This window comes from Gillisia sp. CAL575 (genome assembly GCF_000403785.1).
Lineage (GTDB): Bacteria > Bacteroidota > Bacteroidia > Flavobacteriales > Flavobacteriaceae > Gillisia.
Map to the genome: position 1 here is coordinate 57,672 of NZ_APHJ01000039.1, position 115,343 is coordinate 173,014.

The following is a 115,343-nucleotide window of genomic DNA, read 5'->3' on the forward strand; positions in this document are numbered from 1 at the left end:
AGAACTTCTTTATAGATTCGGTACAGATGAAAAGTTATATGTTGGTGGTCGTTATAATCTTGTAGATGGAGAATTGGCTAGTGGAGAAGATGTAAGTATAGACCGTTTTAATCTTGGTGCAGGTTGGTTTATGACCAAAAATATCTTAGCTAAATTAGAGTATGTAAATCAGAATTATAATGACTACCCTGTAACGGATATTCATAATGATGGTAAATTTAACGGAATTGTTTTTGAAGCGGTAATTAGCTTCTAATCTTAGAATGACATTTTCGGGTAGAGTTACTTAATCCATAAATTTTAAGTAATTCTACCCGAAATTTTTTCTGAAAATCTCAAATCTTTTTATCATGAAACGATTGATATTATACATGCTTTTTTTGCTTTCTGTAATCACCGTGAAAGCTCAAGAAAATTTTAAGAAGGTGCATATTGAAATTCACCCAGAGAGTGAATTGATAATAGCAGGTAGTACAAATGTAAATAAATTTGATTGCCGTTTTAACAACGATTTTATTAGTAAAACTATGACTTTAAGCTATGCTCAGCGGGATGAGCAACTTATTTTCAACAATTTTAAACTCAAATTTCTTACAGTAGGTTTCGACTGTGGAAATAAAAGAATGAATTCAGATTTTCAAGATTTGTTGGTTGCAGATCACTTTTCAGAAATTGTGATAAGGGTAGATAAAATGGAGCTTGTTTCAGCAGAATATCTTAAAGCCTTTATTACAGTTCAGATCGCGGGTGAGGAGAATACCTACGAATTACCAGTTCAAACTAGAGATGATCGATTTATTGGAAAGTTTAAAATTAATATTCGTGATTTTAATCTTGAACCACCTAAAAAAGCGCTCGGTTTAATAGAGGTAGATGAAATGATCGAAGTTGAATTTAATTTGAAAATTTCTCGTTAGTGTAAACCTGCAATTTTATAAAATTCTTTCGCTTAAAATTTAAGTTATAAAACAATAAAAATCATGAAAAGTCTGAATGTAGTATCAGTACAAGAAGCAGTGAAAACAGTAAAATCTAATCAAAGGGTTTTTGTTCAAGGTGCAGCTATGACCCCAAATTTTTTGATAGATACCCTTTGTGATAGATATAATGAGTTAAAAAATATTGAGATCTTACACATGCATACAGAAGGTGAAGCCCTGTATACTAAAGAGCCTTACACTAAGACTTTTAAGACAAACTCCTGTTTTGTAGGAAGCAATGTGCGGGGAGCAGTGAACTCTCATTTTGGATCATATATTCCTATTTTTTTAAGTGAGATCCATTTACTTTTTAAAAGGAATATCCTAGAATTAGATGTTGCATTTATTCAGGTATCACCACCAGATGCCCATGGATACTGTTCTTTAGGAGTTTCAGTAGATATTACTTTAGCGGCAATCCAATCGGCGAAAAAAGTAGTTGCCCAGGTGAATCGACAAGTGCCAAGAACTCATGGGGATGGAATAATCCATATAAGTGAAATTGATATAGCAGTAGAAGTTGATCAACCTATTCATACCTCCCATATTTTGGTTACTTCTGAAACCGAATTGAAAATTGGAAAATATGTAGCAGAATTAGTGGATGATGGTGCTACTTTACAAATGGGAATAGGAGGAATTCCTAATGTAGTACTAAACAATCTCACCAACCACAAAAGATTGGGTATTCATACAGAAATGTTTTCAGACGGAATACTTCCTTTACTTGAAAAAGGAGTGATAACAGGAGAAGAAAAAGTTATAAAACCAGGTAAATTGGTTACTTGTTTTGCTATAGGATCTCAAAAACTTTATGACTTTATAGACGATAATCCTATAGTGCATTTTAAAGAAGCTTCCTATACAAATGATACTGCTATTATAAGAAAGAACCCGAAAGTTACCGCAATAAACTCGGCGATAGAAATAGACCTTACTGGACAGGTTTGTGCAGATACAATCGGTAAATATCAATTTTCTGGTGTTGGAGGACAAATGGATTTTATGCGTGGTGCATCCTTATCTGAAGGTGGGAAAGCGATCATCGCATTGCCATCTATTACTAATAAAGGATTCAGTAAAATTGTTCCCTACCTTAAAGAAGGAGCAGGAGTTACCACTACAAGGGCTCATGTACATTATATTGTCACAGAATATGGCGTAGTAGATCTCTTCGGAAAAAATTTAAAGCAAAGGGCTAAAGCTTTAATAAGCATTGCTCATCCAAGTTATAGAGAAGAACTTGAAAAGATCTCTTTTGAAGTGCTGAAATAGTTAGAATCAATATTATATTATTTTTAATAAGCTGAACTTTCTTTAACCGGAATGATTCAGCTTTATTTTTAGTCCAAACTGATCTCTGTCATATTTCTTCAGTCATGTAATTTTTAAATTTGGGTATAATTTAAAAACTTAAGAACATGACAATTTATAACAAACAATTATCAGAATTTAAAAGAGATTTTTTTGCAGGTGCAACAACGGGAATTCTTGTTTCCAGTTGTTTAGGTTCCATCGCAGCTATGCTTATTTTAATAAATGGGCATACTGCAATAGACATGATCCAGTTAGGACTTGTTGTAGTTGCTTGTATGTGGTATAATGCTTCAGTTTTGGCACAATTAAAAGCTAGATTCGTTTTTAACTCATTAATTGTAAGTATTGTGCTAAGTATTTCTTTTATTCTTATCAAATTACTTTAATACATGAAAGAGGATCTAAAGAATCGTGAAGATGTAAATAAATTGGTATTACGCTTTTATACTAAAGTCCGAAAGAATGATGAAATAGGTTATTTTTTTGATAATATTAAAAATTGGGATGAGCATTTTGAAAGGCTAACAGATTTTTGGGAAACCAATCTTTTTTATACTGGTAGTTTTAATGGTAACCCGGCAATAGCACATGCTAAGGTAGATCAGGATCATAATAATAGTATTAAAGAGTATCATTTTGGGATTTGGATGAACTTATGGTTCCAAACTATAGATGAACTTTTTGAAGGAAAAATGGCGCAGCGACTTAAAGATAATGCCAGGAAAATGTCTACACACTTGTTTCTTAGAATCTACCAAAACAGGCCTTCTTAAATTCTATAATCTTATATTTAATTTACTTTCTTGATGAGTTTATAATTAAATTTATAAACTTTCCTTAGTATTAGTGCAGAATTAAAATGGGTATCTTATTGCTAATCTTAGAAAACAATCCATAACGGCTATTTAAAAGCTTATCTGAAATACTCAGATTCTTTTCTAGAATAACTATTTGATCATATTTATCCTGAATCTCCATTAGAAAATCAGAGTTGAAAAACGCATTTTTATTTAAAAATCGTAAATCGATATTTTCTTTAGAATCATTTTCCCATAGTTCCTGAATCATTTTTTTCTTCAAACAATAATTCTCATTTTCATTAACATTTACTATAGTTAAATTTTCACTTTTCACATAATTGCGATCTCTTAATACATGAAAGGATTTTCTTTCTGAAAGCACAGAATAATCTATGGGCAAGATTATTCGTTTAGGAAGAACATATGTAACTTTATCTGGAACGGCTAAAATATTACATTTTATTTTTTGAATTATTTCATAAGCATGGTTTCCAAGTAGAGGGTGTCTGTGCTCTTGTTCACTTGCTGCACCAATGAATATAAGATCTATTTTTTTTTCTTCAACACATCGTCTAACAGCTGTAATTAAATTATCTAGCGACAGGTTGAGATGAAATTTATGTTTAGGGTTTGTACTGTAGTTTTTTAAATTATCTATTGCCTCATGCATTTTTTTAGAGATAGAAAGCATTTTCTTGCCCAGCTCTTCACTAGACTCCTCATTGAAATTAATATCCTGAATATTAAGTAGTGAAATTGTTGAGGGCGTTTCTCTAAGAAAATCTAATGCATACCTACTGGTATTCTCCGATACATCTGAAAAATCTGTCAGAATTAAGATATTCATTCGTGTTGGTTCTAATTAATTTATTCAAAATTAGAACAAGTGCTCACGCTTAAAAATGATTAAAATCAGTTACAGGCTTATTTAATTAAAAGGCCATTAATCTATATTTCTCAAAGCTTGGGAGTTGAGGATTTTAATGTTTCTTCCCTCAATTTCTATGAAGCCCTCTTTTTTAAATTCAGATAATGTTCTTATCAAACTTTCTGCGGCCATTCCGGCAACGCTAGCAAGATCTGAACGGGAAATCCGAATAGATTGTAGGGGGTGTTTTTCTATTTTTTCAGCAAAAAGCAAGATGGTATTTGCTGTTTTTTTTCTAACAGAACCATATGCCATATTCATTAATTGTTTTTTTAGTCCTACTAGATTATTATTCAAGATCTCCAGCAATTTTATACTTATATGTGGATTATGAATCAATATCGAGTACAAATCCTCACGTGATATGGCATAAAGCTCGGTATTTTCCATTGCCGTAGCATAATCTGAGTTTGAAGCTTGAGGATCTTCACTTGCATCTCCCAAGAAATCTCCAGATTTATAGAGATAAGTAATAAGTTCTTTCCCTTTATCATCATTATGGTGCGTTTTTACAACTCCACTTTTTACAAGATAAAAGAAATTAGACTGTTTGTCTTTTTCGTAGATATATTCTCCCTTTTTAAAACTTAATATTGGATTAGACTCGAAGTGTTCTCTGAGTTCGGAAATATTTTTCAATTTCCCCGTATCCTCGTTAGAACTTTGTTCTTTTTGAAAAGAATTTAAAATTGCAACTTTCGCTATTCTGCTTTCTATCGCACTTAGTAAATCTAACTCTTCAAATGGTTTAGTAAGATAATCATCGGCTCCAAGATCCATTCCTCGCCTAATATCTTTATGTTCTGTTTTAGCTGAAAGAAATATAAATGGGATATTGGCTGTTTTAGGATTCTCACTAAGTACCTGAAGCACGCCATAACCGTCCATTTCCGGCATCATTATATCACAAATAATAATATCTGGTAGCTCTGCTTGTGCTTTAATACAACCCTGTTTTCCATCGTTGGAGGTGATAACTTTATACTCTGAAAGCTCAAGTAGTTCTGCCGTATTTTCACGTACAGTAACATCGTCTTCTATCAGTAATATTTTTTTCATTTAGTTTTAATTTCCTGGGTTTAATATGGGAACTTCTATTTTAAATTCGGTTCCTTTATTTTCTTCACTTAAAAAACTTATTTGTCCACCCATATTTACCAAATGGGTTCTAGATATATTTAAGCCAATACCAGTTCCCTGATCCAGCAAAGCATTTTCTGCTCTAAAATATCTCTCAAAAATATGTTTTTGATCTTTTTCAGGGATTCCCCGTCCTTCGTCTTTAATGTTGAAAAATATTTTACTATCTGTAAGTAAGACATCAAGTTTAATGCTAGTGTTTTCTGGGGAATACTTAATAGCATTTCCTAAAATATTTGAAAGCACTAATTCCAGGATCTTTTCATCCTGATAAAGTTGTTCGTCCTTTATGTCTTTTGGATATGAGATTTCCTGCCCATCCTTTAATGTAACGTTAGCATTATAAATAACTTCATTAATGAGCCTTTTAAGACTAAAAGTAGCATATTTATATTGGCCTTTCCCACTATCAAGTCTTTCTATAGATAAGAAATCGTTTAAAATGTTATTTAGATAATGCACCTTATTACGTATGGTACCCAAATGCTTTTCGCGCTTATCTTGTTGCTCATTTAGAGTGTGTTTTTCGGCTAAAGTTGCTGAAGTTAGTATACCACTTAATGGAGTTTTAAATTCATGAGACACCAATGAAAGGAATTTTGTCTTTAATTCACTAAGCTCTATCTCTTTTTGCAGGGCATCTTTAATTTTTTCTTCTGCAGCTTTTCTTCTCTTTGCCTCAGCTTGAAGATTCTTATTAAGTTCTTCTAATTTGCTAATGCTCTCACTAAGCTCTCCCGTTCTGGTTTTTATTTTCTCTTCTAAATGGGAATTAAGATCGTATATCTGGCGCTCGGTTTCCATTCTAACGCTAATATCTATGATAAGAGACATTACATATTCCTGTCCATCTTTCTTAAATGGATTTAGTCCTGCTTCTACTGGGAATAAGGAACCATCTTTTTTAATTCCATAAAGGACTCTACCATGACCCATTTGCCGCTTCTCACTATGCTCTATAAAATCCTCGAAATGGTGATGATGATTTTTATGGTATTTTTTAGGTATTAATAAGTTTAAGTGTTGATGGAGCAGCTCATCCTTTTCATATCCAAACATGTTTTCTGCAGCCAAATTTACTGCAACTATGTGTTGGGTACTATCAACTACAATAATCCCTTCTGAGGCTGCCTCAAAAAGAACATTGAAAATTTCACCTTTATCCTGAAATGTTTTCTGCAACTTTAATAGGTTTGTTTATAGTATATAAAGATAAAATCTTTTTAAGAAACATCCCGATAATAGTAAGATATTACTCATTTTCGTTAGGAGTATAATCTTCATAGAAATCTTCAAAAGTTTTATTCGTGGTGTAATCGTCGGTAAGGACTTTATATACTGTAAAAATCAAAAGTAGCTGACCAATACACATGAGAATAAATACTAAGGAAAAAGAGAATTCCAGAGCAGATACTACGGCTAGAAGAACCAAAACGAAACTTGTAATTATCAACAAGTTAATTCCTGTTATTTTCATTTTTAATATAAGATACTCATATTCAATATGATAGTATATTAAAATTTAGCTAAAAATAAGGTTCTTATATAAGTATTGGTAACAAGTTATTAAATAGGTTTTAATATTAGTAGCCAAGGTGCTTCTAATAAATTACTCATTTCGCAATTTGTAAGTTTAAGTAGATTTGTCGCATATTTAATAATGAAGTAGGTATAACTTCTTTTAGTTAAGATGACACGCTGTAGGATGCCAGAAGAGAATATTAATTAATAGGAATTAAGAGCTATTTCAACCATTTCACTCAGTTTATTTTCTCGCATCTCTGGAGAAATTTCATCTCCATTTACAAGCGAGTCTGAAATTGTGAGAATAGACAGGGCATTTACTCCATATTTTGCAGCGATGGTGTAAAGACCTGCTGTTTCCATTTCCACGCAAAGTACCCCGTAATTGGCCCATTTCTTATAAAATTCTGGATCGTCATCATAAAAAATATCTGAAGACAAAACATTCCCTGCTTTAAAGGCAATTCCTTTCGCGTTAATATGATTAACGGCTTTCATAAAAAGATTAAAACTTGCGGTTGGTGCGTAATCTGCACCGTCGAACCTAGACTGGTTTATAGAGGAAGTTGTAGATGCCGACATTGCTATAACCAGATCAAGTAATTTCATATCTGGCTGAAAGGCTCCTGCGCTTCCAACCCGAATAAGGTTTTTTACATCAAATTCAGTAATGAGTTCGTGAGCATATATCATTGCAGAAGGTATTCCCATTCCTGTTCCCTGTACAGAAACTCGTTTTCCTTGATAAAACCCTGTATAACCAAGCATTCCTCTAATATTATTGTAACAAATTATATCTATCAGAAAGCTTTCAGCAATCCATTTCGCTCTCAATGGATCTCCTGGTAACAATACCGTTTCAGCTATTTCTCCTTTTTTAGCTTCAATATGTAAACTCATTACTTTTAAAAATTTTAATTTTTTAGGTACTTGAACTTTTCATTTTAGCACATTAATAAACGTTCAACATGCTACATATTTATCTAGACTGTCATGGAAAATAGTTGGGTTTCTGGCTTATTTCTTTGTAATCGCATATCAAAAGCCATGCATACATTTCTAATAAACGGTTTTCCTTTTTCGTTAATTTTTAAAATATCACCATCGAATTCAATTAGTCCGTCATTTTGCATTTCCTTTAGAGAATTCTTCACTTGTGGCAATTCATCAATAAAGTCTGATAGCGTAGTCCAATTTGTTTTAAAACCGCACATCAGATTAAGAATATTTTTCCTTATTAATAAATCTTCTTCAGTAAGTTTATGGCCTCTATATACAGGAAAAACATTGTTTTCAATAAGATTTTGATATTCTTCTAGCCCCTTTACATTTTGAGCAAAGCCATACCAACTATCACTTATAGCTGAAACTCCTAAACCAATCATAACTTGAGTTTTTGAAGCAGAGTATCCCATAAAATTACGATGAAGAGTTCTGTTCTCGACCGCCTTATAAAGACCATCTGTTTTAAGAGCAAAATGATCCATTCCAATTTCTACATATCCCGACTCCAATAATAGTTTTTTTCCAACTTCGTATTGCTCACGTTTTTCTTCGGCTGTGGGAAGATCTTCTTTCTTATAGCCACGTTGGCCATTACCTTTGATCCATGGAACATGAGCATAACTATAAAAGGCAATACGATTAGGCATCAATTCTTTTGTGCGCTCAATTGTATTAATTATATGTTCTTTTGTTTGAAATGGAAGACCAAAAATGATATCATGACCTACTGAAGAAAACCCAGCTTCTCTGGCATTTTCTGTAGCATTTTTAACATTTGCAAATGGTTGAATCCTATGTATTGCCCGCTGAACTTTTTCATTATAATCCTGGACGCCATAACTAACTCTGGTAAATCCTAAGGATGATAAAAGTTTCAAATGTTCCTTAGTTGTATTATTTGGATGTCCTTCGAAACTTAAATCGATATTTTCAGCTTTTCGGGCGATTCTAAAAATACCATTCAGCAATAATTTTAAATTTTCCGCAGAAAAAAAAGTAGGTGTACCACCACCAAGATGAAGCTCTTTTATTACTGGTCGACCGTCAAGTAAGTCGCAATACAATTCCCACTCTTTAATCACAGATTTGATATAGGGAATTTCTACAGAATGCTTTTTGGTGATTCGTTTATTACACCCGCAAAAAGTACAGAGACTTTCACAAAATGGAAGATGAATGTAGATGCTTATTCCTTCTGAAGTATTACTTTCTTTAAAACTTCTTCTTAAAGTTTCCTTCCATGACTTTAGCGAGAAACTCTTATTATCCCAATATGGGACAGTTGGGTAACTGGTATATCTAGGACCTGCAACATTGTATTTGGAAATTAAATTTGAACTCATAATTATTCCTATTTAAGAGTTTCAAAAATAAAGAGGTATTAGGCTAGAAAATATGAGGATTGTCAGGTATTGTAAAGTTGAATTCTATTTTAGATTAGGTAAATTTTATCTTAGTTGGGATTAAAATTAGTTTGCAATTTATTATTGAATAGGTAAAAAAAATATTGTGAATATCTATTAGTAGGATACTCGTCTAAGCTTATTTTAAAATTTATATTTGGCATCCAAAAAATAAAGATATGAGCGCAACTTGGTATGAGTGTAAAGTAAAATACAGAAAAACACATGAGTCTGGAGAACAAAAACTTACAACAGAGACTTATTTATTAGATGCAATTTCGTTTACAGAGGCAGAGGCTAGAATTAATGAAGAGATGGCTGCTTATACTAGTGAAGAATTTTTAATCACAAATATAAAAGTAGCCAACTTATCTGAGGTGCATCCTTTTGAAAATTCCGATAGATGGTTTAAATCTAAAGTTTCCTTAATTGCCATAGATGAAAAGAGTGGTAAGGAGAAAAAAACAAATGTGTATATGTTGGTGCAGGCTAATGATGTAAAAGAGGCTTTTGAGAATACATCCCAAGCTATGGACAATACCATGGGAGAGTATTCCATTCCTGCTATTACAGAATCGCCAATCTTAGATGTTTTTCCATACTTCTCTGGAGAAGAAGAAAAATTAGAAAAATTTAATAATCCAGAAAAATCTGAAACTCCAGAAGAAAGCCTTGTTGAAGAAAAGGAACTTATGTAGTTTTAATTATAGGATTTTATTAATATAAAAAACACCTCTTATTTTTAAGAGGTGTTTTTTTTGTAGTATTAAGCGCTTGTTGCTCCTTGATTTTGATGAGTTTTTCTAAGTCTAGAAATATAAATGAGTAAAGGAAAGTTTTAGAGGGAAGTCCATTTAAAAATTAAAAAGAATTATGTTACTCTAAATTTTGCAGTTCATTTAATTTTAGGATCTTAATATTTCTACCTTCTATCTCAATAATTCCTTTCTTCTTAAAATCGGACAAGGTTCGGATAAGACTTTCTGGAGCTATCCCTGCTACACTGGCAAGATCACTCCGGGATATTTTTATTTCTCCCAAGGGTCCTTTATCTAGTACTTCTGCAAATTGAAGAATGGTTTGGGCAGTCTTTTTGCTAACAGAACTGTAGGCCATTTGTAGTAAATGATCTTTAATATCCGAAAGATTATCGGTTAGAATATTCATTAGTTCCAGAGATAAATCACAGTTTTCGGACAGTAATTCTTTTAAAATTTGTTTGTTAACTCCTGCCAGATCTCTATCCTCTACTACCGTAGCAGATTCTTGATATGGATTATTATCTATAAAGGAAGTGAGCCCCATGAAATCCTCGGGTTTTTGAATAGAAGTAATAAGCTTCTTACCATTTTGATCCATTTTATGGGTTTTAACCAGGCCTTTAAGTATCAGAAATATTTTATTAGCCCGATCCCCTTCTTTGTATATGGTTTCCCCTTTTAAATGATGCGAGAAATCTCCATGATCGTCGAAATATTTCTTGAGATCCTCAATGTTTTTATATGGCTCATGTTGCGGTAAGCTTATAATATTGTTTAGGATATGAACTTTAGCCATTCTGCTCTTTATGGCACTTAGTAATTCTTCTTCGTCAAAAGGTTTAATAATATAATCATCTGCTCCAAAGTCCATTCCTAGACGAATTTCTTTATGATTAGTTTTAGCCGACAAAAATATAAATGGAATATGACGTGTATGGTCATTTGAGGAAAATTCCTTTAAAACGTTGAAACCATCTTTTTCTGGCATTAAGATGTCACAAATAATAATATCTGGATTGCTTTCTCTGGCTAGTCTAATTCCTTCTGAACAGTTAGCAGCTGTTATTACTTCAAAATTTTCCAATGCTAATAACTTGGCTGTGTTTTCACGCAAAGCGGCATCATCTTCTACAATGAGTATTCTTTTCATAGTTTCACTAAATTAGATGCAAAAGGAATTTTTAATGTAAAACTGCTGCCAACATTTTCCTTATTTTTAAAGTATATTGTTTCTACATTTTTACTTAAAACACCTCCATGCTTATACCAAAATCGCGAAAAAACAAATTGTGCATTGATAAATTTTATGCAGGAAGAAAATGAGTTTATATGTTTAAAAATAAGCTATTTAAGGTACAAAAAATGGATTTAATATTAAAGCTTCCATCACTATTTTACAAAAACCTGAAATTGTTGTACTATGCCAATGCCGCTATTGATAATATGGTAAGAAAAGAAGAATTAATTTCCTGAACAAATAGCCTTTCGGCGAATTGGGAATGGCTTAGACATGAAGGAAATTCTGCGAGTTTATATGCAATTCAAATTGCAGATCAATATAAAGTGTTGTTACACTTAGATTGGAAAAAAGGAGTTGTGGTTCTTGTGGGATCAAGAATAATCGTTGTGGACAGAGCACAAAATAAAGAAGCAGGAATCTACGATTCCCGCTTTTTTAGAGGACTAATAACACTTACGTAACCATTGCAGATATTCGGTTTATTTTCCCTATAAATCTTGAAAACCCACGATTAAACTGTGCTTGTTTAGCCCCCTATTTTTAGCCTTCCTGGTTGATATATTAATAAAAATTTAGAAGAAACTTAAATTCAATATAAAAAAACTTATGGACGGCCCCACCCGTCCATAAGTTCCTAATTCTAAAACCTACCCCTAAACTTTAGAATTCTGACTCAAAATTTATTTTCCAATCTCAATTGAAATTGTACATTAACAGTATAAATCAAAAAATAAAAACTCATTTAATATCCCTAAATATCTTTTATTGTTTTACCAATGAAAATCAAGCTATTAATATAAATTCAACGAACAGTATGCTAGTTCACCTCTTTTCTTCATGATCAATAAGACATAAATCGTAACTAAATTATTTTTTACAATGAAGTAAATTCTTTTTTTAAGGTTGTTTTTATATTTTAATAAAGCCTCCAAAACTCACTAATTACATAATATTAAAGAAGGTAGCCTAAATTAGGAGCATTACTACCCTACAAGCATGCTTTTTCATCTTAGTTAATAGGACTGTCACTAGAGAGTTTATGTTGAGACCTGTATCAATGAACTTTTAATTCTTTTAAGTGGTAGCAAAGTAATCTTACAGGTACTATGTAAGTATGACATTTATCATGCTTTGCTACTTACTTTTAATTTTTAAAGCTAGGATTTAATTGGAATTCTGCTTTATTCATCAATTGTGAACCATTTTTGAAATGGGGAATCAGGTTGCTAAAAGGAAATTCAGAAAAAAGCAAATCATCTAGAAAATTGTAAAACTGTTAATGTAAAAATGAATTGCGTTAATAATTAGGATATTTTGGATTAAAATTTGCTTTTGAGATTAAGTAATCAATTAACAAAGGAGGACCTATGGATGTAATAATGTGATTGAAGTGAAAAACAAAATTATTAACTTTTAATCATTGAATTAGCCAAGGAAGCTGAATCTTTAAAGATTCAGCTTTTTTATTGGACTAAATCCTAATTTTAGGAAATAATCCTATTTATAATAAAATATGTTTACTTTTATAGCTTCAGAATTTATGAAATGAAAGATAAATTATTTGCGGTTATAGATGTAGAAACTACGGGTGGCGGAATCAGTGGAAATAGACTTACCGAAGTTTGCATTGTTCTCTTAAAAGGTGGAGAAATTCAAGATAAATACACAAGTCTTATAAATCCTGAAAAACACATTCCTGTTCAGATCACAGCACTTACCGGAATCAATAATGAAATGGTGGAGAATGCCCCAAAGTTTCATGAGGTAGCTAAAGAGATCGAAGATTTTATGAGAGATGCGATCTTTGTAGCGCATAATGTGAATTTCGATTATAATGTACTTCGCAATGAATTTAAGCAACTTGGCTTCGAATTTAATCGTAAAAAATTGTGCACGGTGCGCCTTTCCAGAAAACTCATTCCCGGACTACAATCTTATAGTTTAGGCAGATTGTGTGATTCTATAAATATCCCGCTTACAAATAGGCATAGGGCAGAAGGAGATACAGATGCAACTGTGATATTATTTCAGCGCTTATTATCTTTAGATACAGATGGGCAAATCTTTAATTCTTTTTTACATGCACATTCTAAGCAAGCTACTTTGCCACCACATCTTTCTGCAGAAGAAATTCATGAATTGCCAGAAGAACCGGGTATCTATTTATTCAAGGATAAGCAACAGAAAGTGATTTATGCTGGTAAAGCAATCAATATCAAAAAACGTGTGTTATCACATTTCTACGATAAGATGTCTAAAGAATATCACTTAGGGCAGGAAACATACCATGTAGATCATGAAACTACTGGGAATGAATTGATGGCCTTACTTTTGGAAGCCGAATATATTAGGAAACACTATCCAAAATTTAATAGGGCTCAGAAAAATCCAGGAACTACTTATCAGATAATTAGTTATATAAATCAGCGCGGAATAATTCAGCTTGGAATAGGGAAAACTAAAAGAATACAAGATTCTATTGGGACCTATTATAACAGGGCTTTAGCGACTGAAAAGCTGGAGTTATTATGTGAAAAATTTAAGCTGTGCCCAAGGTATTGTACTCTACAAAGCAGTACAGAAAAATGCTCACATTACAAGCTAAAGAATTGTGAAGGGGTTTGTGATGGGACGGAAGCTGTAGTAGAATATAATTTAAAAGTTACGGAAGCTATAAACAGCCTAGGCGATGAAAAACCTACATATGTGATCCGGGAAAAAGGAAGACACTTTGAAGAGGATGCTTTTATTTTAGTAAAAGAAGGAAGATACCAAGGTTATGGTTTCTTAGACTCTGCAGTTCAAATAGCCTCTATTGAAGATTATGAGCCTTTTCTGAAACTCCAAGAATCCACTTTTCATACCCATAAAATATTAAATAGTTATTTGAGAAAGCATGGCGAAAAGAACCTGTTTTATTTTGAAGAGGAGGTATTTGCTTAAAAGAATATAACGAATGGCCAGTTTTTCGTCATGCTGAACCTGCCCGACAAATCCATTCAGGCGGGCTTGTTTCAGCATCCCAGTAAAGCTGGTAGAGACCCTGAAATAAATCCCGGGTGTGTAGAGGGTCAAGTGCCTTGCTAAAAAAAACGGATATACATTAAAACAGCACTTCCTAAATTACTTTTGTCGTGCCGAGAATATTTTAAGGTGAAGATGTGTTGCCATTTTTCTTGCATTGTATTTCGCTCTTTCAGCTATTTCTCCTTCAAAATTTTCATCAATAGTTTCAAACCAAAGATTCAACCAAACACCAAAACTCATCTCATCGATCTCATTATTATTTTCTGTATCTACTTTAATATGGGCTTTTGCAGGTCTTCCGGAATATGTGGAAACAAAGAATAAACCACTTTCCCAGAAATTGGTGATCTTATTTATATGAGAATCCCAATCCTTAATATTAGTATGAAAAAAATGACCTATATCTTTATTTATTTTAATTTTCTCATAGAATAGAGATACCAATAAAAAAATGTCTTCTCTATTAGTAATGTCTTTTCTCATTTAAAAGGAATTGATAATTGCAAAAATGGTAAATATAATACTACTAAGATGTCTTTGATTCTATTCATTTCGTTTCCACCACTCTGAAGTTGGAATTGCTTCACCCACCGTAACAGCCTCCCCGATAATTGGTGTTGTAATAGATACATTTTTCGCAATCGCTTCAGCAGTAACCCGCTCTATTGGATCTGTCCAACTATGTAGACCTAATTTAAAAGAACCCCAGTGAATTGGCAATAAGATTTTGCCATTTACATCTTGAGTTGCTAATACAGTTTCTTCCGGCATCATGTGGATAAGAGGCCATTGAGCATCGTATTGTCCACATTCCATAATCGCTAGATCAAAGGGACCATATTTGTCTCCTATTTCTTTAAAATGAGTATCGTATCCTGAGTCTCCACTAAAATAGATATTATCTTTTTGCCCTTTGATTACCCAAGAACTCCATTGTGTATTAAATCTATCTGTAATTCCGCGACCAGAAAAATGACGTGAGGGAGTCGCAGTTAATTGAAGTCCGTCAAACGAAATTGTTTCCCACCAGTCCATTTCAGTGATCTTTTCTTCTGCAACACCCCATGAAATGAGATGGGCACCTACGCCTAAAGGAACATAGAAATGCGCTACCTTATCTTTTATTGTTTTGATTGAACCATAATCTAAATGATCGTAGTGATCGTGAGATATTATAACTACATCTAAATTTGGGATATTTTCTATCGCTAAAGGTAGCGTGTCATTAAAACGTTTACTTCCTAGCAAAGGATGAGGTGCAGGAACTTCACCAAGCATTGGGTCAAGAAAGATTTTTTTGCCATCCAATTCTAATAACAGAGCTGAATGACCAAACCAGGTAATTTTTGTTGTGGAGTCTGAAGTTTTAGAGATAGTTTCTGAAGAAATTTTATTTACTGGTATACTCCAATCTGGAACCTTATTTCCATCTGTAAAATATTCACTTAGAGTTTTTACATAATTCATATCACCAGATACATCTGTTTCAGATAAATTTTGAAACTTTCCATCTTTGTAATTCTCTGAAGCTTTTATTTTGACTAATCGTTCCCCTTGACTTTTAGAGCCAAATTCAGGAGATGTATTTATGAAAATTACCGCGATTAATACGATCATTCCAATAATGGAGACCAATATTCCTATTACCATTTTAATTATTTTAAAGAATGTTCGCATGAATAAATATTAATATGTCATTAGAGTTCGATGGAGGGATAGATTATTAATAATTCAAAAAATTAATACCTGTGAGTTTTTCAGACTCTTCCCATAATCTCTTTGCAACAAGGACATCATAAGCTTTAGGTTCAGCTTTAGCGGTTCCAGGATCACCATTCATTTCCATAAATCCTTGCGGTCCATAGTAGTCGCCTCCGGCAACATTATTACCCAAGCTTGCCATTAGAGTTGGTTTCGCTGCATTTTTGGGAGAATGGGTAACTAAGAGTAAAAAAGGTGTTAGTAAAAAGTTGGCTAGTTTTGGTAAATGTCTGGCTAATTCTGTATTAGAAGCACCAGGATGAGCAGCTACAGAAATCGTTTTAGATTTATTGTTGGCCTCTAATCTTCTTTGCAATTCCTTGGAAAAAATAAGACAAGCTAATTTACTCTGTCCATAAGCACCAAATTTCAAATATTTCCTTTCACTTTGCATATCCTTAAAGTTGATGGAAGCATTTTTATGTGCAATGGAGCTAAGAGAGATGATTCTTGAGTTTTCAGTATTTGTAATAACATCGATTAGTAACCCAGTTAATAGAAAGTGACCAAAATAATTTGCAGCCATTTGTAACTCAAGCCCATCTTTTGTTTGTTGGTATGGTGGCATCATCACCCCGGCATTGTTAATTAAGAGATCCAAACTATCATATTTAGCGAGAAAGGTTTTCGCGAAATTGCGAACAGAACTCAGTTCGCTTAGGTCAATTTTTATTATATCTAATTGAGCATCTGGCACTTGCTTTAGAATTTCCTCCTTGGCTATTTCTGCCTTTTCAATATTACGGCAAGCCATTACTATTTTTATCTTTTTTCTTGCTAGTTCGATTGCGGTTTGAAGACCTAATCCTGCGTTGGCACCTGTAACAATTGCTATTTTTCCTTTTTGATAAGGAATTTCCTCAAGGTTTAGGTTGGACATATCTTTTTTATTTAAATGTAAGTACTTATTTATCTGCTATTGAATATAAGATTTCCTAATTTTAAAAGAAAAAACCTCGAAGAATTTGAATTTCTTCGAGGTTTTTTCTTTTACAGTGTATCTACTTAATCTGTGATATTGATCTTAGCCGTCATAGAACTATGAAATTGACAATTATAAAATAAGGTGTCAGGGGCATCTGCTGGAACGGTAAAAGTTACGGTTCCTTGCTCTGCACCATTATTGCTTACTCCATTGTTGTAGGTATTCCCATTAGTATTTCCTTGTACAGTTTTAATGAAGAAGGGATGCCCTGAAGCATTTACAACAAATTCATAAGTTACTCCACGTTTTAAAGTAAGTTCAGGATTTTCTGTATTAGAAAAACTTCCTCCATTAAAAACATATGCTGAAGCTCCTCTATTAGTTACATTAAAAGAAGTCGCAGAAGCATTTTCACCTTCATTAGAACCAATATTACCTTGAGCCACCAAAGTTCCTAATTCTTCTGCACTAAGATGAATATTTACATAGCCATCGTAAACTAAAATATCATCATAGGTAAATGCAGCTCCATCATCAAATGCTGCGATATTGGTTTTTCCAACACCAGTATCACCTTTTACAGGATTTAAAGTAACTACAATATCTCCACCTTCTTCAGCGGTATTCATATGGATATGTCCAGGATACATAGCTCCTGCAGTCGTGTTATTTAATATTACAACGGACAAAGCTTCGCCATTCTTTCTCTTGGAAAAAGTAATATCTCCACTAATAGCTTCAAAAGCAACGCTTCCTAATTCGTAAGATTTAGTATCTCCTGTTAATTCATTTTGTCCTACATCGCCTTGTGCAACCAGAGTGCCTAATTGATCTGCGCTAAGATGAATATTTACATACCCATCGTAATTTAAAATAGCATCATAATTAAATGCAGATCCATTATCGAAAGCAGCAATATTGGTTTTTCCAATACCAGTATCACCATTTACAGGATTTAAAGAAACTGCAATATCTCCACCTTCCGCAGCAGTATTCATGTGGATATGTCCAGGATACATAGCTCCTGCAGTCGTGTTATTTAAAGTTACTATGGCCAAAGCCTCGCCACTTTTTCTTTTGGAAAAAGTAACATTACCACTAATATCTTCAAAAGCAACGCTTTCTAATTCGTAAGCTTTAGTCTCTCCTGTTAATTCATTTTGCCCTATATCGCCTTGTGCAACCAGAGTGCCAAGATCGTCTGGACTCAAATGAACATTTACATATCCATCAAAATTTAAAAATTCAGAATAAGAAATAGTTGTACCATTATCCAAAGCGGTGAAATTAGTAGAACTTTTTCCGGTGCTTCCATCTACTGCATCTAAACTAACAGCAATATCTCCGCCCTCAGCAGCTGTATTGAAATGCACATGAGCAGGATAAGTACCGCTACTTGCAGTATTTTGTAGATTCAAATCTAATTGAATAGAATTATCAGTGAATTCTGTAACTGTTACAGTTCCTGAAATGTTTGGGTTTGAAACAGAAGCTAGGTTGTAGGATTTTGTATTTGCCGTAGCAGTAGGTCCATCTACAATTAGTTCCTGCATAGCATCATCGTCGTTACTACAATTCACAAATAATAATGTTGAAATAAATAGTAAGCTAAAGAGTTTGATTTTTTTCATTTTGATAGGTTTAGTTGTATATCTTCATATACGAGAAAAAAGAGGAAGTGGTTTAAAATTCAAATAAATAGAATTTCATTTTAAAATGTAAATTTGCCTATTTTGCTCCAAAAGAATTCCATCTAGACGAAGTCAGATAAATTATGAATAAGTTTTCTCTAAGGATTTTTTTATTAAATGTAATATAAAATGCGAATTGCAATTCCCTCCCTTTTTCTTCTATTGAGCTTTTTATTGATTGGTTGTAATGTACAAAAGATCAAGGATGTTCCATATTTACAAACTACTTTAAAGAGTACTTCTCAGCCAAGTCTAAATATAATCACTCCCAAAAAATCCAATTCAGAAAATAACCCTGTCCTTATATTTGTTCATGGCGGAAACTGGAATAGTGGTAATAAGGAATTGTATAATTTCTATGGGAAAAATTTCGCTAAGAAAGGAATCACCACTGTTGTTGTAGGCTATACCTTAAGTCCTAAAGCAGACTATAAAGAAATGACCACTCAAATAGCCGAAGCAATTAAATGGACCCAACAAAATATTTCGAAATACAAAGGAGATCCAAAGAAATTGTTTTTAACTGGACATTCGGCTGGAGGACATTTGGTTGCTTTAGCTTCGATGGATCCTCAATTTGGAATAGATGCCGCGACGATTTCTGGTATAATTTTAAATGATGCTGCTGGTCTGGATATGCACCACTATCTAAAACAATATCCTCCAACAGCTACAGACAATTATCTTAGCACTTGGAGCAATGATCCAGAAGTATGGAAAAAGGCTTCTCCAATCTTTTATGTGTCTGAAAATACTCCAGAAATCATGATGTATGTTGGTGAGAAAACCTATCCCTCAATTACGGTTGCAAACAAGAGGTTTTTGGAAGCTATAAAACCATTTCAACCAGATCTGAAACCAATACTTTTAAACAAAAAGCATATTCCAATGATGACCCAATTTATCTGGCCTTGGAATAACAGGTATCAGGAAATGATAAGGTTTATGAATGACAATTAACAATTAACAATAAGCAATTATCCCAAACTTATTTAGGGTAATTATATATTGATGTCATTATTTTTCTGCTCCTTTGCTTTATTTACAATAGCTTTTAAACGCTCTTTATGAGTCTCTTTTTCTTTACGAAGTTTGTTTTTCTTCCTATTTAAAAGCTTTGTATGCTTTGCTTTATTTTGAGTATTCTTCTGAGCTCCTTTTTTGGCCATTTGTAAATAAATTGAAAAGGATAAATATACCTATAACTTTTTTTGTTTTCTAAACCTGAAACCTCAAACCTCAAACCTCACACCTCAAACCTGAAGCCTGAAACCTGAAACCTCAAACCTCACATCTCAAACCTGAAGCCTGAAACCTGAAACCTGAAACTTCAAACCTTAATCAATTTTACCCAACAACTTCCAAGCTGCTATATCCTTGTCCGTTTCTGGTAAGTTTTATCTGAGTTGCTATTCTTTCTTTTAAAGAATCTACGTGGCTAATTATTCCTATGGTCTTAGAAGATTCTGCTTGTAATCGTTCCAAGGTATCTAAAGTCTGATCTAAAGTTTCTGGATCTAGCGTACCAAAACCTTCGTCTATAAAAAGGCTATTTATCTCTACATTCTTAGATGCCAGATCACTCAATGCCAATGCAAGGGAAAGACTTAAAATAAAGGTCTCTCCGCCAGAAAGAGTTTTTACAGAACGGCGTTGTCCACCCATATGCTGATCTATGGACACTAATCCGTCATCCTCATTGGCTGCTGGTTTATCAATTAGATACCTATCAGTCAGGTCCTTTAATCTAATATTTGCTAAATGTAGTAATTGAGATAAAGTAAGATCTTGCGCGAAATCGTTGAATTTCTTACCTGTTGCATCACCTATCAATTCATTTAACAAAGTCCAACGCTTTGTTTTTTTCTCTTTTTCGGCAATGTTAAGTTTTATAGATTGTAGTTTTAATAATGAATCTTCATGATTCTTTAGGACACGATCCAATTCTTTACATTCCTCTTGAATTAAGCTTAATTGTTGCTGTTTTTCGTTTAATTCTTGCTGAAGCAGCTCTGAAGTTGCTGCTACATCTCTATTTTTTAATTGCTCTAATTGGGTAGAGATAACTTTTAAGGTAGTAGTTGCCGATGCTATTTCGGTACGTAAGGAATCCCGCTCTGTTCTTAGGTCATTAAAAATTCTATCACTTAATAAAGCTGCAATTGCTTCGGGAATAGAGGAGAAACCTTTTTCTAAAAGCTCTTTTAAAAGATGAGGTTTTAATTCTTCGAGTTTGGCTTTAAAATCCAATCTTTTAGCCTCTGTCACCTTGAATACTTCAGTTAAATGCTCTTTTTGTTGATTTAATTGGATCCATTTATTCTCTAATTCCCGACAATCTGCATGGATATTTGTTCCTGTATATAGTTTACTTAACTGTTGTTTTAACTTATTACCCTCATTGAGAATTTCCTGCATCGCTTTAAGAATCGGAAATCCGCTTTCTATCTTTTGAAAATTGATAAGTTCCTTTTCGTAAGCTTCCAGATATTCTAGTTGCTCTTCAAAAAATGTGATCTTAGTATTCCAATCTACTTTTTCATCTATTTTGTAGTTTGAAAAAGTTGCAGTGAATAGCTCTTTTTTAGACTCTATTTTCTCTTCCAGTTCATGGATTTCAGCATCTAAAACTTTTAATCTTGAAGTTGCCAAATTCAACTCAGAATTTGAGGTTGCCAATTCTTTTGTAAAGGCCATTAAACTACTTTTAGCTTCATCTATCTGTTTTTGAAGCTGATCGTTATCTTTGGGAAGATGTTTTGCATAAGGATGATGCTGCGCTCCACAAAGCGGACAAGGATCGTTGTCAATAAGTTTATTGCGATAATCTTCCAATTGAGCCCGCATCAATAAATTATCTTTCTGAAGTTCTAGAATCTGAAGATTTTTTGTTTCAGCTAAAAATTGATTATTTAATAGCGCTATTTTGTTCGGCAAGTCTTTGGCAATAGAGTGTAGTTTTGCCTTTTCTTTTAATTTATCTGCGTGGGAAGAAAGATACTGCTGCAATTCTAATTTGAAATTTTTAGCTTCCCGGGTTTCTTCTAGGCTCTTTCTAAGAGTTGCTCTTTCCTTAATTAAATCTATAAGCTGAAAATCTTTCAGTTTAGATTTGAGATCTTCAATTATCTGTGTTGAACTTTGTTTTAATCTATTAAGTTTTTGAAGGTCTTCTTCTGGCTTATCTGAAATCACAAATTCAACTTCCTTCAATTCTACTCGAAGTAGTTGTTGTAAGTTTTTCCATTCCGATCCTTTTTTGGTTCGTTCCTCTAGTATAGCGCCAATTTGCGTGCTAAACTGCTCTAAGCCCGATGCAACCTCAGTAGAGGAAAGTGTTTTTTTAGTAAAATTCTGAATATTCGTAAGCTGTGTAGAAAGATCCTCTATATTTTTTTCTTTTTTCTTCTGAAGCAATTCTAGTTCCTTATCTAAAGAAGATGTTTCGGTAGACCATGTTTTCCAATTTCTTAGATCTTCTGAAACAGAAATAAGTTTTTCATGTTGCGATAATTGCAAACCTTTTAAAGTATCAAAAGATTTTAATGTTTGTGAAGCTTGATTTAGCTGAAGCTGAGTTTTATCTACAGCTGAGGTTTGAGATAGTATTTCATTCTTTAGTTTTAGTTGCTCTTCTTTAAGTTTGACTTCTTTAACTAAGGGTTCACAAAAACTATTTTTCTCCTGAAAATCCTTTATAAAGTTCTCTTGATTTTCCGGACTTAATAATTCCTCTTCAATTCGTTTAATATTTAAAAGCTGCTCTTTAATATCTGCATTACTAGCTCTAAACTTTTCAAAAGCTTTAATTCCTAGTTTTCTGTAGATACCGGTGCCGGTTATCTTCTCTAATAATTCCCCTCTTTCATCTTTTTTCGCTCTAAGAAATTGGGCGAAATCTCCCTGCGCTAGGACCACAGATTTTATAAACTGATTGTAATTAAGGCCAATTAGATCTTCATTTTTACCCGGTACATCAGACTTCTTTAAGTCTAAAATAGATGCATCTTCTAAGGAAGAAATTTCCATTTCATATTCCCTTAATTTTTCATTTCTATTGGTAGAAATACTCCATTGTGAGCTAAAGATTCCATGTTTACATTCGTAGGTAACTTTTGCATAAGCTTCTTTCTGATTTCGAGTAAGAATAGCGCCTTTATTTAAAATCTCCGATCTTGAAATTTTACCTAATCTAGGGACCTGATTAAAGAGAGCCAAAGAAATAACATCCAGTAAAGTAGATTTGCCACTACCCGTAGGACCAGTTATTGCAAAAAGCGAACTTTCTGTAAAAGGAGAACAAGTAAAGTCTATTTGATGTTCCCCTCGAAGGGAATTAATGTTTTGAAATTCTATTTTTAAGATCTTCATGTTCTAAAGTTCGTTAGGAGTTTCTTGCTGTTGTAAGTCTTCCATTAATTCATCGAAAGCACCTAAAATCTCCCTACTTATATCTGATTCGTATTCGTGATTTGCTAATAATTCTAAAAACACCTCTCTTGGTTTTAAATCCTCTAATTGAGGTGTACCTGCATATAATTTGCTGGCACCAGATAGTTTGTTTTTAAAGTTCACCCTGCTTTTTACAATTTCAAATCCTGGGCTATTAAAATTTTGGATCAGCTTATCAAGTTCATATAATTTTGTAGCATCATATTGCTCTTCAATCATTTCTAATTCTATCAAGTTATTCAGAGAAGAATTGTTTATTAACTGTGAGAGTTTAGTTTGAAGATCATTAAGATCTCCTGTTAGCTTCAGCAATTTTCTAAAAACAGGAACAGGCAAACTTTCTGGGATCCAAGATTTTTCTGTGTCCAGAATCAAAACTCGTTTGTCATCCTTTCTTTCGCTAAAAGATAGTGGAATAGGGGAGCCGCTATAGTAAGTTGGAACTTGTCCGTTAACTTTTTGTGGTTTATGGATATGGCCTAAAGCAATATAGTTGAAGAAATCACCAAATTGGGAAGCCTGGAATGCAGCTTGATTTCCGATCTGAATGTCACGTTCACTTTCAGATGTTTCTACTCCCGCAGCATATAAATGTCCCATGGCCAAAGCCGGAATATTTGGGAATTGCGTTTTACATATTTCAGCAGCGCTTAGGAAGGTGTTTTGAATTCCCATTCTTATTGCCTCCAATCTATCTTCGTAAGTATTTCCATCTGCAGCAGATCGCAAGTCTGCATCCCGTAAGTACGGAATCGCGGCCACTACTAGTTCTATTTCACCTAACTTTCCTGTGATAGGAATTATGCACTCTTCAATATTCTCCCTTAAACTACCCACCACGTGCATTTCTAGCTCCCGAAGAATTTCACCCGGGGCATCCAACATTGCCGGGGAATCATGATTGCCACCAGTTAAAATGATCTTACAATCTAGATTCCTTAATTTTAATAAGGCTTTATAATATTGCTTTCTGGCATCAGAAGAGGGATTGGCAAGATCAAAAACATCTCCAGAGATCAATAGCAGTTCAATTTTATTCTTTTGAATGCAAGTACACAACCAATCTATAAAAAGATAGAAATCTGGATATAAGTCATGTTTATGGAGCTTTTTACCGATATGCCAATCGGCAGTATGGAGTATTTTCATTTTAAAAGTGCATTATTTTATATGTGGAAAATCATCCTTTATTTGAATTTTGAAAATACAATTTCTCCTGAACCGAACCAATTAAAGACATATTCTTTTTAAAAAAATGTTTACAACCTACACTCCTATTTTTTATAACTACATACAGCAGCGAGGTGTGATTACAACAGTCTTTTATAATAGTCATATCTTTAATTTAATAAAATAAGGCCTATACTCTAAACCTAATTTAGAAGCTTATTTAAAGAAATTCTTAGTTTCTATTGAACTAAACATTAATTATGCTAAGGGATTGATCATATTGAAATATATTAGTAGATAATTTGAATGTTAGATTAATTTTAAATTCATATTATTCAAAAAAAACCTCAAAAATTATCAAATCCACAAGCATATTGCATATCTGTTTTTAATAGTTAATCTCTACATAAATAATTTGCTTTAGCGCTTAAATTACTCTGAAAAATGGTAGTTTTAGACTGTAATAAAAAACATTTCGAATTTTATATTTATGGAAATTAAGAGAAATTATGTAATAGATTTTGATAGTACTTTTACTCAAGTAGAAGCCTTGGATATTCTTGGAGAGATCTCCCTGAGTGGCGATAAAAACAAAGATAAAAAACTGGAAGAATTAAAATCTCTTACAGACCGCGGAATGGAAGGTGGCTTATCTTTTAGAGAATCCCTAGTTCAGCGATTAGAATTATTGAATGCTAAAAAAGAACATCTAGAACCATTAATAGAAACTTTAAAAACCAAAATTTCCACCTCTTTTGTTAGGAACGAAGCTTTTTTTGAAGAAAACAAAGATGATATTTATATTATTTCTAATGGTTTCAAAGAGTTTATAATTCCTATAGTAAAAGAACTTGGACTTAAAGCTGATCATGTTTTTGCAAACGATTTTGTTTTTGATGATGCAGGTAATATTATAAGTTTTAATAAGGATAATGTCCTTTCTTCTAATAATGGTAAGGTAGAGCAGTTAAAATCTATGGACCTTCAAGGAGATGTGTATGTAATTGGTGATGGATATACAGATTATGAAATTAAGGCTGCCGGCTTAGCAAATAAATTCTATGCATTTACAGAAAATGTAGAACGAGATAGTGTTTTGCAAAAAGCCGATCATATTACACCTAGTCTAGATGAATTCTTATATATGCATAAAATGAATAAAGCTATTTCTTATCCAAAAAACAGAATTAAAGTAATGCTTTTGGAAAATATTCATCCAGATGCTTTAAATATGTTAAAGAGCGAAGGTTATAATGTTTCCCTTTATACCGGGGCGATGGACGAGGAGGAATTATCTGAAAAGATAAAGGATGTATCTGTTATAGGAATACGTTCTAAAACCCAACTCACCAAAAAAGTGCTAGCCAACGCAAATCGATTGATTGCAGTGGGAGCTTTTTGTATTGGAACCAATCAGATAGATCTTGAAGCATGCCTGGAAAAAGGTGTCGCAGTTTTTAATGCACCTTATAGTAATACAAGATCTGTAGTAGAATTGGCAATAGGTGAAATTATTCTCTTAATGCGGAACCTTCCAGATAAGATCTCTAAAATGCATGAAGGAAACTGGGATAAATCTGCAAGTAATAGTTTTGAAATTCGCGGAAAGAAATTAGGAATTGTTGGATATGGAAATATAGGTTCTCAACTTTCTATTCTTGCTGAAGCCATTGGTTTTGACGTTTATTATTACGATCTGGTGGAGAAATTAGCTTTAGGTAACGCGACTAAATGCGGTAGTTTGGAAGAATTACTGAAGAAGTCTGATATAATTAGCCTTCATGTAGATGGAAGGAAAGAAAATAAAGACCTAATTTCTGAAAAACAATTTCAACAAATGAAGGATGGCGTGATCTTGCTGAATTTAAGCAGAGGTCATGTTGTGGAGATAGACGCACTTCAGCAATACATAAAATCTGGGAAAGTAAGGGGAGCAGGAATAGATGTTTTTCCTGAAGAGCCAAAAACCAATAATGATACTTTTGAATCACCCTTAAGGAATTTACCAAATGTGATTCTAACTCCGCACATTGGAGGGAGCACAGAGGAAGCTCAGGTGAATATCGGTAATTTTGTTCCGGGGAAAATAATAGATTATATTAACACAGGAGGAACAACCAACTCTGTGAATTTCCCCAATCTACAATTACCAATTTTAGAGAATGCCCATAGATTGATTCATATTCACTTAAATAGACCTGGAATCATTGCTAAAATCAACAAGATTTTGGCAACACATGATATCAATATTGTTGGGCAATATCTTAAAACCAACGAGACAATTGGATATGTAATTACAGATATTGATAAGGCTTATAATACTGAAGTCATTAAGGAATTAAAACAAATAGAGCACACTATAAAATTCAGAATTTTATATTAATTAAAGAATAAATCGGGATAAAGAATTGGATTAAGAGTTTCAAAAATAGTTCCGTAAATTAAATGATAAGCTTGTTATACTACTATATTAATTAAATCAATTAGAAATGGATCACCCAGCTGAATTTCAAATAAAAAAATTATTGCACCAGCAAACTTATCTCTCTAATGGGGAATTGATATTGTGGAAAGGCAAGGTGGATGAAGTGTACTCCACAATTTCATCTACAGACGAATATAAGCCCACTTTACTAGGGAGCGTCCCGCACATGGACGAGGCTACTGCACTGGAGGTGTTAAATTCGGCTTGTAATGCCTATGGTAAGGGACAGGGGACCTGGCCCACAATGAAGGTAGCTGATAGGATTGAATGTATGGAAAAGTTTGTGTCCCTCATGAAGCCTAAACGTTCTGAAGTTGTAAAACTGTTGATGTGGGAAATAGGAAAATCATTACCTGATTCTGAAAAAGAATTTGATAGAACCATAGAATATATAAACGATACAATTGAGGACTATAAGCAATTGGATAGAAATAGTGCTAAGTTTTCTAAACGCGATGGGGTAAATGCACATATCCGACGAGGACCTCTGGGAGTCGTACTTTGCCTGGGACCTTATAATTATCCGTTAAACGAAACCTTTGCTTTATTAATTCCCGCTTTAATTATGGGGAACACTGTTATTTTTAAACCCGCAAAGCTCGGGGTTTTACTAATTTCTCCATTGTTAGAGGCATTTAAGGAAAGCTTTCCAAAAGGGGCTGTAAATGTAATTTATGGAAGAGGTAGGGAAGTGGCTGCACCTATCATGAAATCTGGAAGAATAGATGTATTGGCTTTAATAGGAAACAGCAAATCGGCCATCGCATTGCAGGATCAGCATCCATATAAAAACAGGTTGAGACTGGTGTTGGGATTGGAAGCGAAAAACCCTGCTATAATATTGCCGGATGCAGATTTGAACCTTACCATAGATGAATGTATTTCCGGTACCTTATCCTTTAATGGCCAGCGTTGTACTGCCTTAAAGATTATTTATATCCATGAAGATATCCGGGAAGAATTCAATAAGCGTTTTGCTGCTCGTGTAGATGCTTTAAAATTAGGAAATCCATGGGAAGAGGGCGTGAAACTTACACCCTTGCCAGAGCCGGATAAACCACAATATATACAAGAACTTATTAAAGATGCTCAGGAAAAGGGTGCTTCCATCTTGAATAAAAAAGGAGGTGAGGTTACCGATAATTTTATTTTTCCTGCGGTTTTATTCCCGGTAACCGAAGAGATGAGAGTGTATAAGGAAGAGCAATTTGGACCTGTTATTCCTATAAAACCATTTAACGATATTCAGGAATTATTAAATGAAATTTCAAATTCCAATTACGGACAACAGATAAGTTTATTTGGCAGTGATATTAACGAATTAGCTCCGCTTATTGACACCCTTGTCAATCTAGTATGCCGTGTAAATTTAAACAGTTCCTGCCAGCGTGGTCCGGATGTTTTTCCATTTACCGGGAGGAAGGATTCAGCTGTGGGGACTTTAAGCGTGCATGATGCATTACGCTCTTTTTCCATTCGAACTTTTGTGGCATCCAAGGATAATGCCTATAATAATGAGATATTGAAAAAATTGCTGGAATCCAAAACCTCAAATTTTGTGAGCACAGATTATATTTTATAAATAAGAATTCTTATTCTTAAAATTAGTTAGATTTTATTTCAATTTATAATCTTAATCCTTGTACATATTAAATTTAATATAGTGTATATCTGCAATTATACTAGTAACTATTTTTAGCTAAAACACTGGGATTATTCGGTATGTTGAACTGTTTCAGCTTCCAGATAAAACTATGGGAGACTCTTCACGCTCCCGAGGTCTAAATTCCGGGTGTTGTGAGTCTGAGTTATCTTACTGGAGGTGAGATGTATATACTTCGTAATATTAATATAAACCTGAACAGGTATAGTTATTTTGATGTTGGAGTTTATCGGTGTTATTCAACTAAAAAGCCTTAATTTTGCAGCCTAATTTAAGATTTAAGTCGATATGGGCAATATAGTAGCCATTGTGGGAAGACCAAACGTAGGTAAATCCACTTTTTTTAACCGATTAATTCAACGCCGTGAGGCTATTGTAGATTCGGTAAGTGGGGTAACCCGAGATCGTCATTATGGAAAATCCGACTGGAATGGTCAAGTATTCTCCCTTATTGATACTGGTGGATACGTGAAAGGTAGTGATGATGTTTTTGAATCTGAGATAGATAAGCAAGTAATACTTGCTATAGAAGAGGCAGATGCTATCATTTTTATGGTAGACGTTGAATCTGGAATTACTGGAATGGATGAGGATGTGGCAAATTTGCTTAGAAGGCAAGATAAGCCAGTATTATTAGCTGTTAATAAAGTTGATAATTCTAAAAGGCTGGAAAATGCAGTAGAATTCTATAATCTAGGATTAGGTGAATTATATCCAATTGCTAGTACAAGTGGGAGTGGAACCGGAGAATTATTAGATGCATTAATTGAAATGCTTCCAGAAGTGGAAGATGAGGAAGAGTCTGAATTGCCGCGTTTTGCTGTGGTAGGAAGACCAAATGCAGGAAAATCTTCTTTTATAAATGCATTGATCGGGGAGGAGAGATATATAGTAACAGACGTTGCGGGAACTACTAGAGATTCTATTGATACAAAGTATAACAGATACGGATTCGAATTTAATTTGGTAGATACTGCCGGAATTAGAAGAAAATCTAAAGTAAAAGAAGATCTGGAATTTTATTCTGTTATGAGATCTGTTAGAGCCATAGAAAACTGTGATGTATGTCTTATTGTTTTAGATGCAACTAGAGGTTTTGATGGTCAGGTTCAAAATATTTTTTGGCTTGCACAGCGTAACAGAAAAGGGATTGTGATCTTGGTTAACAAATGGGATTTGGTTGAAGATAAAGAAACCAATACCATGAAGGACTACGAGCGAAAAATTAGAAGCGAAATGGAGCCTTTTACAGATGTGCCAATTGTTTTTATTTCGGTATTAACTAAGCAAAGAATCTTTAAAGCCATAGAAACTGCTGTTGAGGTATTTAAAAATAGAAGTAAGAAAATTAAAACTAGCGAGCTTAACGAGCGCATGTTGCCAATCATTGAAAGTTATCCTCCACCGGCATGGAAAGGAAAATATGTAAAGATCAAGTTCTGTATGCAATTGCCTACTCCACAACCTCAGTTTGCATTTTTCTGTAATCTTCCACAATATGTGAGAGATCCTTATAAACGTTATTTAGAAAATAAACTAAGAGAAGAGTACGACTTTAAAGGAGTACCGGTATCTGTATATTTTAGAAAGAAGTAACTTTTTCTAAAAACTAAATTCAATTAAAAAAATCCCAAGAGAATTTATTCTCTTGGGATTTTTTATGTTTTATTGTTATGAAAATTGATGCTGAAACAAGTTCAGCATGATGTAAAGTAAAAATATAATTTGATTATACTGTCCCGAGAAACAATAGGATTCTCTAAAGGTTTATTTTCACTAACTACTAACTGAAATATTACCAGCTTCCACCGGCACCACCACCACCAAATCCACCGCCACCAAAGCCACCACCAAAGCCGCCTCCGCCGCCACCAAATCCGCCGCCTCCAGAACTACCACCACCAAAACCACCTCTTCCAAGGCTACTAAGGATTATGGCATTTAATAAAGTGCTTCCCATTCCGCTACTATTTCCTGGTCCACCTTTATTATTTCGATTCTTTTTAGCTAATGAAATAAGAAAAATCACAAAGAAAATTCCCATAACAATTAGATTGATCGGGATTCCTGTAGATTTATTATCTCTAACAGGTGAACCTTTAAAACTACCGTTTAGCACTTCAAATATTGCAGTAGTTCCCTGATCTAATCCTCCATAAAAGGAACCGTTCTTGAATTCAGGCAGGATGATATTTTCTATAATGTCTTTTGTATTAAAATCTGTTAGATATTCTTCTAAGCCATAACCAGTGGTTATCCATATTTTTCTATCTACTTTAGAAATTAAAATCAGTAATCCATTATCTTCTTTAGCTTGACCAATTCCCCATTCTTGGGCCCATTTTGGAGCATACAATCCAATATATTCTCCATTTAAGGATTCTATGGTTGCTATTACAATTTGCGTGGACGTGGTATCTGCATAACTAATTAATTTTTGTTCTAGCATTTGCTCTTCAGAAGGCGTTAGCATATCTGCAGAATCATAAACACTTGTTTCCTCCTTGGGCTTTGGTGGAACGTCCAATTGTGCCACCGCATCAATTGAAAATGACAGTAAAAATAAAAAAGTTATTAGAAATGAAAATTTGGAATTCTGCATTTATCCTTTAGATATTGTATTGGGAAGTTCATTAATATCATTTTCGTTCCAAGGAAAATGCTTTTGTAATTCGATTCCAGCTTTTAAGATCCCATCTATCAGGCCTTGTTTAAAATTACCCGATTTAAATTGAGCAACGATTGCATCTTTAGTACTTTCCCAAAAATCGGTTGGTACCACTTGATTAATTCCACTATCACCATAGATCACAAAGTCGCGATCTTCAACAGCAACATAGATAAGCACGCCATTCTCTTCTTTGGTATTATCCATTTTTAAGAGATGAAAAACTTCCATGGAGCGTTCAAAGATATCTTTGGCTCCATGGGTTTTTTCTATATGTACTCTTATTTCACCGGAAGTAGCTTTTTCTGCCTTACGTATTGCATCAACAATTTCTTCTTCTTCTTGCTTGGTCAAAAAATCTTCAATTTTACTCATCTCAAAATCTATTTAAAATCGAAATCTACATCTGGAGCATCTTCAGAACCTGCATCTGCTTCATATCTCACCATTTGGTCAAAACCAAACCAACCTGCAAAAATAGTATTCGGGAATTGTCTTATGTATTTATTAAATTCTGTAACGGCAGCGTTGTACCTATCTCTGGCTACATTAATTCTATTCTCGGTTCCTTCTAATTGAGATTGTAATTGTAAGAAGTTTTGATTTGCTTTTAAGTCAGGATAACGTTCTACCGTTACTAGAAGTCTTGATAATGCTGATGAAACTCCGCTTTGTGCTTGTTGAAACTGAGCCATCTGCTCTGGAGTGATATTAGTTGGATCTATAGTTACTCCTGTAGCTTTTGATCTTGCCTCAATAACATCTGTTAGGGTACCTCTTTCAAAATCTGCTGCGCCTTGAACTGTTTTAACAAGATTACCAATAAGGTCGTTTCTTCTTTGGTAAGAACTTTCCACATTGGACCAAGTTTCTCTAGCATCTTCCTGCTTTACAATTGCTGTGTTGTTAAATCCTACAGTAGTACTGTAAATAATTATACCTAAGACAATAATTGCAATTGTCGGGATAAGCCATTTTTTCATGTTATAGTTGATTTTTAATTTGTGTAAGTTCAGATTTTACGGTCTGAAGTTTTCTTATAATTTCAAAGTTACTAAGAGTTTTCTTCTTTTCTTCCTTTAAATGAATTTTTGCACCTTCTAGTGTAAAACCGCGCTCTTTTACAAGATGATATATTAATTCAAGATTTTTAATATCCTGTGGAGTAAAAAGTCTATTGCCTTTCGCATTTTTTTTCGGTTTTAGAGCATCGAACTCTTTTTCCCAAAATCTAATTAGAGAGGTGTTAACTCCAAAAGCTTCAGCAACTTCGCCAATAGCATAATATCTTTTTTCCGGTAGGTCTATATGCATTAATCCAGAGATTGATTTTCTTGTTGCGCTTTAATAAGTACCTGATCGAACTCTTCAGGAGAAAGATTTCCGTAGTAGAAATTAATAGGATTAATTTTATCTTCATTCATAAAGATCTCGTAATGTAAGTGTGGTCCTTCAGATCGACCTGTGCTACCTACAAATCCAATAACATCTCCACGCTTTACGTTTTGACCTTTTCTAACATTATATTTATATAAATGTGCATAAAGGCTTGTGTACCCATAACCATGATCTATTCTTATATGATTTCCATAACCTGTAGATCTGTTGTCTGCTCTTTCAATTCGTCCATCCCCTGTTGCATAAACAGGCGTGCCTCTTGGAGCAGAAAAATCCATTCCGAAATGGAATTTCTTTACCTTGGTAAAAGGATCATTTCTCCAGCCGTAACCAGACGCAATTCGCTTTAAATTTTCATTTTTTACAGGCTGAATAGCAGGAATTGCTGCCAATAATTTTTCTTTCTCCTCAGCAAGAATTGCAATTTCGTCTAAAGATTTAGATTGTACTACAATTTGTTTGGAGAGAATGTCCATTCTTTGATTGGTTTCAGTAATCAATTTAGAATTTTCGTAGCCTTCCAGATTCCTATATCTATTTATCCCACCAAATCCAGCTTTACGTTGTTCCTCTGGAATGGGATTAGACTCAAAATAAAGTCTATAAATGTTGTTATCTCTATCTTCTACATTGGCTAAGACATTTTCTATCTGGTCCATTTTTTTATTGACGATATTATATTGTAATTGCATGTTTTGCAATTCACGTTTAAGAGCCATTTCCTTTGGCGTCTCAATCTGAGGAATGTTGATATAGATGACCAATAAAACAAATCCAGCTAGAAAAGCCCCGGCAACTCCAATAAGAGCAAAACCGAATTTTCTTCCACTTTTATGTTCTATTTTTTTATATGAAAGTGTGTCACTATCGTAATAATATTTAACCTTCGCCATATATTAAAATTATCTTATTTTTGCGGGTATATTATCATGCAAAAATCATGCAATGGGTAATGAGTAACGAACAAATATAAAAATTGTTTTCTCACTCTCCAATTAATTAATTATTTGACTTTTTTCAGAATATGAAATCTCAAGAGATACGTTCAAAATACCTCGAATTTTTTCAATCTAAATCCCATGAAATTGTAGCGTCTGCTCCAATGGTCATTAAGGACGATCCAACCTTGATGTTTACCAATGCAGGAATGAACCAATTTAAGGAATATTTTCTAGGAAATACCGTGCCAAAGCATAATAGACTTACAGATACTCAAAAATGTCTTCGCGTTAGCGGGAAGCATAATGATCTGGAAGAAGTGGGTATGGACACTTACCATCACACCATGTTTGAGATGCTAGGAAACTGGAGTTTTGGAGATTATTTTAAGACTGAAGCAATTCATTGGGCTTGGGAGCTCTTAACAGAGGTCTTTAAAGTAAAAAAAGATATATTATATGTATCTGTTTTTGAAGGCTCATCAGATAATGATAAGCTGGGACTAGATCAGGAAGCATATGATCTATGGAAAGACATAGTTCCTGAAGACAAAATTATATTTGGGAACAAAAAGGATAACTTTTGGGAAATGGGAGACCAAGGTCCTTGCGGTCCAAGTTCAGAAATTCATGTGGATCTTAGAAGCGAAGAAGAAAAAGCAGCCGTTCCGGGAAGAGATCTTGTAAATGCAGATCATCCACAGGTGGTTGAGATCTGGAATCTTGTTTTCATGGAATTTAATCGAAAAGCAGATGGTTCTTTAGAAAAACTACCTGCACAGCATGTAGATACCGGAATGGGATTCGAACGTTTGTGCATGGTACTTCAGGGCAAAAAGTCTAATTATGATACCGATGTTTTTACTCCGCTAATTTCTAGCATTGAAAAGGTGACAAACTCAACTTATGGGGAATCTGAGAAAATAGATATTGCTATCAGGGTAATTGCAGATCATGTTCGCGCAGTTGCATTTTCTATTGCAGATGGACAATTGCCAAGTAATACTGGTGCAGGATATGTGATAAGGCGTATTTTGAGAAGAGCCATTAGATACGGATTTACTTTCTTAGATACTAAAGAGCCTTTTATCTATAAATTGGTTTCAACTTTAAGCACTCAAATGGGAGAAGCTTTCCCAGAGCTTAAATCTCAAAAATCTTTAATTGAAATCGTAATTAAAGAAGAAGAGCAGTCTTTTTTAAGAACTTTAGATCAAGGACTTGTTTTACTTGAAAAAATCATTAATGAATCTGAAGCTAAAGTTGTTTCAGGAAAAAAAGCATTCGAACTTTTTGATACGTTTGGTTTTCCTATAGATCTTACAGCGCTTATATTAAGAGAGCGTGGTTATAGTTTAGATGAAAAAGAATTTAATGCCGAATTAAAACAACAAAAAGATAGATCTAGAGCTGCTTCTGTAGTTATAGCTGGAGATTGGACTGTTCGCGGTGAAGAAGAGGATGTTCCATTTATAGGCTACGATGTTGTAGAGTCACCGGTAGAAATTACTAGATATAGAAAGGTTGATAGTAAGAAAGATGGTCAACTATATCAAATAGTCTTAAATAAAACTCCGTTCTATCCGGAAGGAGGAGGTCAAGTAGGAGATAGGGGTGTTCTTTTAAGTTTAGATGCTTTGAAGATCGAAGTTTTAGACACTAAAAAAGAGAATAACCTAATCATTCATTTTACTAAGACTTTGCCTAAAGACTTATCTAGTTTATTAATGGCGAAAGTAGATGTTACTAAAAGAAGAAGAACGGAAGCGAACCATACTGCCACCCATTTACTTCATCAGGCTTTAAGACACGTGCTTGGTACTCATGTAGAACAGAAAGGCTCTATGGTGAATGATGGTCATTTAAGGTTTGATTTTTCTCACTTTAGTAAACTTACTTCAGAAGAATTAACCAAAGTAGAACATTTTGTTAATCTCAGAATTCATGAACAAATTAAACTGAATGAACAACGTGATTTAACTTACAATGAAGCTATAGATCAAGGAGCGATTGCTTTATTTGGAGAAAAATATGGAGATTCTGTGAGAGCCATAAAATTTGGAAGTTCTATGGAACTTTGTGGTGGTACTCACGTTAATAATACTGCAGATATCTGGTATTTCAAGATCACTTCTGAAGGTGCTGTTGCAGCAGGAATAAGAAGGATTGAAGCTATAACAGGAGACGCTGTTAAATCTTATTTCACAGAGCAAACTGCTGTTTTAAGCGATATTTCAGCTGAGCTTAAGAATACTAAAAATCCATTAAAAGCAATTCAGAATATTCAGGAAGAAAATGGGAATTTGAAGAAGCAATTGGATGCTTTATTAAGAGAAAAAGCAAAAGATCTTAAAGGGGAATTACAGAAAGAATTAACTGAAATTAATGGGGTTTCCTTTTTAGCTAAAAAAGTAGATCTGGATGCTGGTGGAATAAAAGATCTTGCATTTCAGCTAGGTGAAAATAATGATAACCTATTTTTATTATTGGCTGCAGAAAATGATGGTAAGGCCTTGTTGTCTTGCTATATTTCTAAAGAATTGGTAAAACAAAATGGTTTAGACGCTGGGAAAGTTGTAAGAGAATTAGGGAAATATATCCAAGGTGGAGGTGGTGGCCAAGCTTTCTTTGCAACTGCAGGAGGAAAAAATCCACAAGGAATTACAGAGGCTTTAAATAATGCTAAGAGCTTTTTAGAATAATAAACAGTCTTTAACAAATAGGAACAGAGATACAAGAAAAATGAAATTCAAGACGTCTGTACCCAAAATAGAACAAGAACCTAAAATAGATCACACTTCTAAGATCTTATTATTGGGTTCATGTTTTGTAGAAAATATAGGGGAGAAGTTGGATTACTATCAATTTCAAAATCTTAGAAACCCATTTGGAATTTTTTATCATCCAGAAGCGATCGGTAATTTTATTAAAAAAGTAGCTGATGCTTATATTTATGAAGAAAAGGATATTTTTTTTCATAACGAGCAATGGCATTGTTTTGATACGCATTCTTGTATGAATGCTTCAAATAAGAAAGAGTTATTATTCAACTTAAATGAAGGCTTACAAACTACTCGCTCATTTTTAGAAACTTCTACTCATATCGTATTTACTTTTGGAACTTCTTGGCATTATAAAGAACTGAAAACGGGTCAATCTGTAGCCAATTGTCACAAATTAAGTCAGAAAAACTTTAATAAAGAGCTTCTAAATGTTAAAGAAATTCAGGATGTTATTAACAGTACTTTTCAATGTTTATTAACAATAAATCCTGATATTCAAATAATCTTTACCGTCTCTCCTGTGCGACATATTAAAGATGGATTCGTTGAAAATCAACAAAGTAAAGCTCATTTAATTACAAGTATTCATCAATTTTTAGCAGCTCAAAAATTTAAGAATTCAAGTGATTGTTTTTATTTTCCTGCTTTTGAAATTATGTTGGATGAACTAAGAGATTATAGGTTTTATGCCGATGATATGCTACATCCCAGTTCTCTCGCCATAAGCCATATATGGGCTCATTTCACTGAAGTTTGGATGGATAAAAGCGCCTTGGAATTATTTAAATCTATTGAAATAATTCATAAAGGTTTAGCTCATAAAGCATTCAATGAAAATTCAGAAAAGCATCAATTATTTTTAAAGGATCTGGAAGAAAAGATCCTCCATCTAAAATATAAAATCCCTAGAGTTAAATTTTAAAATACTTCTTTATGATATAATTCTTAGCAAAGGGATTTTAGTTGGCAAATTCTTTCTTGATTTCCGTTTCTAATTGTTAATAACTTGATGATAAGTTCAAACCTAAAACCTTGATTTATAAAATTTTAACAAGATAATTTTATGTTAAATTATTAAAACCCTAATTTTTTTTTGTACTTTTAATTAAGTTTTAAAACCAATATTAGAGTTCACTTTGTGTCTTTTGATATGTTTTTTGAACTAAGTTTCTAAAATTTGTTGGGGTAGATTTTAGAATTAATAGCTAATGGACGGGTGGGGCCGTCCATTAGTTTTTTTTATGTCTTTTCGGTTTCTTTTAATTTCAATTAGCATCTAAACATATTTGTATCTTGCGTCAAAGTTTTAGACATGAGAAAGGTTTTACTTTTAGTTGTTTTAGTAATCATTGGCTTTATAGCTTATCAATATTTCGACGATAAGCAGAAGGATAGAGATCAGTTAATTGAGAGTACAGGTTTAATTGAAAAGCAGATCAAGAATGTAGGAAAATTGGTGGTTACAGAAGGTAACTTTGCGCAAGTATTCTCTTATAAAGATTCTAAAAAGTTCTATTTAGATGTGCTATCTGCAAGAAAAAAGGCATTGATTATTGTAAATGCAGATGTAACTATTGCATATGATCTAAGTAAGCTTAAAACTGAAGTTAATCCAGATACAAAAACAGTGACCATCACTTTTATTCCAGAGGAAGAGATCTCAATAAATCCCAATATTCAATATTACGATGTAACTCAAGATTATTTAAATCAATTCGAAGCAGAAGATTATAACAATATTAAGAAGAGAATAGAGAAGTCTTTAAAGACGAAAATAGAAAAGTCTACTCTTAAGTCCAACGCTAAAAATAGATTGATTAGTGAGCTTCAAAAAATATATATTCTCACAAATACAATGGGGTGGAAATTGGAATATAATGGAAACGAAATTGAAAGTTCCAATGCGATGGAATCGTTGAAGTTCTAATGTTATTTGTCTAAATATTGGCCTAAGAAGCAGTTTTGAACCAAATAATCCCACATTGGTTCTTCAGATATTTTTTTTTTAATCAAGAGCTAATTGATTGTTTCTATTTGGATTTATCTTTAGAGAGCCAAATAAAATAGAATGAGAAACCCCTATCAAATATTTGTTAAGATAATTGATAGGGGGGTCTCAAATTCAATAAATTATTTTTTATACTTTAATCTAAAACTAGGTCGTTTTCTATTAACTCCAATCCGCTATTTATAAGATGAGCGACATCTGGCCTTCTTACTTCTAATTTATTAAGATGCTCTTTAATTTCTCTAGCGAATTCTGGATCTTGATGGAATATTAATTCATAAATTTCTATAGAAAGCAACCAATCATTATGATGATGCTTTTTTACTAGATCAAAAGTGGCCTGAAGAGAAAATTTTGTATCCTTACCTTCTCTGCTATTCCTAACAGCTTCATATAGAGACTCAAGTTCTAATTTATCTTGATTCTTTTTGCTCTTAATAGTTGTACTGGATGGAGTGTGAGTTATTAAATCGAAAGATAAAGGATCTGCAGGGCCTGCAAATGCTGAAATTACGACTTTCCCTATCGCCATATCGTAATGTCCCCATTCTGGTTTAAACAAGCTTTCTTCACCATGGGTTACTGTACAATCTTTAAGTCTAATGAGGATAATTTTTCCTTGTAGGTTTCGAGTTCCTGTAACAATAGTTCCTATTACCTTTATATTACCTTCAAATTCAAAAGAGATTTTCTTTTCTTCATAAATGTCATAGGCTTTTAAATCGCGCGGACTCATATCTTCTATTGCTAAATTAATTCCTTTCAAGAGACCAATAGGAGACCCAAAGCCTTCAGGATGATTGTTTACACTATGGCCTACAAGTTCTTTACCTCTATAAGATAAGGCTGTTTTTCCTGTAGTTTGAAAATATACTGGTTTATTATCTGATTCTATTACTTTAATGAAATCTCCAGAGATCTCTAAGCCAGTGCTTAATTCTATGGTTCCTAAAATTTTGGAATTAATCAGCTTATTGATACCTTCCAAGCCTCCTCGTCTTAATGCCATAGAATTTGCGAATTCTTCTAAAACGCTGCTTAAATGAGCAAAATCTGGAGTTACATATAATTGCGGCTGTGGCTTAGTAATATCAAACTCCTGTTTTGCTGCCTCAATAGAGTATGTTTTTTTCTTAACCTTCTCGGTCATACACCAAGCACTTTCGCCAATAGAAGATAGCAAGCCTGCTCCATAAATCTTAGGCTCTTCTACAGTTCCAATAAGACCGTATTCTACTGTCCACCAGTGAAGATTTCTTATTTGAGCCATTTCACTTGGCTCCCCCATATTATTTTGTAAATAATCTACTTTAGCTTCCGCAGCTTTTATTTCATTTTCTGGAGTATTTTCGGCCTCTTTTATTATAGAGAGATGTCTTATTGCTTCATACATCTCATAATCCTTTGCATTGGAAATCGCCTTGCAACCAATTTCACCAAATCTTCTTAGGTATTCCGCGTACTCTGGATTTGCAATAATTGGAGCGTGTCCTGCACCTTCATGAATAATATCTGGAGCGGGAGTATATTCTATATGATCTATCTGTCTAATATCGCTGGCAATCACTAATACATTATAGGCCTGGAATTCCATAAATGCAGCTGGTGGAATAAATCCATCTACGGCAACTGCAGCCCATCCTATTTCTTGCAAGATCCTATTCATCCCATACATATTGGGAATGTGGTCTATTGAAATACCAGTTTGCTTTAAACCTTCTAAATAAGATTTATGTGCGACATTACTAAGGTATTGAACATTTTTACGCATTACAAACCTCCAAACGGCCTGATTTATAGCGCTATAATCAGTATAATCTTGAGGTTTAATAAATTGCTTTAGATGTGCGGGAAGCCTATCTAAAATTGCATTAGATTCAATTTTTTCTAACATATTGGGTAACTCATTAAATGTGATTATAAAGATACAAAATAGGAACCCAAATATACAGCCTTTGCTTTTTTCTGAATAATACTAAGCAATAAAAAAGCCTCCAATTTGGAGGCTTCAGTTATTTTATTTTGTTTGTCCCGGAGGATATTTTTCGAATATTTTTTCTACGATCTCGCTAATTCGCTCTTGCTTTTTATTTACTTCCTTAGCAAGTGCGGCGGTACCCATACCTTGCCAGACTAATTCTTTTCCCTCAGAATCTATAAGGTCTATGTAAAGAGTTCCTTCACTTGTAGTGTTCACTGTATTTGATCCACCACCCCAGTACCAAGGATTCCATCCCCAGCCATAGCCGTAACCATATCTATTATTCTGATAGATATTGATGTTTTCTTTGGTTTTAGTAAAGATGCTAACCAATAGATCTGGTTCTTCAGATTTGGTAAAGCCTTTGGAGATCATCTCTTCTTCAATAGCTCTTAAAATACGTTTTTTGTCTAGATCGGAAATATCAGCTTTATCTATTCCAGGCTTAAAAAACGCGAAACTTTTGTACTGATTAAAATCTACTTTCTGATCGTAATCTGATGCTACTTTAACTGTATTGCATGACGTGATGCCCACAGCTAATAATAATAGCACTGCTGTAATTTTAAAGAATTTCATAAATCAAGTTTTAAATGGTTTGTGGTCTTTATTCTGAAAACAACGCATCGTCTACAAGATTTGGGATCGTGATCTTAAGTTTTGGCTCTTGATCCATTGCACGTTTTACAGAAAAAATAGCTTCCTTATTTCGTGCCCAAGACCGTCTTGCTAAACCATTATTTACATCCCAAAACAGCATAGATTTTAAGCGGTTTTCCGCTTCTATAGTACCATCAAGAACCATACCGAAACCACCATTAATAACCTCTCCCCAGCCTACGCCACCACCATTATGGATGCTCACCCAGGTAGCTCCTCTAAAGCTATCACCTATCACATTCTGTATTGCCATATCGGCAGTAAACCTTGAACCATCATAAATATTAGAGGTTTCTCTAAAAGGAGAATCTGTACCTGAAACATCATGATGATCCCTTCCTAGAACAACAGTGCCTATTTTATTTTCGGCAATTGCATCATTGAAAGCTTTTGCGATTTCGGTTCTTCCAACTGCATCGGCATATAGGATTCTGGCTTTTGAGCCTACAACCAAATTATTAGCTTTAGCATTCTTGATCCATTTTATATTATCAGATAATTGAGATTGGATCTCTTCTGGAGCATCCTTTTTTAATCGTTCTAAAATTTCCGTAGCAATTTGGTCTGTTTTGTTTAGATCTTCCTGAAGTCCAGAAGCACAAACCCATCTAAATGGTCCAAATCCATAATCAAAACACATTGGTCCCATGATGTCTTGTACATAAGAAGGATATGCAAAAGGGGCGCTTTCTAGATCTGATGTTTTAAAGGAATTGGAATTTACAAACTCCCCGTTCTTATTTTTATAAATAGTAGCACCTGCCCGGGACGCCTCTAATAGGAATGCATTTCCATAATCAAAGAAATAAGTTCCTTTATTGGTGTGTTTATTTATAGCAGTAGTTTGTCTGCACAAGCTTTCCTGAACTTTAATTTTAAATTCCTCAGGATCATTAGCCATCATCTCATTAGATTCCTCCAAACTCATCCCCACCGGATAATATCCTCCAGCCCATGGATTGTGTAAGGAAGTTTGATCACTTCCAAGGTCTACAAAAAGGTTCACTTTATCAAAATGTTCCCAAACATCTACAATATTACCTTGATAAGCGATGGAAAGCACTTCTTTGTTTTGCTTAGCTAGGTTTACTCTTTTAGTTAATTCATTAAGATCTGTACAAACTTCATCTACCCAGCCTTGAGAATGACGTGTATGAACTGCTTTTTGATTTATTTCAGCACATACGGTAATACATCCAGCGATATTTCCCGCTTTTGGTTGCGCGCCACTCATTCCTCCTAAACCAGAGGTAATAAAAAGTTTACCAGCTAGATCTTCTTTATTTTTAGCTATTTTTCTACCCGCATTTAATACGGTGATAGTGGTTCCATGGACAATACCTTGAGGCCCAATATACATATAGCTTCCTGCAGTCATTTGCCCATATTGAGTCACACCAAGCGCATTAAATTTTTCCCAGTGATCTGGTTGGGAATAATTAGGGATCATCATCCCGTTGGTTACTACCACACGTGGAGCATTTTTGTTGGAAGGGAATAACCCCATAGGGTGCCCGGAATAAATAACCAAGGTCTGGTCATCTTCCATTTGAGCCAAATACTTCATCACCAATAAATATTGCGCCCAGTTTTGGAATACGGCACCATTTCCACCATAAGTGATTAATTCTTCAGGGTGTTGAGCAACTTTTGGATCCAAATTATTCTGGATCATTAGCATAATAGCTCTAGCCTGTAAACAAGGTCCTGGGTATTCTTCTACCGGTCTGGCGTAAATATCGTAAGTCGGTTTAAATCTAAACATATAGATCCTTCCGTAGGTTTCAAGTTCTTCTTTAAATTCTGTTATTAAAGTAGGATGATGTTTTGGTTCAAAATATCGCAAAGCATTTCTTAGCGCAAGGGTTTTTTCTTCAGAATTTAAAATTTCTTTTCTCTTAGGAGCATGATTTACAGAGGGATCATAGGTTCTTTTCTCTGGCAAAGTGGGAGGAATTCCCTGTAGGATAAGATCTTTAAAATTCATTAATGCGCTATTTTAAATTGACAGTTTATGATGACTTTTTGTTTATGAAAATATTTTCAAGTTATATAGAATTTGTCTTTTTGCTATAACCATACGGGCAATGCCTACAACCACTCTCACAGCAATATCCTCTTTTTAAATGGTATTGCTCTGTAAAACACCTGTAGCCTTCTGGTGTTATATAGAAATCACCCTCTTCTAAAGGGATTTTTTTTGAAAAATTATTCATATCACAAAAATACAAATTCTTAACTTTCGCCAATGATTGTTCTGGTAAACAAATTTCTACTCGCTAAAGGTTTTAATGGGATTAGCCTATGGCCATTTATTATTTTAAAAGATAAAAGCTTTAAAGATGATCCTGTTTTACTAAATCATGAAAAGATCCATTTAAAGCAGCAAGCAGAAATGCTTCTTGTGTTTTTCTATGTGTGGTACGGGTTAGAATTTGGTGTCAGATTTTTTAAGTATAAAAACAAATTTATAGCTTACAGAAATATTTCTTTTGAAAAGGAAGCTTATTCTAATGAATGTAACCTGAATTATATAAAAGACAGGAGATTTTGGGAATTCCTGAAATACTTATAGGATTTTCAATTTATGTAATAATAGCTATCTCGTCACTCTGAATATATTTCATAGTCTCAATATTTTGATTTGCAAGGAGTATTATGAGATTCTGAAATAAGTATAGAATGACGTCGTTTATCAATTTATTATATTTTAGGTAAATTCCAAATATCTATGATCACTTTGAAAATTGATAGTCGTTTGATTTTATTTCTGAATGCATTTTTTGAATCTTTGCAGAATGATGCAGGAAGCCGATTTTAATTTTACTTTTTCAGCTAACCAACTAGTTGCTCATTTTAAATCTTCCAACATTTCTTTACATATTAAGAGAGAAGACCTTATAGACCCTTTTGTTTCAGGAAACAAATTCAGAAAATTGAAATATAATATTTCTGAAGCCCTAAAAAGTAACTCAACTACACTTTTGACATTTGGCGGAGCTTACTCAAATCATATTGCGGCAACAGCCGCTGCAGGTAAGAAATATGGTTTAAAAACAATTGGAATAATTAGGGGAGAGGAGCTATGGAAAGATGTGAAGAAAACCTTGGCGATAAATAAGACCTTAAAATATGCAGTAGCTCACGGGATGCAACTCCATTTTATTTCTAGGGAAACTTATAGGAATAAAGAACAACCAGATTTTATCGAGAATTTGAATGCAGAATTTGGAGATTTCTATCTTCTTCCAGAAGGAGGAACAAATTCTTTGGCCATAAAAGGTTGTGAAGAAATTTTAAACGAGGAGGATAAGGAGTTTGATTATATCGGCTGTTCTATTGGTACAGGTGGTACGATTGCAGGGATTATAAATGCTTCTATGTCCAATCAACAGGTTCTAGGTTTTCCAGCACTTAAAGGGGATTGGCTTTCTTCAGAAATAAAAAAATATTCCACTAAGGAGAATTGGAGCTTAGTAACCAACTATCATTTTGGAGGATACGCAAAAGTGAACTCTGAGCTGATAAATTTTATTAATCTGTTCAAAAAAAAATACCAGATTTCACTAGATCCCGTTTATACAGGTAAGATGTTATATGGCATTATAGATATGATAGAAAATTCTAAATTCCCTCAAAATTCCCGTATTTTAGCCATTCATACTGGAGGGCTTCAAGGGATCCCCGGAATGAATGAATTATTGATCAAAAAAAATCTTCCGTTAATAGATGTATAAAATAAAACTTTATAAAATTTTCGTAGGACTCTTCCTTTTACTCTTTCTAGCTTCTTGTGGGAGTAAAAAAAAGGTGGTTACACATAGAAATGAAGAGAAAAAAGAAGTTTCTACAAAGAAAGAAAGTCAAAGTTCCCCAAAACGAGAAAGTGCTCCCAGAGGCTCTTACGCAAATGTTGTTGAAGAATATGTAGCTAACTTTTATGAGATAGCGCAAGATGAAATGAGGCTTTATAAGATTCCGGCTAGTATTACTCTGGCTCAAGGAATTTTAGAATCTGGTGCTGGAAAAGGTGACCTCACGAGAAGAGCTAATAATCACTTCGGAATTAAATGCCATGATTGGGAAGGTGATAAGGTGTATCATGATGACGATAGATCTCAGGAATGCTTTAGAAAATATAACGATCCAAAATATTCTTATCGGGATCATTCTTTATTCTTGAGTCAACGCAGCCGTTATGCAGATCTTTTTGAATTGGATCCCGACGATTATGAAGCTTGGGCAAAAGGCCTTCGAGCTGCGGGGTATGCCACAGATAGATTGTATCCCAAAAAGTTAATAGAAATAATAGAACGTTATAATCTAGATAGATTTGATAGTGAAGTTTTGGGTAAAACCAACAGAAGGGAAAGAAGAGAAGTGGCTGTTGAAGCAAATGGGTCTAATTATTATATAGTACAAAAAGGAGATACTTTGTATTCTATATCAAAACGAAATAATATTACAGTAGAAGACTTACAGCGGATCAATAATTTAGCTAACAATAATATTTCTATTGGGCAGGAATTGATCTTGAAATAGGCATATAATTGAAAATATATTATGAATTATAAAAGAAGTAGTGCATTGTTTGAAGCTGCACAGAAAGTAATACCGGGAGGAGTAAATTCTCCAGTTCGAGCATTTAATGCAGTTGGGGGAACTCCGATTTTTATTGAAAAAGCTGAAGGTGCTTATTTATATGACGAAGATGGGAATAAATATATAGACTATATAAATTCTTGGGGGCCTATGATCCTTGGTCACGCTTTTAAACCTGTGGTAGATGCGGTTATTGAAAAGGCTAAAAAAGGAACTTCTTTTGGAACTCCTACAGAGATTGAAACCAAGATTGCAGAATTAGCAGTAAAAATGGTTCCTAATATAGACAAGATTAGATTTGTGAATTCTGGAACAGAGGCTTGTATGAGTGCTGTAAGATTAGCTCGTGGCTTTTCAGGAAAAGAAAAAATTATAAAATTTGCTGGTTGTTACCATGGGCATAGTGATTCATTTTTAATACAAGCGGGGAGTGGAGCCGTGACCTTTGGAACTCCTAACAGTCCTGGAGTGACTGCAGGTACAGCTAAGGACACCTTGCTTGCTACTTATAATGATATTGATGATGTTAGAAATTTAGTAGAACAGAATCAAGGAGAAATTGCATGTATCATTTTGGAGCCTGTGGCCGGAAATATGGGTTGTATTCCTCCAAGAGATGGATTCTTAGAGGGATTACGCAGACTGTGCGATGAGAATGATATCTTATTAGTTTTTGATGAGGTAATGACTGGTTTTAGATTGGCGCCGGGTGGAGTTCAAGAAAGACTGGGTGTACGCGCAGATATTGTAACATTTGGTAAAGTTATTGGCGGTGGATTACCTGTAGGCGCTTTTGCTGCCAGAGCAGAGATTATGGATCATTTGGCACCCATTGGACCGGTGTATCAGGCTGGAACCTTAAGTGGAAATCCTTTGGCAATGGCTGCTGGTTTAGCGATGCTTAAAGAATTGGATAGTAAAAGAGAGATCTTTAAAAGTATAGATGAGAAAACTGCATACTTGCACGAAGGCCTAGATGCAGCCTTGAAATCCAACAATATTCCGCATACTATAAATAGAATTGGTTCTATGATCTCGATCCATTTTTCTGAAACTCCTGTAACAGATTTTGCCTCGGCAGCACATGCAAATAATCATACCTTTAAAGAATTTTTTCACGGAATGTTAACTGAGGGAATCTATATAGCGCCAAGTGCATTTGAAACTTGGTTTATTACTGAAGCTTTGTCTTATGATGATCTGGATAAAACAATTGCAGCGGTAAATAAGGTTGCAAAAAGTTTATAGATTAAACTTCATAATTATTTTTCGCTTTTGTTCTAGATATAGATTTTAACTAGCAACATTCAGATTTTTCGTCATGCGGAACCTGCCCGACAAAGCCATTCAGGCGGGCTTGTTTCAGCATCCCCCATAAAGTCTGAGGAGACCCTGAAACAAGTTCAGGGTGACGAGATGGTCAAGTCCTCACTGGACGAAAAGCGGATATATATAACCGTATCAACTTAGTTATAAAAAACCCGTAACATCTCTTGAGAGATCTTTACGGGTTTTTTGTTTTTATAGTCCATTAAGCACCAAGTGGACTTAGCTTTTACAAGCACTTTATTAGTTTTCTTATTCACAATATTTACCAATCTTTGTGAAGTTACATGGGTGAGTTCCCCTACAAAAGTTTGAATTATTAATTCATCATCTAGGAATCCTTGTTGTTTATAATCTATCTCATGCCGAATCACCACCCAGAAATAGGCACCCAATATCTCTTCTGATGCTCGTTTTTCCCAATGCTCTTTAGCAATATCTTGGATCCACTGCACATATTGAACATTGTTTACATGATTTAGTTCATCTAGATCTGAAGCTATTACTGTGATAGTTTTTTCAAAGATTTCTGGAGTACCACTCATTTTTTAATTATTTCAACTTCAAATAATTTATCCCAATTCTTTCCAGTCACATACAATTTTTTAGTATTTGGATTATATGCGATTCCATTTAAAACATCTAATTCAGGATGTTGGCTAACCTTATCTCTTAAGCCTTTAAAGTTTATTATTCCCTCTATAGCCCCGTTTTTAGGATTAATTATTGCAACTCCATCTCTTTGATAAGTGTTTGCATATATTTTTCCTTCTACCCATTCCAATTCATTTAATTGTGTAGAGATAGATTTATTTGTAGTGGGTTGTATAAATGTTTCTTCAGCTAGAGTTTCAGAATTCAAGATCCAGATTTTTTCTGTACCATCGCTCTTATAGAATTGTTTTCCATCATTACACAATCCCCAGCCTTCTTTGCTATTATTAAAATTGAAAGAGCCTGTCTTTTTAAGATCTACTAGATTATAAATAAATCCTTCGCCTTCTTTCCAAGTAAGTTGATAAATATTTCCGTTAAGGATAGATAAGCCTTCTCCGAAATATTGATCTGATAATTCTATTTTTTTGAAAACTTCGCCAGTTTTAAAATCTACTTTTCTCAATGTAGAAGTTCCATATTGCCCCGTGCTTTCGTATAAAGTATCATTATAGAATTCTAAACCTTGAGTATAGGCCTCCACATCGTGGGGGTAAGTATTTATAATATTATAGGTGTATATCTCTGGTGCAGAATTATTAAATAATTTAAAGTCAATTTGTAGACTATCAGTGGTTCCTTCAGAAAAAACAATCGCATTGAACTGTTGATTTCCCAATTTTTCGAAATTTAAAGGAATTTCTAATTCCGGAGTTATAGTTGCCGTTCCCAGTAACTGGTCTTCAAAATAAAAGGATGTAGAATCAATTTTCTTGTTTTTAGGATTTTGAATACTCACTTTTACGGTCTCACCTAATACAAATTCGGCTTTAGAACTTACAAAACTGAGAGAAAAATCACTTTTATTTTTATCGGAATTGCTCCCGCAGGAAATAAATAAAACATTTAAAATAAACAGTAACAGGAACTTAGCTTTCTTCATGAAAATATTGGTATTTGCTTTGGGCTAAATTAATTAATTCAATTTAAAAAATCCTTGCAAAATGTAGTAAACATTGTATATTTGCAGCGGCAAGTCCCACACAACCAGCTCCTGCTGAATCCCCCAGGGCGGGAACGCAGCAAGGGTAAGTGGTCGTAGCGGTGTGATGTGGGTCGCTTGCCATTTTTTGTATCTGATATTTAAATTTTATCGCATCTTTGTGATCATGAAAACAGATACTTCCCCACAAATTGTTCTTATTACAGGTGGCTCTTCCGGAATTGGAAAATCCATAGGAGAATTCTTAATGGCCAATAATTTTAAAGTCTACGGAACAAGCAGAAACACAAATCCTAATCAATCAACTTCCTTTCCTCTTTTAGCATTAGATGTTACTAAGAATGAAACTATAACTTCAGCTATTTCTGAATTGATAGATAAAGAAGGGAAAATAGATATTCTAATAAATAATGCTGGGATTGGAATAACAGGGCCTATTGAAGAAACTCCCGAAGAAGAGATCAAAAAAGCATTCGATACCAATTATTTTGGTCCGTTGAATGTAACTAAAGCCGTATTGCCTAAAATGCGCGAGCAAGGCGGAGGGCTTATAATAAATATCACTTCTATTGCGGGATATATGGGATTGCCTTACCGCGGAATATATTCTGCAACTAAAGGAGCCTTAGAGTTAACCACAGAGGCTTTTAGAATGGAGTTAAAGGATTTTAATATCCACATGACAAATGTGGCTCCAGGCGATTTTGCAACAAATATTGCAGCGGGGAGATATCATGCTCCGGTTATAGCAAATTCTCCCTATAAAAAGGCTTATCAGAATACACTCGATATTATGAATAAGCATGTAAATGAAGGTAAAGATCCAGAGCTTATGGCTAAGATGATCTATAAAATTATAAATACTCCAAAGCCTAGAGGGCATTATAAAGTTGGGGAACCTTTGCAAAAATTCTCCATTGCACTAAAGCGGATACTTCCAGACAAATTATATGAGAAGATCTTACTAAAGCATTATAAATTGTAATTTTGTAATGCGTAAATACAACCATAAACTTATTTAAATACAACATTATGAAATTTTTTATTGATACTGCAAACCTTGACCAGATAAGAGAAGCTCAAGATCTAGGGGTTTTAGATGGAGTTACAACCAACCCATCTCTTATGGCAAAAGAAGGAATTACAGGGAAGGACAATATATTTAAGCACTATAGAAAGATATGTGATATTGTAGATGGCGATGTTAGCGCAGAAGTTATTGCTACAGATTACGAAGGAATTATTAAGGAAGGTGAGGAATTAGCTGAATTGCATGAGCAAATTATAGTGAAAGTTCCAATGATCAAAGATGGTATAAAAGCTATTAAATATTTTAGCGATAAAGGAATTAAAACCAATTGCACCTTAGTGTTTTCTGCAGGGCAAGCTTTATTAGCAGCTAAAGCGGGAGCAACTTATGTTTCGCCATTTATTGGAAGGTTAGATGATATTTCTACAGATGGTTTAAATCTTATTTCTGAAATTAGATTAATTTACGATAACTACGAATTCGAAACTCAGATCTTGGCAGCTTCAGTTAGACATACTATGCATATTATAGATTGCGCTAAATTGGGAGCAGATGTTATGACAGGGCCATTATCGTCTATTGAAGGACTTTTGAAGCACCCTCTTACAGATATTGGATTGGCTAAATTCCTTGAAGATTATAATAAAGGAAACTAAGACATATCCATATTTAAAAGCCTTAAAAAGCCTGATCATTAATTTGATCAGGCTTTTTAAGGCTTTTAAATAAATGTGATTTTTTATTTTTGGCTTATAAACTCTAAGATTTTATTTTCCAGATCTGGAGTATTTACTTGGAGATCTCCTCTTGCAATATTTCCCTTAGCATCCATGAAAATTAGTTTATTCAGGTAATTTTTAAGGAGATTCTCATCTACTCTTATTTTGGTAGCCTGGAATTGTAATTTTGGATCGAAGGAATTTTTCTTAATAACTTCAAGCCACTTATCAGAATGATCCATATCCAGATTTATTCCTATAAAATCTACTTCTGGATATTTAAATTGTAAATTCTTTATAATTTCGTGTTGCCATCTATAGTGAGAAGGAGAAGAGCTCATCCATCTATAAGTGATCATTGGTTTGCGAGAAAAGTTTTTAAGCTTTACAGTGTCTTTCTTTGTATTTATATAAATTTTCTCACCAAGAGAATTACCTGGTAAAAAATCTGACTGAATTTTAGCCATTTGATTTATTCCTTTTTGCATATTACCGGAATAATTCATTTTTTTTAATAAATTCAAGATTAAATCTACATTTTCCACTTTTTGAGAATAAACAATGCCCTGTGAAGCTAAACGGTCTAAGAAGGTATTTTTGATATTTTTATTCTGAATAAGAGAATCCACTAACTCTATGCGTGATCTTATATTTTCGAAACTATTTAGATTAGTGCAATTTTTATCATTTGGTTTATTCTTAGCGCATTCTTCTAAAGTTTTAGTTCTTAAAAAATCATCGATATAGTTTAAATAGACATATGAATCTTCTAATAAATTGCTGTTAAAGGAAACATCTTTTCTATAGCTGTGAAAATCTGAAGGGATCTTATCTACTAAGCTAGAATTGTATTTTCTAATTAAGAATGCATAGCGCTCTCTAAGATCATAATATTCATAATTAATTATAGAGTTTGCAATTTTGTAAAAATCTTGAGAAACCTCATATTTATCTTCAAGATCAATTAATTTTTGCTTTCTGTTAGCTCTTATAGAATCTGTTTTTTCAGCAAATTCTGAGGGATCAGATTTATAATAGGATAAAATAAGATCGTTGTCTTGTTGATTAAGCAAATATAAATTGGTTAAAAAGTTACTTTTTTCAGAACCTTTCCCGCTAAAATTTAGAGACTCATCGAACTCTAAGGTATTCAACCAAACTAATGTACTATCTCCGGGCTCTAAATATATAATTTGATTCTCTGGTGGATGTCTAAGAACATATAAACCTGCTTCTATGTTTTTAAGACTTCCTTCAAATCTATTATTGTTATCTAATCGCAGAGTATCAATATTTATGTTATTCTTAGTGATAACAACATATTCACTACTAGGGTTAGCTATTTGACCTTTAATATAAACTTCTTTAGAAGATTTATTTTCTTTGTCACAGGAAAGAAAAAACAAAGAGATAATTAGTAATAGGGGTAATTTTAATTTCATTCGGGGTAATTCAAGCTTGTTTCTTTTAAGCAAATATGGTATGTACAACAACAAATATAGATTTTGAGTTATTTGCTTCGTGTTAACCACTCGTTAAAAGGATTAATTAAAACGTTAATGTTTTAGTAGGTGGACAAGAATGGTTATTTTTGCAAAAATTTCAGAAAGAAAAAATAAGAATATGCTATCAGTTTCTAATTTATCGGTTCAATTTGGCAAGCGTATATTATTCGATGAGGTGAACACAGCCTTTACTCAGGGTAATATTTACGGGATCATTGGAGCTAACGGTGCCGGGAAATCTACTTTTTTAAATATCCTTTCGGGTAAAATGGATCCAACAAGTGGTCATGTACATTTGGAGCCCGGAAAAAGGATGTCTGTTTTAGAGCAAAACCATAATTTATATGATGAAACTTCTGTTTTAGAAACAGTTATTATTGGAAATAAGCCTCTTTACAAGATCAAAAATGAAATGGATGCCATCTATGCAAAAGAAGATTTTAATGATGCAGATGGAGAACGAGTAGGAGTTTTGCAAGTGGAATTTGAAGAGATGAATGGTTGGAATGCCGATAGTGATGCTGCAGCCTTACTTTCTAATTTAGGGATTAAAGCAAATCACCATTACACATTAATGAAAGATTTGGATGGAAAGCAAAAAGTTAGGGTTTTACTAGCTCAGGCTTTATTTGGAAATCCAGATGTGCTCATTATGGATGAGCCTACCAACGACTTGGATTACGAGACCATTTTATGGTTGGAGAATTTCTTAGCTAATTACGATAATACTGTAATTGTTGTATCTCACGATAGACACTTTTTAGATGCTGTTTGTACTCATATTTCTGACATCGATTTCAGTAAAATAAATCATTTTAGTGGTAATTATACTTTCTGGTATGAATCTTCCCAGTTAGCAGCAAGACAGCGCTCACAACAAAACAAGAAAGCTGAAGAAAAGAAAAAAGAGCTGGAAGAATTTATTCGAAGATTTAGTGCAAACATGGCTAAATCTAAGCAGGCAACTTCTCGTAAAAAAATGATCGATAAGCTTGATGTGGAAAGCATTAAGCCTTCAAGCAGAAGATATCCAGCAATTATATTTGAAAGAGAGCGGGAAGCAGGAGATCAAATATTGAATATTGAAGGTTTAGAAGCTTCTATAGATGGGGAAGTGGTTTTTAAGAATGTAGATATCAATCTTAAAAAAGGAGATAAAGTAGTGATTTACTCTAAAGATTCTAGAGCTTCTACTGCATTTTACGAAATATTAAATGGAAAACAGAAGGCAGATGCCGGAACTTATAATTGGGGTGTTACAACTAATCAATCTTATTTACCGCTAGATAATTCTGAGTTTTTTGAGAATGATTATACTTTGGTAGACTGGTTGAGACAATGGGTTAAAACCGAAGAGGAGCGAGAAGAGGTTTATATTAGAGGTTTCCTAGGTAAGATGATTTTTAGTGGGGAAGAAGCCTTAAAAACGTCTAGAGTGTTATCTGGAGGAGAAAAGGTTAGATGTATGTTAAGTAGAATGATGATGATGCGTGCGAATGTTCTAATGCTGGACGAACCTACAAACCACCTGGATCTGGAATCTATTACCACATTCAACAATTCCTTAAAAAACTTTAAGGGTACAGTATTGTTTACAACTCATGATCATGAATTTGCGCAAACTGTTGCCAATAGAGTGATAGAATTAACGCCTTCTGGAGTTATAGATAGATATATGACCTTTGATGAGTATATGGAAGATAAAAAGATTAAAGAGCAAAGAGATAAAATGTATGCTGTTAAAGCATAAATAGCGAATTCCAAATTGTTATAAAAGCCCAAAAATATTTTTGGGCTTTTATTTATTTAATGCCTTTATAATATTTATAAAGGTCATAAATACCAAAGGCCATAAAGCCTAATGCAATTATATATCCAAAGGTATTATCCTCCTGTACAATGGTACTTAGACTATAAAGTTTATAACCACCATAAACAAAAAATAAAATTCCTAATACTAGATTCCAGATATTCCGATTTTTAGGGATACTATTCTCCATCCTTAAAGTCTTCTGGGAAAGTGGATTTAGAAATCTCTAAGGCTTCCTTTAAATGTGAGCTAATCACAAATAATTGAACTTGCCCTGGTAAACCTCCTCCAAACCCGGCTCGAAGTCCAGAATCGAAATTATTTTTCACCATATTGGATAAACCTGCTTTATTAAAAATTTCTTGTAAATACTGGACATTAGTTTCTGGTCCAGTATATACATGCTCGTAACCTTGATCTTCGCTCATCATGTAATATTTAGAAGAACTAAGTTAGTTATAGAAATCTGAATAAGTAGAGATTTAAATATTTTTATACAACTAAGCATTATAAAAATTACTCCTCCATATGGCTTCACTAAAATTTTTGCCTTTTTTGAATCCATAAAATAAAGCCAGTCCAGCAATCCATTTAAACATAAATAAAAAGATCACCAAAAATTCTGTCGTTGTCTGGTTCTGGCTAAACATTCCATCAGGGATGAGAGTAGTAAGTAGAAGGCTTATTGACAGTAAGAGAATAAGAAAATTTTCTAATTGTTTAAAAGGCCACATCATTAGTTTTCTGAAAGGATGTAAGTCTTTTCCCCAAGAATGGATCAAATAATAATATTGGTTCCCGATTGGGGCAAATAATAAGGGATCATCTGCATTCTTAAGTTTGAATAGTTTTGCAGGCGCCATTATTTTGAAACCCTCCAGCTTTGTTTTATGAGTTTTTTCTAAGTGTTTTATTTTAGAGATCGCTTCATAAGGGAGTTCTGCCTTAAAATAAGTCGAACTTAAAAACCGCAACCGGTAATCTATGCAAATCTTTTCAATATCTGAAAGATGATAAATCCTTGAGGTTTCTAAGAAATCTAATTGGAAATTATTTGATTCAGATTCAAAGCCTTCTGTAATACTTTTTAGAATGAGATTATCTTTGGACTCTTCTATAGCAAAAATCTGCTGCACCTCATTTAATAAATGCAGTTCTGAAATTCTCTTATTTCTATTTTGTAGAATTTTATCAGGAATATGTGTGCCTTGCAGTTCCATGTTTAAAATAATTAGTTGAATCTAATTTAACTAATTGATTCTTAATTAACAACGGCTATCTAAAACTTTAATATTTGTGGAACATTTTTTTATTTTTTGAAGTTGAAACCAAAAAAGTAAAGCGTCCTTTTCAATCAAGAAAAGGACGCTCTTTAAATAATTATATTATAAATTATCTCAACTCTGCTTGCAATTCTTTCTCGAAGCGTTGTTTAAGTTTACTCATAACTTTATCTACTTGTTTATCTGTAAGCGTGTTATTTTCATCTTGAAATTTGAAACTTACGGCATAACTTTTTTTACCTTCTGGTAATTTATCTCCTTGATAAACATCAAACAAATTCACCGATTGCAACAAGCGCTTTTCTGTTTGATTAGCAATATCTTCTATTTGTTTGTAGTTCACAGAATTATCTATTAACAAAGCAAAATCTCTACGAACTGCAGGAAATTTTGGAATTGCAGCGAATTTTGTTTTCTGATTTTTTGCGGTTTCCTGTACTAGATCCCAATTAAAATCTGCAAATAAGACCTCTTGTTGAATTCCAAAATGTTTAAGAATAGATTTTTTGATCACTCCAAATTCTACCAGTTTGGCTTTTCCAGAGCTTATAGAAATTCCTTCAGAAAAAATATCAGATTTTACTTCTCCTGTTTTAATAGAATTAATTCCTAATCTTTCCAAAATACGCTCAATTGTTCCCTTTATATAAAAGAAATTTCCGCTGTTGTTACTTGTATTCCAGCTTTCAGAAAACTTATTCCCAGTGACAAAAAGGCTAAGATGCTTATTTTCTATTCTTCCACTTTCGTAATTATGGTAGGTTTTACCAAATTCAAATAACTTTAAATCTGCCTGTTTTCTATTGATGTTATAGCTCACTGCCTCTAATCCAGAAAACAGCAAAGATTGTCTCATTACTGAGAGATCCTGACTTAAAGGATTCAGCATTACTACATTTTGTTCATCCTTTAACTGCTCAGATAATTTTATATAGGTTGGGGTGGTCAATGAATTTGCCATGGTTTCAAAAAAACCTTGACCCACTAATTGGTTGGCAATTAGATTTTGAAGCTTATAATCTTCAAATTTTCCTGAATTTGCTATTGAGGCATTAAGCTTAGTTCCAGATTCTATATTATTATATCCGTAAACTCTTAAAATCTCTTCAATCACATCAGATTCTCTTTGAACATCTACCCTAAAAGACGGAATGGTTAAGCCCATTCCAGATTCGGTAATATTGTTCACTCGAATTTCCAAAGAAGCCAAAATAGATTTGATAGTTTCTTCGGCTAAATTTTGCCCAATAAGTTTATTAACCTTCTCAAATGTTAAGAAAACTTGAAAATCTTCTATTTTTTTAAAATACAGATCATCTATATCACTGGTAATTTCTCCACCAGCAACTTCTTTAATCAAGATAGAGACTCTTTTTAATGCATATTCGGTTATGTTAGGATCAATACCTCGTTCAAATCTAAATGAGGCATCCGTATTTAAACCGTGACGTTTAGCCGTTTTACGAACACTTACAGGATTAAAATACGCACTTTCTATAAATAATTTCGTAGTGTCTTCCGAAACTCCACTATTAATACCGCCAAATACACCTGCGATACATAAAGGTTTTTCGGAATCACAGATCATTAGATCTTCAGCATGAAGTTCTCTTTCTACTTCATCTAATGTGGTAAATTTAGTTCCGGCTTTCAAAGTTTTAACATGAATCTCGTTTCCAACAATCTTTTCAGCATCAAATGCGTGCAAAGGTTGTCCCAACTCGTGCATTACGTAGTTTGTAGCATCTACTATATTGTTCTTAGGATTTATCCCGATGGCTTTTAATCTATTCTGAAGCCATTGCGGGGAGTCTGAAACTTTGATTCCAGAAATTGTAACTCCGCAATATCTTGGCGCTAAATTAGAATCTTCTACATGAATAGGAATTCTTAAACTTCTGCTATCCACGTGGAAACCACTAACAGATGGGGTTATAAGTTCTAAGCTTAAGTCTTGTTGTTGGTAACCTGCTTTAAGATCTCTCGCAACACCCCAGTGACTCATAGCATCTGCACGATTTGGAGTAAGTCCAATTTCAAATACTTGATCATTTTCAATTTCGAAGATCTCTGCAACTGGCATTCCGGGGGTAAGATTTTCTTTTAGGACCATAATTCCGTCATGACTGCTTCCTAGTCCCAATTCGCTTTCCGAACAAACCATTCCGTGACTAGCCTCTCCTCTAATTTTTCCTTTCTTAATCTCCCAAGCTTCGCCTTTTTCGTCATAAAGTGTAGTGCCAATGGTGGCAACAGGTACCTTCTGGCCAGCAGCAATATTAGGCGCGCCACATACTATTTGCAATACTTCATCACTTCCAACATCTATCTTACATAGTTGTAATCTATCTGCGTTTGGATGAGGAATGCAACTTAAAACATGTCCTGTAACAATACCCTCTAAAGCGCCTTTGATGCTTTGGAAGTTATTGATCCCCTCTACTTCCAGACCTAAATCTGTTAATAAATAACCCGTTTCTTCAGGGTTTTTAGGAAGTTTAATAAATTGTTTAAGCCAGTTATATGAAATTTTCATCGAATAGGTTTTTCAAGCTGCAAAGATAGTATTACCAAAGGTATTGACATAATTACAAAATTGTTTTTTAACGAGTTTTATGCCAAAAGTAAAGGAGACGATTTCGTCTCCTTTGTAATTAAAATCTTCTAAAATTACATTATTCAGATTTATTATAATTTTGTACAGTTGCTTTTTCCCATTTATCTGATCCATCCTCTTGTTGGAAAACCACCCATTCTATTGAGTTATTTGAATTTTTCATTACTTCATGACGCACATTATGAGATTCACCTTTTCTGTCTACATAGCTTTCCATGAGTTCAACCTTGTTATTTCCTAGATCTTTTACTTTCATATGAGAAATGTTGATACCAAAAGGATCTGTTGGGTTAATAAAAGCCATATCGTAGGTGTCTTCTAAAGCATCATATACTACAATTCTCTTTCCAACAGGAGTATTGCCTAGGTTGTAGTAGTTAACAGTTAATATATTTCCGCTTTCATCATAGCTAGAAGAGCTGCGAAAAGTATTTTCATTAATAATCTTATCATCTTTGTAGTTAGAAACAGCGACATTATAATCACCTTGCATGAATTCAAACTTTTTATGCTTGTTTTCTATTTTTGCGAGCTTCGTTTTAGAAGCTCGAAATATTTCTACATCAAGATCTTCTTCGCTGTTTTCAGTTAAAGCAATAGATTTCAGAAGATTTGTTTTAGCTTCTTCCTTATTTCCCATTTCCAATAATAAGTCTGCATAAGAATCGTAAGGATTAGCCTGATCGCTATATTCTTTAATTTGAGCTTCAAACACCTGTTTTGCGGCATCCAAATCTTGATCTTCTAGCATCAAGGTATAACCAAAAATATTGAGAGGCTCTTGAAAGCCGTTGTAATTTTTGTCTGCATTAAGCTTTTCATACATTTTAAGGCTTTGGTCAATACCATTGGCTTTATATTCTTCGTGTAACTGATCTGATAAATTTGCATCAGATTTTTCTTGCCCTAGAACTATAGGACTTAGGCTTATAAGCAATACGCCTATAAACCACTTAAGGTTTAAATGTGCTCTCATGATTTTAATTTAGTATTAGTATTAAAATATTTTTGGGAGGAAGAAATTTGAACTCAGAATGTTAGATTGGATCTTGTTTTTTAGGGTAGGAGTGGCGATTGCTATTTATACTAATCGCAGGGACTTAAAGTTACGAAATTAGTTTCAATAACCTAATAATCAGTATTTAAGAATATTACCATGTGAGTTTTAACTAATATAATTCCAGATATTTTTATGCTTTGCAACTTGTTGGTAGGTGTATTTAACCATTTTATGTTCTGGCATTTCAAGGTTTGGATCCTCTGTAAGTAATCGTTTAGCGTAATCTCTGGCAGTTTTAAGAATTTGATTATCTTTTACAATATCTGCAATCTTTAAATTAAGAACTCCACTTTGTTGAGTTCCCATAAGATCTCCGGGGCCTCTTAATTTTAGATCTACTTCTGCAAGTTCAAAGCCATCATTAGTGCTCACCATTGTTTGGAGACGAGTTTTACTATCTTCAGAAAGCTTGTGTCCAGACATTAAGATACAGTAACTCTGCTCAGCTCCACGTCCAACACGACCCCGAAGCTGGTGCAATTGTGAAAGTCCAAAACGTTCTGAACTTTCTATAATCATTACACTCGCATTGGGAACGTTCACGCCAACTTCTATTACTGTAGTCGCCACCATAATTTGAGTATCCCCATTTATAAAACGATCCATTTCATAATTCTTATCTGCAGATTTCATTTGTCCATGCACTATGGAGATCTGATATTTCGGCATTGGAAATTCTCTCGAGACACTTTCGTAACCATCCATCAAATCTTTATAATCCATTTTTTCTGATTCCTGAATTAACGGATAAACGATATAAATTTGCCGTCCTTTTTCAATTTCATCTCTAATAAATTTAAAGACTTTTAAACGATTACTATCAAATCTATGAACTGTTTTTATGGGTCTTCTTCCTGGAGGAAGTTCGTCTATTACAGAAACATCCAAGTCGCCATATAAACTCATTGCAAGAGTTCTTGGAATTGGTGTTGCAGTCATCACCAAAATGTGTGATGGAAGCTCATTTTTTTTCCATAATTTAGAACGTTGTTCTACTCCAAATCTGTGCTGCTCATCGATGATTGCAAGGCCTAAATTTTTAAATTTTACCTTATCTTCTAGTAGGGCATGAGTGCCAATTAAGATGTCTAATTCACCATTTTCTAACTTTTCGTGAATTTCTCTTCTCTTTGAAGCTTTAGTTGATCCAGTTAATAGTTCTATACTGGTATTCAGTTCTTTACATAAATCAATTAAGCCAGTATAGTGCTGTACTGACAAAATTTCAGTAGGAGCCATTAAGCAAGCTTGAAATCCGTTGTCAAGTGCTATTAACATTGACATCAAGGCTACTATGGTCTTCCCAGAACCCACATCACCTTGTAAAAGTCGATTCATCTGTGCTCCGCTTCCAAGATCACTCCTAATTTCTTTGATCACCTTCTTTTGAGCACCGGTTAATTCAAAGGGTAAATGTTCACTATAAAAGGTTTCAAAATTCTCTCCAATCGTATCAAAAATATAACCCTTAATTCTCTTTTTATGGAGCATGTTTTTAACCAAAAGTTGTAGTTGAATATAAAATAATTCTTCAAATTTTAGTCTAAATTGTGCTCTTGCTAATAGCTCCTGGCTTTTCGGAAAATGAACATTAAAAAGCGCTTCTGCACGCGAAATTAATTTTAGATCTTCATGAATATTTTGAGGTAAGGTGTCATAAAATTTTCCTTTGGTTTCAATAAATAATTGTTGCATTAATTTATTGATCACTCTATTCGTAATTCCTTTATTGGTTAGTTTTTCTGAAGAGGGATACACAGGCTGCATTGCAGTGCGTAAACTTTTTTCATGCTCCTCTAGCAATTCCATTTCTGGATGTGGCATACTAAAAAGTCCATTAAACCAATTTGTCTTTCCAAAGAGTACATAAGGAACATTGAGCTTTAAATTCTCCCGAATCCATTTTTGACCCCTAAACCAAACCAGCTCCATTTTTCCAGTTTCATCTACAAAATCGGCCACTAGTCGTTTTCCTCTTTTTTGTTCAATAGTTCTAAAAGCAACAATTTTACCCACGACCTGAACTTCTGCTGAATTTTGCTGAAGCTGATTTATTTTATAATATTTGGTTTTATCCAGATATCTGTTGGGAAAGAAATTTATAAGGTCTTGGTAGGTATGAATGCCTAATTCTTTTCTAAATAGCTCTGCCCGGCTTGGGCCAACTCCTTTTAAATAGTCTATTGGGGTTTGTAGCAAATTGGCATTCATAAAACGAAGATATCAAATTCCTTTTTTAATCCCTCATGGAGGGTCTGATTCTGTGAGGTTTTTCTAGATCTTAACTAAATTCGTTTAGCTAAGGTTTAGAATTTAATAAAGAGATTGCGTAATTTGCTTTTCTATTGAAGTCCCAATTCATGAAACAGATTCTCTTGTTGTTAGCTGTAGTATTCCCGCTCTTTGCATACTCTCAATATGATGGTTCCTTAGATCAAACTAAGAAAGTAGATTTTTTAAAAGTAGATGCTGAAATAAGTATTTTTCCGAAGGAGAAAAGTGTAGAAGGAGCAGCGAATTACCAATTTAAAATCCTTAGTCCGCAAGATTCTATTTTTATAGATGCTAAGAATATGGAATTTTCGTCTGTTCTTTTGAATGGAAAAAAGATTGAATACACCAATGATAAATCGAGACTTTGGATTAAATCTAATTTTTCTTCGAAAAAAGAGTATCAGCTTACTTTAAAATATTTTGCCCGGCCAGAACGAGCCATGTATTTTATTAATTGGGATTCTCCAAAAGATTCAGATATTAGTAAAGAGGTTTGGACGCAGGGACAAGGGAGAGATAACTCCAATTGGATTCCAAGTTTTGATGACATGACTGAAAAGTTGATTTTTAATCTAAGCTTTAATTTCAATAAAGAGTATCAAGTTATTTCCAATGGAGAATTGGTTAGCAAGGTAGCTATCAATGATTCTATAAGCCAATGGAAATTCCAGATGGATAAACCTATGAGTAGTTATTTGGTTGCCGTTGCAGTTGGTAATTATTCTAAACACATTTTAAAATCTGGAACTTCTGTTCCTATTGAGCTATATTTTAAGCCAAAAGATTCCCTTAAGTTAGAACCAACCTATAGATATACTCAGCAAATCTTCGATTTTTTTGAAGATGAAATAGGTGTTGATTATCCTTGGAAGAATTACAAACAAGTACCTGTTCAAGATTTTATTTTCTCTGGAATGGAAAATACAGGACTTACAATATTTTCAGATGCTTTCATGATTGATTCTACAGCTTTCATAGATCAAAATTATGTTTTTGTGAATGCTCACGAACTTGCCCATCAATGGTTTGGAGATATGGTTACAGAAACCAATGGGAAACATCATTGGTTGCATGAGGGGTTTGCTACGTATTATGCTTGGCTTGCGGAAAAAGAAATTTATGGTGAAGATTATTTTTATTGGAAATTGTATGAATCTGCAGAGGAATTAAAAGAATTAAGTGACACTGGGAAAGGAGAGTCATTAATGAGTACTTCAGCGAGTTCCCTAACATATTACCAGAAAGGAGCTTGGGCATTGCATATTTTAAAGGAGCGAATTGGGGAAGATAATTTCAAGGAAGCTGTCAAAAATTATCTTTTGAAGTATGCTTATTCGAATGTAACCACAGATGATTTTGTACGAGAAGTGGAGGATGCTTCTAAAATGGATGTTTCTACCTGGAGACAGGATTGGTTAAAACAAAGTGCTTTTCAAGGAACCGAAGCTTTGGCATCTTTAAAAAGATCTGAATTTATTACAAAGTATATGGAATTAGTTTCTTTAAGAGAAACTTCAATTCTTGCTAAAAAGGAGTATTTAGAGAAAGCTTTAGAATTTCCTGTGAATGAATATATAGGGCAAGAAGTTGTCTTTCAATTATCTGGTGAGAATGTCAATGAGACATTTTCACTATATAAAAAGGTGCTTAAATCTAATAACTTGAGGCTTAGACAAGCTGTTGCAGTAAGTATAGACTCAATTCCTTCAGAATTAAAATCGGAGTTTTTTCAGCTTTTAGAAGATGAATCTTATATCACAAAAGAAAATGCACTTTTAAAATCATGGCTTCAATTTCCAGAGGAAACAGAAAATCTGCTAAACAAAACTCAAGATGTTCAGGGCTTTCAGAATAAGAATGTAAGGCTACTGTGGTTAGTGATCAATTTAGTAAGTCCAAAGGTGACTTCAGAAAATAAATCATCTTATTATGATGAATTATCTGGTTACACAAACAAAACTCTTCCTTACGGATTAAGACAAAATGCATTTGGATATCTGTATCAGATCAATGCTTTTTCTGAACAGAATTTATTGGATCTTTTAGAAGGAGGGCAACATCCCAATTATAGGTTTAGAACTTATTGTAGAAGCTTATTGGATAAATTGCTGAAAGATAAAGAATATCGTACAAAATATGTAGCTTTAAGTGCTACTATGGAAAACCCGTACTTAGAATATTTAACCAAAAGATTAGAGAATTAATGCGAGCATTAGTAATTTCTGGAGGTGGTAGTAAAGGGGCATTTGCCGGGGGAGTTGCCCAGTATTTAATCGAAGAGATGGGCAATGATTACGATCTTTTCTTAGGTACTTCTACGGGGAGTTTATTGATCTCTCATTTAGCTCTAAATAAAACTCAGAAGATCAGGGAAGTTTATACATCTGTAAATCAAAATAGCATTTTTAGCAATAGACCCTTTCTAATTAAACGCAAGCATGGGCATGATCAAATTTCTATAGATCATTTTAATGTGCTTCGGAATTTTATGAGGGGTAAAAAAACCTTTGGAGAAAGCGAGAACCTCAAAAAATTGATCATAGATACTGTTTCTAGAGAGGAGTTTGAAGAATTGAAGGCTAGTGATAGGGATATTGTTGTAACGGTTTCTAATATCTCGTTAAATGAAATTGAATATAAATCTATTCATGATTACAGCTACGAGGATTTTTGTGAGTGGATATGGATTTCCTGCAATTACGTGCCTTTTATGAGTTTAGTTCAAAAAAATAGCTGTGAATATGCCGATGGTGGCTTTGGATCTATGGTGCCAATAGAAGAAGCTATAAAGCGAGGTGCAACCGAGATTGATGCGATTATTCTTCAAACAGAAGTGACCTACTTTAATAGATTACCCTCTAAAAATGTGTTTTCGCTAATCACTAATTTATTCAGTTTTATGCTGGATAGAATAGAGAACCAAAATATTAGAATAGGGAAATTTGCAGCGGTTAACAAGGATGTAATTATAAATTTCTATTACACACCCACTGTGTTAACAACAAATTCGCTTATTTTTGATAAGGTGAAGATGGAGCGTTGGTGGGAAAGTGGCTTTAGTTTTGCCAAATATAAAAATGAAGAATTAAATCAAATTGAACCCTAATGCGAGCATTGGTAATTTCAGGAGGAGGAAGTAAAGGTGCTTTCGCCGGGGGAGTGGCCCAATATTTAATGGAAGAAGAAGGTAGGAAATATGACTTATTTCTTGGGACTTCTACAGGGAGTCTTCTCATACCTCACTTAGCAGATGGCAACATTAAAAAAGTGTATGATATCTACACAAATGTTACCCAACGAAAAATATTTAACATTAACCCATTTGTGGTTAAAAAGAAAGATGGTAGGGAATATGTTACCATTAATTATTTTAATATGTTCCTTCAGTTTGCTAAGAAAAAAAGAACTTTTGGGGAAAGTAAAAATTTACGTAAAAACATAAAAAAAGATTTTTCAAAAGCAGATTTTGAATCTGTGAAAAATAAAGCTAAAGATGTAGTTGTAACAGTTTCCAACCTATCTAAAAATAGGGTAGAATATAAATCTATCCATGATTTTTCTTATGAAGACTTTTGCGATTGGATCTGGATCTCTTGCAACTATATTCCATTTATGAGTCTTGCTAATAAAAATGGATATGAGTATGCAGATGGTGGATTAGGTTGCGTTGTGCCTATTCGAGAGGCTATTAAACGAGGCGCTACTGAAGTAGATGCAATTATTCTTGAAGCGGAGAATATGGAATATAACAAAGTGCTTGGAAAAAATCCTTTTTCTCTTATGATCAATCTCTTTGGATTTTTATTGGATCAGGTAGAATATCACGATGTGGTGGAAGGTAAACTTGCCGCTATGAACAAAAAAGTAAAACTGAACACTTATTATACACCGGTTCAATTAACTGAAAACTCCTTGGTTTTTAATAAAAAAGCGATGACCTCTTGGTGGCAACAAGGATTTGACTATGCTATGGAGCGTGGAATCCAAAAGAAAAATGACCAAGCTCAAGCTATATCTTTCAAAAAGATACTTTAAGACCAATTGATAAAAGTAAATATTAGAGTAATAAGTAGTTTGCTACTAAAAAACTCCAATATTATAACTTAAATGGGTTCTAAATTGTATTTCTAAGTTCCTTCTTAATATAGTCTAAAGCAGCTTCTGTTGGCGGTGTTTGATTCATTAATGCATTTAAAATATCCTGCCTTAGTTCATCTGCATTTGTAACATCTTCCTTTTTAGCAGTTTTTCGAATAATACCTATTGTAGCATTTTTAGATGTTTTTATTACATTCCAGCATTCTGGAGAAAGATAGATCTGCTGTGCTAAATTATGATCGAACTCTTGATCTATAGTTTGAACAAGCATATCCTCATACGCTAATAGGTCATTAGATTTTGGCTTTATCCGAAGCAGTAGTTTACCCATAGAAATTCTTTCTAAGAATAAGGCCATTCGTTCAAAGGCTTGTAATTTAATAGGTAATGCAATCTTTTGATTTTCTTGTCTTAAGAGATAAAGTCTTCTTTTTTCTTCATTAGAAATATGCATTTTAAAGAAATAGAAAGAGATTAAACCAACAATGACTGCCGGTAGTAGATAAAATAAAAGTTGAATGAGATTGATGTCGGTCATAATTAATCAGTATCGTATACAGAAGTTTCTTCAGTCTCTGCTTCTTTAGTTTTCACTTCTTTTCCCTTGGAAAATGTTCCGCCTAAGTGTGGGCAATCCATATGTTCCTGAACCGAGGTAAAGGCAACTGGGGTTTTACGGTATGCAAACGTTGAAGCTAGGGTCTTTGTTATATTTTTATCACTTAAATTAATATCTACATCTTCCATAGTGAATTGGGAAGGATGCTCGTATCCACACGCATGAGTGATCTCTAGCAATTCTTTTTTGAATTTGGTGAAATAATAATTTACTCTTTCAGACTTATCTTTCACATTTATTCCAGCTTGTAACCATTTATTATGAGTGGTTATTCCAGTAGGGCACGTATTATTATGGCAGGATTGTGCTTGGATACAACCAATACTCATCATCGCTTCGCGAGCAACATTTATAGAATCGGCTCCCATAGCGAAAGCCATTGCTGCTTTTGCCGGAAAACCAAGCTTCCCGCTTGCAATAAACACAATTCTCTCTGTAATCCCTTGCTTTTTAAAAACATTATATAAATCTGTAAACGCATTTATAAAAGGTAAAGAAACATGATCTGCGAAACTTGGAGGTGCAGCTCCTGTTCCACCTTCTCCACCATCTACAGTGATAAAGTCTGGGCCGCGATTGGTTTCTTTCATTAAGCTTGCTAATTCTTCCCATTGTTTTAATTGTCCAATAGCAGATTTTATCCCTACAGGTAGTCCAGTAGCTTCAGCTATTTTTTCAATAAAATCTACCATTTCAGGAACATTGCTAAAAGCTGAATGTGTAGGAGGAGATAAAATATCTTTTCCTAGTGGGACGTGTCTTATTTCGGCGATTTCTTTAGTGATCTTAGAGGCAGGTAATACTCCACCTTTACCTGGCTTTGCACCCTGAGAGAGTTTAACTTCAATAGCTCTTACCTGCGGATTCTCTTGTACTAATTTTATAATTTTTTCCATTGAAAAATTCCCGTCATCTCCACGAACTCCAAAATATCCAGTTCCAAAATGAAAAACAACATCGGCTCCCATTTTATGATATGGGGAAAGTCCACCTTCTCCAGTATTATGATAGGCATTAGCCAATAGGCAGCCTTTATTTAAAGATTCTACAGCCTTAGCAGAAAGGGAACCAAAACTCATTGCAGACACATTAATTATGGAGGCTGGTCTATATAATCTTCTCCTTTTATTAAACGATCCCATTACCTTAGCACAAGCAATAAAATTTGGATGTTTTGCGTTGGGATGATCTTTGCCAATCTTGAAAGCAAGCATGGAATTATTTATAAAAATATAGTTGGTTCTATAAATGTCTTCATCTGTACCAAAACCTTCATAGTTATTTTCGTTCTTAGCAGAAGCATAGATCCATCCTCGTTCATTTCTATTAAATGGAAGTTCTTCCCTATCACTTGCAACAATATATTGCCTTAGCTCTGGCCCTATACTTTCCAGAAAATAACGCAAATGGCCAACAACCGGGAAATTATGTTTAATTATATGTTCTTTGCTAAAAAAAACATCTTTAATAGCAACTAGGATAAGAAAAATAATTATCCATCCCCACCAAGGAATGCTTCCTAGCATATATAATATATCATTCATTCTAATTGTTTAAATAGTCTATAGCTAACTGGGACATTACTTTTACACCTAATAACATTCCGCTTTCATCAATAAAAAAGTCTGGGGTATGGTGGGGTGCAGACTCCGTTGCTCCTGGAGTTTGTCCTCCTAAGAAGAAATAAAATCCAGGAACTACTTCCTGAAAGAAGGAGAAATCTTCTCCACCCGTGGTAGCTTTAACAAGTTCTACTTTATCTTTTCCTGCAATATTCTGTAATGTGGGTAACATTTGGTTTGTTAGCGCCGGATCATTGTAGGTGATAGCGGTATTATTCTGAATTTCCAAGGTGGCATCTCCACCATAAGCTTTTGCAATTGCAGGAACCATTTCATTCATTCTTCTTAAAATGGTAGCTTTCATATCGGCATCTAAAGTTCTAATAGTTCCTATTAATTCTGCAGATTCTGGAATGATATTAAATCGTACTCCACTGGTAATTTTTCCAACTGTGATCACAGCTGCACCATCTACCAATTTAGCATCCCGACTTATTATCGTTTGTAAGCCGTCAATAATCTTTGCTGATATTAAAATAGGATCTGTACCGCTCCAGGGAGCAGAGCCGTGAGTTTGCTTTCCTTTTACATTAATCACAAAACGCTCTACAGCGGCCATGGTGCCTTCTGGTTTGTATCGAATTGTCCCTACTGGTGTACCAGAGTTTATATGTAATCCAAAAATAGCATCTACATCTGGATTTTTGAGAACTCCTTCTTCAATCATCACAGAAGCGCCTCCCTTTTCTCCGGGAGGTGGACCTTCTTCAGCGGGTTGAAATATAAATTTTATCGTACCATTAATTTTGTCTTTATTTTTAGAAAGAACTTCAGCAACACCCATTAATATTGCAGTGTGTGTGTCGTGCCCGCATGCATGCATTACACCTGTATTAGTTCCTAAAAAATCTGTAGTAACTTTAGATTTAAAAGGCAGGTCATTTCTCTCAGTTACCGGTAAAGCGTCAATATCTGCTCGTAAAGCAACTACTTTTCCAGGATTATCACCTATTAGAATTCCAACTACTCCCGTTTTGGCAACTCCTGTTTGTACCTCTAAACCGAGACTTGTTAGGTGTTTCGCTATTTTTTCAGCGGTTTTAAATTCACGATTAGAAAGTTCTGGATTTTCATGGAAATCTCTTCTCCATTCTATTACTTTAGACTCAATATCATTGATCTCAGCTTCTAGTTCTGGCTGCATCTGAGCCTGAATTCCAATGCTGAATAGGAAAGACAGGCATAATAAGCTATATTTCATAATTTTGTGTTTTGCTTAGAAGTTTATGAGCTGATACCCCTCATTTTGAAGTTGTACTAAAGCCGTCATTGCTGAAAGTGCTATCTTAATCTCTGGAAGTGCTTCAGCTTTGGTGATCTTTCTAGAAGCTGCAGTTTGGCCACATAGTATAACTTGTACTCCTTGATCTGACAATTGAGATATTAATTCGGCATTCGGGTTTGTAGAGATCTCAGGAAATTTCTCCTGATAAAACTCATTTTTTAAAATATCACTATATGCTGATGCATGAACTACTAAGGCAACTTTTATATTCTCTGAGGGAATTCCAGCTTCTCTATGCATATTAATGAACCTTGCTGCGGTTTCAATAAGTGCATTTGGCTTAGCCGGATCATCAAAACTTCTTGCTACATCAAATACCGCTTTGAATTGTGCAGTAGTATCTGTTTTGAAATCGGGATTAGTTACCGTAAAAACTTTCCCGTAATCCTTTATCACCTCTCCAGTATGAGCTTCTTGAGCATTAGTTAAGGAGGTGGTGACTAATGCTATTAGTAAAATTAATTGTTTAACCATTTATAATTTTTTTTAATAATTTGGAAGATATTTTCTAGAGATAAATATATTTAAAATAATAGGTATGTCATAATTTGCCGACTCTTTGTTTAAAAGTAAGACCAAAAGGAGTTTTAAAGTACATCTTAATTGGTTAAATTCACAGCTTAAAAGAAAGGATAAATTTGGAATCTTATTTAGCAGAATTAAACGATGCCCAACGGGCTCCCGTTCTTCAAAAAGACGGGGCAATGATAGTGATAGCAGGAGCAGGATCTGGGAAAACTAGGGTACTAACTTACAGAATTGCTTATTTAATGAGCAAAGGTGTAGACCCTTTTAATATTCTTTCCCTAACCTTTACCAACAAGGCAGCAAGGGAAATGAAAAAAAGGATCTCTCAAATTGTTGGAAGTACGGAAGCAAAGAATTTATGGATGGGTACTTTCCACTCCATATTTGCTAAAATGTTGAGAATGGAAGCAGATAAATTGGGCTATCCTTCAAATTTCACCATTTACGATACTCAAGATTCTCAACGCCTTATTTCAGCAATCATTAAAGAGATGGGCTTGGATAAGGATATCTATAAATATAAACAGGTTTATTCAAGGATATCCTCCTATAAGAATAGTCTGATCACAGTTAAGGCTTATTTTCAAAACCCTGAACTTCGGGAAGCAGATGCAATGGCTAAAAAGCCAAGGCTTGGAGAAATATATAAGATGTATGTAGAGCGTTGTTTTAAAGCAGGCGCAATGGATTTTGATGATTTATTGCTGAAAACGAACGAGCTCTTGAACAGGTTTCCAGAAGTCCTTCAGAAATATCAGAATAGATTCAGATATATTTTGGTTGATGAGTATCAAGATACAAATCACTCACAATATTTAATTGTAAAAGCCCTTTCAGATAAATTTCAGAATATATGTGTGGTTGGGGATGATGCGCAGAGTATTTATGCTTTCCGTGGAGCCAATATTAATAACATTTTGAATTTTCAGAAAGATTATGATAATGTGCAGATGTACCGTTTGGAGCAAAATTACCGCTCTACTAAGAACATTGTAAATGCGGCCAATTCCATAATTGAAAAGAATAAAACCAAATTAGATAAAGTGGTTTGGACGGCCAATGACGACGGACCAAAAATTGTTGTGAATAGGTTGCTTACAGATGGAGATGAAGGGCGATATGTAGCGAGTTCTATTTTCGAGAATAAGATGCAAAAGCAAATGAATAATGGGGATTTTGCGATCTTATATAGAACAAATGCCCAAAGTAGGGCTATGGAGGATGCTTTACGTAAAAGAGAGATTCCTTATAGAATTTACGGAGGGCTTTCATTTTATCAGCGAAAAGAGATCAAGGATGTCTTGTCTTATTTAAGATTGTTGATAAATCCTAATGATGAAGAAGCTTTAAAGAGGATTATTAATTTCCCTGCAAGAGGAATAGGAAGTACAACTATAGATAGGTTGACCATTGCAGCCAATCAATACAACAAGTCCATTTTTGAGATCATTGAAAATTTAGATCATTTAGATCTTAAGATAAATGCTGGTACCAGAAACAAGCTGACGAATTTTGCCAATATGATCAAGAGTTTTAAAATTCTTACAGAGAATGCTGATGCTTTTGTGGTTGCAGATACGGTCGCTAAGAAAACAGGACTTGTTCAAGAACTTAAAAAAGATGGAACGCCAGAGGGTGTTGCGAAAATTGAAAATATTGAGGAACTTCTTAACGGAATAAGAGATTTTGTGGAAGGGCAGCAGGAATTGGCAGATGCTTCTGGCTCTTTAGCAGAATTCTTGGAAGATGTTGCTTTGGCAACAGATATGGATAAGGAAACCAATGATGATCACGTGGCTCTTATGACCATACATTTAGCAAAGGGACTGGAATTTCCTTATGTGTATATAGTAGGTATGGAGGAAGATCTCTTCCCATCTGGAATGAGTATGAATACCCGTTCTGAATTAGAGGAGGAACGTAGATTATTTTATGTAGCACTTACCAGAGCTGAAAAACAAGCATATTTAACTTACACACAATCTCGCTATAGATGGGGAAAATTGGTAGATGCAGAACCAAGTAGATTTATTGAAGAGATAGATGAAGTTTATATGGATTATATGATCCCACAGGAAGATTATAAGTATAAGCCATTAATGGATCTTGATATTTTTGGCGATGTAGATAAAAGTAAATTTAGACAATCCAAGCCAAAACAAGGAACTCCGCCACCAGCGCATAAACCTAATGAAGAGCAATTAAGAAAACTTAGAAAACTTAGGCCAACGGCTACAGATTATCCTACAGCTTCTATAAAAGACACGGTGAAATTGGAAGCAGGAAATGAAGTGGAACACATTCGTTTTGGAAAAGGGAAGGTTTTAAATATCGATGGGATTGGACAAGATAAAAAAGCCGAGATCAATTTTGAAAATGGTGGTGTTAAAAAGTTATTATTAAGATTTGCAAAACTGAAAATGCTTTCTTAATCCTGACTTTTAAAAAAATCATTAATTTTATTTTTATAATTATATTATTTATGATTCGAATAGGAAGCAAAGTTAAATGGAACTGGGGATCTGGTGAAGCTGAAGGAAAAGTTATTGAAACATTTTCAGAAAAAGTTAACAAGACCATTAAAGGAAGTGAAATAACTAGAACTGGAGAAAAAGGAAATAAGGCATTATTTATAGAACAGGAAGATGGAGATAAAGTTTTAAAACTTGAAAGCGAAGTAACTCATATAGAATAGTATTTAAATTTCTATATGGATAGGTTATTTTAAGGTTTTAAGGCGGTGCAAATTATTGCATCTAGAGGATGCATATTTCAATCAACAAATATCTTTTTATTAATTTGTGGTTTTTCAACTTAGAAAGAATATTACTATGGCTAATTTAATTAGAATTTACGAAGAGAATCCGAATCCAAAGGACATCAAAAAAGTAGTTGATGTTCTAAGAAAAGGAGGTTTGATTATTTACCCAACAGATACTGTTTATGGCCTTGGTTGTGATATTACAAACACCAGTGCTTTAGAACGAATTGCGCAAATAAAACAAGTGAAATTAGAGAAAGCTAATTTTTCTTTTATTTGCGAAGATCTTAGTAATCTTTCAGATTATGTTAAACAAATAGATTCTCCAACCTTCAAGCTCCTAAAACGAAACTTGCCTGGGCCTTTTACATTTATCCTTCCTGGGAATAACAATCTTCCAAATGTATTTAAGAAAAAGAAAACTGTAGGGATAAGAGTGCCAGATAATAATATTTGTCGAGCAATTGTAAGAGAGCTAGGAAATCCTATAGTTTCAACATCCATTAAAGATGAAGATGAGGTTATTGAATATACCACGGACCCTGAGTTAATTCTTGAAAAATGGGATAATTTGGTAGATCTTGTTATAGATGGTGGTTATGGAGATAACATTGGTTCTACAGTTATAGATCTTACCGGAGATGAACCCGAGTTAATTAGGGAAGGTAAAGGAAGTTTAGAACTTATGTAAATTTTGGGATAAATAGTTAATTGCTTACTAAACAAGTAGGATTCTGTGACATCTAACTTCTTAAAAACTAACTTTAGCTATAAAGATAAATTTAAGAAGAAAAGATATGAGTTATTTTAAATCTAAAACAGCAACAGAGGAAGTAAATATTTTTTACGAAGACTTTGGGAAAGGGCATGCAGTTATTTTAATTCACGGGTGGCCACTTAGTCACAGAATGTGGGAGTATCAAATAGAAGAAATTGTAAATGCTGGATTCAGGTGCATAGCATATGATAGAAGAGGCTTTGGAGAAAGTGATAAACCTTGGGGAAAATATGATTATGACACCTTAGCTTCAGATCTGAATAATTTAATTGATCATTTAGAACTTACCGATGCTATTTTAGTTGGATTTTCTATGGGTGGAGGAGAAGTAGCAAGATTTATTGGGAACTACGGAACCGGTAAGATCGCTAAAACCGCACTTATATCTGCTGTTCCGCCATTTATGCTTAAAACAAGCGATAATCCTGATGGCTTAGATAAAGAAGTTTTTGAAGGATTTAAGAAGAACATTCGGGATGATAGAGCAGGATTTTTAGCTGGATTTGGGGATAAATTTGTGAATTACTCAGATAATAAAGAGAAGATAAGCAAAGATCAAGTTCATTTAAACTGGAGTGTTGCATGCAAAGCCTCTCCAAAGGCTACTTTAGATTGTGTAGATTCCTTTGGTCTTACAGATTTTAGAGAAGATCTAAAGAAATTTGATGTGCCAACTTTAGTGGTTCATGGAGATGCAGATCAAATAGTCCCAATAGAAATAGCAGGTAAAAAGAGTAAAGATCTAATTGAGAATGCCAAATATGAAGTGATTAAAGAAGCGCCCCATGGCTTAGTATTTACCCACAAAAAAGAATTCAATAAAATTCTAATTGACTTTTTGAAGAGTTAATCCTCGTCGAGGATTTAATAAGCCGAGGCAGGCCTAAAAATATTTAATAGAATTCTCCAATTCTTATCCATTGCACTTGCCCAAGGCACCTTGATTTTGAATTTAGCAACATAAAAAAAGCCTCGCAATTGCGAGGCTTTAATATATTTAAAAATGAGTCAGCTTATTTAGCTTCTTTCATTCCTTGCTCTATAAGATTGTAGAATTGATCTAATTTAGGTAAGATCACAATTCTTGTACGTCTGTTCTTAGAACGTCCTTCTGCAGAAGCATTAGATGCTACAGGAATGTAGTAACTTCTACCAGCGGCAGTCATTCTTTCTGGAGGCACACCAAATTCATTTTGAAGAATTCTTACAACAGAGGTAGCGCGTTTAACACTTAAATCCCAGTTGTCTTCTATTACTCCACCTTTCATAGCTTGATCATCTGTGTGACCTTCAACCATAAATTCGATTTCTGGCTTGTTTTTAACTACAGTTGCAACTTTTCCTAATACTTCTTTTGCACGAGAAGTTACATTGTATTTACCGCTTTCAAATAATAATTTATCTGAGATAGATACGTAAACAACACCTTTTTCAACATTAATACTAATGTCTTCATCGTTCATGTTTCCAAGAACACCTTTAAGGCTAGTTACTAATGCTAACGTCACAGAATCTTTTTTAGTGATAGCATCTTGCATACGTTGGATCTTCATATCTTTTTCCTTGATGCTTTCTAAAGATTTCTCAAGGTTAGAAGCTTCTTTCGTAGAAAGTGTAGCTAAGTTTCCAACATTATTTAATAATGCAGAATTCTGATTATTAAGGGTTTTTATTTGATCTCCTAATCTTTCTTTTTCATCCAAACAAGAATTCAGTTTTACGGTCGCAGTGTTTAACTGATCACTTGTTTCTTTTTGTAGGGTTTCTAGTTCAGCGTATTTCTTCTGTGACACACAAGAAGAAAGTAATAAAGCGGCTGTAGCCGTAAGTAACATGATTTTCTTCATAATTTGTTGTAATGTTTAATTGTTAGATTTGTTCAAAGCTATCAAAATTAGTGCCCATATACTAGTTTTTGCCTTGAAACATTATAAATCGGAAAATTTTTTTTGCCCCAATCCATAATTTCGACAAACAACGGAAATTTTTGTATAATAATTCTCTTTCTGGGGAAGTTTTTTACGCTTTTTTAAGAATTTATTTAATTGCATATAAAAGCTCATATGTGCTTGAAAAACAGCTAAGAAGTGACTAAATTTTAATTCGAATAAAAATTTAAATGCAGCAATCCCATCCAAAACCATTCGTAAGAATAACACCGAAATAATTTTATTGGAAGGCACGTTTTTTATTAGATTAAATAAGCTATTTCTAAAATTAAGAAATGTCTTTTTTGGATTCATACTGTTTAAAGTTGCTCCTCCCATATGATAGATTACCGAATCTGGGGTATAAACCACCTTATACCCGTGATTATATAGCCTCCAGCAGATATCTATTTCTTCTTGATGCGCAAAATAATCTTCATCTAATTTGCCAACCTCTAAATATTTATCTCGTTTTATAGCTAAACAGGCGCCACTTGCCCAAAAGATCTCTATTTCATCATCATATTGGCCAGTATCTTCTTCAAGATGATCAAAGATCCTTCCTCTGCAATAGGGGTAACCAATTTTATCTATAAATCCGCCAGCTGCACCCGCATATTCAAAGTGAGTTGGTTTTTTATAATCTAAGATCTTTGGTTGAATAGCGGCAATATTTTCGTCTTTTTTAAATATTTTTAATATAGGGAGAAGCCAGTTGGGAGTGACTTTGACATCAGAATTTAATAAAATAAAAATATCCTCTGTTAATCCTGCTAAAGCATCATTATAGCCTTTAGCATATCCGCCATTTACTTTATTCTGAATTATTTTTATGTTTGGAAAGTGAGAATGCACAAATTCTACTGAGGCATCTGTAGAAGCATTATCTGCCACATATACATTGGCTTTCTTGGAATATTTTGCTACCTCTGGCAGAAACTCTTTTAAAAGATCCAGTCCATTCCAATTTAATATAACTACTGCAACCGCCTGCTTCATTCTAAATTCTAATTTTTCATTCTAAGACTTCAAAAGTAATCAGAATAATTTTTAGACTAAAGCTGGATTCTTACAAATGATAATCCGGAAGTTTTTGTAGAAAATGATATTTCTCCATTTCATAATCTAACTGGCAAAAATGATGGTCTAAACCATTAGTCACCATTAGGTAATTAGCATCTAAGCTCATATTATATCTAGCTATTTGATCAAATGTATCTTGGGTGATCTTTATAGAAGGGGCTTTACACTCAATTATTATATGAATTTCCCCTTTTGAATTATAAACTACGATATCGTACCTTTTTATTCTCTTACCTATTTTAAGCTGTTTTTCAACATTGATAAGGCTTTTAGGATATTTTTTTTCTGAAATTAAGTATTGAACTGTATGTAATCTTACCCATTCTTCTGGAGTAAGGATTATAAACTTTTTCCTGATCTCATCAAAAGCGGCTACTTTATTTTCGCTATTTTTGAAGCGAAATGTATATTGCGGGAAATTCAATTTTTGCATCAGTTCAAATAAACAAAATTATAAAGTTAAAGCTCAGAATTTTTTCTATTTAAAACTGACTTTTATTTTAATAGTTCTAAAAAGGACAAAACCCTTATAAGCTAAAATAGCTGCAAATTAAGTACGCCTAACTGCCTTATACCCTTATGGAAGACGCAATTAAAATAGTTACTTCAATTAAAAACGGACAGATAAAGCCCATTTATTTTTTAATGGGAGAAGAGCCTTACTATATAGATAAAATCGCTAAATATATTGAAGATCATTTGATGCCAGAGGAAGAAAAAGGTTTCAACCAGATGGTAATGTATGGGCGAGATACTACAGTTGATGAAATAATTAGCAATTCTAAGCGCTACCCGATGATGGCCGAAAGACAAGTGATCATTGTTAAAGAAGCGCAGGATCTTTCCAGGACTATTGAAAAACTAGAAGCGTATTCAGAAAATCCTCAGCCAACCACGACTTTAGTGGTATGCTATAAGTACAAAAAGATTGATAAACGTAAAAAGCTATATAAGTCGGTAGCTAAAACTGGAGTGATCTTTGAAAGTAAGCGGCTTTATGAAAATCAGGTAGCAGATTGGATTCAGAAAACTTTAAAGTCTAGCGGATATGCCATTTCTCCAAAAGCATCGCAAATGCTGGTGGAATTTCTGGGAACAGACCTTAGTAAGATAGATAATGAATTACAAAAACTACAACTAATAGCCCCGAAAGGAACTCATATTACTCCAGAGTTAATTGAAGAAAATATAGGTATAAGTAAGGACTTTAATAATTTCGAGCTTAGAAAGGCTATTGGAATGCGTGATACTGTAAAAGCGCATAGAATTATTAATTACTTCGCGCAAAACACCAAGGACAATCCTATGGTTGTAACTGTGTCTTTACTGTTTGGATATTTTTCTCAGATCCTACAATATCATGGTATTGCAGATAAGTCCAAAGGAAATGTTGCAAAGGTATTAAAGGTTAATCCTTATTTTGTTGCAGATTATGTATCTGCTGCAAGGAACTATCCTATGAAAAAGGTAAGCCAGATTATTGCTTATTTGCGGGAAACAGACGTAAAAAGTAAAGGGGTAGGAGCTACAAATATTCCTTCTGGCGATTTGCTGAAAGAATTGGTTGTAAAAATTATGAATTAAAATGACAGGATTAAAATCGTGGTTAAGTGCAGCAAGATTAAGAACCTTACCCTTGTCTATTAGTGGGATAATTGTTGGAACTACGATCGCGGTGCATGAAGGATATTTTAGTATTGTGATATTTTGTCTTGCTTTAGGTACAACTTTGGGATTACAGATATTATCTAATTTTGCTAATGATTATGGGGATGGAATTAAAGGAACTGATAATGAACATAGAGTTGGTCCGCCCAGAGCTTTACAAAGTGGATTAATTTCAGAAAAAGAAATGAAACAGGGAATTGTGCTTACCGCAATTTTAACACTATTAATGGCGATACTTCTTATTTATTCGGCATTTGGTGCAGATGATTTTTGGTATGCTATTATCTTCTTTCTCTTAGGGGTAAGTGCAATTGTGGCGGCAATTAAATATACCGTTGGTACAAATGCTTATGGTTACAGAGGTTTGGGAGATGTTTTTGTATTTATATTCTTTGGGCTGGTTGCAGTTATAGGCACCTATTTTCTGTATGCAAGAGAAATATATTGGATTGCCTTATTACCAGCTTCTGCAATAGGGATGTTAAGTGCGGCAGTTTTAAATCTCAATAATATGAGAGATAGAATTTCTGATGAAAATTCGGGGAAAATGACTCTTGTAGTGAAGATGGGAGAGAGAAAAGCTAAGAATTACCATTACTCATTGATTATTGGAGCTATATTTTTCATTGTAATTTTTAGTGTTTTAACTTCTAGAGAATTAAATAATTTCATCTATATATTAGCGTTTATTCCATTAGTGTTTCACTTAAAAAGAGTGATCCAAAATAAAGATCCTCGAAAATTAGATCCCGAACTCAAAATATTAGCTTTATCTACCTTTGCAATTGCTACTTTATTTGGAATAGGTTTAATTATATAGTCAGTCAAATTTTAACATTGGCTTGATGCCTAATCTTTATTCTATGTTTATTTTTAATGAAATTCAATGATTTTCTATGATTATAACTTTTTACGGTCAAAATTCCTTCGGAATAAATATAGGTGACATCAATATTTTAGTAGACCCTTTTATTACTGGAAATAAACTATCTAAAGACCAAATAAATATTCTTGATTTAAAAGCAGATTATATCTTGCTTACACATGCACATCAAGATCATATACTAGATGCTGAAGCTATTGCGAAGAATACCGGAGCAATAATTGTTAGTAATTTTGAAATTGCAACTCACTACGAAAATATGGGTTTTGAAGTTCATCCTATGAATCATGGTGGCTCTTGGGATTTTGAGTTTGGAAGATTAAAATATGTAAATGCAATTCATACCAGTTCTTTTCCCGATGGTTCCTATGGTGGGCAGCCCGGAGGTTTTGTAATAGAAGGCGAGCATAAGAATATCTATATAGCAGGCGATACTGCTTTAACTATGGACATGAAGCTTATCCCTATGCGAACTAAATTGGATTTGGCTATCTTACCTATTGGAGATAATTTTACTATGGGAGTAGAAGATGCTATAATAGCAAGCGATTTTATAGAATGTGACAAAATAATAGGTTGTCATTACGATACTTTTGGATACATAGAAATAGACCATGAAGAAGCAAAACGCAAGTTTTATGAAAAAGGGAAAGACCTTATGTTGCTTGATATTTGCGAGAGCATTGAACTATAACTTCATAGAAAATAACTAATTTTTAATGCAGGCAATTTACCGCAGACATCTTTTAGAGTTTAAACGCCCAAGCGGAACCTCACGGGGAGTTCTTACCACAAAGGAAACTTGGTTTATAATTATTACTTCTGAAGGGAAGACAGGTGTTGGAGAATGCGGACTTTTACGATCTCTTAGTATAGATGATAGGCCAGATTATGAAAAAAAACTTTCCTGGGTGTGTGAAAATATCTCTCTTGGAGCTTACGCACTTTGGGAACAGCTTATGGAATTCCCTTCCATTCAGTTTGGAGTAGAAATGGCATTTAAATCTTTAGGTGCAGAATCACCTTTTTTGTTGCATCCTTCAGAATTTACAAATGGAAAGGCTTCTATTCCAATAAATGGATTGGTATGGATGGGCGAAAAATCCTTTATGAAGGAGCAAATTCTCGCGAAGATAGAAAATGGTTTCAAATGCATTAAGTTGAAAATTGGAGCCATAGATTTTAATGCTGAATTAGATCTTCTAAAGTTTATAAGATCTGAGTTTTCTTCCGAAGAGATTGAATTAAGAGTAGATGCAAATGGAGCTTTTTCTCCTGTTGAAGCTTTAGAAAAATTAAAGCAACTTAGTCAATATAATATTCACAGCATAGAACAGCCTATTAAGCAAGGTCTGTTTAATGATATGGCAAATCTATGCGAGAACACACCCATTCCCATTGCATTAGATGAAGAGTTAATTGGTGTTACCAGTGTAACAAATAAGAAGGAATTACTACAAACAATAATGCCTCAATATGTAATTTTTAAGCCGAGTCTAATTGGTGGATATCAGGGGACAGAAGAGTGGTTAAAATTGGCAAATCAAATGGATATTGGCTGGTGGGTGACAAGCGCTTTGGAAAGCAATGTGGGATTAAATGCTATTAGTCAGTGGACTTACACTAAAAACTCTCAATTACCTCAAGGTCTTGGAACCGGAGGTCTTTATACAAATAATTTTGAATCTCCATTAGAGGTGAAAAATGGAACTATAACGTACAATCCTGAAACGAATTGGGGTTTTAATCTATAATATATACATGTTTATAAAACAAGCATTTAATTACCATCATAATTTTTGGAGATATTTACTAGGGGTCTCTATTATAATTTTCGCAGTAATATTAGGGCAAATTCCTTTGGTAGTAGCCATGATTATGGAAGGCGGTATGGATGTACTCGGGATGGAACAGGGAGAAATGTTAAAAGTTTTAGATTCTAACTTAAACTTGTTCTTATTGTTGCTAACATATGCAGTGGGGCTATTCGCAATATTTTTTGTAGTTAAATTTATTCATTATCAACCTATATTAGCAGTCACTACGTCTAGAAAAAAAATGGATTGGGGTAGATTTTTCTTCGGATTCGGATTAGTTGCAATCTTTTCCCTTTCTGTTACTGCTTTCGACTATTATTCCAATCCCCAAGATTACTTGGTTAACTTTAAGCCAGAGCCCTTTTTCATAATGCTTATAATCGCTTTGATAATGATCCCACTACAAACCAGTTTTGAGGAATATTTATTCCGAGGGTATCTAATGCAGGGAATAGGAGTATTGGTTAAAAATAAATGGGTGCCTTTAATATTGACCTCGGTTGTATTTGGTGGCTTACATTTCTTTAATCCAGAAGTAACTAAAATGGGAAATATCATAATGATCTATTATATAGGAACTGGTTTTCTATTAGGAATCATGACGCTTATGGATGAGGGTATGGAGCTGGCCTTAGGTTTTCACGCTGGTAATAATTTATTAACAGCTGTGTTGGTAACTGCAGATTGGACAGCGTTCCAAACGAATTCCTTATTGAAAGATATATCAGATCCAACATCGGGAGTGGATGTGCTAATTCCCATTTTTGTAGTATATCCTTTATTTTTATTTATTATGGCCAAAAGATACGGATGGAGTGACTGGAAAGAGAAGCTTTTTGGAAAAGTAGAAGCTCCCGTTGTTGATAACAATGTTCAAAATATAGAAAATTCATAAATAATTTTGTTAAATTTAAAGGTTAATACTAATTTTTTTGTTAAAAAATAAGTGTAATGGTTGAAAAATTCTGTATCCCTGAAACTCATAATAGATTCAAAATCAATAAGTTGCATTTTTCTAATGAAAATTTAGCTAAAGTGGCTTATAACTTTATTAAAGTAGGTGAGCCGCATGAAGGTGAGGTTGGGGATTTTATTCTAGAATGGATTAAACCATCTGAGTTTATTGAAGTTTATACATCGGGCTCTACGGGAAAAGCGAAAAAAATTAAGGTTAGAAAAGAGCATATGATCAATTCTGCCTTAGCTACAGGAAAGTTTTTTGAATTACCAGCAGGTTCTACAGCTTTAATGTGTTTACCCGCAAAATTTATAGCAGGTAAAATGATGTTGGTGCGAGCAATGGTCTTAGGTTGGGAAATAGACTTAGTACCACCTACATCAAATCCCTTGGATAATTTATATAAGACCTACGATTTTTGTGCAATGACTCCATTTCAATTAGACAACTCTATTAGTAGATTGCATCTAATTAAAAAATTGATTGTGGGTGGTGGGGCAGTTTCACCTAAATTACAAGAAATAGTTCAGGGCTTAAATACAAAAGTATACGAAACTTTTGGAATGACAGAGACCGTTTCTCATATGGCTGCAAAAAAGTTAAATACTAAAAAGAATAAGAAAAAGCCAGTTCCATTTAAAGTGATGCCCAATGTGCTCATTTCTAAAGATAATCGTGGCTGCTTAATAATAAATGCTCCTAATATCTCTGATGAGGAAATAGTAACGAATGACATAGTAGAAATTCTTACTTATAAAAAGTTTCTCTGGAAAGGTAGATATGATAATGTAGTAAATTCAGGTGGTATAAAACTGAATCCTGAAGATATTGAAAGTAAATTAAGTGGAGTTATAGATGGTCGCTTTTTTCTTATTGGAATGCCAGATGATGCCCTAGGAGAAAAATTGGTTTTGTTTATTGAAGCAGATTTTTCTGAAGAATTGTTAGTTAAGCTTCAAGAGAAGGTTCAATCAGTAAAAAAACTAGGTAAATTTGAGGTTCCTAAGAAAATTTATCTAATAGCGAAGTTCGAAGAAACACCTAATGGAAAGATCCATAGAAAAAACACACTTAGAAGCAGAATTAAGTAATTTCTTTCTTAGCTTAAAAACGCTTGGTATATGTATAAGATTTTATTCCTATTGCTATGCTTCAGTTTTTCTCTGAACGCACAAATCCTTTCAGAAAAAGATAGATCAAAAGTAATAGACGAATTGTTGGAAGATAAGTTTGTAAATACCTTGCCACAATTAATGGATAGGTCTGGAATTGATATGTGGGTTATTATTTCCAGAGAATATAATGAAGATCCCGTTTTAAAAACAATGCTTCCCGCTACCTGGCTTAACGCAAGGAGAAGAACAATCCTAGTTTTTTATAAGCCGAAAAATTCTAAAAAGGTAGAAAGACTTGCTGTTGCGAGATATAATATTGGAGAAAGTATTACCTCTGCTTGGGATAAGGAAAGCGAACCTAACCAATGGAAAGCCTTAATGGCTATTATTTCTGAAAGAAATCCTGATAAAATTGGTTTGAATTATTCTGAAAATTTCGCCTTAGCAGATGGATTGGTGAAAACCGATTACGAAGAATTACTCACCCATTTGCCAAATGAATATAAAAGTAAAGTAGTTTCTGCCGAAGAACTTGCTGTTAGTTGGATAGAGACCAGAACAGACAAGGAAATGGAATTTTATAAGACCTTAGTAAAAATGACTCATGATATAATTGCTGAAGCTTTTAGCGAGAAAGTGATTGTTCCGGGAAAAACAACTTCTGAAGAAATAGTCTGGTGGTTGAGACAAAAAGTAACAGATCTTGGAATGGAAACATGGTTTCATCCAACGGTTGACATTCAGAGAAAAGAAGAAAAATTAAAAAATCATATAGATGCTTTTTCTAATGGATACGGGGAAACAGTGATTCTACCAGGAGATCTTTTGCATTGCGATTTTGGGATAAGTTACTTAAGACTGAATACAGATTGCCAACAACATGCTTATGTCTTGAAAGATGGGGAAACAGAGGCTCCTGAATTTTTACAGGATGCACTTAAAAAGGGAAATCAGCTTCAAGATATACTAACTTCGAATTTTAAATCTGGGAGATCCGGTAACGAAATTCTTACGAAATCCCTTTTAGAAGCTAAGGCAGCGGGTTTGGAACCTTCCATATATACACATCCTCTGGGACTTTATGGCCATTCAGCCGGTCCAACGATTGGAATGTGGGATTCTCAGGATGGCGTTCCCGGAACTGGTGATTATAAATTATTTGCGAATACGACCTATGCTATAGAATTAAATACTACAGTTGCAATCCCGGAGTGGGATAAGGATGTTCGAATAATGCTTGAAGAAGCAGGGTTTTGGGGAGAAAGTTCTTTTGAGTACGTAAATGAAAGGCAAACAGAATTATTGCTTATTCCTACCAATTAATAACCTGCTTTACGATTATCTAGTTGATTCAGTGATTGACCATTAGATAATTAATAAGCTATTACGATTCAGGATATTAAATAAAAAAGCCTCCAAGTTGGATTAAAAACTTAGAGGCTTTGGATTATTATTGACACAGTTATTTTAAAAATTCGGTTTGTATATAGAACTCTTTATCATTGACTTTAATATCATCTAGATCTTCAACTTTCTTTGAAAGTTCCTTCCATGTATTTGATGGCGTGAGTCGAATTTCTTTTTTATTTATAAAAACATCTACTGGCATATTGAAATCTGCTACGTCTGTTTTCCAACGATAACTAATTCTTTTTCCTGTCTCCTTAAATTCCAATACAGGGATGGCAGAATATCTAAGATATTGATCGAAAATAGGCTGAAGGTCTGTTTCTACCGGAGCATTAAAGAAATCCTCCACCATTTTGGTATCAATTATTTTATGCCTGAAAGTAAGTGTATAATTTTTTAGAGTTTTCCACCAAAGCTCGTCATCATTATAAATACTTCTTAAGGTGTTTAGCAGATTAGCGCCTTTAGGGTACATATCACTCGAGCCTTCACTATTAACTCCATAATCACCAATTATTGAAGCTTGATTGCCGATGTTCTTTCTTAGACCTTTCAAATATTCTAAAGCATCTTCTTCTCCCCATCTACATTCTATGTATACAGCTTCAGAATATGTGGTAAAACCTTCATGTATCCACATATCTGCGATATCCTTTGCGGTAATACTATTTCCAAACCATTCGTGGCCAGATTCATGGATGATTATAAAATCCCATTTTAATCCGATCCCAGTTCCAGAAAGATCACGGCCTAAATATCCCATTTTATAATAGTTCCCATAAGCTACCGCACTCTGGTGTTCCATACCTAAATAAGGGGTTTCTACTAGTTTATAGCCATCTTCCTTGAAAGGGTATTCTCCAAATTTTTCATAGAAGCATTCCATCATCGGTATTACCTCTGCGAATTGATTCTTAGCTTTTTCCAGGTTGTAAGGCAACACATAATAGTCTAAGTCCAGATCTTTATAAGTGTCTTTAAAATGAACATAATTTGCAATGTTGAAAACGATATCATAATTATTTATTGGATTACTCACTTTATAGCTCCATCGTGTATACCCATTATGCAAATCAGTTTTACCTAGCAATCTCCCATTCGAGACGTTTGTAAGTCCATTTGGGACGGCAATTTCTATTAAGGCCTCTTCCGGCTCGTCGCTTTGATGATCTTTATTTGGGTACCATAGACTGGCACCAGTTCCTTGAACCGTAACTGCGATCCACGGATTTCCTTCTTCATCTTTTTTGAAAACAAATCCACCATCCCAAGGAGCGTTTTTTGCAACGATCGGATTCCCAGAATAAAATACTTGAATGGAGTCTGTTGTTTCAGCAGTTATAGATTCTTCAAATTCCACAAACACAGCATTGAAATTTCTCTTATATCCCAATTTTTCGGTCCCATGCATTATTGAATCTATCTTCATATTTTCAAACAGATCTATTTGCAAAGTAGGCAACTCTGTTTCAGCCTTAAATGTGATCGTGTTAAAACCGAAGATATATCGTTCTTCTGGATCAATTTGAACCTGTAAATGGTATTTCAACACATCATATGCACGTTCTGGTCTTAGACTTCCTCGAAGAGAATCAGCTTCAGTATATTTTTTTTGCTTATTACTAAGTACCTGACCGTTTGCTGAAGTTATCGTAATAACAGCAATAATCATTAAAAAGATATTTTTCATAAAAATTAAGTCTGGATTACTCCTAAATTAAAATCTTTAGTGATAGGCGAGTGATTTGCTGCCTCAATACCTGTAGAGATCCATTTTCTGGTGTCTAAAGGATTTATTATAGCATCTGTCCATAATCTGGCAGCGGCATAATAAGGTGAAGTTTGTTTATCGTAACGCGCTTTTATTTTATCGAAGACTTCTTTTTCTTTATCTGCATCTACTTTTTCTCCTTTTTTAGCCATGGAAGCAGTTTCAATTTGTGCCAATACTTTAGCCGCTTGAGTTCCTCCCATTACTGCAAGTTCTGCACTTGGCCATGCCACTATAAATCTAGGATCGTAGGCTTTTCCACACATTGCATAATTTCCAGCACCATAAGAGTTACCAATAATAATAGTGAATTTTGGAACAACAGAATTGCTCACTGCACTTACCATTTTTGCGCCATCTTTAATAATTCCGCCATGTTCACTCTTACTACCTACCATAAACCCAGTAACATCTTGAAGGAAAACTAAAGGAATCTTTTTCTGATTGCAGTTTGCAATAAAACGAGTTGCTTTATCGGCAGAATCAGAATAGATCACACCACCAAATTGCATCTCACCAGTTTTGGTCTTTACAATTTTACGCTGATTGGCAACAATTCCAACTGCCCAGCCATCAATTCTCGCATAACCGGTTATAATTGTTTGTCCGTATTCTTTTTTATATTCTTCAAATTCAGAATCATCTACCAATCTGGAGATGATTTCCCGCATGTCATACTGATCGTTACGTTTTCTTGGTAAAATCCCAAAAATTTCATTGGGGTCTAATTTAGGTTTAATAGAACCTTTTCTGCTAAATCCGGCTTTATTGTAATCGCCGATCTTATCCATTATAGATTTGATCTTATTTAGGGCATCTTTATCGTCTTTCGCTTTATAATCTGTAACACCACTAATTTCAGAATGGGTAGTAGCTCCACCTAAGGTCTCATTATCTATAGATTCTCCAATAGCAGCTTTTACTAAATAGCTTCCGGCCAAGAAAATACTTCCAGTTTTTTCTACAATAATAGCCTCATCACTCATAATTGGTAAATAAGCTCCACCCGCAACACAACTTCCCATTACGGCCGAGATCTGGGTAATCCCCATACTACTCATCACCGCATTATTTCTGAAGATTCTACCAAAGTGTTCTTTGTCTGGAAAAATTTCATCTTGCATTGGTAAATAAACCCCTGCGCTATCCACTAGGTAAATGATTGGTAATCTGTTTTCAATAGAGATTTCTTGAGCTCTCAAGTTCTTTTTCGCAGTGATAGGAAACCAGGCGCCAGCTTTCACTGTAGCATCATTTGCAACAACAATACACTGCTTTCCAGAAACATGTCCTATTTTAATTACTACACCACCACTTGGGCATCCGCCATGTTCTTCATACATTTCGTCTCCAACAAAAGCACCAAGTTCTATTGCGGCATCAGAATCATCTAAAAGATAATTAATACGCTCTCTGGCAGTCATTTTGCCTTTTGCATGATGTTTTTCGATTCGTTTTTCTCCTCCTCCAAGTTTAACCTGAGCGAGCTTCTGTCTTAATGTAGAAAGTAATAATTTATTATGATCTTCATTTTTATTGAAGTTAAGATCCATAGGAATTGTAGTATTATATTATCCGAATATTTGTACTTTAATTAATACTGATAGATTAGAATAAATTCTGAAATTCATTTCGTCCTCAGTATCTTGGCTAAAATACAAAATCAAGCTAATTTTTAAGGCTGAAAAGATTTTAAAATATCCTGAATGATTATGTTATCTTCAATAATATGGATGATTTTAAAGCATTAATTTAAAATGATAATACATGCAAGAATTTAGAGATCAATTAATTAAACATTTAAAGGGAGGTGCTGCATTTATGCCGGTGGAAGAATTGTTAAAATTTATTTCTTCCGAAGCACTTTTTAAGAGATCTCTGGATTTACCTTATTCGTTCTTTGAGATCTTCTATCATATGCGTTTCGCCCAGAAGGACATCTTAGACTATATTAAAGATGAAAATTATACAACTCATCGCTGGCCAGAGGATTATTGGCCTGAGAATAACGATATAGATTCTTGTGTAGATTGGGAATTATTGAAGACTCACTTTTTTGAAGAACAGGAAGAATTGATAAATTTTTTGGAGGATCCAAATAACGATCTTTTGAAGCCTGTAAATACAGAAACTAAAAACACTTTACTAAGAGAAGTTTTGTTGGTAATAGAGCATAACGCATATCATACAGGACAATTATTGATCGTTTTGAGAAGTTTAGGTTTGTATCCTGCATAATTTAGGTTTGCTATGCGGGGAAGAGATTAAATTTTAGGATATTTGTACTTTAAAAATCTAAATATTTAAAGTGTTCAAATCAACTTTAATTGAGGCGGTTTAAATGCTAAAATTTTTAGATCGTAACTATAAAATCAAATAAAATGGCAGATGATAATAAGGTGATTTTCTCCATGTCTGGGTTAACCAAAACCTTTCCAGGAGCGAATACACCAGTACTTAAAAATATTTACTTAAGTTTTTTCTACGGAGCAAAGATTGGGATCTTAGGACTTAATGGTTCTGGGAAATCTACATTACTGAAGATCATTGCAGGAATGGAGAAGAATTATCAGGGAGATGTTGTATTCTCACCTGGTTATACTGTGGGTATGCTGGAGCAAGAACCGCAGTTAGATAATGAAAAAACGGTATTGGAAGTTGTAAAAGAAGGAGTTGCTGGAACTGTAGCAATTTTAGATGAGTACAATAAGATCAACGATATGTTTGGTCTTCCTGAAGTTTATGAGGATGCAGATAAAATGCAGAAACTCATGGATAAGCAGGCAGCCTTACAAGATGAGATTGATGCATCTAATGCTTGGGAATTAGATACTAAACTGGAAATTGCGATGGATGCACTTCGTACTCCAGACTCAGATAAGAAAATTGGAGTATTATCTGGAGGGGAGCGAAGAAGAGTTGCTTTATGTAGATTATTATTACAAGAGCCAGATGTATTGTTATTAGATGAGCCAACCAACCATTTGGATGCTGAATCTGTACATTGGTTAGAACATCATTTATCTCAATACAAAGGAACGGTGATCGCCGTTACTCACGATAGATATTTCCTTGACAATGTAGCTGGTTGGATATTAGAACTAGACCGTGGGGAGGGAATTCCTTGGAAAGGGAACTACTCTTCTTGGTTAGACCAGAAATCAAAGCGTTTAGCACAAGAGCAAAAAACAGCAAGTAAACGTCAAAAAACTTTAGAACGAGAATTAGAATGGTCTCGTATGTCCCCAAAAGGTAGACAGACTAAGCAAAAAGCCAGATTGAACAATTACGATAAATTGTTGAGTCAGGATCAGAAGAAGATGGATGAGCAATTGGAAATCTATATTCCTAATGGTCCTCGATTGGGAACCAATGTTATTGATGCAAAAGGAGTAAGTAAAGCTTTTGATGATAAATTGCTTTATGAAGATTTGAATTTCACCCTACCTCAAGCAGGAATTGTTGGAGTTATTGGACCTAACGGGGCTGGTAAAACTACAATTTTTAAAATGATCATGGGAGAGATTACTCCAGATCAAGGAAGTTTCGAAGTTGGGGATACGGCAAAGATCGCTTATGTAGATCAGAGTCATTCCAATATGGATCCAGAAAAAACTATCTGGCAAAATTTCAGTGATGGACAGGAGCTTATTAATATGGGAGGAAAACAAGTGAATTCCAGAGCATATTTAAGTCGATTTAATTTTGGTGGAGGAGAACAGAATAAAAAAGTAAGCATGCTTTCTGGTGGAGAACGTAACCGTTTGCACCTTGCAATGACGCTTAAGGAGGAAGGTAACGTGTTGTTATTGGATGAGCCAACGAACGACTTGGATGTAAATACACTGCGTGCGCTGGAAGAAGGTTTAGATAACTTTGCAGGTTGTGCGGTAGTAATTTCTCACGATAGATGGTTTCTGGATAGAATTTGTACACACATCCTAGCTTTTGAAGGTGATTCACAAGTCTATTTCTTTGAAGGTGGTTTCTCTGATTATGAGGAAAACAAGAAGAAACGATTAGGTGGAGATCTAATGCCGAAGCGTATTAAATATAAAAAGTTGACTCGATAAATTTTATATTCTCGTCAAGCTGAACTTGTTTCAGCTTCTTGTTAATTATAATCTATATAAGGTTTTAGAGATCCTGAAATGAATTCAGGATGACGATTTTATCAATTTGCAGATAATTTTAAGCATAAAAAACTCCGAAGAATTTTCTTCGGAGTTTTTTATTTATGATAAAATAAATATTATTGAACCTTCTTATAAGAAAGAACCAATTCGTCATCAGCAATTTGTGGGTCATCTATTCTTGTCATTGTGAGTTTATCTCCATCAATAGAATATTTAAAATCATCTGAACCATTTATTTTGATTGAGTCATCAGACAGTGTATAATCGTAAGTTCCTGAAGTTGCGATATAAAAGTAATCTTCTCTTGGATTCTGTACATTCACGCTGTTTTCTGAATTTTTAAAATTGAGAGTGAAGTCATTGAAACTCGTGTTAGGATCAAAACCGCAAAAGCAACTGATATTGGTTAGCATCCACGTTCCATTTAATTGAGCATCAATTTTTGGATTGTCATCACTATTTGAGCATGCAGTTATAAAAACCAAACTCAATGCGAGGATTAAAATTCTTTTCATAGCTAAGATTTTAGAAGATTTAATATACAATTTATCCTGAAAATATTCAATACATCATAAAATAAACCTCAAACCTCAAATTTGGAACATGGAACATAGTTTTCTCTTGTCATTTCGAAGGAGTTTTTGGACGACTGAGAAATCTAATTTATTTTTCTGAATACATGGATCTTGTATGTCAGTCTGAAACCTGTGAAAAAAAAATTATCTATCGCAGGAAATTGACGTATGATGGTTCTTAACAGATCTATCGTTTTTAAGAAATTCTTTTTTGCAGTGTAGTGGTTCCTCAGCGTAAAATTTTCGAAGCCCTGCCCGTTCCGTTCAGGCGGGCTTGGAGAAAATTTAGCTGGGGAAGTACGGTTCTAATTATGCGGTAGCATAATTAGAAACACCTACAAAAAAGTGACTTTTTTTTGGTTCCGTTTTTTTGGACAAACAAAAAAATGAACAATCATTAAAATTAATCGAAGCTTTATAGACCAAAGGGATTGTTTAACAAATTCGTGGAATTACCGAAATGAGAACAAAAAAGCGTATTAAAAAATGGAAAAGGAATTAGATATTATAATTAGTTGAAATAAAGCAACTTAGAAAACGCGTCAATGGTAGCATGTCGAAGACTCTCACCTCTCACCACTGTCAAACTTCGAAAAGCTCATTTTGTTAATGTCTCAGATAACAGAATAATAAGCAATTAAGATTGCTCCTTGTGGTCAATTGACATTAAAATCAAGAGCTAATTCTAATTATACCACCTTTTCTTATTTGCTTTAGAGCCACTCCCTTTTCGTCCTTTTTTATGCTTGCTACCTTGTTTTTTATGAACTACTGGTTCTGCATTTTTTTCTAAAGGATAAGGGTTTTCAGTTTCGACAGGAATTTTATTCCCGATCAAGGTTTCAATAAATTGGATATATTTCTTTTCATCTGCACTACAGAAGGAAATAGAAGCTCCCACACTGCCTGCTCTCCCTGTACGACCAATTCTATGGACATAAGTTTCTGGCATACTTGGAATATCAAAATTTAGCACAAAATCTAAGGAATCTATATCCAAACCACGAGCAGCTAGATCTGTCGCCACTAAAATATTTACTTCTTTGCTTTTAAATCTCTCCAAAGCAGAAGTACGGTCTGTCTGACTTTTATCTCCATGAAGTTCATCTGCTTTAAATCCATTTTTCACTAGAGATTGCAAGGCTTTTTCTACGCCAAATTTGGTTCTTCTAAATATTAGAACAGATTTATTTTTAACCACATTTCGCATTACATATAGTAGTAATTCTACCTTATCTTGCTTAGGAACCAGGTACAATATCTGCTCAATTGTCGGTGCTGCAGAAGAATTGGTTGTTAATTCAATTTTTTCTGGGTTTTGCAATAAAGATTTTGCGAGATCCTGAACTTTTGGTGGAATAGTTGCGGAAAACATTAGTCTTTGCACCAAATTAGGAGCTAGTCTAATGATTTTCTGTACTTCATCTATAAAACCCATATCCAGCATAAGGTCGGCTTCATCTAAAACCAAAACTTCTACTTCTTCAAGATTTATATAGCCTTGTTTTCTGAGATCTAAAAGTCTTCCAGGTGTTGCAACTAAAATATGCAAACCATCTTTTAATAAGTTTATTTGAGGTTGCATAGAAGCTCCTCCAAAAACAACTCCAGATTTTATATTGGTGAACTTTGAATACTCCTTGATGTTTTCTGCAATTTGAACCGCTAATTCTCGTGTAGGACTAATAACTAATACAGAGAGTGTGCCTTTAGTTTTACCTTCTTCTACCCGCTTATTTAAGAGTTGTAATAATGGGATCGCAAATGCACCAGTCTTTCCTGTTCCGGTTTGTGCACAAGCAATTACATCATTCCTTCTTAAAATTTCAGGAATAACTTTTTCTTGAATTGGAGTAGGAGCAGTGTGTCCAATTTCAGATATTCCCTGCTGAATAGTTTGGGATAAGGGTAAGTCTTCGAAAAGCATAAATTCAATTTAGGCTACAAAGATACTATAATTGTATGATGAGAACTCAGCTACCTATAGATCCTATTGAGTAAAGTGAAATTAATTTATAAAAAGCAATTGTGTGGAAATTGTTTGGTTTGGAGAAACCGTCACTATAAACAGTCCAGAATTTTCATCATCGGGTAAGTCTTTATATTTTTCATCTCTCATTATTGCATTTACAAATGCCGGGGTGGTATTGCTATGTCCAACAATTAAAACAGTTTTTCCTTTGGTTGTTTTCTGAAACTCTTGATCGTATAGGTTGTTGGGATCATAAATTTCTATTTCCAATTTATGTGACTCTGCAATAGGCTGTGCAGTTGACTTGGTTCTGTTATAATTAGTGCTATAAACCATATCAAAAGGCACTTCTTTTAAAACCTCTGCCCATTTTTCAGCTCTTTTAATACCTGTTTCTGTTAGCTTTGGATCCTTCTCTGAAGCATCACTTCGATCTTTCTCTGCATGTCTTATAAGGTAGTATGTTGTATTATTTATATGCAATTTGGATTCTTCCACTTGTTTTAAGAGATGTTTATCTGAGGATTCTGACTTCTGAAAATTGCAACTTGCTAAAAGTGTAAGAAGTATAAGAAAAAGATTTTTCATAAGATGCTATTTAAATATGACTTCCATTAAGATTACTTGATTCAGTTGTTTTCCCAATGTATTAAAATTATTGTCTGAAATTAGAATTAAGCTTTTGTTACCATTTGGAAGGTCGGGTCCAAAGGTCATTCCTTCAATATTATCTATAATTCCATCAGTTAATTTCTTTTTAACAGATTTAAAATCGAATACCAACTCCTTAGTAGCTTTGATATATTTTTCTTTTCTAAGGCTTTTATAATTCAAGGAATTTGTGGCATTTTCAGAATTTACGTTAAATATCCGAACTGTATTTCCATAGCTACCATGCCCAGCAGAAAAAGCCCTTTCTAATACTAGAAATTGATGCGGCGCATATTGTATTAATTCTGTAAGTCCATTTACGGCGAAATACATCCATGGGATCTTAGAAATATTCTCTAGAGAAATTACGAATTGATCATCAGCTTTACCAGATTCTTTGCTGTAATGTGTAATTCTTATTGGTGATCTGGTTGGAAATAACTTTGGTTTTGAACCATCTTTCGTAAGCGGAAGTTCCATGCCAACCCAAAAACCTTCATTTTTAAGGTCTTTAGTCAGGCCTTCAAATACACCATTATTTCTTGGTTGTTGTTTTCCTGTTGAAGTGAAATAACCTGGCAGCTCAAAGTTTTTTAGAAACTCTCCCTCTGAGTTTGCATAGAAAATTGAAGGTTTTTGATTTTGAGCAATAGCACCTTCACTGGTTAAAACAATATTACCTGAGACATTGTCCATCCTAATAGCTTCTAAATCTAAAGTATTCTCTTTTAAAAATCCTGAAGCTCTATTCAATTTTATTACTTCAGAAATAAGTATGGTGTCAATGAGTTTTTGTTTCAGTATAATTTCTGCTTTATAAATTCTCGGATTTCCAGGGTGATCACAAACCAGATAATAATTGTCATTATAAAAATCTAGACCAGAGAGGCCACCAACTTTAGTCCCATCAACGATTAGATCTTTATTTATAATATAGTCGTCTAAGAATCGAAGCTCGATGTTCTCTGTGATAATTTTTTTTGAAGTTCCGCACCCAATTAGAGATAAGAGACAAATGCATAGTAATAGTGTTTTCTTCATTTACTTGTGTAAAAAGTAAAAATAACAAATCCTTAAGATAATAATAGGAGTTTCTTGACAGAATTCGGAATAACTAAAAGGTATATTTAAATATTATTAACCATAAAAATCAATATTATGAATAATGACCAGATTGAAGGAAAATGGAAACAAGTTAAAGGTGAATTCAAACAAAAATATGGTAAACTAACAGATGACGATACTACCTATACAGAAGGTAAATTCGACGAAATGATGGGACGTTTGCAAGAAAAAACAGGTAAAACCAAAGAGGAATTACGTGATGAAATAGATAAGTGGTAGATGATAGATCTCCATTTATTGGAAAAGGCTGCATATTTTATTAAGCAGCCTTTTTTTTATACTTCACTATTAGCGAGTTCTTCCTGATTCCTGAACACTAGGGTGTCATCAAACTCATCTAGTAAAATTATACTTTCCGTTTTAATTCTTCCCGAAAGTATTTCCTTAGATAATTTATTTAGAACCTCTCTTTGAAGTACTCTTTTTACAGGTCGCGCTCCATACTGAGGATCGAAGCCTTGTCTGGAAAGAAATTCTAATGCCTCATTGGTGGCATCTAAAATGATTCCTTGTTTTGATAGCATTTTTTTCAATCCTTTTAATTGAAGCCCTACGATCTTTAAAATATCCTTTTTATTAAGTGGTGTAAAAAGAATGATATCATCTATTCTATTGATGAATTCTGGCCTTACGGTCTGTTTAAGTAAACCTAGAACTTCTACTTTGGCACTTTCCATCGCGGTATCCAGATCTTTAACAGTATCAAATTTCTCCTGAATAATACTGGAACCCATGTTGGAGGTCATAATTATAATTGTATTCTTAAAGTCGGCTAAACGCCCTTTATTATCTGTAAGTCTTCCTTCATCTAAAACCTGAAGCAGAATATTGAAAGTGTCTGGGTGCGCTTTTTCTATTTCATCTAGAAGAATTACAGAATATGGTTTTCTTCGAACGGCTTCCGTAAGTTGTCCTCCTTCCTCATAGCCTACATATCCCGGAGGTGCTCCAACTAAACGGCTTACAGAATGACGCTCCTGATATTCACTCATATCTATTCTGGTCATTGCAGACTCATCATCAAAAAGATATTCAGCCAAAGCTTTCGCTAATTCCGTTTTACCAACTCCAGTAGTTCCCAAAAACAAAAAGGTTCCAATGGGCTTTTTTTGATCCTGTAATCCGGCACGACTTCTTCTTACAGCATCACTCACGGCTTGTATTGCTTCTTCTTGTCCAACAACCCGCTTATGTAATTCATCCTCCAGCTTCAGCAATTTTTCGCGATCACTTTGCAGCATTTTGGTAACTGGAACTCCAGTCCATTTTGCAACTACTTCAGCAATATCTTCATAAGTAACTTCTTCTTTAATAAGAGTTTTGCTATCCTGATTGTCTTCTACTTGTTTTTGAAGTTGCTCTAATTTCTCTTGAGCTTCCTTAATTTTGCCATATCTTATTTCTGCTACTTTACCGTAGTCTCCATCACGTTCAGCTCTTTCGGCCTCTAATTTGAAATGCTCGATGTCAGATTTAGCCAATTGAATATTATCTACAACCTCTTTTTCATTCTTCCAGCGGGCATTTAATTCGTTGCGTTCTTCTTTAAGATTAGCAAGATCTGCTGTGAGTATTCTTAATTTAGATTCATCGTTCTCTCTTTTGATCGCTTCTATTTCAATCTCCAATTGAGTCACTTTTCTGTCTAGAACATCCAACTCCTCAGGTTTAGAGTTTATCTCCATCCTGATCTTTGAAGCCGCCTCGTCCATTAGATCTATCGCCTTATCAGGTAAGAATCTATTGGTAATATAACGTTGAGAAAGCTCTACTGCAGCAATAATCGCTTCATCTTTGATGCGAACTTTGTGATGAGTTTCATATTTTTCTTTGATCCCTCTTAGAATGGAGATAGCACTTTCAGTATCCGGCTCATCTACGATCACTTTCTGGAAACGCCTTTCTAAAGCTTTATCCTTTTCAAAATACTTTTGATACTCATCTAGGGTAGTAGCTCCAATTGCTCTTAACTCTCCACGAGCCAAGGCTGGCTTTAAAATATTTGCTGCATCCATAGCTCCTTGTCCGCCACCAGCGCCAACCAGTGTGTGAATTTCATCTATAAATAGCACGATATCTCCTTCGCTTTCGGTAACCTCTTTAATCACCGCTTTTAAACGTTCTTCAAATTCTCCTTTATATTTTGCTCCTGCAATTAAAGCTCCCATATCTAAAGAGAAAATCTGTTTGTTCTTTAAATTCTCCGGAATATCACCGTCTATAATTCTGTGTGCCAATCCTTCAGCAATCGCGGTTTTACCCACTCCTGGTTCTCCAACCAACATCGGATTATTTTTAGTTCTTCTAGATAATATTTGAAGTACTCTTCTAATCTCTTCATCTCGGCCTATTACAGGATCCAGTTTTCCTTCTTCCGCTAGCTTATTAAGATTTTTTGCGTATTTATTTAAAGAATTATAAGTTTCTTCTGCGCTTTGTGAAGTAACTCGATCTCCTTTACGCAATTCTTCTATTGCTGCTCTAAGATTTTTTTCTGAAGCTCCTTGATCTTTTAAGATCTGTGCCACTTTACTAGAAGATTTGTAGATAGCCAAAATGAGATGCTCTATAGAAACATACTCATCTTTCATTTTGTTAGCAATACTGCTGGCTTCATTTAAAGTGGTAGAAGCGGTTCTTGAGAACATCGTTTCTCCCCCAGTTACCTTTGGGAAACTTTCTAAAGTTTTATCTAAAATCTGGGTAAATAGTGCAACATTGATATTTAATTTCTTAAGAAGAAAGGGAGTTACATTTTCATCGACCAAAGTAATGGCTTTGAAAATATGTTCATTCTCTATTTGTTGATGACCCATTTCCTGAGCAAGTTGTTGTGCCTGCTGGATGGCCTCTTGTGACTTTATGGTAAAGTTATTTAAGTTCATAGCTTGTTTTTTTAATACAGAACTGAAATATCAAAGCATATACCAGTACATTAACGCTGTCAATATGACATATATTGCTGAGTTTGTGCAGACATTTTGTCTTTCTTAATAAACAATAATTTACGCATTTAGATTTCATTAGGTAAACTTTAATACCAAGATGTATAAATTTATTTCTTGAAATCATATTTTTGTACACTAAAATAAAAATATATGGGATTTTTTGATAAAATGTTCAAGTCTGATAATGATAATGAGAAGCCAGAAAAGAATTCTGTGCCATGGATTCAGTTAATTACTATTGAAACATTAGAGGTAATAGCTGAAGATTCTTTTAATCAACCAATTGCTATTTTAAAACATTCTACCTCTTGTGGAATAAGCAGAATGGTATTAAGACAATTCGAGCAAAATTATAATCTTGATCCAGACTCTGTAAAATTATACTTCTTGGATCTATTAAGCTATAGAGATATTTCCAATAAGATCGCATCAAGATTTAATGTTCCACATGAAAGTCCGCAATTGATAGTTATCAAAGATGGGAAAGTTATTTATACTGCTTCGCACAGTGAGATTAATGTAGAAAAATTGAAAACACTTTAATATTAATTTATAACTCTTAAAATTTTCTTTTGTAATACTTTAATAGGGGAGGTTAAAATTGTTATAATCTTTTATAAAAGAAAGGTTTACATCTGTATCTTCATACTATTATTATTTATTAACCATTTAAATATATAGTATCATGGAAAATCAAAAAGATCAAAAGAAAGATCAAAAATCAACTCAGAAACCTGGAACTAAGAATAACCCAGAAACAGGAGGGCAAAAGAAAGATTCTCAGAGTACCAAAAAGTAATTTAGGTTAATTGAATTGAAAGAAAAATGGCTATCTAACACTAATTAGATAGCCATTTTTTTATATGATTAAGAAAATTATTTCTTCTTGGTTTGTGGTTCATAGACAGGTAAAAGTTTTGTGCTCACTTCTCCAAATCCTATTCTTCTATCTTTTCCTTCACAGTATCCGCGCATAATAACAGTATCATTATCTTGAATAAATTTACGTTCGCTACCATCTTTCAATTTTACGGGTTTTTCTCCTCTCCATGAAAGTTCAAGCATAGATCCATAAGAATCTGGTGTTGGTCCAGAAATAGTTCCAGAACCCATCATGTCTCCGGAATTTATAGGACATCCATTTACGGTATGATGAGCCAACTGCTGACTCATATTCCAGTACATATATTTGAAATTGGATTTCGAAATCGTTGTTTCTTCTTTATCTTCTGGCTGAAGTGCAACCTCTAAATTGATATTGAAACTTTTCTTTCCCTTATACTGAAGATATGGAAGTAATTCTTTTTCTGGCTCTGGACTTTTAGTTCTAAAAGGTTCTAATGCATCTAAAGTCACAATCCAAGGTGAAATTGAGGACGCAAAATTCTTAGCTAAAAATGGACCTAATGGCACATATTCCCATTTTTGAATATCTCTGGCGCTCCAATCATTAAACAAGACCATTCCAAAAATATAATCTTCAGCTTCATCTATAGGAATTGGTTCCCCTAAAGGATTTCCATCTGTTGTAATAAAAGCCATTTCTAATTCAAAATCCACCAATTTAGATGGACCAAAAACAGGTTCTGAAGCACCTGCTGGTAAAGTTTGACCCTGAGGCCTGTGTATTGGAATTCCACTTGGTATTATAGAAGAACTTCTTCCATGGTAACCCACAGGAATGTGCAGCCAGTTTGGTAGAAGCGCATTTTCTGGATCACGGAACATCGTTCCTACATTAGTAGCATGTTCTTTACTAGAATAGAAATCTGTATAATCTCCTACCTGAACCGGCAGTTGCATTTCAATTTCATCTAGTGTGAAAAGTACCGTATTTCGGTGATCTTCATTATCTTTTAGTTGTGGATTATTGGCGTCAAAAATATCTGCAATTCGGTTTCTCACCAAACGCCAGGTCTTTTTACCATCAGATATAAAATCGTTTAAAGTATCTTGAAGAAAAATATCATCTGTAAGTGGAATCTCGTCAAAATATCCTAATTGATGTAGGGCACCAAGATCAATGGCGTAATCACCAATTCTGGTTCCAATAGTAACAATATCATCTCTTGTTAAAAACACCCCGAACGGAATGTTTTGAATTGGAAAATCTGTGTTACTTGGAATGTCCAGCCAGGTTTTTCTTTTAGGATCATTTGCTGTAATAGGCATATGTTATTTTGTTTTATTCTTAAATGTATTGATTTCAAAGTTATTATTTTCCAGCAATTAACCGATTGGAATTATTACTTTTGAGGAATATTTAACGTAAAAAATTAACATGCAACAAGATACACAAATTTTTGATCTGATAGAAGCTGAAAGAAACCGTCAATTGAATGGTTTAGAACTAATTGCTAGTGAGAATTTTGTGAGTGATCAGGTGCTTCAGGCAGCAGGATCTGTACTAACAAATAAATATGCCGAAGGTTATCCTGGGAAAAGATATTACGGAGGTTGTGAAATCGTAGATGAAGTTGAAACTTTAGCTATCGAGCGATTAAAAGAACTTTTTAATGCCGAATATGCTAATGTGCAACCACATTCAGGTTCTCAGGCAAATACGGCAGTTTTCCATGCTTGTTTACAGCCAGGAGATAAATTTCTTGGTTTTGATCTTTCTCATGGGGGTCACCTTACACATGGTTCTCCTGTAAACTTTTCTGGAAGACTTTACACTCCTGTATTTTACGGGGTAGATAAGGAAACGGGATTGATAGATTATGATGCAGTTGCGGAGATCGCAGAAAGAGAAAAACCTAAAATGATCATTGCAGGAGCTTCTGCATATTCAAGAGAAATAGATTATAAAAGATTTAGAGAAATTGCAGACAGTGTTGGTGCCATTTTATTTGCAGATATCGCACATCCTGCAGGTCTTATTGCAAAAGGACTTCTAGGAGATCCTTTACCTCATTGTCACGTGGTAACTTCTACAACACACAAAACCTTGCGCGGACCAAGAGGTGGAATTATTATGATGGGTAAAGATTTCGATAATCCGTTTGGATTGAAATTGAAAAACGGGAATCTTAAGAAGATGTCATCCTTATTGGATAGCGGAGTGTTTCCAGGAAACCAGGGAGGACCTTTAGAGCATATTATCGCAGCCAAAGCAGTGGCATTTGGAGAGGCTCTTACAGATGATTTCCTTCATTATATGGTACAGGTTAAGAAAAACGCAAAAGCATTAGCAGCAGCATTTGTGGCTAAAGACTATAATGTGATCTCTGGAGGAACAGATAATCACATGATGTTAATAGATCTTCGGAATAAAAACATCACAGGGAAACAAGCTGAAGAAGCTTTAGGAATGGCAGAAATAACTGTAAACAAGAATATGGTGCCTTTTGATGATAAATCTCCTTTTGTTACTTCTGGTATTCGTATTGGAACTGCTGCAGTAACAACTCGCGGACTTAAAGAAGATGATATGACTAAGATCGTAGATCTTATAGATCGTGTGATCACGAATTTTGAAGATGATGCAGAATTGATAAAAGTTGAAGCACAGGTTCTTGATATGATGCAGGATCTTCCACTTTTTAATGGATAATCTTCTGTTAAATAAATCATTCATAAAAAGGGCTTCTCATTTAGATTTGCCCTTTTTTAATTTTAAAGCAGCACCTAATAATCAAAATTAATTTTGGGATTCTTTCAAAAATTAAAGGAAAAAGTAAAGCAATTAAAATCTGAAATTCAGGTGTTAAGTATTGCATATTTAGATCCTCGAACTCCTTGGGCTGCTAAACTATTAATAGGAATTACAGTGGGATATTTATTAAGTCCTATAGATCTAATCCCAGACTTTATTCCCGTTTTAGGTATTCTAGATGATTTAATTCTAGTGCCGCTATTAATAACGGCATCCATAAAACTGATTCCGGAAATTGTAATTACTGATGCTAGGTCAACAGCTCTTAAAAATCCAAAAAGGATGAAAAAGAACAATTATATTGTTGCTTTTTTCATCCTTTTAATATGGTTAATACTGATTTACTCCTTGTATTCATATTTCAAAGGAAGGACCAGTTATTTTTAATCTTAGGTTGTTATTCCATTTCTGGATACCAATCTAACTGGATAACTTCAATTTCCTTATTTCCTTTGTTTACTAATTCCTTAAATTTAGAAACATCTGAAAGTCCATCTTGTCCTCTGTAATGGTATGGATACACTTTTTTAGGTACAAAAGCTAATACTCCATCTGCAGCATCTTCCACGGTCATCGTGTAAGGCAAATTCATGCAAACTAAAGCAACATCTATGTTTTTCAATTCTCTCATCTCTGGAATATCTTCAGTATCTCCAGAAATATATAATCGTTGACCGTCCTTTTCAACTATATAACCATTCCCTCTTCCTTTAGTATGCTTTGCATCTTTAGCTTCAGGTAAATTGTACATTGGGATTGCACTAATTGTAAATCCCATCATTTCCTTAGTATCGCCATTATTCATCACTACTAAATTAGCGTCCCTCTCTTTTGGTAATTGATCTTTAACAGCTTGTGGAACAATAATTTTTGTGTCACCCAAATTAAGAGCTTCCAATGTTTTAACATCCATATGATCTCCATGAATATCGGTTATCAAAATAAAACTTGGAGCAGCTTTTCCTTCAAAACTTTTTGCTCCACCTACAGGGTCTGTGTAAATAACTGCATCTCCCCACTTAATAATAGCCGTTGCATGAGAGATAGATTCAATTTCTAGAGTAGCATTGGAAGTTTCCATTTCCTTATCTATTTCAGCATTTAGCTCAGTTTCGGATATCGTTTTATTTTTCTCTTCATTTTTACAAGAGGTTAACAAGATGCCCATACAAAATATGGCTATTAATGATTTTTTCATATTAAAAATTTTAAGTGATTAGTACATGTTTTTCTCATCAAAAAAACCCCTTAAGGGGCTTAATTTATGATAAGTAATTAAAGTTAATAAAGCCGGAAGGGAATCTCTCGCAATTAATATATATTTATGAAAGGTTCAACTCCATCTTGATATCTCCTCTGGAATAAGGATTGTTTTCTTCAATAGGAATTTCTGTAAAACCATATTTTTTATAGATGTAGACGGCATTTTCTAATTTCCTGTTGGAATAGATTATCAGTTTTTCCCAATTTTTCTGTCTGGCAAAATTAATAGTATGTTCCATCAATTGTTGTCCAATTCTTTTTCCTTGGGCTGCAGGAATTATAGCCATCTTGGTAAGTTCAAAAATATTGTCTTCCATTTTCATTAATGCAACTGTACCAATGATTTTATTATCCTCCTTAACGAAGAAAATACTACCTCCGGGTTCTATGATGTATTTTTCAGGATCTCCCAATACCTCTTCATCATGTGGCTCTACCCAAAAGTATTTCTCGAGCCATGCGATATTTAAATTTTTGAAGTCCTCTGCGTATTTTGGGGAGTATGTTAGTATATCCATTATCTAATAAAATCTGTTATAAAATAGCTTAAAGCCTTTCCTACTTTGTTTTCTGTATCTTTTGTAGGTGCTGCTTCACAAATGTGTAAATATTTTAAGTGTTCTTCTTCGGAAGCAATTCTAATGAAATTCCTAATCATATTTATCGCAAATCCACTTGGAGTTTGAGCACTGCTTGGAAAACCTTTTATGGCATCACAATCTAGTTCTAATCCAAAATCATCATGAGATACAAATTCCATCTCTTCTCTAAATGATTTTACGATCTTTTCTGAAGGCATTAAAATTAAATGTTCAAAAAGTCGATATCCATCATTCGCAGACTGATTCATTTCATTGAAAATATATTCTGGAGTATAGTTTTGGTGTAGACCAAAAATTCGATATTTCCCTAGAAATTTATCTTGTCTGGCATAGCTAAATCCATTGCCGCTATGTCTGTAATCACTTTTTCTGAGATCGGTATGGGCATCTATATTTAAAATGTTCATCGGCTTTTTTAAAGCTTCAGAAGCACCTTTGATATTTCCATAAGCATTGTTATGCCCACCACCAATTATTATAGGAATCTTCCCTGCAGAGATGACCTTAGCTACAATTCTACTTACTACTTCATCCAATTGGCTTATTAGATCTCCGAGTTTTACATGATAATTTGGATCTGCCGGATCTATGTTCGAAGCTTTTTTCATAACCTCCTCACACTCTACTTCCCCTAGTAAAATCAATTTTTCTGGTTTGGTATATTGATTTGCTTGAATGTTCAAGAGTGAATTTAAACAACATTTCCATGCGCCTGAAGCTCCACTTTTTCCTAGATTTCCCCGCACTCCAATATCTTCCGGAATCCCAAAAAGCACATATTTTGCATCAAAAGAAGAAAGGTGCTCGAGATTCTCTATAAAATGTACGCGCTCACCGAACTTAGTTTCTCCATCGCGGGATTTAATTATCTTCTCAACGTCTTTGAAATTATATATTTTAATTCCTTCCATTATTTAATCAATTTTCCGTTTAAATAAATAGCTTCTATAGGATTACTTCCAAATGCATACGGAATGTAGGTGTAGGAAGGGATACATTTTGTAATTATAAGATTGGCAAGTTTCCCTTTTGTAATGCTTCCTACCTTTTTACTTAAATCCATCGCATAGGCGCCATTTATAGTTGCTGCATTAATTGCTTCTTCTGGGGTCATTTTCATTTTTATGCATGCTAGTGATACTACAAGATTCATATTTCCGCTGGGAGCACTCCCAGGGTTAAAATCTGTAGCCAAAGCTAAGGGAAGATCTGCATCTATAATCATTCTGGCTGGAGTATAAGGAATGCTTAAAAATAGGGAACATCCAGGTAATGCTACTGGCATTGTATCAGAGTTTCTCAGTGCTTCTATATCTTCTGTTTTCATTTCTTCTAAGTGATCTACACTTAACGCATTGTTTTTAACCCCAACCTGCACTCCACCAATTGCGTTAAACTGATTTACATGAATTTTAGGACGTAAATTAAATTTGGCTGCAGCTTTTAATAATTTATTCGTGTCTTCTACCGAAAAATAACCTTGTTCACAAAAAACATCGATATACTCGGCAAGATTCTCTTCAGCAACTGCAGGAAGAATTTCCTGTATTACGTGTTCTATATATTCGCTTTTCTTATTTTTATATTCTAAGGGTAGAGCATGAGCTCCTAAAAAAGTAGCTTTTATAGGTAGATTATAATTCTGCTGTAATTTTTTAATCACTCTAAGCATTTTAAGCTCAGCATCCTTTGTTAATCCGTAGCCAGATTTTATCTCTACTGCACCAGTTCCTAGTTTTATGACCTCATCCAGTCTTTTTGCAGATTGATCATAAAGATCCTCTTCTGAAGTGTTTTGTAAAGTTTTAGCAGAATTTAAAATTCCACCACCATTATTAGCTATCTCTTCATAAGATAGACCGCTAATTCGCTGTCCAAATTCTTGTTCTCTGTTCCCTGCGTATACAATATGAGTATGAGAATCACACCAAGAAGGAAGCACCATTTTCCCGCTGAGATCTATAATTTTATCTGAGGAAATCTCAGGAAGATCATCCATTTTTCCATAGTCGGAGATCTTATCATCTTCTATTAGTAACCAAGCATTCTTGATCGTTGGAAGAATGTTCATCTCTTTTCCAGAAAGCTTTAAAACGGAGTTTTCTCTAACCTGAAGCAATTCTTTAATATTCGTAAAAAGTAATTTCATAGTGTAAAGATAGAAAAGCCTTTAGGTTTTTACCTTTACTTTAAAAAAATTGAAAGCAGATTTTATAAGATATGTTGCGCCAAGATCTTTTGTACTTCATAAATATCGACACTCTTGTTAAACCTCTTTGAAATAGAAGGATTTTGTTCTCCAGAGATCCAGATCTTTAATTCAGCATCCAAATCAAAACTGCCTGCAGTTTCAATACTAAATCTGGAAATGCTTCGATAGCTCACCGAGAAATATTCCATTTTTCTGCCAGTTAGACCTTGCACATCTACTAAGATCAATCTTTTATCTGTAAAAATAAAAGTGTCTCTTATTAATTTAAATCCCGCTTCAATAGTTTCTGAAGGAATTAGTAATTTCCTATAATTCTTTTCCAGAACAGATGTTTCTATACTACCTGCATTTCCTAATAAAGATGAAAATATACTCATGTTTGTGTTTTGTAGTTTGGTTCAAAATAAAAGAGGCTGTTTTTAAAACTATATTCAGCACAATCCGAAATTATCAGATAGACCAAATTATAAATTTTAAAAACAACCTCACTAAATAATTATAGAAAAGCGTTTAACTTTCCTTAAGTGACTTCATATCAATTACAAATCTGTATTTCACATCAGATTTCTGAACTCTTTCATATGCATCATTGATGTTTTGAATATCAATCATCTCTACATCCGAAACTATATTATGTTTTCCACAGAAATCTAGCATTTCTTGAGTTTCTTTAATTCCTCCAATAAGAGAGCCGGCAATACTTTTTCTGCTTGCAATTAATCCACCTCCATGAATAGGATCCAACGGCTCAATTGCTCCAACCAATACCATTGTAGCATCTCTTTTTAACAATGCGATATATGGATTCACATCATGACCTACAGGAACTGTATTTAAGAGAAAATCAAAAGAATTAGCATGTTCCTTCATTTGTTCTTCATCTTTGGAGATCAAGACTTCATCTGCTCCTAATTTTTTAGCATCTTCACTTTTCCCTGGAGAAGTAGTGATCATAACCACATGAGCACCCATTGCATGTGCAAATTTAATTCCCATATGCCCTAATCCTCCAAGACCAATTACTCCAACTTTATCTCCCGCTTTTACATTCCAATGATTAAGAGGGGAAAAGGTTGTTATTCCAGCACAAAGTAATGGAGCTACTGCTTCAATATCTAAATTTTCTGGAACGTTAAGTACGAATTTTTTATCTACAACCACTTTTTCTGAGTAGCCTCCAAAAGTATGTCCTCCTAAATGCTTGTCTTTACTGTTGTATGTAAAAGTTGCGCCATTTTCGCAATACTGCTCCAAATCTTCCTTACAAGAAGCACAAGTCTGGCAAGAATCTACCATACACCCAACTCCAACAAGATCTCCTTCTTTAAAATTCTTAACGTTCTCACCAACTTTAGTTACACGACCAACAATTTCATGACCTGGTACTACAGGATATTGTGAATTTTTCCAATCATTTTTAACAGTATGTATATCACTATGGCAAACCCCACAGTACAAAATATCAATTTCTACATCTTCTTTAGTGATATCTCTTCTTTCTATGTTTAAAGGTTCTAGTTCTGCAGTTTTAGATGATGCAGCATATGCTTTAACTTCGCTCATGATTTTCTTTTTCATATTAATTTAAGGAAACTAAGGTACGGATTATAGGAGCTGGCAGTATGAATTGAAGGCACTTTAAACTAAGTTTAACTCTATATATTAACACAGGTTATTATTTCTGAAAAATAGATTCAAAGATTGTGATATTAGTCTTTCTTAAAAAGAGTTTAGATAAATTCTTTTTACCTTAGAGCAAAATTTAGAATACTAAAACAGCAAAGCATATGACTGATAAGAAACTTGGAATTAACACTCGTTGCACACACGCAGGAGAATTAAATGATACTCAATTTAAAGGAGCTATTTCTCCATTATATATGTCTACTTCCTATGCTTTTGAAGATGTAGAAGTGAAGCGATATCCAAGATATTTTAATACCCCCAATCAGGTAGCTTTAGCAGAGAAAATGGCTGCCTTAGAAAACGGGGAAGCTGCCTTGATCTTTGGAAGCGGTATGGCAGCAGTAAGCAATGCAATGATGGCTTTTTTACATAGTGGGGATCATGTGGTTTTGCAAAACACGCTTTACGGAGGAACCAGGAATCTGATTATGGAAGAGTTCAAAAAGTTCGGGATTTCCTATTCATTTACCAAAAACCTGAAGCCGGAAAGTTTTGAAGCAGAGATAAAGGAGAATACTAAGGTGATTTATATAGAGACGCCATCAAATCCTTTACTTACAATTACAGATCTTAACGCGATTTCAAAGATTGCTAAAAAGCACAGACTTGTAAGTATGATAGATAATACATTTGCATCTCCTGTAAATCAAAATCCTATAGATTTTGGGATTGATGTAGTAATACATTCTGCCACTAAATATATGGGTGGACATAGTGATATATTGGCTGGAACTGTTATTTCTTCTGAAGCGCATATAGAAACTATTTTTCAGTTAGCTAAGAATTTTGGAGGGAATTTGAGCGATTATACGGTTTGGCTTTTGGAGAGAAGTATTAAAACCATGGGCCTACGGGTAAAAGCTCAGAATAAGAATGCTAAAAAGTTGGCGAAATATCTTGAAAAACATGAGGATGTAGAACGAGTATATTATCCAGGATTAAGATCTCATCCAGATCATGAACTTGCGAAATCTCAAATGCGTGGATTTGGAGGAATGCTTTCTTTTGAACTGAAAGATGGTATCAATGCTTCTTTATTTCAGAAGCAATTAAAAATGATAAAGCCATCTATGAGTCTTGCAGGAGTTGAATCTACTATTCTATTGCCAACATTGACTTCTCACGCATTATTAAGTGCAGAAGAAAGAGCGGCAGAGGGAATTAAAGATAATTTGATGCGCTTTTCTGTTGGGATCGAAGAAAAAGAAGATCTCATTGCAGATCTAGAACAGGCTTTGGTGGCTGTTAAAGAATTGAAAGTTTAAATATTACAGAGAATATTATATATATGAAATTAGATATATTGGCAATTGGTGCTCATCCCGATGATATTGAGTTGAGTTGTGCAGGAACAATCGCTAAGGAAGTAGATAAAGGTAGAAAAGTAGGTGTTCTAGATCTTACTCGCGGAGAACTCGGAACTCGTGGAACCGCGGAAACCAGAGATCAGGAAGCTGCTGATGCGGCCGAGATACTTGGTTTGGACGTAAGAGAAAATTTAAGATTTAAAGATGGGTTTTTTCTGAATGATGAAGCACATCAATTAGACATCATTAGAATAATTAGAAAATATAAGCCAGAAATCGTGTTTTGTAATGCGATAGATGATAGGCATATAGATCATGGGAAGGGTTCTAAATTAGTGAGTGATTCTTGCTTTTTGAGCGGACTATTAAAAATTGAAACTAAGGATAATGGAATAGTGCAGGAGCCTTGGAGGCCAAAGCATGTATATCATTATATTCAATGGAAAAATATAACTCCAGACATCGCTGTAGACATTACTGGATATATGGATATTAAGTTGAAATCTGTAATGGCTTATAAGACTCAATTTTTTGATAAAGATAGCAGTGAGCCTGCTACACCAATCTCCAGCGATAACTTTTTTGATAGTATTACCTATCGTGCTAGAGACTTAGGACGACTTATTGGAAAAGAATATGCAGAAGGATTTACCGTAGAACGTTATCCTGCAGTGGATTCCATTTTTGACCTAATTTAATTTCATTTTTTTCTTTGCGGAATTACAGAAAAAATATACATTTGCATCCGCGAATAAATGGTGGTTGTAGCTCAGCTGGTTAGAGCATCGGTTTGTGGTACCGAGGGTCGCCGGTTCGAACCCGGTCTTCCACCCTTTTTTAAACTCCTTAGGAAACTAAGGAGTTTTTTTTGTTTTAAATTCTTCTGTACTCAGAATGATTTTTGAGTCGTTAATCAAGATACTAGGAAGCTCTTATGTGTTCAATGATTACATCTAAATTTAAGGAACCAAAAAGGTTTCCTTCCAGATTCCATCTTCTAGTCTAAATCTTGCTCGAAGATGATTAGAATCTTCTTTAATCTTTAAGTATTCTATTCTTGCAGGTATAAATTCCAAGAGGGCGAAATTTAATTTTTTGGTTCTCTCTACCTTCAATGGATTTTTAATTGGCTTTCCTGGAGGGAATAAAGTATTATAATTGTTTACCGCTTTCCCATCTATTTTTTCTTTGTGTTCTTCCCATTCCTCATTATGAGTATGTATTAAGATGGTTCCTTTAATTATTAATTGAAGCTGTGCTTTAGGATTATAAAATAAGCCGCTGACCTTTGGATTAGTCTGGATTTGTTTGATCTTCGTAGATCTTAGATCAGTATAAAAAAGCAAACTTTTATTTTCTGTAACACCTCTCAAAATAACGGTGCGTTGTCTAATGGATTCATTTTTTCCAGTTGTAGCCAAAGTAAAATAATTGAATGGGTGTTCCTTATTGGATGAGGCAAAGTTAAGTTCCTTCCATGCATCCTGATATAAATCGTTTAACATGTGCTTATATGTGATTAATTAGTTTTTTATAAATTATTCATTTAGCTCAGGTTATGGGGGATTCTAATGATTTTGATTATTATATCGAGTTTTTAATATTCCTCTAATCAATTTCATATTCCAAACGCATGGTAATAGATGCGGTTTTCTTTTTATCTTGGGTGTTATAAGCCCCGCTCCAGCTATAATCTTCACCACTGTTCTGGCCTGTAATCTGAAATACTCCCATGCTGGCATCATTAAGCTTACCTAGCTTGCCACCGCTATTCTCTGAGATTTTCTCTGCTCTCAATCTAGCGTCTTCAGTAGCTTTAGAGATCATTTCAATTTTAAGATCGGCAATTTTGGTATAGTAATACCTTGGAGGAGTGGAGTTGAACTGTACTCCTTTATTCAATAGTTCTGTAATCTCTCGAGATACAGATTCTATTAATTCTACATTAGTAGACTCTATTTTGATAGATTGAATTAACTCATAGCCCTTAAAAGTGCTTCCAACATAATTACCATTTTGATATTGATTTTCCCGTTGTTCGTTGGTTTGAACAGAATTAAAAACAATATTTTCTGGAGGAATCCCTTTTTCAACCAGATAATCTTTTACGGTTTCCTTGTCTCGGTTCAGATCTTCGTATGCTTGTTTTAATACAGGGAATACTCTAACAAATTGTCCTTCCCATACAATTAGATCTGAGGTGAAATTCTCACTACCAGAGCCTGTAACAGAGATCACGCCAACTGGCTGTGCCCTTTTAATATAAGCATTCCCCAGTAGGAATGAAGCTAGAACAATAGCGATAGCGAAAATTATGGCAACCAAGTATTTCATGAAAGGAGATTTTATATGCATTTAAAGATATAAAATAATAATTCTGCTAGGACATTATTAGTTCAAATTCTTACTTTTGCGCATGCAACAAAACGTACTTATTTTAGACTTTGGTTCCCAGTATACGCAACTAATTGCAAGACGAGTTAGAGAGCTCAACATCTACTGCGAAATTCATCCATACAACAACCCTCCAAAAGACATTTCTGGTTTTAAGGCAGCTATCCTTTCTGGAAGTCCTTTCTCTGTGAGAGCCGAAGATGCGCCACATCCAGATCTTTCAGAAATTAGAGGGAAAAAGCCATTATTGGCTGTTTGTTATGGCGCACAATATCTTGCTCATTTTCACGGTGGGAAGGTAGAACCTTCAGAAACTAGGGAATATGGAAGAGCAAATTTGTCTATAATAAAAGATGCGGAAGCATTGTTTGAGAATATCACCGAGAATTCTCAGGTATGGATGAGTCATAGTGATACAATAAAAGAATTACCAACGAATGCAGTTCGTTTAGCGAGTACATCAGATGTGCTTAATGCAGCATATAGAATTGATGGGGAAGAAACCTTTGCAATTCAGTTTCATCCAGAAGTTTACCATACTTCAGATGGGAAACAGCTTTTAGAGAACTTTCTGGTAAACATTGCTGGAGTAGAGCAAAGTTGGACTCCCGAGGCTTTTGTAGACATGACAGTTTCAGAATTAAAAGAAAAAATCGGAAACGATAAAGTTGTTCTTGGACTGAGTGGAGGAGTAGATTCTACTGTTGCAGCAGTACTTTTACATAAAGCTATTGGTAAAAACCTGTATTGCATATTCGTAAATAATGGTTTACTAAGAAAAAATGAGTTCGATAGTGTTCTGGACCAGTATAAAGATATGGGGTTGAATGTGAAAGGAGTAGATGCTTCGGCACGTTTCTTGGATGCATTGGCTGGGATTAGTGATCCTGAAGGGAAAAGAAAAAAGATTGGAAATGCTTTTATTGAAGTTTTTGATGATGAGGCTCACCAAATTCAGGATGTTAAATTTTTAGCTCAAGGGACTATTTATCCAGATGTAATAGAATCTGTTTCTGCTACAGGAGGACCATCTGCAACAATAAAATCGCATCATAATGTAGGTGGTTTGCCAGATTTTATGAAACTTAAGATTGTGGAACCTTTACGAGCCCTTTTTAAAGATGAGGTAAGAAGAGTAGGAGCAGAACTTGGAATTGCAAAAGAATTGTTAGGAAGACATCCTTTTCCTGGCCCAGGACTGGCAATACGAATCTTAGGAGATGTTACTGCAGAAAAAGTAAGAATCCTTCAAGAAGTTGATGCCATTTTTATAAATGGACTTAAAGAATGGATGTTATACGATAAGGTTTGGCAAGCTGGGGCAATATTATTACCTGTGAACTCTGTTGGAGTAATGGGTGATGAGAGAACATATGAAAAAGTAGTAGCTCTAAGAGCGGTAGAATCTACTGATGGGATGACAGCAGATTGGGTAAATTTACCCTATGAATTCCTACAAAAAATCTCCAATACAATAATAAATAAGGTAAAAGGCGTTAATAGAGTAGTATATGATATAAGTTCTAAACCACCTGCAACGATAGAGTGGGAGTAATAGTTTGACGCTAATTTAATATCAGTAAAAAAAATAACAGATGAGGTTTGTAATTATTATATGCTTGTTCTTTCAAGTTCTTGCTACTAGTGCCTTTGGACAGGCATATCAATATCATACCGTTGCCGCTGGAGAAACAGTGTATAGTATTTCTAATAAATATGATATAAGTCAAGAAACACTGCTTAAACTAAATCCTGAAGCTAAGGAAGGTTTGCAGGTTAATGCTAAGTTGGTAATTCCAATGTCTTTGGAAAAAAGTGAGGCTTCTGTTAAAAAGGTAGTTAGCTTAAATTCGCATAAAGTTCAGAAAAAGGAAACATTATACAGTCTATCCAAACAATATGGGATTAGTGTAGATGATATTAAAAAGTACAACAAACAACTTTATTCTAAGGAACTACAGAATGGGGAAACCATACAGATTCCTGTTTTTGTAATAGATGAAAGTGCTCCAGAAAAAGTTATTATTGCTGAAAAGAAAGAAAGACCTGCGCCAGGAAAAGTAATTATAGAGGAACGAAATCCTAATGTAACTATTTCCAAACCTTCTTCTTCTTCTTCTTCTTCTTCTTCACAAGAGGGAAGAACAAGAGAGCATATTATTATTCCTAAAGAGACAAAATATGGGATTGCCCGCAAGTATGGAATGACGGTAAAAGAATTAGAGGCTCTTAATCCGACTGTTGGTGTTTTACAGCCGGGAATTATGCTTAAAGTTGGAACCAATGTACTGGACCAGCCGGTTATTATTACAGATGATGCTTTTGAATTTTACGAAGTGCAGCCACAAGAGACATTATACAGTTTAACTAGAAGATTTCAGATAGCTGAAGATTCTTTAGTAGCATTAAATCCTGCTTTAAAAGATGGATTAAAATGGGGTATGATTTTGAAAGTGCCAACCAAAGATTCTAAAGGGAATAAATTGGAAGATGTAGTTGATTTAGGAGAAACTCCAATGCCAACTTCGGAATTATCTAAAATGGATCTTTCCAAGAATTTAAAGAATTTCGATACTAAAAATCTGGTTTTGATGCTGCCGTATAATCTTAGCAAAATTAATAGGGATTCTATTTCTAATGCCAAAGAGTTAATTCAAAAGGATCGTGTATTGCGTATTTCTTTGGACTTTTATAGCGGCGCTATAATGGCTATAGATCGAGCTAAAGAATTGGGTATTTCTACAAACCTTCGTGTTTATGATACTCAGAATAATTCAGGAAAAGTTTCACAAACTATAGCATCCAACGATTTTAGCAATGTTGATGCGGTTATAGGTCCCTTATTGCAAGCAACTTCAGAAGAAGCGGCATCTAGTTTAATGAGTTTAAAAGTTCCGGTAATCTCACCGATGACGAATAGAGAGCTAAAACCGCTTCCAAACTTATACCAATCCCGTCCAAGTGATGAGATGTTAAGAGAAGCGATGATTGTATATCTTCAGAAAAATTCGCAAGGAAAAAATGTTATTATAATTGCAGATGCATCATCTTCAGCAATAAAAAGTAAGTTAACAACCGCCTTGCCTTCAGCAAGAATAATAAATCCACAAGCTAATAATATAACCGAATCTACCATTGCTTCTGTTCTTGATAAATCTCGTGAGAATTGGGTGATCTTGGAATCTGAAAGTATTGGTTTATTGGGTAGCGCAACTTCAGCATTAAATAGAATGGCTAGAAATAACAGAATCACTCTATTTACCACCTACAAAAACAGCACTTTTGAAAGTGATGCAGTTATCAATGAGCATTTAGGAGAATTAAAGTTCCATTTTCCTTCTGAATATAAAGAGTTCGACGAGTCTGTGACAGATAGCTTTATTGAAGCTTATAAAGCCAAGTATGGCTATATTCCTAATAAATATACGGTTCGCGGTTATGATTTAACTTTAGATATTTTGTTAAGACTTGCTGCTATGGGAACGATAGAAGAATCTGTAAATGCAAACATTATTACAGAATACGTTGAAAACAAATTTCTTTACAAGCCTAAAGCTAATGGTGGTTTTTATAATGATGCGATCTATATTATGCAATTGAATAAAGATCTTACCCTAAGTGTTGCAAAATAATTATCTATGACTTCAAAAGTAATTTATCAAGGAAATCTCCGTACAGAATGTGAGCATATCCAGAGTGGTAATAAATTTATTACAGATGCTCCAGTAGACAATAACGGTAAGGGAGAAGCATTTTCTCCTACAGACACAGTAGCTACGGCAATGGCTTCTTGTATGCTTACTATTATGGGAATTAAAGCTAATGAACATAATTTGGATATCAAAGGTACCTTTGCAGAGGTTACAAAGCACATGGAAGCCAATCCGCGAAGAATTTCTAAGATTGATGCTCTTGTAACTGTAAAAGGTGAACTAACAGATAGAGATAAAACCTTATTGGAAAATTCAGCTAAAACCTGCCCCGTAATTCAGAGTCTTCATCCGGATATTATCAAGAATATCATATTTAGCTATTAAAATATGAAGACTTTTTTCTTCATTTTTTTTATAACTATTTCTAGTTTTGTATTTGCGCAATCTGGTGATTCTAAAATTTCTTGGATTGAAGAAACTCCATTAAAATGGCAAGATTTTCAAGGTACACCTTTGGAGAAAACACTCTTTCATGCCAATTCAAATACAGGACTTTCTTATTCATGGGGTTTAAAAGGAACTTCACAGAAAATGGAGTTAGAGTATAAAGTAGAAACCCTTTTTTATCCTGAAGAAAGTTGGGTGCAGCCAGCTTCAAAAAGTGATTATTTATTGAAGCATGAACAATTGCATTTTGATATTTCTGAGTTGCATGCCAGGAAATTGAGGAAGCTATTGGCAAGTTTGGATGCTTCTAAAATAAATAAAGATTCCCGAAACTATCTAAATAAACTCTATGAGAAGTTAGATAAAGAGCGAAGTGCTATGCAAAATGCTTTCGATAAAGAATCTAATCACAGCTTGAATAAAGAGGCTGAACTTAAATGGCAGCAATTTATTAAAGAAGAATTAGATAAGTTAAAAGACTTTACTTCCTAAAAATTAGCGACTTCTTGCTTAGCAATTTCAAATTCTGAAATAATTTCCTGAATTATATCTGCAGCTGGTTTAATTTCATGTATTAGTCCTGAGATTTGGCCTATTTCTAGTTCACCATCTTCCATATCCCCTTCAAACATCCCTTTTTTAGCACGAGCACGCCCCAGTAAACTGATTAATTCTTCTTTTGTAGGAGCCGTCTGATATAAATTTTGTATTTGATTAAAGAACTTATTTTTAAGCATGCGCACAGGGGCCAATTCTTTCAAAGTTAATTGGGTATCTCCTTCTTTAGCTTCAACCACTTTATTTTTAAAATTTTGATGAGAAGATGCCTCGCTACTAGCAACAAATCTAGAGCCAATTTGTACTGCATCTGCACCAAGTACCATGGCAGCAAGCATTCCTCTTCCTGTAGCAATTCCTCCTGCAGCAATAAGAGGTATATCAAGCTGTTCCTTAACCATTGGGATCAATGTAAACGTAGTAGTTTCTTCCCGACCATTATGTCCTCCAGCTTCAAAACCTTCAGCAACCACGGCATCTACTCCAGCTTCTTGAGATTTTAGTGCAAATTTCACACTACTAACTACATGAACTACTTTTATACCATGACTCTGTAAATGTTTTGTCCAAGTTTTAGGATTGCCCGCAGAAGTAAAAACAATTTGCACTCCTTCTTCAATTATGATCTCTATGATCTTATCTATATCGGGATAGAGCATAGGGACATTAACAGCAAAAGGTTTATCTGTGGCCTTTTTACATTTCTGAATATGCACTCTTAGAATTTCTGGATACATAGATCCTGCACCAATAATTCCCAATCCACCATTATTGCTCACTGCGCTTGCAAGTTTCCAACCGCTTGCCCAGATCATTCCAGCTTGAATTAATGGATATTTTATATTGAAAAGTTCGGTAATTCTATTCTGCATATTTTATTGAAATTTATAGATATTCTTTTTTCGTCCCGCAATGCACCTTAACATCTCGTCACCCTCAATTTATTTCAGGGTCTCAATCCACTCTATTTATTTTAGTGTAGAGATTCTGAATCAAGTTCAGAATGACGTTTTTTAACAATTTATGGTGTTTTACGGATTTATATTTTATTTAAAAGCCGCGAATTCACGAATATAATCTCTCATTGAGGGTTTAATTCTCCAAGGCTTTTGACAGTGGTTTATAAGGAATGGGTTCGTGGCAATTTTTTAAAATTCCCCAAAAAACACTCTATATAAACATTAATTTAAGAAATCACTCCAGAACCTATTAATTCATCTTCTAAATACCAAGCCACGAAT

Annotated in this window: 104 protein-coding genes, 1 tRNA gene and 1 other RNA gene (2 of these 106 cut by a window edge); 49 read left to right on the plus strand and 57 right to left on the minus strand. The window is 34.1% G+C overall.

What is annotated here, in order from left to right:
• From I130_RS12775 to I130_RS12795, 5 genes are all read left to right on the plus strand, one after another.
• Positions 1-256, plus strand: partial view of a hypothetical protein gene (locus tag I130_RS12775; protein ID WP_034923850.1) — the final stretch only. 1,016 nt of this gene lie to the left of the window's left edge; only the last 256 of its 1,272 coding nucleotides appear in the window; its start codon lies beyond the left edge, outside the window; the stop codon is at positions 254-256.
• A 94-nt stretch (positions 257-350) separates the two neighbouring features.
• Positions 351-917: a YceI family protein gene (locus I130_RS12780; RefSeq protein ID WP_157480581.1), complete on the plus strand. Its 567-nt coding sequence runs from the start codon at positions 351-353 to the stop codon at positions 915-917.
• Positions 918-980: 63 nt separating this feature from the next.
• Complete coding sequence (locus I130_RS12785) at positions 981-2,255, plus strand: acetyl-CoA hydrolase/transferase family protein (protein ID WP_034923856.1); 1,275 nt, start codon at positions 981-983, stop codon at positions 2,253-2,255.
• 146 nt (positions 2,256-2,401) lie between these two features.
• Positions 2,402-2,683, plus strand: a complete 282-nt coding sequence (locus tag I130_RS12790) for a hypothetical protein (protein ID WP_034923859.1) — start codon at positions 2,402-2,404, stop codon at positions 2,681-2,683.
• Between the two features lie 3 nt (positions 2,684-2,686).
• On the plus strand, positions 2,687-3,070 hold the full coding sequence (locus tag I130_RS12795) for a group III truncated hemoglobin (RefSeq protein WP_034923862.1): 384 nt from the start codon (positions 2,687-2,689) through the stop codon (positions 3,068-3,070).
• Between the two features lie 70 nt (positions 3,071-3,140).
• Here the strand turns inward: I130_RS12795 and I130_RS12800 are convergent, their stop codons facing one another.
• From I130_RS12800 to hemN, 6 genes are all read right to left on the minus strand, one after another.
• On the minus strand, positions 3,141-3,944 hold the full coding sequence (locus I130_RS12800; RefSeq protein WP_034923865.1) for a universal stress protein: 804 nt from the start codon (positions 3,942-3,944) through the stop codon (positions 3,141-3,143).
• A 96-nt stretch (positions 3,945-4,040) separates the two neighbouring features.
• A complete protein-coding gene (locus tag I130_RS12805; RefSeq protein WP_034923867.1) occupies positions 4,041-5,084 on the minus strand; it encodes a response regulator in 1,044 nt (347 codons plus the stop codon).
• Positions 5,085-5,090: 6 nt separating this feature from the next.
• On the minus strand, positions 5,091-6,347 hold the full coding sequence (locus I130_RS12810) for a PAS domain-containing sensor histidine kinase (RefSeq protein WP_034923870.1): 1,257 nt from the start codon (positions 6,345-6,347) through the stop codon (positions 5,091-5,093).
• A gap of 70 nt (positions 6,348-6,417) precedes the next feature.
• A complete protein-coding gene (locus I130_RS12815; RefSeq protein ID WP_034923873.1) occupies positions 6,418-6,642 on the minus strand; it encodes a hypothetical protein in 225 nt (74 codons plus the stop codon).
• 248 nt (positions 6,643-6,890) lie between these two features.
• Positions 6,891-7,589, minus strand: a complete 699-nt coding sequence (deoD, locus tag I130_RS12820) for a purine-nucleoside phosphorylase (RefSeq protein WP_034923875.1) — start codon at positions 7,587-7,589, stop codon at positions 6,891-6,893.
• A gap of 83 nt (positions 7,590-7,672) precedes the next feature.
• The gene (hemN, locus tag I130_RS12825; protein ID WP_034923878.1) at positions 7,673-9,037 is read right to left on the minus strand and encodes an oxygen-independent coproporphyrinogen III oxidase; all 1,365 of its coding nucleotides are present in this window, start codon (positions 9,035-9,037) and stop codon (positions 7,673-7,675) included.
• Between the two features lie 239 nt (positions 9,038-9,276).
• Between hemN and I130_RS12830 the strand changes: the two genes are divergently transcribed.
• Positions 9,277-9,795, plus strand: coding sequence for a DUF4494 domain-containing protein (locus I130_RS12830; protein WP_034923881.1), 519 nt, complete (start codon positions 9,277-9,279; stop codon positions 9,793-9,795).
• 178 nt (positions 9,796-9,973) lie between these two features.
• Here I130_RS12830 and I130_RS12835 read toward each other — a convergent pair whose 3' ends face one another.
• On the minus strand, positions 9,974-11,008 hold the full coding sequence (locus I130_RS12835; RefSeq protein WP_034923883.1) for a response regulator: 1,035 nt from the start codon (positions 11,006-11,008) through the stop codon (positions 9,974-9,976).
• A 1,635-nt stretch (positions 11,009-12,643) separates the two neighbouring features.
• Between I130_RS12835 and I130_RS12840 the strand changes: the two genes are divergently transcribed.
• A complete protein-coding gene (locus tag I130_RS12840; RefSeq protein WP_034923885.1) occupies positions 12,644-14,041 on the plus strand; it encodes an exonuclease domain-containing protein in 1,398 nt (465 codons plus the stop codon).
• A 180-nt stretch (positions 14,042-14,221) separates the two neighbouring features.
• On the opposite strand, the gene I130_RS12845 is transcribed toward I130_RS12840, so the two are convergent.
• The 4 genes from I130_RS12845 to I130_RS16825 form a co-directional block, all read right to left on the minus strand.
• The gene (locus I130_RS12845; protein WP_034923888.1) at positions 14,222-14,608 is read right to left on the minus strand and encodes a group III truncated hemoglobin; all 387 of its coding nucleotides are present in this window, start codon (positions 14,606-14,608) and stop codon (positions 14,222-14,224) included.
• Between the two features lie 60 nt (positions 14,609-14,668).
• On the minus strand, positions 14,669-15,775 hold the full coding sequence (locus I130_RS12850) for an MBL fold metallo-hydrolase (protein ID WP_034923891.1): 1,107 nt from the start codon (positions 15,773-15,775) through the stop codon (positions 14,669-14,671).
• Positions 15,776-15,848: 73 nt separating this feature from the next.
• Positions 15,849-16,766: an oxidoreductase gene (locus tag I130_RS12855; RefSeq protein ID WP_034923894.1), complete on the minus strand. Its 918-nt coding sequence runs from the start codon at positions 16,764-16,766 to the stop codon at positions 15,849-15,851.
• 125 nt (positions 16,767-16,891) lie between these two features.
• Positions 16,892-18,442 (minus strand): hypothetical protein, encoded by a 1,551-nt coding sequence (locus I130_RS16825; protein WP_034923896.1) that lies wholly within the window; start codon positions 18,440-18,442, stop codon positions 16,892-16,894.
• A gap of 189 nt (positions 18,443-18,631) precedes the next feature.
• Here I130_RS16825 and I130_RS12865 point away from each other — a divergent pair, with 189 nt between their 5' ends.
• On the plus strand, positions 18,632-19,462 hold the full coding sequence (locus tag I130_RS12865; protein ID WP_034923899.1) for an alpha/beta hydrolase: 831 nt from the start codon (positions 18,632-18,634) through the stop codon (positions 19,460-19,462).
• Positions 19,463-19,503: 41 nt separating this feature from the next.
• Here I130_RS12865 and I130_RS16720 read toward each other — a convergent pair whose 3' ends face one another.
• From I130_RS16720 to sbcD, 3 genes are all read right to left on the minus strand, one after another.
• Complete coding sequence (locus tag I130_RS16720; RefSeq protein ID WP_198012056.1) at positions 19,504-19,671, minus strand: hypothetical protein; 168 nt, start codon at positions 19,669-19,671, stop codon at positions 19,504-19,506.
• A 178-nt stretch (positions 19,672-19,849) separates the two neighbouring features.
• Positions 19,850-22,873 (minus strand): SbcC/MukB-like Walker B domain-containing protein, encoded by a 3,024-nt coding sequence (locus tag I130_RS12870; protein ID WP_034923902.1) that lies wholly within the window; start codon positions 22,871-22,873, stop codon positions 19,850-19,852.
• Between the two features lie 3 nt (positions 22,874-22,876).
• Positions 22,877-24,103 (minus strand): exonuclease subunit SbcD, encoded by a 1,227-nt coding sequence (gene sbcD, locus I130_RS12875; RefSeq protein ID WP_034923904.1) that lies wholly within the window; start codon positions 24,101-24,103, stop codon positions 22,877-22,879.
• Between the two features lie 511 nt (positions 24,104-24,614).
• Between sbcD and serA the strand changes: the two genes are divergently transcribed.
• The 3 genes from serA (at position 24,615) to der (ending at position 29,868) form a co-directional block, all read left to right on the plus strand.
• Positions 24,615-26,507 carry a phosphoglycerate dehydrogenase gene (serA, locus tag I130_RS12880; RefSeq protein WP_034923907.1) on the plus strand — a complete coding sequence of 631 codons (1,893 nt, stop codon included), beginning with the start codon at positions 24,615-24,617 and terminating at the stop codon, positions 26,505-26,507.
• 106 nt (positions 26,508-26,613) lie between these two features.
• Positions 26,614-28,191: an NADP-dependent glyceraldehyde-3-phosphate dehydrogenase gene (locus I130_RS12885; RefSeq protein WP_034923910.1), complete on the plus strand. Its 1,578-nt coding sequence runs from the start codon at positions 26,614-26,616 to the stop codon at positions 28,189-28,191.
• A 369-nt stretch (positions 28,192-28,560) separates the two neighbouring features.
• Entirely contained in the window at positions 28,561-29,868 is a 1,308-nt protein-coding gene (gene der / locus I130_RS12890; RefSeq protein WP_034923912.1) for a ribosome biogenesis GTPase Der, read from the plus strand.
• A gap of 199 nt (positions 29,869-30,067) precedes the next feature.
• Here der and I130_RS12895 read toward each other — a convergent pair whose 3' ends face one another.
• Genes I130_RS12895 through I130_RS12915 form a run of 5 tightly spaced genes read right to left on the minus strand, consistent with a single transcriptional unit; the run spans position 30,068 to position 33,231 of the window.
• The gene (locus I130_RS12895) at positions 30,068-30,874 is read right to left on the minus strand and encodes a TPM domain-containing protein (protein ID WP_034923915.1); all 807 of its coding nucleotides are present in this window, start codon (positions 30,872-30,874) and stop codon (positions 30,068-30,070) included.
• Complete coding sequence (locus tag I130_RS12900) at positions 30,875-31,315, minus strand: TPM domain-containing protein (RefSeq protein WP_034923918.1); 441 nt, start codon at positions 31,313-31,315, stop codon at positions 30,875-30,877.
• A gap of 8 nt (positions 31,316-31,323) precedes the next feature.
• Complete coding sequence (locus I130_RS12905) at positions 31,324-31,923, minus strand: LemA family protein (protein WP_034923920.1); 600 nt, start codon at positions 31,921-31,923, stop codon at positions 31,324-31,326.
• A 1-nt stretch (position 31,924) separates the two neighbouring features.
• Positions 31,925-32,254, minus strand: coding sequence for a MerR family transcriptional regulator (locus I130_RS12910; protein WP_034923923.1), 330 nt, complete (start codon positions 32,252-32,254; stop codon positions 31,925-31,927).
• Positions 32,254-33,231: a M23 family metallopeptidase gene (locus tag I130_RS12915; protein WP_034923925.1), complete on the minus strand. Its 978-nt coding sequence runs from the start codon at positions 33,229-33,231 to the stop codon at positions 32,254-32,256. The genes I130_RS12910 and I130_RS12915 overlap by 1 nt, the downstream gene beginning before the upstream one ends.
• Positions 33,232-33,362: 131 nt before the next feature.
• On the opposite strand from I130_RS12915, the gene alaS reads away from it, so the two are divergent.
• The 3 genes from alaS (at position 33,363) to I130_RS12930 (ending at position 37,986) form a co-directional block, all read left to right on the plus strand.
• Positions 33,363-35,978 (plus strand): alanine--tRNA ligase, encoded by a 2,616-nt coding sequence (gene alaS, locus I130_RS12920; protein WP_034923928.1) that lies wholly within the window; start codon positions 33,363-33,365, stop codon positions 35,976-35,978.
• Between the two features lie 40 nt (positions 35,979-36,018).
• On the plus strand, positions 36,019-36,981 hold the full coding sequence (locus tag I130_RS12925; RefSeq protein WP_034923930.1) for a GSCFA domain-containing protein: 963 nt from the start codon (positions 36,019-36,021) through the stop codon (positions 36,979-36,981).
• Between the two features lie 390 nt (positions 36,982-37,371).
• Entirely contained in the window at positions 37,372-37,986 is a 615-nt protein-coding gene (locus tag I130_RS12930) for a DUF4230 domain-containing protein (RefSeq protein WP_034923933.1), read from the plus strand.
• A gap of 217 nt (positions 37,987-38,203) precedes the next feature.
• Here I130_RS12930 and I130_RS12935 read toward each other — a convergent pair whose 3' ends face one another.
• The 4 genes from I130_RS12935 to I130_RS16725 form a co-directional block, all read right to left on the minus strand.
• The gene (locus I130_RS12935) at positions 38,204-39,961 is read right to left on the minus strand and encodes an aromatic amino acid hydroxylase (RefSeq protein WP_034923936.1); all 1,758 of its coding nucleotides are present in this window, start codon (positions 39,959-39,961) and stop codon (positions 38,204-38,206) included.
• A gap of 123 nt (positions 39,962-40,084) precedes the next feature.
• Positions 40,085-40,627 carry a DUF4136 domain-containing protein gene (locus tag I130_RS12940; RefSeq protein WP_034923938.1) on the minus strand — a complete coding sequence of 181 codons (543 nt, stop codon included), beginning with the start codon at positions 40,625-40,627 and terminating at the stop codon, positions 40,085-40,087.
• 28 nt (positions 40,628-40,655) lie between these two features.
• A complete protein-coding gene (locus I130_RS12945; protein ID WP_034923940.1) occupies positions 40,656-42,695 on the minus strand; it encodes a urocanate hydratase in 2,040 nt (679 codons plus the stop codon).
• Positions 42,696-42,756: 61 nt separating this feature from the next.
• Positions 42,757-42,924: a DUF5522 domain-containing protein gene (locus I130_RS16725; protein ID WP_183075480.1), complete on the minus strand. Its 168-nt coding sequence runs from the start codon at positions 42,922-42,924 to the stop codon at positions 42,757-42,759.
• 32 nt (positions 42,925-42,956) lie between these two features.
• Here I130_RS16725 and I130_RS12950 point away from each other — a divergent pair, with 32 nt between their 5' ends.
• The 4 genes from I130_RS12950 to hemL all read left to right on the plus strand — a co-directional run bounded on the left by I130_RS12950 (position 42,957) and on the right by hemL (position 46,558).
• A complete protein-coding gene (locus I130_RS12950; protein ID WP_034923943.1) occupies positions 42,957-43,283 on the plus strand; it encodes a hypothetical protein in 327 nt (108 codons plus the stop codon).
• Between the two features lie 226 nt (positions 43,284-43,509).
• A complete protein-coding gene (locus I130_RS12955) occupies positions 43,510-44,445 on the plus strand; it encodes a 1-aminocyclopropane-1-carboxylate deaminase/D-cysteine desulfhydrase (RefSeq protein WP_034924186.1) in 936 nt (311 codons plus the stop codon).
• Positions 44,438-45,250 (plus strand): glucosaminidase domain-containing protein, encoded by an 813-nt coding sequence (locus tag I130_RS12960; RefSeq protein ID WP_034923946.1) that lies wholly within the window; start codon positions 44,438-44,440, stop codon positions 45,248-45,250. The genes I130_RS12955 and I130_RS12960 overlap by 8 nt, the downstream gene beginning before the upstream one ends.
• Positions 45,251-45,271: 21 nt before the next feature.
• Positions 45,272-46,558, plus strand: a complete 1,287-nt coding sequence (gene hemL, locus I130_RS12965) for a glutamate-1-semialdehyde 2,1-aminomutase (protein WP_034923949.1) — start codon at positions 45,272-45,274, stop codon at positions 46,556-46,558.
• 218 nt (positions 46,559-46,776) lie between these two features.
• Here hemL and I130_RS12970 read toward each other — a convergent pair whose 3' ends face one another.
• Both I130_RS12970 and I130_RS12975 read right to left on the minus strand, forming a co-directional pair.
• The gene (locus I130_RS12970) at positions 46,777-47,181 is read right to left on the minus strand and encodes an acyl-CoA thioesterase (RefSeq protein ID WP_034923953.1); all 405 of its coding nucleotides are present in this window, start codon (positions 47,179-47,181) and stop codon (positions 46,777-46,779) included.
• A complete protein-coding gene (locus I130_RS12975; protein WP_034923955.1) occupies positions 47,178-48,233 on the minus strand; it encodes a glutaminyl-peptide cyclotransferase in 1,056 nt (351 codons plus the stop codon). The genes I130_RS12970 and I130_RS12975 overlap by 4 nt, the downstream gene beginning before the upstream one ends.
• Before the next feature lie 87 nt (positions 48,234-48,320).
• Here I130_RS12975 and ffs point away from each other — a divergent pair.
• From ffs to fsa, 3 genes are all read left to right on the plus strand, one after another.
• An RNA gene (gene ffs, locus I130_RS16505) (signal recognition particle sRNA small type) lies at positions 48,321-48,419 on the plus strand.
• Between the two features lie 40 nt (positions 48,420-48,459).
• Positions 48,460-49,278: an SDR family oxidoreductase gene (locus I130_RS12980; RefSeq protein WP_034923958.1), complete on the plus strand. Its 819-nt coding sequence runs from the start codon at positions 48,460-48,462 to the stop codon at positions 49,276-49,278.
• 47 nt (positions 49,279-49,325) lie between these two features.
• Positions 49,326-49,979 carry a fructose-6-phosphate aldolase gene (gene fsa, locus I130_RS12985; protein ID WP_034923961.1) on the plus strand — a complete coding sequence of 218 codons (654 nt, stop codon included), beginning with the start codon at positions 49,326-49,328 and terminating at the stop codon, positions 49,977-49,979.
• A gap of 83 nt (positions 49,980-50,062) precedes the next feature.
• Here the strand turns inward: fsa and I130_RS12990 are convergent, their stop codons facing one another.
• Positions 50,063-51,484 (minus strand): hypothetical protein, encoded by a 1,422-nt coding sequence (locus I130_RS12990; RefSeq protein WP_034923963.1) that lies wholly within the window; start codon positions 51,482-51,484, stop codon positions 50,063-50,065.
• Positions 51,485-51,665: 181 nt separating this feature from the next.
• Between I130_RS12990 and I130_RS12995 the strand changes: the two genes are divergently transcribed.
• A complete protein-coding gene (locus I130_RS12995) occupies positions 51,666-53,297 on the plus strand; it encodes an ABC-F family ATP-binding cassette domain-containing protein (protein ID WP_034924187.1) in 1,632 nt (543 codons plus the stop codon).
• A 52-nt stretch (positions 53,298-53,349) separates the two neighbouring features.
• On the opposite strand, the gene I130_RS13000 is transcribed toward I130_RS12995, so the two are convergent.
• From I130_RS13000 to recG, 6 genes are all read right to left on the minus strand, one after another.
• Positions 53,350-53,547: a hypothetical protein gene (locus I130_RS13000; RefSeq protein WP_034923966.1), complete on the minus strand. Its 198-nt coding sequence runs from the start codon at positions 53,545-53,547 to the stop codon at positions 53,350-53,352.
• Complete coding sequence (locus tag I130_RS13005) at positions 53,537-53,785, minus strand: DUF2007 domain-containing protein (protein WP_034923968.1); 249 nt, start codon at positions 53,783-53,785, stop codon at positions 53,537-53,539. The genes I130_RS13000 and I130_RS13005 overlap by 11 nt, the downstream gene beginning before the upstream one ends.
• A gap of 72 nt (positions 53,786-53,857) precedes the next feature.
• Complete coding sequence (locus tag I130_RS13010) at positions 53,858-54,577, minus strand: hypothetical protein (protein WP_034923971.1); 720 nt, start codon at positions 54,575-54,577, stop codon at positions 53,858-53,860.
• Positions 54,578-54,749: 172 nt separating this feature from the next.
• On the minus strand, positions 54,750-57,176 hold the full coding sequence (gene pheT / locus I130_RS13015; RefSeq protein ID WP_034923973.1) for a phenylalanine--tRNA ligase subunit beta: 2,427 nt from the start codon (positions 57,174-57,176) through the stop codon (positions 54,750-54,752).
• Positions 57,177-57,315: 139 nt separating this feature from the next.
• Positions 57,316-58,233, minus strand: a complete 918-nt coding sequence (locus I130_RS13020; RefSeq protein ID WP_034923976.1) for a tetratricopeptide repeat protein — start codon at positions 58,231-58,233, stop codon at positions 57,316-57,318.
• A 189-nt stretch (positions 58,234-58,422) separates the two neighbouring features.
• Positions 58,423-60,528 carry an ATP-dependent DNA helicase RecG gene (recG, locus tag I130_RS13025; RefSeq protein ID WP_034923979.1) on the minus strand — a complete coding sequence of 702 codons (2,106 nt, stop codon included), beginning with the start codon at positions 60,526-60,528 and terminating at the stop codon, positions 58,423-58,425.
• A 149-nt stretch (positions 60,529-60,677) separates the two neighbouring features.
• On the opposite strand from recG, the gene I130_RS13030 reads away from it, so the two are divergent.
• From I130_RS13030 to I130_RS13040, 3 genes are read left to right on the plus strand one after another with little or no spacing between them, the layout of a single operon-like run.
• Positions 60,678-62,795, plus strand: coding sequence for a M1 family metallopeptidase (locus I130_RS13030; protein WP_034923982.1), 2,118 nt, complete (start codon positions 60,678-60,680; stop codon positions 62,793-62,795).
• Positions 62,795-63,697 carry a patatin family protein gene (locus tag I130_RS13035; RefSeq protein ID WP_034923985.1) on the plus strand — a complete coding sequence of 301 codons (903 nt, stop codon included), beginning with the start codon at positions 62,795-62,797 and terminating at the stop codon, positions 63,695-63,697. Before I130_RS13030 ends, I130_RS13035 begins: the two co-directional genes overlap by 1 nt.
• A complete protein-coding gene (locus I130_RS13040; RefSeq protein ID WP_034923988.1) occupies positions 63,697-64,626 on the plus strand; it encodes a patatin family protein in 930 nt (309 codons plus the stop codon). Before I130_RS13035 ends, I130_RS13040 begins: the two co-directional genes overlap by 1 nt.
• Before the next feature lie 79 nt (positions 64,627-64,705).
• On the opposite strand, the gene I130_RS13045 is transcribed toward I130_RS13040, so the two are convergent.
• Genes I130_RS13045 through I130_RS13060 form a run of 4 tightly spaced genes read right to left on the minus strand, consistent with a single transcriptional unit; the run spans position 64,706 to position 68,689 of the window.
• The gene (locus I130_RS13045; RefSeq protein WP_034923989.1) at positions 64,706-65,227 is read right to left on the minus strand and encodes a hypothetical protein; all 522 of its coding nucleotides are present in this window, start codon (positions 65,225-65,227) and stop codon (positions 64,706-64,708) included.
• Between the two features lie 2 nt (positions 65,228-65,229).
• The gene (locus tag I130_RS13050) at positions 65,230-66,852 is read right to left on the minus strand and encodes an FMN-binding glutamate synthase family protein (protein WP_034923993.1); all 1,623 of its coding nucleotides are present in this window, start codon (positions 66,850-66,852) and stop codon (positions 65,230-65,232) included.
• A gap of 1 nt (position 66,853) precedes the next feature.
• Positions 66,854-68,131, minus strand: a complete 1,278-nt coding sequence (locus I130_RS13055) for an amidohydrolase (RefSeq protein WP_034923995.1) — start codon at positions 68,129-68,131, stop codon at positions 66,854-66,856.
• A 15-nt stretch (positions 68,132-68,146) separates the two neighbouring features.
• On the minus strand, positions 68,147-68,689 hold the full coding sequence (locus I130_RS13060) for a DsrE family protein (protein WP_034923998.1): 543 nt from the start codon (positions 68,687-68,689) through the stop codon (positions 68,147-68,149).
• Positions 68,690-68,853: 164 nt separating this feature from the next.
• On the opposite strand from I130_RS13060, the gene I130_RS13065 reads away from it, so the two are divergent.
• From I130_RS13065 to I130_RS13080, 4 genes are all read left to right on the plus strand, one after another.
• Positions 68,854-71,175 carry an ATP-dependent helicase gene (locus tag I130_RS13065; protein ID WP_034924001.1) on the plus strand — a complete coding sequence of 774 codons (2,322 nt, stop codon included), beginning with the start codon at positions 68,854-68,856 and terminating at the stop codon, positions 71,173-71,175.
• 50 nt (positions 71,176-71,225) lie between these two features.
• Positions 71,226-71,438 (plus strand): DUF2945 domain-containing protein, encoded by a 213-nt coding sequence (locus I130_RS13070; RefSeq protein WP_034924004.1) that lies wholly within the window; start codon positions 71,226-71,228, stop codon positions 71,436-71,438.
• Positions 71,439-71,574: 136 nt separating this feature from the next.
• The gene (locus I130_RS13075) at positions 71,575-72,195 is read left to right on the plus strand and encodes an L-threonylcarbamoyladenylate synthase (RefSeq protein ID WP_034924007.1); all 621 of its coding nucleotides are present in this window, start codon (positions 71,575-71,577) and stop codon (positions 72,193-72,195) included.
• A gap of 106 nt (positions 72,196-72,301) precedes the next feature.
• Complete coding sequence (locus I130_RS13080; RefSeq protein ID WP_034924010.1) at positions 72,302-73,132, plus strand: alpha/beta fold hydrolase; 831 nt, start codon at positions 72,302-72,304, stop codon at positions 73,130-73,132.
• A gap of 163 nt (positions 73,133-73,295) precedes the next feature.
• On the opposite strand, the gene I130_RS13085 is transcribed toward I130_RS13080, so the two are convergent.
• From I130_RS13085 to I130_RS13095, 3 genes are all read right to left on the minus strand, one after another.
• The gene (locus tag I130_RS13085; protein ID WP_034924013.1) at positions 73,296-74,129 is read right to left on the minus strand and encodes a flagellar motor protein MotB; all 834 of its coding nucleotides are present in this window, start codon (positions 74,127-74,129) and stop codon (positions 73,296-73,298) included.
• 81 nt (positions 74,130-74,210) lie between these two features.
• On the minus strand, positions 74,211-75,209 hold the full coding sequence (locus I130_RS13090; protein WP_034924016.1) for a glycosyltransferase family 2 protein: 999 nt from the start codon (positions 75,207-75,209) through the stop codon (positions 74,211-74,213).
• Positions 75,210-75,279: 70 nt separating this feature from the next.
• On the minus strand, positions 75,280-75,726 hold the full coding sequence (locus I130_RS13095; RefSeq protein WP_034924019.1) for a type I restriction enzyme HsdR N-terminal domain-containing protein: 447 nt from the start codon (positions 75,724-75,726) through the stop codon (positions 75,280-75,282).
• A gap of 146 nt (positions 75,727-75,872) precedes the next feature.
• Between I130_RS13095 and holA the strand changes: the two genes are divergently transcribed.
• The 7 genes from holA to I130_RS13130 all read left to right on the plus strand — a co-directional run bounded on the left by holA (position 75,873) and on the right by I130_RS13130 (position 83,057).
• Positions 75,873-76,877, plus strand: coding sequence for a DNA polymerase III subunit delta (gene holA / locus I130_RS13100; protein ID WP_034924022.1), 1,005 nt, complete (start codon positions 75,873-75,875; stop codon positions 76,875-76,877).
• 1 nt (position 76,878) lies between these two features.
• Positions 76,879-77,781: a 1,4-dihydroxy-2-naphthoate octaprenyltransferase gene (menA, locus tag I130_RS13105; RefSeq protein ID WP_034924025.1), complete on the plus strand. Its 903-nt coding sequence runs from the start codon at positions 76,879-76,881 to the stop codon at positions 77,779-77,781.
• A 76-nt stretch (positions 77,782-77,857) separates the two neighbouring features.
• Positions 77,858-78,538, plus strand: coding sequence for a metal-dependent hydrolase (locus tag I130_RS13110; protein WP_034924027.1), 681 nt, complete (start codon positions 77,858-77,860; stop codon positions 78,536-78,538).
• A gap of 25 nt (positions 78,539-78,563) precedes the next feature.
• Positions 78,564-79,598 carry an o-succinylbenzoate synthase gene (locus I130_RS13115; protein WP_034924030.1) on the plus strand — a complete coding sequence of 345 codons (1,035 nt, stop codon included), beginning with the start codon at positions 78,564-78,566 and terminating at the stop codon, positions 79,596-79,598.
• Positions 79,599-79,605: 7 nt separating this feature from the next.
• Entirely contained in the window at positions 79,606-80,556 is a 951-nt protein-coding gene (locus tag I130_RS13120; protein WP_034924033.1) for a CPBP family intramembrane glutamic endopeptidase, read from the plus strand.
• Positions 80,557-80,612: 56 nt separating this feature from the next.
• Complete coding sequence (locus I130_RS13125) at positions 80,613-81,710, plus strand: AMP-binding protein (RefSeq protein WP_034924036.1); 1,098 nt, start codon at positions 80,613-80,615, stop codon at positions 81,708-81,710.
• Positions 81,711-81,740: 30 nt separating this feature from the next.
• Positions 81,741-83,057 (plus strand): M24 family metallopeptidase, encoded by a 1,317-nt coding sequence (locus tag I130_RS13130; RefSeq protein WP_034924038.1) that lies wholly within the window; start codon positions 81,741-81,743, stop codon positions 83,055-83,057.
• 139 nt (positions 83,058-83,196) lie between these two features.
• Here the strand turns inward: I130_RS13130 and I130_RS13135 are convergent, their stop codons facing one another.
• Positions 83,197-84,834 carry a M1 family metallopeptidase gene (locus tag I130_RS13135; RefSeq protein WP_034924041.1) on the minus strand — a complete coding sequence of 546 codons (1,638 nt, stop codon included), beginning with the start codon at positions 84,832-84,834 and terminating at the stop codon, positions 83,197-83,199.
• Between the two features lie 5 nt (positions 84,835-84,839).
• Positions 84,840-86,468, minus strand: a complete 1,629-nt coding sequence (locus tag I130_RS13140; RefSeq protein ID WP_034924045.1) for an acyl-CoA carboxylase subunit beta — start codon at positions 86,466-86,468, stop codon at positions 84,840-84,842.
• Between the two features lie 214 nt (positions 86,469-86,682).
• On the opposite strand from I130_RS13140, the gene I130_RS13145 reads away from it, so the two are divergent.
• Both I130_RS13145 and ettA read left to right on the plus strand, forming a co-directional pair.
• Positions 86,683-87,153, plus strand: a complete 471-nt coding sequence (locus tag I130_RS13145; protein WP_034924048.1) for a DinB family protein — start codon at positions 86,683-86,685, stop codon at positions 87,151-87,153.
• A gap of 143 nt (positions 87,154-87,296) precedes the next feature.
• Positions 87,297-88,988: an energy-dependent translational throttle protein EttA gene (gene ettA, locus I130_RS13150; protein ID WP_034924050.1), complete on the plus strand. Its 1,692-nt coding sequence runs from the start codon at positions 87,297-87,299 to the stop codon at positions 88,986-88,988.
• Positions 88,989-89,167: 179 nt separating this feature from the next.
• On the opposite strand, the gene I130_RS13155 is transcribed toward ettA, so the two are convergent.
• The 4 genes from I130_RS13155 to I130_RS13170 form a co-directional block, all read right to left on the minus strand.
• The gene (locus I130_RS13155) at positions 89,168-89,566 is read right to left on the minus strand and encodes a hypothetical protein (RefSeq protein WP_157480583.1); all 399 of its coding nucleotides are present in this window, start codon (positions 89,564-89,566) and stop codon (positions 89,168-89,170) included.
• 745 nt (positions 89,567-90,311) lie between these two features.
• A complete protein-coding gene (locus I130_RS13160; protein ID WP_034924055.1) occupies positions 90,312-91,553 on the minus strand; it encodes a DEAD/DEAH box helicase in 1,242 nt (413 codons plus the stop codon).
• 81 nt (positions 91,554-91,634) lie between these two features.
• Positions 91,635-92,186, minus strand: coding sequence for a SixA phosphatase family protein (locus I130_RS13165; protein ID WP_034924058.1), 552 nt, complete (start codon positions 92,184-92,186; stop codon positions 91,635-91,637).
• A 6-nt stretch (positions 92,187-92,192) separates the two neighbouring features.
• Positions 92,193-93,290 carry an esterase-like activity of phytase family protein gene (locus I130_RS13170; protein WP_051119717.1) on the minus strand — a complete coding sequence of 366 codons (1,098 nt, stop codon included), beginning with the start codon at positions 93,288-93,290 and terminating at the stop codon, positions 92,193-92,195.
• A 117-nt stretch (positions 93,291-93,407) separates the two neighbouring features.
• Here I130_RS13170 and I130_RS13175 point away from each other — a divergent pair, with 117 nt between their 5' ends.
• On the plus strand, positions 93,408-93,593 hold the full coding sequence (locus I130_RS13175; RefSeq protein ID WP_034924060.1) for a CsbD family protein: 186 nt from the start codon (positions 93,408-93,410) through the stop codon (positions 93,591-93,593).
• 56 nt (positions 93,594-93,649) lie between these two features.
• Here the strand turns inward: I130_RS13175 and clpB are convergent, their stop codons facing one another.
• Entirely contained in the window at positions 93,650-96,259 is a 2,610-nt protein-coding gene (gene clpB, locus I130_RS13180; RefSeq protein WP_034924063.1) for an ATP-dependent chaperone ClpB, read from the minus strand.
• A gap of 213 nt (positions 96,260-96,472) precedes the next feature.
• On the opposite strand from clpB, the gene ytxJ reads away from it, so the two are divergent.
• Entirely contained in the window at positions 96,473-96,865 is a 393-nt protein-coding gene (gene ytxJ / locus I130_RS13185) for a bacillithiol system redox-active protein YtxJ (protein WP_034924066.1), read from the plus strand.
• Between the two features lie 333 nt (positions 96,866-97,198).
• On the opposite strand, the gene fahA is transcribed toward ytxJ, so the two are convergent.
• Complete coding sequence (gene fahA, locus I130_RS13190; protein WP_034924068.1) at positions 97,199-98,494, minus strand: fumarylacetoacetase; 1,296 nt, start codon at positions 98,492-98,494, stop codon at positions 97,199-97,201.
• Between the two features lie 109 nt (positions 98,495-98,603).
• Here fahA and glyA point away from each other — a divergent pair, with 109 nt between their 5' ends.
• Together glyA and I130_RS13200 are read left to right on the plus strand one after the other, a co-directional pair.
• Positions 98,604-99,878, plus strand: coding sequence for a serine hydroxymethyltransferase (gene glyA, locus I130_RS13195; RefSeq protein WP_034924071.1), 1,275 nt, complete (start codon positions 98,604-98,606; stop codon positions 99,876-99,878).
• 93 nt (positions 99,879-99,971) lie between these two features.
• On the plus strand, positions 99,972-100,367 hold the full coding sequence (locus I130_RS13200) for a YkvA family protein (RefSeq protein WP_034924074.1): 396 nt from the start codon (positions 99,972-99,974) through the stop codon (positions 100,365-100,367).
• A gap of 10 nt (positions 100,368-100,377) precedes the next feature.
• Here I130_RS13200 and I130_RS13205 read toward each other — a convergent pair whose 3' ends face one another.
• From I130_RS13205 to I130_RS13230, 6 genes are all read right to left on the minus strand, one after another.
• Complete coding sequence (locus tag I130_RS13205) at positions 100,378-101,178, minus strand: MBL fold metallo-hydrolase (protein WP_034924077.1); 801 nt, start codon at positions 101,176-101,178, stop codon at positions 100,378-100,380.
• Positions 101,179-101,302: 124 nt separating this feature from the next.
• Positions 101,303-101,761, minus strand: coding sequence for a GNAT family N-acetyltransferase (locus I130_RS13210; RefSeq protein ID WP_034924079.1), 459 nt, complete (start codon positions 101,759-101,761; stop codon positions 101,303-101,305).
• Positions 101,761-102,756 (minus strand): formimidoylglutamase, encoded by a 996-nt coding sequence (locus I130_RS13215; RefSeq protein WP_034924082.1) that lies wholly within the window; start codon positions 102,754-102,756, stop codon positions 101,761-101,763. Before I130_RS13215 ends, I130_RS13210 begins: the two co-directional genes overlap by 1 nt.
• Positions 102,756-103,994 carry an imidazolonepropionase gene (gene hutI, locus I130_RS13220; RefSeq protein ID WP_034924085.1) on the minus strand — a complete coding sequence of 413 codons (1,239 nt, stop codon included), beginning with the start codon at positions 103,992-103,994 and terminating at the stop codon, positions 102,756-102,758. The genes I130_RS13215 and hutI overlap by 1 nt, the downstream gene beginning before the upstream one ends.
• Positions 103,995-104,056: 62 nt before the next feature.
• Positions 104,057-104,434, minus strand: coding sequence for a PH domain-containing protein (locus I130_RS13225; protein WP_034924088.1), 378 nt, complete (start codon positions 104,432-104,434; stop codon positions 104,057-104,059).
• Positions 104,435-104,567: 133 nt separating this feature from the next.
• The gene (locus I130_RS13230; protein ID WP_034924189.1) at positions 104,568-105,620 is read right to left on the minus strand and encodes an NAD(P)-dependent alcohol dehydrogenase; all 1,053 of its coding nucleotides are present in this window, start codon (positions 105,618-105,620) and stop codon (positions 104,568-104,570) included.
• 224 nt (positions 105,621-105,844) lie between these two features.
• Here I130_RS13230 and I130_RS13235 point away from each other — a divergent pair, with 224 nt between their 5' ends.
• The 3 genes from I130_RS13235 to I130_RS13245 all read left to right on the plus strand — a co-directional run bounded on the left by I130_RS13235 (position 105,845) and on the right by I130_RS13245 (position 107,883).
• A complete protein-coding gene (locus I130_RS13235; protein WP_034924090.1) occupies positions 105,845-107,008 on the plus strand; it encodes a trans-sulfuration enzyme family protein in 1,164 nt (387 codons plus the stop codon).
• A 23-nt stretch (positions 107,009-107,031) separates the two neighbouring features.
• Complete coding sequence (gene bshB1 / locus I130_RS13240; protein ID WP_034924092.1) at positions 107,032-107,748, plus strand: bacillithiol biosynthesis deacetylase BshB1; 717 nt, start codon at positions 107,032-107,034, stop codon at positions 107,746-107,748.
• 59 nt (positions 107,749-107,807) lie between these two features.
• Positions 107,808-107,883 (plus strand) — tRNA-His (locus tag I130_RS13245).
• 126 nt (positions 107,884-108,009) lie between these two features.
• Here the strand turns inward: I130_RS13245 and I130_RS13250 are convergent.
• Positions 108,010-108,555: a pyridoxamine 5'-phosphate oxidase family protein gene (locus tag I130_RS13250; RefSeq protein WP_034924094.1), complete on the minus strand. Its 546-nt coding sequence runs from the start codon at positions 108,553-108,555 to the stop codon at positions 108,010-108,012.
• Positions 108,556-108,658: 103 nt separating this feature from the next.
• Complete coding sequence (locus I130_RS13255; protein WP_034924095.1) at positions 108,659-109,384, minus strand: SIMPL domain-containing protein; 726 nt, start codon at positions 109,382-109,384, stop codon at positions 108,659-108,661.
• 82 nt (positions 109,385-109,466) lie between these two features.
• On the opposite strand from I130_RS13255, the gene guaA reads away from it, so the two are divergent.
• Genes guaA through I130_RS13275 form a run of 4 tightly spaced genes read left to right on the plus strand, consistent with a single transcriptional unit; the run spans position 109,467 to position 114,036 of the window.
• On the plus strand, positions 109,467-110,999 hold the full coding sequence (gene guaA / locus I130_RS13260; RefSeq protein ID WP_034924097.1) for a glutamine-hydrolyzing GMP synthase: 1,533 nt from the start codon (positions 109,467-109,469) through the stop codon (positions 110,997-110,999).
• 40 nt (positions 111,000-111,039) lie between these two features.
• Positions 111,040-113,076 carry a LysM peptidoglycan-binding domain-containing protein gene (locus I130_RS13265; protein WP_034924100.1) on the plus strand — a complete coding sequence of 679 codons (2,037 nt, stop codon included), beginning with the start codon at positions 111,040-111,042 and terminating at the stop codon, positions 113,074-113,076.
• Between the two features lie 6 nt (positions 113,077-113,082).
• Positions 113,083-113,481 carry an OsmC family protein gene (locus I130_RS13270; RefSeq protein ID WP_034924101.1) on the plus strand — a complete coding sequence of 133 codons (399 nt, stop codon included), beginning with the start codon at positions 113,083-113,085 and terminating at the stop codon, positions 113,479-113,481.
• 3 nt (positions 113,482-113,484) lie between these two features.
• Entirely contained in the window at positions 113,485-114,036 is a 552-nt protein-coding gene (locus I130_RS13275) for a DUF922 domain-containing protein (RefSeq protein ID WP_034924103.1), read from the plus strand.
• Here I130_RS13275 and I130_RS13280 read toward each other — a convergent pair.
• The gene (locus tag I130_RS13280; protein ID WP_034924105.1) at positions 114,033-114,974 is read right to left on the minus strand and encodes an NAD(P)H-dependent flavin oxidoreductase; all 942 of its coding nucleotides are present in this window, start codon (positions 114,972-114,974) and stop codon (positions 114,033-114,035) included. The two genes, I130_RS13275 and I130_RS13280, sit on opposite strands and share 4 nt — an antisense overlap.
• A gap of 314 nt (positions 114,975-115,288) precedes the next feature.
• Positions 115,289-115,343, minus strand: the 3' portion of a protein-coding gene (mnmA, locus tag I130_RS13285) for a tRNA 2-thiouridine(34) synthase MnmA (protein WP_034924106.1). The gene runs 1,133 nt beyond the window's last position; the window shows 55 of its 1,188 coding nt (coding positions 1,134-1,188); its start codon lies beyond the right edge, outside the window — the gene reads right to left on this strand; it ends in the stop codon at positions 115,289-115,291.

Coding starts and splice junctions, on each gene's coding strand:
- I130_RS12780 (WP_157480581.1), top strand. CDS start 351: ATGAAACGATTGATATTATACATGCTTTTTTTGCTTTCTGTAATCACC.
- I130_RS12785 (WP_034923856.1), top strand. CDS start 981: ATGAAAAGTCTGAATGTAGTATCAGTACAAGAAGCAGTGAAAACAGTA.
- I130_RS12790 (WP_034923859.1), top strand. CDS start 2,402: ATGACAATTTATAACAAACAATTATCAGAATTTAAAAGAGATTTTTTT.
- I130_RS12795 (WP_034923862.1), top strand. CDS start 2,687: ATGAAAGAGGATCTAAAGAATCGTGAAGATGTAAATAAATTGGTATTA.
- I130_RS12800 (WP_034923865.1), bottom strand. CDS start 3,944: ATGAATATCTTAATTCTGACAGATTTTTCAGATGTATCGGAGAATACC.
- I130_RS12805 (WP_034923867.1), bottom strand. CDS start 5,084: ATGAAAAAAATATTACTGATAGAAGACGATGTTACTGTACGTGAAAAT.
- I130_RS12815 (WP_034923873.1), bottom strand. CDS start 6,642: ATGAAAATAACAGGAATTAACTTGTTGATAATTACAAGTTTCGTTTTG.
- deoD (WP_034923875.1), bottom strand. CDS start 7,589: ATGAGTTTACATATTGAAGCTAAAAAAGGAGAAATAGCTGAAACGGTA.
- hemN (WP_034923878.1), bottom strand. CDS start 9,037: ATGAGTTCAAATTTAATTTCCAAATACAATGTTGCAGGTCCTAGATAT.
- I130_RS12830 (WP_034923881.1), top strand. CDS start 9,277: ATGAGCGCAACTTGGTATGAGTGTAAAGTAAAATACAGAAAAACACAT.
- I130_RS12835 (WP_034923883.1), bottom strand. CDS start 11,008: ATGAAAAGAATACTCATTGTAGAAGATGATGCCGCTTTGCGTGAAAAC.
- I130_RS12840 (WP_034923885.1), top strand. CDS start 12,644: ATGAAAGATAAATTATTTGCGGTTATAGATGTAGAAACTACGGGTGGC.
- I130_RS12845 (WP_034923888.1), bottom strand. CDS start 14,608: ATGAGAAAAGACATTACTAATAGAGAAGACATTTTTTTATTGGTATCT.
- I130_RS12850 (WP_034923891.1), bottom strand. CDS start 15,775: ATGGTAATAGGAATATTGGTCTCCATTATTGGAATGATCGTATTAATC.
- I130_RS12855 (WP_034923894.1), bottom strand. CDS start 16,766: ATGTCCAACCTAAACCTTGAGGAAATTCCTTATCAAAAAGGAAAAATA.
- I130_RS16825 (WP_034923896.1), bottom strand. CDS start 18,442: ATGAAAAAAATCAAACTCTTTAGCTTACTATTTATTTCAACATTATTA.
- I130_RS12865 (WP_034923899.1), top strand. CDS start 18,632: ATGCGAATTGCAATTCCCTCCCTTTTTCTTCTATTGAGCTTTTTATTG.
- I130_RS16720 (WP_198012056.1), bottom strand. CDS start 19,671: ATGGCCAAAAAAGGAGCTCAGAAGAATACTCAAAATAAAGCAAAGCAT.
- I130_RS12870 (WP_034923902.1), bottom strand. CDS start 22,873: ATGAAGATCTTAAAAATAGAATTTCAAAACATTAATTCCCTTCGAGGG.
- sbcD (WP_034923904.1), bottom strand. CDS start 24,103: ATGAAAATACTCCATACTGCCGATTGGCATATCGGTAAAAAGCTCCAT.
- serA (WP_034923907.1), top strand. CDS start 24,615: ATGGAAATTAAGAGAAATTATGTAATAGATTTTGATAGTACTTTTACT.
- I130_RS12885 (WP_034923910.1), top strand. CDS start 26,614: ATGGATCACCCAGCTGAATTTCAAATAAAAAAATTATTGCACCAGCAA.
- der (WP_034923912.1), top strand. CDS start 28,561: ATGGGCAATATAGTAGCCATTGTGGGAAGACCAAACGTAGGTAAATCC.
- I130_RS12895 (WP_034923915.1), bottom strand. CDS start 30,874: ATGCAGAATTCCAAATTTTCATTTCTAATAACTTTTTTATTTTTACTG.
- I130_RS12900 (WP_034923918.1), bottom strand. CDS start 31,315: ATGAGTAAAATTGAAGATTTTTTGACCAAGCAAGAAGAAGAAGAAATT.
- I130_RS12905 (WP_034923920.1), bottom strand. CDS start 31,923: ATGAAAAAATGGCTTATCCCGACAATTGCAATTATTGTCTTAGGTATA.
- I130_RS12910 (WP_034923923.1), bottom strand. CDS start 32,254: ATGCATATAGACCTACCGGAAAAAAGATATTATGCTATTGGCGAAGTT.
- I130_RS12915 (WP_034923925.1), bottom strand. CDS start 33,231: ATGGCGAAGGTTAAATATTATTACGATAGTGACACACTTTCATATAAA.
- alaS (WP_034923928.1), top strand. CDS start 33,363: ATGAAATCTCAAGAGATACGTTCAAAATACCTCGAATTTTTTCAATCT.
- I130_RS12925 (WP_034923930.1), top strand. CDS start 36,019: ATGAAATTCAAGACGTCTGTACCCAAAATAGAACAAGAACCTAAAATA.
- I130_RS12930 (WP_034923933.1), top strand. CDS start 37,372: ATGAGAAAGGTTTTACTTTTAGTTGTTTTAGTAATCATTGGCTTTATA.
- I130_RS12935 (WP_034923936.1), bottom strand. CDS start 39,961: ATGTTAGAAAAAATTGAATCTAATGCAATTTTAGATAGGCTTCCCGCA.
- I130_RS12940 (WP_034923938.1), bottom strand. CDS start 40,627: ATGAAATTCTTTAAAATTACAGCAGTGCTATTATTATTAGCTGTGGGC.
- I130_RS12945 (WP_034923940.1), bottom strand. CDS start 42,695: ATGAATTTTAAAGATCTTATCCTACAGGGAATTCCTCCCACTTTGCCA.
- I130_RS16725 (WP_183075480.1), bottom strand. CDS start 42,924: ATGAATAATTTTTCAAAAAAAATCCCTTTAGAAGAGGGTGATTTCTAT.
- I130_RS12950 (WP_034923943.1), top strand. CDS start 42,957: ATGATTGTTCTGGTAAACAAATTTCTACTCGCTAAAGGTTTTAATGGG.
- I130_RS12955 (WP_034924186.1), top strand. CDS start 43,510: ATGCAGGAAGCCGATTTTAATTTTACTTTTTCAGCTAACCAACTAGTT.
- I130_RS12960 (WP_034923946.1), top strand. CDS start 44,438: ATGTATAAAATAAAACTTTATAAAATTTTCGTAGGACTCTTCCTTTTA.
- hemL (WP_034923949.1), top strand. CDS start 45,272: ATGAATTATAAAAGAAGTAGTGCATTGTTTGAAGCTGCACAGAAAGTA.
- I130_RS12970 (WP_034923953.1), bottom strand. CDS start 47,181: ATGAGTGGTACTCCAGAAATCTTTGAAAAAACTATCACAGTAATAGCT.
- I130_RS12975 (WP_034923955.1), bottom strand. CDS start 48,233: ATGAAGAAAGCTAAGTTCCTGTTACTGTTTATTTTAAATGTTTTATTT.
- I130_RS12980 (WP_034923958.1), top strand. CDS start 48,460: ATGAAAACAGATACTTCCCCACAAATTGTTCTTATTACAGGTGGCTCT.
- fsa (WP_034923961.1), top strand. CDS start 49,326: ATGAAATTTTTTATTGATACTGCAAACCTTGACCAGATAAGAGAAGCT.
- I130_RS12990 (WP_034923963.1), bottom strand. CDS start 51,484: ATGAAATTAAAATTACCCCTATTACTAATTATCTCTTTGTTTTTTCTT.
- I130_RS12995 (WP_034924187.1), top strand. CDS start 51,666: ATGCTATCAGTTTCTAATTTATCGGTTCAATTTGGCAAGCGTATATTA.
- I130_RS13000 (WP_034923966.1), bottom strand. CDS start 53,547: ATGGAGAATAGTATCCCTAAAAATCGGAATATCTGGAATCTAGTATTA.
- I130_RS13005 (WP_034923968.1), bottom strand. CDS start 53,785: ATGAGCGAAGATCAAGGTTACGAGCATGTATATACTGGACCAGAAACT.
- I130_RS13010 (WP_034923971.1), bottom strand. CDS start 54,577: ATGGAACTGCAAGGCACACATATTCCTGATAAAATTCTACAAAATAGA.
- pheT (WP_034923973.1), bottom strand. CDS start 57,176: ATGAAAATTTCATATAACTGGCTTAAACAATTTATTAAACTTCCTAAA.
- I130_RS13020 (WP_034923976.1), bottom strand. CDS start 58,233: ATGAGAGCACATTTAAACCTTAAGTGGTTTATAGGCGTATTGCTTATA.
- recG (WP_034923979.1), bottom strand. CDS start 60,528: ATGAATGCCAATTTGCTACAAACCCCAATAGACTATTTAAAAGGAGTT.
- I130_RS13030 (WP_034923982.1), top strand. CDS start 60,678: ATGAAACAGATTCTCTTGTTGTTAGCTGTAGTATTCCCGCTCTTTGCA.
- I130_RS13035 (WP_034923985.1), top strand. CDS start 62,795: ATGCGAGCATTAGTAATTTCTGGAGGTGGTAGTAAAGGGGCATTTGCC.
- I130_RS13040 (WP_034923988.1), top strand. CDS start 63,697: ATGCGAGCATTGGTAATTTCAGGAGGAGGAAGTAAAGGTGCTTTCGCC.
- I130_RS13045 (WP_034923989.1), bottom strand. CDS start 65,227: ATGACCGACATCAATCTCATTCAACTTTTATTTTATCTACTACCGGCA.
- I130_RS13050 (WP_034923993.1), bottom strand. CDS start 66,852: ATGAATGATATATTATATATGCTAGGAAGCATTCCTTGGTGGGGATGG.
- I130_RS13055 (WP_034923995.1), bottom strand. CDS start 68,131: ATGAAATATAGCTTATTATGCCTGTCTTTCCTATTCAGCATTGGAATT.
- I130_RS13060 (WP_034923998.1), bottom strand. CDS start 68,689: ATGGTTAAACAATTAATTTTACTAATAGCATTAGTCACCACCTCCTTA.
- I130_RS13070 (WP_034924004.1), top strand. CDS start 71,226: ATGATTCGAATAGGAAGCAAAGTTAAATGGAACTGGGGATCTGGTGAA.
- I130_RS13075 (WP_034924007.1), top strand. CDS start 71,575: ATGGCTAATTTAATTAGAATTTACGAAGAGAATCCGAATCCAAAGGAC.
- I130_RS13080 (WP_034924010.1), top strand. CDS start 72,302: ATGAGTTATTTTAAATCTAAAACAGCAACAGAGGAAGTAAATATTTTT.
- I130_RS13085 (WP_034924013.1), bottom strand. CDS start 74,129: ATGAAGAAAATCATGTTACTTACGGCTACAGCCGCTTTATTACTTTCT.
- I130_RS13090 (WP_034924016.1), bottom strand. CDS start 75,209: ATGAAGCAGGCGGTTGCAGTAGTTATATTAAATTGGAATGGACTGGAT.
- I130_RS13095 (WP_034924019.1), bottom strand. CDS start 75,726: ATGCAAAAATTGAATTTCCCGCAATATACATTTCGCTTCAAAAATAGC.
- holA (WP_034924022.1), top strand. CDS start 75,873: ATGGAAGACGCAATTAAAATAGTTACTTCAATTAAAAACGGACAGATA.
- menA (WP_034924025.1), top strand. CDS start 76,879: ATGACAGGATTAAAATCGTGGTTAAGTGCAGCAAGATTAAGAACCTTA.
- I130_RS13110 (WP_034924027.1), top strand. CDS start 77,858: ATGATTATAACTTTTTACGGTCAAAATTCCTTCGGAATAAATATAGGT.
- I130_RS13115 (WP_034924030.1), top strand. CDS start 78,564: ATGCAGGCAATTTACCGCAGACATCTTTTAGAGTTTAAACGCCCAAGC.
- I130_RS13120 (WP_034924033.1), top strand. CDS start 79,606: ATGTTTATAAAACAAGCATTTAATTACCATCATAATTTTTGGAGATAT.
- I130_RS13125 (WP_034924036.1), top strand. CDS start 80,613: ATGGTTGAAAAATTCTGTATCCCTGAAACTCATAATAGATTCAAAATC.
- I130_RS13130 (WP_034924038.1), top strand. CDS start 81,741: ATGTATAAGATTTTATTCCTATTGCTATGCTTCAGTTTTTCTCTGAAC.
- I130_RS13135 (WP_034924041.1), bottom strand. CDS start 84,834: ATGAAAAATATCTTTTTAATGATTATTGCTGTTATTACGATAACTTCA.
- I130_RS13140 (WP_034924045.1), bottom strand. CDS start 86,468: ATGGATCTTAACTTCAATAAAAATGAAGATCATAATAAATTATTACTT.
- I130_RS13145 (WP_034924048.1), top strand. CDS start 86,683: ATGCAAGAATTTAGAGATCAATTAATTAAACATTTAAAGGGAGGTGCT.
- ettA (WP_034924050.1), top strand. CDS start 87,297: ATGGCAGATGATAATAAGGTGATTTTCTCCATGTCTGGGTTAACCAAA.
- I130_RS13155 (WP_157480583.1), bottom strand. CDS start 89,566: ATGAAAAGAATTTTAATCCTCGCATTGAGTTTGGTTTTTATAACTGCA.
- I130_RS13160 (WP_034924055.1), bottom strand. CDS start 91,553: ATGCTTTTCGAAGACTTACCCTTATCCCAAACTATTCAGCAGGGAATA.
- I130_RS13165 (WP_034924058.1), bottom strand. CDS start 92,186: ATGAAAAATCTTTTTCTTATACTTCTTACACTTTTAGCAAGTTGCAAT.
- I130_RS13170 (WP_051119717.1), bottom strand. CDS start 93,290: ATGAAGAAAACACTATTACTATGCATTTGTCTCTTATCTCTAATTGGG.
- I130_RS13175 (WP_034924060.1), top strand. CDS start 93,408: ATGAATAATGACCAGATTGAAGGAAAATGGAAACAAGTTAAAGGTGAA.
- clpB (WP_034924063.1), bottom strand. CDS start 96,259: ATGAACTTAAATAACTTTACCATAAAGTCACAAGAGGCCATCCAGCAG.
- ytxJ (WP_034924066.1), top strand. CDS start 96,473: ATGGGATTTTTTGATAAAATGTTCAAGTCTGATAATGATAATGAGAAG.
- fahA (WP_034924068.1), bottom strand. CDS start 98,494: ATGCCTATTACAGCAAATGATCCTAAAAGAAAAACCTGGCTGGACATT.
- glyA (WP_034924071.1), top strand. CDS start 98,604: ATGCAACAAGATACACAAATTTTTGATCTGATAGAAGCTGAAAGAAAC.
- I130_RS13205 (WP_034924077.1), bottom strand. CDS start 101,178: ATGAAAAAATCATTAATAGCCATATTTTGTATGGGCATCTTGTTAACC.
- I130_RS13210 (WP_034924079.1), bottom strand. CDS start 101,761: ATGGATATACTAACATACTCCCCAAAATACGCAGAGGACTTCAAAAAT.
- I130_RS13215 (WP_034924082.1), bottom strand. CDS start 102,756: ATGGAAGGAATTAAAATATATAATTTCAAAGACGTTGAGAAGATAATT.
- hutI (WP_034924085.1), bottom strand. CDS start 103,994: ATGAAATTACTTTTTACGAATATTAAAGAATTGCTTCAGGTTAGAGAA.
- I130_RS13225 (WP_034924088.1), bottom strand. CDS start 104,434: ATGAGTATATTTTCATCTTTATTAGGAAATGCAGGTAGTATAGAAACA.
- I130_RS13230 (WP_034924189.1), bottom strand. CDS start 105,620: ATGAGCGAAGTTAAAGCATATGCTGCATCATCTAAAACTGCAGAACTA.
- I130_RS13235 (WP_034924090.1), top strand. CDS start 105,845: ATGACTGATAAGAAACTTGGAATTAACACTCGTTGCACACACGCAGGA.
- bshB1 (WP_034924092.1), top strand. CDS start 107,032: ATGAAATTAGATATATTGGCAATTGGTGCTCATCCCGATGATATTGAG.
- I130_RS13250 (WP_034924094.1), bottom strand. CDS start 108,555: ATGTTAAACGATTTATATCAGGATGCATGGAAGGAACTTAACTTTGCC.
- I130_RS13255 (WP_034924095.1), bottom strand. CDS start 109,384: ATGAAATACTTGGTTGCCATAATTTTCGCTATCGCTATTGTTCTAGCT.
- guaA (WP_034924097.1), top strand. CDS start 109,467: ATGCAACAAAACGTACTTATTTTAGACTTTGGTTCCCAGTATACGCAA.
- I130_RS13265 (WP_034924100.1), top strand. CDS start 111,040: ATGAGGTTTGTAATTATTATATGCTTGTTCTTTCAAGTTCTTGCTACT.
- I130_RS13270 (WP_034924101.1), top strand. CDS start 113,083: ATGACTTCAAAAGTAATTTATCAAGGAAATCTCCGTACAGAATGTGAG.
- I130_RS13275 (WP_034924103.1), top strand. CDS start 113,485: ATGAAGACTTTTTTCTTCATTTTTTTTATAACTATTTCTAGTTTTGTA.
- I130_RS13280 (WP_034924105.1), bottom strand. CDS start 114,974: ATGCAGAATAGAATTACCGAACTTTTCAATATAAAATATCCATTAATT.